General features: G+C 34.9%; 99 protein-coding genes and 5 pseudogenes (1 of these 104 only partly in view). 55 read left to right on the top strand and 49 right to left on the bottom strand.

The features are described from left to right. From IPK14_11175 to IPK14_11110, 14 genes and pseudogenes are all read left to right on the top strand, one after another. Positions 1 to 82, top strand: the final stretch of a protein-coding gene (locus tag IPK14_11175; GenBank protein MBK7993950.1) for an HlyD family efflux transporter periplasmic adaptor subunit. 1,217 nt of this gene lie to the left of the window's left edge; only the last 82 of its 1,299 coding nucleotides appear in the window; the start codon falls outside the window, past its left edge; its stop codon occupies positions 80 to 82. Between the two features lie 45 nt (positions 83 to 127). Further along, positions 128 to 1,366 carry an efflux RND transporter periplasmic adaptor subunit gene (locus IPK14_11170; GenBank protein ID MBK7993949.1) on the top strand — a complete coding sequence of 413 codons (1,239 nt, stop codon included), beginning with the start codon at positions 128 to 130 and terminating at the stop codon, positions 1,364 to 1,366. A 3-nt stretch (positions 1,367 to 1,369) separates the two neighbouring features. Beyond that, entirely contained in the window at positions 1,370 to 2,800 is a 1,431-nt protein-coding gene (locus IPK14_11165) for an HlyD family efflux transporter periplasmic adaptor subunit (GenBank protein ID MBK7993948.1), read from the top strand. Then, positions 2,748 to 3,985 (top strand): annotated as a pseudogene (locus tag IPK14_11160) (ABC transporter permease). Before IPK14_11165 ends, IPK14_11160 begins: the two are co-directional and overlap by 53 nt. 248 nt (positions 3,986 to 4,233) lie before the next feature. Next, entirely contained in the window at positions 4,234 to 6,546 is a 2,313-nt protein-coding gene (locus IPK14_11155; GenBank protein ID MBK7993947.1) for a PAS domain S-box protein, read from the top strand. Next, on the top strand, positions 6,533 to 6,985 hold the full coding sequence (locus IPK14_11150) for a response regulator (protein MBK7993946.1): 453 nt from the start codon (positions 6,533 to 6,535) through the stop codon (positions 6,983 to 6,985). The genes IPK14_11155 and IPK14_11150 overlap by 14 nt, the downstream gene beginning before the upstream one ends. Positions 6,986 to 6,988: 3 nt before the next feature. Continuing rightward, positions 6,989 to 8,584, top strand: a complete 1,596-nt coding sequence (locus IPK14_11145; protein ID MBK7993945.1) for a PAS domain S-box protein — start codon at positions 6,989 to 6,991, stop codon at positions 8,582 to 8,584. Then, a complete protein-coding gene (locus IPK14_11140) occupies positions 8,554 to 8,934 on the top strand; it encodes a response regulator (protein ID MBK7993944.1) in 381 nt (126 codons plus the stop codon). The genes IPK14_11145 and IPK14_11140 overlap by 31 nt, the downstream gene beginning before the upstream one ends. A 330-nt stretch (positions 8,935 to 9,264) precedes the next feature. Continuing rightward, complete coding sequence (locus IPK14_11135; GenBank protein ID MBK7993943.1) at positions 9,265 to 10,059, top strand: polysaccharide deacetylase family protein; 795 nt, start codon at positions 9,265 to 9,267, stop codon at positions 10,057 to 10,059. Further along, on the top strand, positions 10,056 to 11,288 hold the full coding sequence (locus IPK14_11130; GenBank protein ID MBK7993942.1) for a glycosyltransferase family 4 protein: 1,233 nt from the start codon (positions 10,056 to 10,058) through the stop codon (positions 11,286 to 11,288). Before IPK14_11135 ends, IPK14_11130 begins: the two co-directional genes overlap by 4 nt. Before the next feature lie 3 nt (positions 11,289 to 11,291). After that, positions 11,292 to 12,593, top strand: coding sequence for an ATP-grasp domain-containing protein (locus tag IPK14_11125; protein ID MBK7993941.1), 1,302 nt, complete (start codon positions 11,292 to 11,294; stop codon positions 12,591 to 12,593). Continuing rightward, positions 12,583 to 13,698: a hypothetical protein gene (locus IPK14_11120; GenBank protein MBK7993940.1), complete on the top strand. Its 1,116-nt coding sequence runs from the start codon at positions 12,583 to 12,585 to the stop codon at positions 13,696 to 13,698. Before IPK14_11125 ends, IPK14_11120 begins: the two co-directional genes overlap by 11 nt. Next, positions 13,699 to 15,294 carry a tripartite tricarboxylate transporter permease gene (locus IPK14_11115; protein MBK7993939.1) on the top strand — a complete coding sequence of 532 codons (1,596 nt, stop codon included), beginning with the start codon at positions 13,699 to 13,701 and terminating at the stop codon, positions 15,292 to 15,294. Next, positions 15,287 to 15,781: a hypothetical protein gene (locus IPK14_11110; GenBank protein ID MBK7993938.1), complete on the top strand. Its 495-nt coding sequence runs from the start codon at positions 15,287 to 15,289 to the stop codon at positions 15,779 to 15,781. Before IPK14_11115 ends, IPK14_11110 begins: the two co-directional genes overlap by 8 nt. Before the next feature lie 15 nt (positions 15,782 to 15,796). On the opposite strand, the gene IPK14_11105 is transcribed toward IPK14_11110, so the two are convergent. Then, positions 15,797 to 16,819, bottom strand: coding sequence for an alcohol dehydrogenase catalytic domain-containing protein (locus IPK14_11105; protein ID MBK7993937.1), 1,023 nt, complete (start codon positions 16,817 to 16,819; stop codon positions 15,797 to 15,799). A 12-nt stretch (positions 16,820 to 16,831) separates the two neighbouring features. After that, positions 16,832 to 17,863: an alcohol dehydrogenase catalytic domain-containing protein gene (locus IPK14_11100; protein ID MBK7993936.1), complete on the bottom strand. Its 1,032-nt coding sequence runs from the start codon at positions 17,861 to 17,863 to the stop codon at positions 16,832 to 16,834. 511 nt (positions 17,864 to 18,374) lie between these two features. On the opposite strand from IPK14_11100, the gene IPK14_11095 reads away from it, so the two are divergent. Next, positions 18,375 to 18,593 (top strand): hypothetical protein, encoded by a 219-nt coding sequence (locus IPK14_11095; GenBank protein ID MBK7993935.1) that lies wholly within the window; start codon positions 18,375 to 18,377, stop codon positions 18,591 to 18,593. Positions 18,594 to 18,657: 64 nt separating this feature from the next. Here IPK14_11095 and IPK14_11090 read toward each other — a convergent pair whose 3' ends face one another. Continuing rightward, positions 18,658 to 20,067: a DUF805 domain-containing protein gene (locus IPK14_11090; protein ID MBK7993934.1), complete on the bottom strand. Its 1,410-nt coding sequence runs from the start codon at positions 20,065 to 20,067 to the stop codon at positions 18,658 to 18,660. A gap of 180 nt (positions 20,068 to 20,247) precedes the next feature. After that, entirely contained in the window at positions 20,248 to 21,894 is a 1,647-nt protein-coding gene (locus IPK14_11085; protein ID MBK7993933.1) for a M28 family peptidase, read from the bottom strand. Between the two features lie 276 nt (positions 21,895 to 22,170). On the opposite strand from IPK14_11085, the gene IPK14_11080 reads away from it, so the two are divergent. Together IPK14_11080 and IPK14_11075 are read left to right on the top strand one after the other, a co-directional pair. Next, positions 22,171 to 22,701 (top strand): hypothetical protein, encoded by a 531-nt coding sequence (locus IPK14_11080; protein MBK7993932.1) that lies wholly within the window; start codon positions 22,171 to 22,173, stop codon positions 22,699 to 22,701. Between the two features lie 32 nt (positions 22,702 to 22,733). Beyond that, entirely contained in the window at positions 22,734 to 23,642 is a 909-nt protein-coding gene (locus tag IPK14_11075) for a hypothetical protein (protein MBK7993931.1), read from the top strand. Between the two features lie 4 nt (positions 23,643 to 23,646). On the opposite strand, the gene IPK14_11070 is transcribed toward IPK14_11075, so the two are convergent. The 4 genes from IPK14_11070 to IPK14_11055 are packed head-to-tail and all read right to left on the bottom strand — an operon-like array spanning position 23,647 to position 26,108. Continuing rightward, positions 23,647 to 24,108 (bottom strand): NYN domain-containing protein, encoded by a 462-nt coding sequence (locus IPK14_11070; protein ID MBK7993930.1) that lies wholly within the window; start codon positions 24,106 to 24,108, stop codon positions 23,647 to 23,649. Further along, positions 24,108 to 24,323: a hypothetical protein gene (locus IPK14_11065; GenBank protein ID MBK7993929.1), complete on the bottom strand. Its 216-nt coding sequence runs from the start codon at positions 24,321 to 24,323 to the stop codon at positions 24,108 to 24,110. Before IPK14_11065 ends, IPK14_11070 begins: the two co-directional genes overlap by 1 nt. A 44-nt stretch (positions 24,324 to 24,367) precedes the next feature. Beyond that, on the bottom strand, positions 24,368 to 24,868 hold the full coding sequence (locus IPK14_11060; GenBank protein ID MBK7993928.1) for a DUF374 domain-containing protein: 501 nt from the start codon (positions 24,866 to 24,868) through the stop codon (positions 24,368 to 24,370). Further along, positions 24,852 to 26,108: a serine/threonine protein kinase gene (locus IPK14_11055; protein ID MBK7993927.1), complete on the bottom strand. Its 1,257-nt coding sequence runs from the start codon at positions 26,106 to 26,108 to the stop codon at positions 24,852 to 24,854. Before IPK14_11055 ends, IPK14_11060 begins: the two co-directional genes overlap by 17 nt. A 172-nt stretch (positions 26,109 to 26,280) precedes the next feature. Here IPK14_11055 and IPK14_11050 point away from each other — a divergent pair, with 172 nt between their 5' ends. Then, entirely contained in the window at positions 26,281 to 26,694 is a 414-nt protein-coding gene (locus IPK14_11050) for a rhodanese-like domain-containing protein (GenBank protein MBK7993926.1), read from the top strand. 69 nt (positions 26,695 to 26,763) lie between these two features. Here IPK14_11050 and IPK14_11045 read toward each other — a convergent pair whose 3' ends face one another. From IPK14_11045 to IPK14_11025, 5 genes are all read right to left on the bottom strand, one after another. Further along, positions 26,764 to 28,929, bottom strand: a complete 2,166-nt coding sequence (locus IPK14_11045) for an SUMF1/EgtB/PvdO family nonheme iron enzyme (GenBank protein ID MBK7993925.1) — start codon at positions 28,927 to 28,929, stop codon at positions 26,764 to 26,766. Positions 28,930 to 29,148: 219 nt separating this feature from the next. Further along, on the bottom strand, positions 29,149 to 30,966 hold the full coding sequence (locus IPK14_11040; GenBank protein MBK7993924.1) for a TIGR04442 family protein: 1,818 nt from the start codon (positions 30,964 to 30,966) through the stop codon (positions 29,149 to 29,151). A 6-nt stretch (positions 30,967 to 30,972) separates the two neighbouring features. Next, entirely contained in the window at positions 30,973 to 31,263 is a 291-nt protein-coding gene (locus IPK14_11035) for a helix-turn-helix domain-containing protein (GenBank protein ID MBK7993923.1), read from the bottom strand. Positions 31,264 to 31,332: 69 nt separating this feature from the next. After that, entirely contained in the window at positions 31,333 to 33,102 is a 1,770-nt protein-coding gene (gene ggt / locus IPK14_11030) for a gamma-glutamyltransferase (GenBank protein ID MBK7993922.1), read from the bottom strand. 94 nt (positions 33,103 to 33,196) lie between these two features. Beyond that, the gene (locus tag IPK14_11025) at positions 33,197 to 34,144 is read right to left on the bottom strand and encodes a hypothetical protein (GenBank protein MBK7993921.1); all 948 of its coding nucleotides are present in this window, start codon (positions 34,142 to 34,144) and stop codon (positions 33,197 to 33,199) included. Between the two features lie 347 nt (positions 34,145 to 34,491). On the opposite strand from IPK14_11025, the gene IPK14_11020 reads away from it, so the two are divergent. From IPK14_11020 to IPK14_10990, 7 genes are all read left to right on the top strand, one after another. Beyond that, entirely contained in the window at positions 34,492 to 35,490 is a 999-nt protein-coding gene (locus tag IPK14_11020) for an isocitrate dehydrogenase (NAD(+)) (protein MBK7993920.1), read from the top strand. A gap of 54 nt (positions 35,491 to 35,544) precedes the next feature. After that, complete coding sequence (locus tag IPK14_11015; GenBank protein ID MBK7993919.1) at positions 35,545 to 37,047, top strand: leucyl aminopeptidase; 1,503 nt, start codon at positions 35,545 to 35,547, stop codon at positions 37,045 to 37,047. A gap of 18 nt (positions 37,048 to 37,065) precedes the next feature. Further along, positions 37,066 to 37,305, top strand: a complete 240-nt coding sequence (locus IPK14_11010; GenBank protein MBK7993918.1) for a TlpA family protein disulfide reductase — start codon at positions 37,066 to 37,068, stop codon at positions 37,303 to 37,305. Then, a complete protein-coding gene (locus IPK14_11005) occupies positions 37,226 to 37,567 on the top strand; it encodes a hypothetical protein (protein MBK7993917.1) in 342 nt (113 codons plus the stop codon). Before IPK14_11010 ends, IPK14_11005 begins: the two co-directional genes overlap by 80 nt. Before the next feature lie 102 nt (positions 37,568 to 37,669). Beyond that, on the top strand, positions 37,670 to 39,274 hold the full coding sequence (locus IPK14_11000) for a PAS domain S-box protein (protein MBK7993916.1): 1,605 nt from the start codon (positions 37,670 to 37,672) through the stop codon (positions 39,272 to 39,274). A gap of 16 nt (positions 39,275 to 39,290) precedes the next feature. After that, the gene (locus IPK14_10995; GenBank protein ID MBK7993915.1) at positions 39,291 to 39,929 is read left to right on the top strand and encodes a response regulator transcription factor; all 639 of its coding nucleotides are present in this window, start codon (positions 39,291 to 39,293) and stop codon (positions 39,927 to 39,929) included. A 308-nt stretch (positions 39,930 to 40,237) separates the two neighbouring features. Next, positions 40,238 to 41,494, top strand: a complete 1,257-nt coding sequence (locus tag IPK14_10990; GenBank protein ID MBK7993914.1) for a serine/threonine protein kinase — start codon at positions 40,238 to 40,240, stop codon at positions 41,492 to 41,494. Positions 41,495 to 41,519: 25 nt separating this feature from the next. Here IPK14_10990 and IPK14_10985 read toward each other — a convergent pair whose 3' ends face one another. After that, positions 41,520 to 43,970, bottom strand: coding sequence for a UvrD-helicase domain-containing protein (locus IPK14_10985; protein ID MBK7993913.1), 2,451 nt, complete (start codon positions 43,968 to 43,970; stop codon positions 41,520 to 41,522). 88 nt (positions 43,971 to 44,058) lie between these two features. Between IPK14_10985 and IPK14_10980 the strand changes: the two are divergent. Further along, positions 44,059 to 45,220, top strand: a pseudogene (locus IPK14_10980) (class I SAM-dependent rRNA methyltransferase). Positions 45,221 to 45,286: 66 nt separating this feature from the next. On the opposite strand, the gene frr reads toward IPK14_10980, so the two are convergent. The 6 genes from frr to rplM form a co-directional block, all read right to left on the bottom strand. Further along, positions 45,287 to 45,844, bottom strand: coding sequence for a ribosome recycling factor (gene frr, locus IPK14_10975; protein ID MBK7993912.1), 558 nt, complete (start codon positions 45,842 to 45,844; stop codon positions 45,287 to 45,289). A 90-nt stretch (positions 45,845 to 45,934) separates the two neighbouring features. After that, positions 45,935 to 46,684: a UMP kinase gene (locus tag IPK14_10970; GenBank protein ID MBK7993911.1), complete on the bottom strand. Its 750-nt coding sequence runs from the start codon at positions 46,682 to 46,684 to the stop codon at positions 45,935 to 45,937. A 71-nt stretch (positions 46,685 to 46,755) separates the two neighbouring features. Beyond that, complete coding sequence (gene tsf, locus IPK14_10965; GenBank protein MBK7993910.1) at positions 46,756 to 47,418, bottom strand: translation elongation factor Ts; 663 nt, start codon at positions 47,416 to 47,418, stop codon at positions 46,756 to 46,758. Positions 47,419 to 47,508: 90 nt separating this feature from the next. Continuing rightward, positions 47,509 to 48,315 carry a 30S ribosomal protein S2 gene (gene rpsB / locus IPK14_10960; GenBank protein MBK7993909.1) on the bottom strand — a complete coding sequence of 269 codons (807 nt, stop codon included), beginning with the start codon at positions 48,313 to 48,315 and terminating at the stop codon, positions 47,509 to 47,511. Between the two features lie 125 nt (positions 48,316 to 48,440). Then, the gene (rpsI, locus tag IPK14_10955; GenBank protein ID MBK7993908.1) at positions 48,441 to 48,836 is read right to left on the bottom strand and encodes a 30S ribosomal protein S9; all 396 of its coding nucleotides are present in this window, start codon (positions 48,834 to 48,836) and stop codon (positions 48,441 to 48,443) included. 50 nt (positions 48,837 to 48,886) lie between these two features. Then, the gene (rplM, locus tag IPK14_10950; protein MBK7993907.1) at positions 48,887 to 49,348 is read right to left on the bottom strand and encodes a 50S ribosomal protein L13; all 462 of its coding nucleotides are present in this window, start codon (positions 49,346 to 49,348) and stop codon (positions 48,887 to 48,889) included. Positions 49,349 to 49,515: 167 nt separating this feature from the next. Between rplM and IPK14_10945 the strand changes: the two genes are divergently transcribed. From IPK14_10945 to IPK14_10930, 4 genes are all read left to right on the top strand, one after another. Next, positions 49,516 to 49,959 carry a hypothetical protein gene (locus tag IPK14_10945; protein MBK7993906.1) on the top strand — a complete coding sequence of 148 codons (444 nt, stop codon included), beginning with the start codon at positions 49,516 to 49,518 and terminating at the stop codon, positions 49,957 to 49,959. Positions 49,960 to 49,985: 26 nt separating this feature from the next. Beyond that, the gene (gene atpB, locus IPK14_10940) at positions 49,986 to 50,858 is read left to right on the top strand and encodes a F0F1 ATP synthase subunit A (GenBank protein MBK7993905.1); all 873 of its coding nucleotides are present in this window, start codon (positions 49,986 to 49,988) and stop codon (positions 50,856 to 50,858) included. A gap of 222 nt (positions 50,859 to 51,080) precedes the next feature. Next, a complete protein-coding gene (locus IPK14_10935) occupies positions 51,081 to 51,386 on the top strand; it encodes an ATP synthase F0 subunit C (protein ID MBK7993904.1) in 306 nt (101 codons plus the stop codon). Between the two features lie 149 nt (positions 51,387 to 51,535). Then, positions 51,536 to 52,615 carry a PilT/PilU family type 4a pilus ATPase gene (locus IPK14_10930; protein MBK7993903.1) on the top strand — a complete coding sequence of 360 codons (1,080 nt, stop codon included), beginning with the start codon at positions 51,536 to 51,538 and terminating at the stop codon, positions 52,613 to 52,615. Between the two features lie 86 nt (positions 52,616 to 52,701). Here IPK14_10930 and IPK14_10925 read toward each other — a convergent pair whose 3' ends face one another. After that, positions 52,702 to 53,046 carry a DUF3703 domain-containing protein gene (locus IPK14_10925; GenBank protein ID MBK7993902.1) on the bottom strand — a complete coding sequence of 115 codons (345 nt, stop codon included), beginning with the start codon at positions 53,044 to 53,046 and terminating at the stop codon, positions 52,702 to 52,704. A 9-nt stretch (positions 53,047 to 53,055) separates the two neighbouring features. Beyond that, positions 53,056 to 54,684 carry a S41 family peptidase gene (locus IPK14_10920; protein ID MBK7993901.1) on the bottom strand — a complete coding sequence of 543 codons (1,629 nt, stop codon included), beginning with the start codon at positions 54,682 to 54,684 and terminating at the stop codon, positions 53,056 to 53,058. 253 nt (positions 54,685 to 54,937) lie between these two features. On the opposite strand from IPK14_10920, the gene IPK14_10915 reads away from it, so the two are divergent. Further along, entirely contained in the window at positions 54,938 to 55,528 is a 591-nt protein-coding gene (locus IPK14_10915) for a dCTP deaminase (GenBank protein ID MBK7993900.1), read from the top strand. Between the two features lie 131 nt (positions 55,529 to 55,659). Here the strand turns inward: IPK14_10915 and IPK14_10910 are convergent, their stop codons facing one another. Together IPK14_10910 and IPK14_10905 are read right to left on the bottom strand one after the other, a co-directional pair. After that, complete coding sequence (locus tag IPK14_10910) at positions 55,660 to 57,003, bottom strand: sigma-54-dependent Fis family transcriptional regulator (protein ID MBK7993899.1); 1,344 nt, start codon at positions 57,001 to 57,003, stop codon at positions 55,660 to 55,662. Between the two features lie 31 nt (positions 57,004 to 57,034). Then, complete coding sequence (locus IPK14_10905) at positions 57,035 to 57,892, bottom strand: M50 family metallopeptidase (protein ID MBK7993898.1); 858 nt, start codon at positions 57,890 to 57,892, stop codon at positions 57,035 to 57,037. 65 nt (positions 57,893 to 57,957) lie between these two features. Between IPK14_10905 and IPK14_10900 the strand changes: the two genes are divergently transcribed. After that, positions 57,958 to 60,108, top strand: a complete 2,151-nt coding sequence (locus tag IPK14_10900; GenBank protein ID MBK7993897.1) for a DUF2723 domain-containing protein — start codon at positions 57,958 to 57,960, stop codon at positions 60,106 to 60,108. Between the two features lie 8 nt (positions 60,109 to 60,116). Here IPK14_10900 and IPK14_10895 read toward each other — a convergent pair whose 3' ends face one another. Both IPK14_10895 and IPK14_10890 read right to left on the bottom strand, forming a co-directional pair. Continuing rightward, the gene (locus IPK14_10895; protein MBK7993896.1) at positions 60,117 to 60,254 is read right to left on the bottom strand and encodes a hypothetical protein; all 138 of its coding nucleotides are present in this window, start codon (positions 60,252 to 60,254) and stop codon (positions 60,117 to 60,119) included. Further along, positions 60,227 to 61,273: an aromatic ring-hydroxylating dioxygenase subunit alpha gene (locus tag IPK14_10890; GenBank protein ID MBK7993895.1), complete on the bottom strand. Its 1,047-nt coding sequence runs from the start codon at positions 61,271 to 61,273 to the stop codon at positions 60,227 to 60,229. Before IPK14_10890 ends, IPK14_10895 begins: the two co-directional genes overlap by 28 nt. Positions 61,274 to 61,530: 257 nt before the next feature. Here IPK14_10890 and kdpF point away from each other — a divergent pair, with 257 nt between their 5' ends. From kdpF to IPK14_10860, 6 genes are read left to right on the top strand one after another with little or no spacing between them, the layout of a single operon-like run. Next, entirely contained in the window at positions 61,531 to 61,620 is a 90-nt protein-coding gene (kdpF, locus tag IPK14_10885) for a K(+)-transporting ATPase subunit F (protein MBK7993894.1), read from the top strand. Between the two features lie 12 nt (positions 61,621 to 61,632). Next, positions 61,633 to 63,420, top strand: coding sequence for a potassium-transporting ATPase subunit KdpA (kdpA, locus tag IPK14_10880; GenBank protein ID MBK7993893.1), 1,788 nt, complete (start codon positions 61,633 to 61,635; stop codon positions 63,418 to 63,420). A 24-nt stretch (positions 63,421 to 63,444) separates the two neighbouring features. Continuing rightward, positions 63,445 to 65,577 carry a potassium-transporting ATPase subunit KdpB gene (kdpB, locus tag IPK14_10875; protein MBK7993892.1) on the top strand — a complete coding sequence of 711 codons (2,133 nt, stop codon included), beginning with the start codon at positions 63,445 to 63,447 and terminating at the stop codon, positions 65,575 to 65,577. A 25-nt stretch (positions 65,578 to 65,602) separates the two neighbouring features. Continuing rightward, positions 65,603 to 66,187, top strand: coding sequence for a potassium-transporting ATPase subunit KdpC (kdpC, locus tag IPK14_10870; protein MBK7993891.1), 585 nt, complete (start codon positions 65,603 to 65,605; stop codon positions 66,185 to 66,187). A gap of 3 nt (positions 66,188 to 66,190) precedes the next feature. Beyond that, on the top strand, positions 66,191 to 68,890 hold the full coding sequence (locus tag IPK14_10865; protein ID MBK7993890.1) for a sensor histidine kinase KdpD: 2,700 nt from the start codon (positions 66,191 to 66,193) through the stop codon (positions 68,888 to 68,890). Next, positions 68,891 to 69,595, top strand: a complete 705-nt coding sequence (locus IPK14_10860; protein MBK7993889.1) for a response regulator transcription factor — start codon at positions 68,891 to 68,893, stop codon at positions 69,593 to 69,595. It begins immediately after the preceding gene. Here IPK14_10860 and IPK14_10855 read toward each other — a convergent pair. Both IPK14_10855 and IPK14_10850 read right to left on the bottom strand, forming a co-directional pair. After that, positions 69,590 to 70,000 (bottom strand): hypothetical protein, encoded by a 411-nt coding sequence (locus tag IPK14_10855; protein ID MBK7993888.1) that lies wholly within the window; start codon positions 69,998 to 70,000, stop codon positions 69,590 to 69,592. The genes IPK14_10860 and IPK14_10855 overlap by 6 nt on opposite strands. Before the next feature lie 19 nt (positions 70,001 to 70,019). After that, positions 70,020 to 71,207: a Fic family protein gene (locus tag IPK14_10850; protein MBK7993887.1), complete on the bottom strand. Its 1,188-nt coding sequence runs from the start codon at positions 71,205 to 71,207 to the stop codon at positions 70,020 to 70,022. 193 nt (positions 71,208 to 71,400) lie between these two features. Here IPK14_10850 and IPK14_10845 point away from each other — a divergent pair, with 193 nt between their 5' ends. From IPK14_10845 to IPK14_10820, 6 genes are all read left to right on the top strand, one after another. Further along, a complete protein-coding gene (locus IPK14_10845; GenBank protein ID MBK7993886.1) occupies positions 71,401 to 71,931 on the top strand; it encodes an RNA polymerase sigma factor in 531 nt (176 codons plus the stop codon). A gap of 2 nt (positions 71,932 to 71,933) precedes the next feature. Beyond that, positions 71,934 to 72,404, top strand: a complete 471-nt coding sequence (locus tag IPK14_10840; GenBank protein ID MBK7993885.1) for a zf-HC2 domain-containing protein — start codon at positions 71,934 to 71,936, stop codon at positions 72,402 to 72,404. Next, entirely contained in the window at positions 72,401 to 73,354 is a 954-nt protein-coding gene (locus IPK14_10835; GenBank protein MBK7993884.1) for a hypothetical protein, read from the top strand. The genes IPK14_10840 and IPK14_10835 overlap by 4 nt, the downstream gene beginning before the upstream one ends. A 70-nt stretch (positions 73,355 to 73,424) precedes the next feature. Further along, complete coding sequence (locus tag IPK14_10830; GenBank protein ID MBK7993883.1) at positions 73,425 to 74,744, top strand: hypothetical protein; 1,320 nt, start codon at positions 73,425 to 73,427, stop codon at positions 74,742 to 74,744. An 87-nt stretch (positions 74,745 to 74,831) separates the two neighbouring features. Then, positions 74,832 to 75,884 (top strand): NAD(P)-dependent alcohol dehydrogenase, encoded by a 1,053-nt coding sequence (locus IPK14_10825; protein ID MBK7993882.1) that lies wholly within the window; start codon positions 74,832 to 74,834, stop codon positions 75,882 to 75,884. Between the two features lie 78 nt (positions 75,885 to 75,962). Next, complete coding sequence (locus IPK14_10820) at positions 75,963 to 76,691, top strand: DUF3047 domain-containing protein (GenBank protein MBK7993881.1); 729 nt, start codon at positions 75,963 to 75,965, stop codon at positions 76,689 to 76,691. Positions 76,692 to 76,740: 49 nt separating this feature from the next. On the opposite strand, the pseudogene IPK14_10815 reads toward IPK14_10820, so the two are convergent. The 8 genes and pseudogenes from IPK14_10815 to IPK14_10780 form a co-directional block, all read right to left on the bottom strand. Then, positions 76,741 to 78,170 (bottom strand): annotated as a pseudogene (locus tag IPK14_10815) (SpoVR family protein). A 35-nt stretch (positions 78,171 to 78,205) separates the two neighbouring features. Then, positions 78,206 to 80,650 carry a DUF444 family protein gene (locus IPK14_10810; GenBank protein MBK7993880.1) on the bottom strand — a complete coding sequence of 815 codons (2,445 nt, stop codon included), beginning with the start codon at positions 80,648 to 80,650 and terminating at the stop codon, positions 78,206 to 78,208. A gap of 25 nt (positions 80,651 to 80,675) precedes the next feature. Next, entirely contained in the window at positions 80,676 to 81,701 is a 1,026-nt protein-coding gene (locus IPK14_10805) for an alpha/beta hydrolase (GenBank protein ID MBK7993879.1), read from the bottom strand. 154 nt (positions 81,702 to 81,855) lie between these two features. Then, a pseudogene (locus IPK14_10800) lies at positions 81,856 to 83,791 on the bottom strand (protein prkA). A gap of 221 nt (positions 83,792 to 84,012) precedes the next feature. Beyond that, positions 84,013 to 84,960 (bottom strand): tRNA pseudouridine(55) synthase TruB, encoded by a 948-nt coding sequence (truB, locus tag IPK14_10795; GenBank protein ID MBK7993878.1) that lies wholly within the window; start codon positions 84,958 to 84,960, stop codon positions 84,013 to 84,015. Between the two features lie 12 nt (positions 84,961 to 84,972). After that, positions 84,973 to 86,499: a hypothetical protein gene (locus tag IPK14_10790; protein MBK7993877.1), complete on the bottom strand. Its 1,527-nt coding sequence runs from the start codon at positions 86,497 to 86,499 to the stop codon at positions 84,973 to 84,975. A gap of 168 nt (positions 86,500 to 86,667) precedes the next feature. Then, on the bottom strand, positions 86,668 to 87,051 hold the full coding sequence (locus tag IPK14_10785; protein ID MBK7993876.1) for a LysM peptidoglycan-binding domain-containing protein: 384 nt from the start codon (positions 87,049 to 87,051) through the stop codon (positions 86,668 to 86,670). Positions 87,052 to 87,083: 32 nt separating this feature from the next. Further along, on the bottom strand, positions 87,084 to 87,998 hold the full coding sequence (locus IPK14_10780) for a hypothetical protein (GenBank protein MBK7993875.1): 915 nt from the start codon (positions 87,996 to 87,998) through the stop codon (positions 87,084 to 87,086). A gap of 294 nt (positions 87,999 to 88,292) precedes the next feature. Between IPK14_10780 and IPK14_10775 the strand changes: the two genes are divergently transcribed. The 8 genes from IPK14_10775 (at position 88,293) to IPK14_10740 (ending at position 97,517) form a co-directional block, all read left to right on the top strand. Then, the gene (locus tag IPK14_10775; protein MBK7993874.1) at positions 88,293 to 89,453 is read left to right on the top strand and encodes an acyl-CoA dehydrogenase family protein; all 1,161 of its coding nucleotides are present in this window, start codon (positions 88,293 to 88,295) and stop codon (positions 89,451 to 89,453) included. A gap of 25 nt (positions 89,454 to 89,478) precedes the next feature. After that, complete coding sequence (locus IPK14_10770; GenBank protein ID MBK7993873.1) at positions 89,479 to 90,684, top strand: iron-containing alcohol dehydrogenase; 1,206 nt, start codon at positions 89,479 to 89,481, stop codon at positions 90,682 to 90,684. Positions 90,685 to 90,709: 25 nt separating this feature from the next. Then, positions 90,710 to 91,276: a hypothetical protein gene (locus tag IPK14_10765; protein MBK7993872.1), complete on the top strand. Its 567-nt coding sequence runs from the start codon at positions 90,710 to 90,712 to the stop codon at positions 91,274 to 91,276. Between the two features lie 59 nt (positions 91,277 to 91,335). Further along, positions 91,336 to 92,475 carry an acyl-CoA dehydrogenase family protein gene (locus tag IPK14_10760; GenBank protein ID MBK7993871.1) on the top strand — a complete coding sequence of 380 codons (1,140 nt, stop codon included), beginning with the start codon at positions 91,336 to 91,338 and terminating at the stop codon, positions 92,473 to 92,475. A 343-nt stretch (positions 92,476 to 92,818) separates the two neighbouring features. Beyond that, a complete protein-coding gene (locus tag IPK14_10755; GenBank protein MBK7993870.1) occupies positions 92,819 to 94,150 on the top strand; it encodes an HNH endonuclease in 1,332 nt (443 codons plus the stop codon). Further along, the gene (locus tag IPK14_10750; GenBank protein ID MBK7993869.1) at positions 94,147 to 96,471 is read left to right on the top strand and encodes an ATP-dependent Clp protease ATP-binding subunit; all 2,325 of its coding nucleotides are present in this window, start codon (positions 94,147 to 94,149) and stop codon (positions 96,469 to 96,471) included. The genes IPK14_10755 and IPK14_10750 overlap by 4 nt, the downstream gene beginning before the upstream one ends. Before the next feature lie 213 nt (positions 96,472 to 96,684). After that, positions 96,685 to 97,092: a zinc ribbon domain-containing protein gene (locus IPK14_10745; protein ID MBK7993868.1), complete on the top strand. Its 408-nt coding sequence runs from the start codon at positions 96,685 to 96,687 to the stop codon at positions 97,090 to 97,092. Then, a complete protein-coding gene (locus IPK14_10740; GenBank protein ID MBK7993867.1) occupies positions 97,062 to 97,517 on the top strand; it encodes a hypothetical protein in 456 nt (151 codons plus the stop codon). Before IPK14_10745 ends, IPK14_10740 begins: the two co-directional genes overlap by 31 nt. Positions 97,518 to 97,544: 27 nt before the next feature. Here IPK14_10740 and IPK14_10735 read toward each other — a convergent pair whose 3' ends face one another. Then, entirely contained in the window at positions 97,545 to 97,763 is a 219-nt protein-coding gene (locus IPK14_10735; GenBank protein ID MBK7993866.1) for a hypothetical protein, read from the bottom strand. A gap of 28 nt (positions 97,764 to 97,791) precedes the next feature. On the opposite strand from IPK14_10735, the gene IPK14_10730 reads away from it, so the two are divergent. Continuing rightward, positions 97,792 to 98,394, top strand: coding sequence for a DNA-3-methyladenine glycosylase 2 family protein (locus tag IPK14_10730; protein MBK7993865.1), 603 nt, complete (start codon positions 97,792 to 97,794; stop codon positions 98,392 to 98,394). Here the strand turns inward: IPK14_10730 and IPK14_10725 are convergent, their stop codons facing one another. Further along, entirely contained in the window at positions 98,395 to 99,063 is a 669-nt protein-coding gene (locus IPK14_10725) for a hypothetical protein (GenBank protein MBK7993864.1), read from the bottom strand. A gap of 412 nt (positions 99,064 to 99,475) precedes the next feature. Here IPK14_10725 and IPK14_10720 point away from each other — a divergent pair, with 412 nt between their 5' ends. Together IPK14_10720 and trmL are read left to right on the top strand one after the other, a co-directional pair. Next, complete coding sequence (locus IPK14_10720; protein MBK7993863.1) at positions 99,476 to 101,110, top strand: S41 family peptidase; 1,635 nt, start codon at positions 99,476 to 99,478, stop codon at positions 101,108 to 101,110. Between the two features lie 88 nt (positions 101,111 to 101,198). Next, a complete protein-coding gene (trmL, locus tag IPK14_10715; GenBank protein MBK7993862.1) occupies positions 101,199 to 101,669 on the top strand; it encodes a tRNA (uridine(34)/cytosine(34)/5-carboxymethylaminomethyluridine(34)-2'-O)-methyltransferase TrmL in 471 nt (156 codons plus the stop codon). Here trmL and IPK14_10710 read toward each other — a convergent pair. From IPK14_10710 to pilO, 11 genes and pseudogenes are all read right to left on the bottom strand, one after another. Next, positions 101,664 to 103,031 carry a GAF domain-containing protein gene (locus tag IPK14_10710; protein MBK7993861.1) on the bottom strand — a complete coding sequence of 456 codons (1,368 nt, stop codon included), beginning with the start codon at positions 103,029 to 103,031 and terminating at the stop codon, positions 101,664 to 101,666. The genes trmL and IPK14_10710 overlap by 6 nt on opposite strands. Further along, complete coding sequence (locus tag IPK14_10705; protein MBK7993860.1) at positions 102,988 to 103,206, bottom strand: hypothetical protein; 219 nt, start codon at positions 103,204 to 103,206, stop codon at positions 102,988 to 102,990. Before IPK14_10705 ends, IPK14_10710 begins: the two co-directional genes overlap by 44 nt. A 178-nt stretch (positions 103,207 to 103,384) precedes the next feature. Then, positions 103,385 to 103,960, bottom strand: a complete 576-nt coding sequence (locus tag IPK14_10700) for a periplasmic heavy metal sensor (protein MBK7993859.1) — start codon at positions 103,958 to 103,960, stop codon at positions 103,385 to 103,387. A gap of 123 nt (positions 103,961 to 104,083) precedes the next feature. Next, a complete protein-coding gene (locus IPK14_10695) occupies positions 104,084 to 104,614 on the bottom strand; it encodes an MFS transporter (protein MBK7993858.1) in 531 nt (176 codons plus the stop codon). Continuing rightward, positions 104,611 to 105,504 carry a hypothetical protein gene (locus tag IPK14_10690; GenBank protein MBK7993857.1) on the bottom strand — a complete coding sequence of 298 codons (894 nt, stop codon included), beginning with the start codon at positions 105,502 to 105,504 and terminating at the stop codon, positions 104,611 to 104,613. Before IPK14_10690 ends, IPK14_10695 begins: the two co-directional genes overlap by 4 nt. Positions 105,505 to 105,625: 121 nt before the next feature. Next, positions 105,626 to 106,729 carry a beta-N-acetylhexosaminidase gene (nagZ, locus tag IPK14_10685; GenBank protein MBK7993856.1) on the bottom strand — a complete coding sequence of 368 codons (1,104 nt, stop codon included), beginning with the start codon at positions 106,727 to 106,729 and terminating at the stop codon, positions 105,626 to 105,628. A 114-nt stretch (positions 106,730 to 106,843) separates the two neighbouring features. Continuing rightward, positions 106,844 to 107,880, bottom strand: a pseudogene (mtnA, locus tag IPK14_10680) (S-methyl-5-thioribose-1-phosphate isomerase). A gap of 30 nt (positions 107,881 to 107,910) precedes the next feature. Then, a complete protein-coding gene (carB, locus tag IPK14_10675; GenBank protein ID MBK7993855.1) occupies positions 107,911 to 111,141 on the bottom strand; it encodes a carbamoyl-phosphate synthase large subunit in 3,231 nt (1,076 codons plus the stop codon). Between the two features lie 399 nt (positions 111,142 to 111,540). Continuing rightward, positions 111,541 to 112,692 carry a type II secretion system F family protein gene (locus IPK14_10670; protein MBK7993854.1) on the bottom strand — a complete coding sequence of 384 codons (1,152 nt, stop codon included), beginning with the start codon at positions 112,690 to 112,692 and terminating at the stop codon, positions 111,541 to 111,543. Positions 112,693 to 112,738: 46 nt separating this feature from the next. Continuing rightward, the gene (tadA, locus tag IPK14_10665) at positions 112,739 to 114,703 is read right to left on the bottom strand and encodes a Flp pilus assembly complex ATPase component TadA (protein ID MBK7993853.1); all 1,965 of its coding nucleotides are present in this window, start codon (positions 114,701 to 114,703) and stop codon (positions 112,739 to 112,741) included. Positions 114,704 to 114,732: 29 nt separating this feature from the next. Next, positions 114,733 to 115,329 carry a type 4a pilus biogenesis protein PilO gene (gene pilO / locus IPK14_10660; GenBank protein MBK7993852.1) on the bottom strand — a complete coding sequence of 199 codons (597 nt, stop codon included), beginning with the start codon at positions 115,327 to 115,329 and terminating at the stop codon, positions 114,733 to 114,735. Positions 115,330 to 115,343 lie beyond the last annotated feature (14 nt).

The raw sequence follows: 115,343 nt of genomic DNA, 5'->3' as shown, positions 1-115,343 counted from the left end.
CTTTCGTTTTTATGCCATTGCTGACGATGGTAAATTAAAACAGGGTGATAAATTAGTTATCAATAAAACAACTCAAAAATAAATTCTTGAGTTATCAACCAACTATTTATTTTACAACAGGTTAGCTATGTTAAAAAAAATCGCTAAGTTTTTCTTTATTTTAGTAATTTTAGGTGTAATTACTAGTGGAACTTTCTTTTTATTTAATAAAATTTCCCCACCTTCACAAGCAGGAAGCAAGGTAGAAGAAATTTTAATTATTCCTAAAAATATTAAATTTTCAATTGATACAAATGGAGTGTTAAAAGCTGAATCAGTGCAAAATTTTGGCGGCCCTCCAGCATTTGAAAATCAATGGCAATTTAAGATTAGCAATATGACGGCTGAAGGAAAAATTGTTAAAAAAGGTGATGTATTAATTAATTTTGATGCCCAAGGAATCTTTGAACAAATGCAACAAGCACAAAATGAGCTTGATCAGTCTAAAAAACAAGAAGAAAAAATGAAAGTTCAAATCTCACTTCAAGAACAAGAAATTAGTAGCAAACTAGCCGAATTACAGCACAAATACGAAACCTTAAAACTTAAGCAACAAACTAATACACAAATAGCTAATTCAATCACTGTTGAAAAAGATCGTCTAGCCATACAACAAGCAGAACAAGAAGTTACAGCCATTACAGAAAAATTAAATTGGTATAAAAAATCTAGTGAAGCAAGCTATAACGTAGTTCTAAGTCAAAAAGCACGTGCCGAAAATAAAGTTAATAAAATCCAATCAGGCATTGCCAAATTACAAACACAAGCCGACCGTGAAGGTGTAGTAGTTTATAAAACTCGTTGGAATGGAGAAAAATTTCAAATTGGGGAAACGGTCTGGCCCGGTCAACCAATTATGGAAATTCCTGACCTAAAAACTATTATTGCTCAAGCCTATGTTCCAGAAGTTGACTTAGGCAAAGTTAAACTTGACCAACCTGTTAGTGTAACAATTGACGCTTTACCAGGACAAACTTACTTAGGGAAAGTTAAATCTATTGGTAGACTTGTACATTCTAAAGCTTGGGATGTACCTAACAAGGTTATAGATGTAGAAATTGCGCTAGAAAACATTGACGTTAACACCATGCGTCCAGCAATGAGCTTAAAAGCAAAATTAGAGACTGCTTCTATTGATAGTGCTATTGCAGTTCCTCTTAGTTCAGTTTATGTAAGTGCTACAGGAAGTTTAGTAAAAGTAAAAACTCCTCAAGGTTGGCAGCCACGCGAAGTAAAACTTGGAGATTCTAACTTGGCAGAAGTGGTTATTTTAGAAGGTCTTAAGTCAGGTGAAAGGATTGCGGCTGATTTTTCTAAAGCCAAATAGTTTATGAAAAAATTAAAAAAATTTGTTTCCTTAAGTTTTCTATTTTTATTATTAGTTGCTGTTGGCGTAGTAGCATTTCAACCAGTTAAACAATTTTTAGTCCCTGTCCAATCAGAATTTACACCTATTACTTTATCCATTAAGCCACAAGATTTTCTAGTTAAAATCCAAGCTGATGGAGAATTACAATCAGCAGAAACAACCAAAATTCTTGTTCCAAATGTTCCAGCACAAAACCTAAGAATTGCTTCGTTAGTAGCAGATGGTCGAACAGTAAAAAAAGGTGATTTACTAATAGAATTTGACCCTACGGAACTAAACTTACAGTTTTTAGAACAAAAATCAAATTTAGAAATTGCTAACTATAAAATCAATAAAAGTGAGCTTGCTGCTGAAGTTGATAAATCTGACCTAGTTAAAGATAAAAAAGTTAGCGAATTAGAATTAGAAAATATTGCTCAATTTCAGCCCCGTGATGAAATGATCTACACTCGGCGACAAATTTTAGAAGGTGAATTAAATAAAGATTATACTCAGAAAAAAATTGTATTTGCTGATGCTCGATTAGATCTAAAAGGAAAAGTCTATTCCCTTGATGAAGCAATTTTACTTTTAGAAAGACAAAATGCTACATCAAAAATCAATCAAGCAGAAAAAGCCCTTTCATCTCTTAAATTAACCTCTCCAAGCGATGGAGTTATTGATCAAAATAGCCAATCTGGTGGTTATTGGCGTATGTCGATAATGCCCGGAAGTAATGTTTATGTAGGAATGCCGCTTTTTGACTTAATTAATCCTAATAAAATGGAAGCTAAATGCTATGTGCTAGAAAAAGATGCTGGGTCATTAAAAGTAGATCAAAAAGTTAGCGTTATTCTTGATCCTTTTCCAGATAAAGAATTTAGCGGCAAAGTAAAAAATATTGATAAGCTTGCTCGTCCAATTGATAGAAATTCCCCTGTAAAATATTTTCAAACTACAATTTCACTAGATAATGTTGAGCCTGAAGTTATGAAATCAGGAATTAAGCTAAAAGCTCAAGTTTTAGCTCAAGAATTAAAGAATGTTTTGGTTGTTCCTAGAAGTGCTTTAGTGGAAAAAGATGGTAAATTCTTTGCCTATGTTCAAAAACCAAAAGTTGCTGAAAATACAGAAGATAACTTTGCAAGTCAGTTTGAAGCTAAAGCAGTAACTCTTGGTCAAGGCGATTTAATCCAAGTTGTAGTAACTGAAGGCTTAACTTCTGGTCAAGTAATAGCTCTTAATCCACCAGATGCAAAACAAAGTTTTTCATCAGATAAAAAGTCAAAAAAGAAGAAAAGAAAAACTAACTTAACTAATTACTTTGTTTACAGAGTACTAATCAGTTTATCAATAAGTTATGAAATATCTATCAGAAATAAAATTAGCTATAGACAACCTACAAACTCATAAATTACGCACTTTTCTAACAATGTTGGGGATGATTTTTGGCGTTGGTGCTGTAATTGCAATGTTATCTATTGGAGCAGGAGCCGAACAGGAAAGCTTAAAAATTATTGATACAATGGGAGTGCGTAATATTATTGTCAAGGATAGAGAATTTAAGGATGAAGACTTAAAGAAAATTCGAGAAACTTCTTTAGGTTTATCACTTCGAGACGTTCAAGCAATTGAAACTGTTGTACCTGATTTAGAAACCTATTCAGCTAAGAAAAAAGTCAAAACATTTCAAATATTTTCATTTACTGGCAAAGCTGACGAAGCAAATGTTCTAGGAGTTACATCTAGTTATTTTCGTTTAGCTAAGTATTCTTTACTGGAAGGAAGTTTTTTCTCTGAAATAGATGAAAAAAATTATGAGCAGTTTTGTGTTATTGGCTCTCGCAGTCGTCAAAAGCTATTTAACAAACTTTCTCCTATTGGTAAGCAAATTAAAATCAATAAGTTATGGTTTACTGTTATTGGAGTTTTGGCCGATAATAATTTAGGAAAAGATGAATTTGAAGGCGTTAAACTCCAAGATTTTAGTAATGATATTTATATCCCTCTAACTACAGGGCTTTAAAAATTCGACCTTAAACGTCTGGAATCAGAAGTAGATGAAATTATCTTAAGTATTAAATCTACTGATACCTTAAAACCTAGTGCTGTTTTAATCAACCAAGTATTGGTTAGCACACACAACAAAGCCGAAGATTTTTCTATTGTCCTGCCACGAGAGCTTTTAGAGCAGAATCAAAAAACCCAAAATATTTTTAATATTGTAATGAGTTGTATTGCTGGCATAGCCTTACTTGTTGGTGGAATTGGAATTATGAACATAATGTTAGCCAATATTTTAGAGCGAACACGCGAAATAGGCATTCGTCGGGCAATTGGCGCACGTCGTCAAGATATTCTTCTACAATTTTGATGGAAGCTTTAACAATTAGTCTTGTAGGCGGTATTTTAGGAATATTATTTGGGTTTGGTGCTTCTCGTCTAGTTGCTTTATATGCTGATTGGACAACACTTGTTACATCAACTTCAATTGCAATGTCTTTTGGAGTGTCTGCAAGTGTGGGACTAGTTTTTGGCATTTACCCTGCCATTACAGCTTCTAAGCTAAACCCTATAGAAGCATTAAGATATGAATAAATACTCTGTAAACTAAGAAATATTATTCATAAAATAAGTTAAAATATTATTTTCGTTTGACAATCTAGCTTTAGAATCTTTGATTATCAGGATTTTTTATTAAAAACTTGGTTATAAAAATCTTTTGCTCTTAGAAACTGTGCAAGAAAGCTAATTAAGGTAAATACCTGATAATTTATCTAGTTTATTCTGCTTATCACAAATTATAATAGCTAAAAATAAAAACTATACAATATAAAGAGCTATTAGTGAAAATTACGGGGCAAGAGGCTGATCCTAAAATAACTAGTTATTCTTCATCAAAAGAATTACTTTCTTTGGGAGTAATTGCTTTAGTATATTTTATAGTTAATAAATTATCTTATCTTTTTGCTGGCTCATCAAACATACTTATTTGGCCTGCTAGCAGTATTGCTGTAGCCGCATTCTTACTTAATCCTAAAAATTTCTGGCCTAAAATTCTTACTATAATTTTTATCATAAATTTAATAGTCAAACTTTCATTAAGAAACTCTTTTATTAGTATGTTTGGGTTAGTTATTGTAGATACAGTTGGGCCGCTTTTATTGAGTTGGTTACTAATAAAATGGTCTAAAAAAAATAAACAAAAAGCTTCAGAAGAAGCAATGAAAAAAAATGAAGAGTTCTTACGTACAGTTATTGAGTATCAGCCAGAAATGCTTGTTAGGTGGCAACCTGATGGAACACGTACTTTTGTAAATAATGCTTATTGCCAGACTTTTAATCAAAAACGAGAAGATTTAATTGGTACTAGTTTTATACCTTTAGTAGCTGAAGAGTATCATGAAGCCATAAGGCAAAAGATTAAGTCTATAACTTTTACTAATCCTGTTTCTATAGATATTCATGAAAGTGTTTCGATCACAGGGGAAAGATTTTGGCAAGAATGGATAGATCGAGGTATTTTTGACAAAAATGGAAATTTATTAGAAATACAATCTACAGGCCGCGATATTACAAAACATAAACAAACCGAACAAGCCTTACAAGAAAGCGAAGCTAGACTACTTGTAATAACTCGTGAATTAACAGAAAGAGTCAAAGAATTAACAGCACTACATCAAGCTTTTCGTCTATTTCAATCAGAACTTCCTCCAAATAAAGAATTTTTCACACGCTTAGTAACATTGCTTCCTCCTGCTTGGCAATATCCTGAAATTTGTCAAGCACGTATTTGCTATGGCGAAATTGAAGTACAAACAAGTGATTGGCGTGAAAGTCCATGGAAACAAATATCTCAATTTGTTACTAAAGATGGTCAAAAAGGTAGTATTGAAGTTGTTTATCTTGAAGAAAGAGAAATAAAAGCAGAAGGCCCATTCCTTGCAGAAGAGCGGGATCTTATTCAATCTATTGCAGATATGCTTAACACTCATTTAAACCGCAGGCGTGCAGAAGAATTACTCTATTTTAGTGAAGAACGCTTTCGCGCAGCTATGCAGCATTCGCCTATAGGTCTTGCCCTAGTTGCTACAAATGGTAAATGGTTAAATGTAAATTCTGCAATTTGTAATATTCTTGGTTATACAAAAGAAGAGTTACTTAACATAGATTTTCAAACTGTTACATATTTAGATGATCTTGAAACTGATCTTAAATATGTCCAACAAGTGCTTAATCGTGAGATTGAGACTTATCAAATGGAAAAGCGATATATACATAAAAATGGTCATACAATTTGGGCCCAATTAAACGTTTCCTTAGTTTGGGATTCCAAAGGCCAACCCTTATACTTTGTTTCACAAATTCAAGATATAACTCAGCGCAAAGAAGCAGAAGAAGAAATCCGTAAGCTTAATTTAGATTTAGAACAACGTGTCAAACAGCGAACACTTGAACTAGAAGCCGCTAATAAAGAACTAGAAGCTTTTAGTTATTCTGTTTCTCATGACCTGCGTTCTCCCTTACGTACTGTTGATGGTTTTTCTCAAGCAGTTTTAGAAGATTATGCACAGATGTTGCCTAAAGATGGGCAACGTTACCTGCATATGATTCGAGAAGGTGCGCAACGTATGGGAGCCTTAATTGATGATCTGCTTAGCTTTTCTCGTCTAAGTAGACAACCTATCAGTAAACGTTTATTTGATCCTACTAAATTAGTAAGTGATTTATATAAAGAATTAAAAGAAGAGCATAAAGGAAGAAATATTGAGTTTGAGCTAGCAGAATTACCATATTGTCAAGGAGATCCATCACTTCTAAAACAGGTGTGGAGTAATCTTTTATCTAATGCTCTAAAATATACTAGAGTGCAAGAACATGCTGTTATTAAAGTTGGATATAAAGAAATTGAAGAGGAAAAAATATATTTTATAGAAGATAATGGAGCAGGTTTTGATATGAAATATGCTCATAAACTTTTTGGAGTTTTTCAAAGACTACACCGAGCAGAAGATTTTGAAGGTACTGGTGTTGGTTTAGCTATTGTACAAAGAATTATTACCCGTCATGGTGGTCGCATTTGGACTGAAGCGACCAAAGGCAAAGGTGCTACCTTTTATTTTACTCTTGAAGGGATAAAGAAAAATGACAGGAATTAATGATGTAGAAATATTATTAGTCGAAGATAACCCACAAGATCTTGAATTAACAATTCGCGCACTGCGGAAAGCTAACCTTGCTAACCATATTCAGGTTGCTAGAGATGGAGAAGAAGCCATAGAATTTATCTTTTGTGAAGGCCCTTATTCTAACAGTAAAATTGAAGATAAACCCAAAGTAATATTACTTGACTTAAAGTTACCTAAAATAGATGGTTTAGAAGTCTTGGAACGTATCAAAAATGATGAAAGAACTAAAGATATTCCTGTAGTAGTTTTAACATCTTCTAGAGAACAGAAAGACGTTATAGAAAGTTATCAATTAGGTGTTAATAGCTACATAGTAAAACCAGTAAGTTTTGATCAATTTATAGAATCTGTAAGAAATTTGGGAATGTATTGGCTGCTTCTCAATCAAGCACCAAGGTTAGAGGGATAAAACATGCCACAACCAATACGGATTTTAGTTGTTGAAGATGATCATCTTGACGCTGAATTTTTGATAAGAGCGTTAAAAAATGCTGGTTTTATACCTACTTGGGAAAGAGTTGATGCTGAAGAAGATTTTCTTGAGCATTTACGAGATGATTTAGACATTATTTTATCTGATTATCAATTGCCTCAATTTAGCGGGATTCGTGCATTAGAATTGCTAAAAGCAAGCAACTTAGAAATACCTTTTATTATTGTTTCTGGTGCAATTGGTGATGATACTGCAATTTTAGCTATGAAACTTGGAGCAACAGATTATCTCTTAAAAGATCGTTTGGCTCGCTTAGGTCAAGCTGTTTCACAAGCTTTAGAACAAGGCCAGCTTCGCAAAGAACGACAGCTTATAGCTAATGAGCTAAAAAAAGCTGAAGCACGTTACCGAAGCATTTTTGAGAATGCTACAGAAGGAATTTTTCAAACTACCAATCAAGGACAAATATTAATAGCCAACCCAGCACTTGCACGTATTTTTGGTTTTAGCTCTCCTCAAGAAATGATAAGCACTATAAAGGATCTTCGCTCACAGCTTTATGTTGATCCCAAAAAATATATCGAGTTTGAAGAACTAATGGAAAGCCAAGGTTTTGTTTCTAGGTTTGAAGCTCAATTTTATAGTAAAGATAAGCAGTTGTTGTGGGCTTCTATAAATGCTAAAACTGTACAAGATCAAAATGGTGAAATACTATGTGAAGGTACAGTAGAAGACATTACAGAACTTAAGCAGGCAGAAGAAGCTTTACGCCAAAGCCAAGAACAATTTCTACAAGCACAAAAAATGGAAGCAATAGGGCGGCTTGCTGGTGGAATTGCTCATGATTTTAATAATCTTCTTACAGTAATCAATGTAAATGCTGAATTTGTTAGCCTGCATATTTCAGAAAAAGACACTTTATCAACAAATCTACAAGAAATCCTTAAATCTGTAGAACGAGCAACTATGCTTACTCGTCAATTGCTAGCTTTTAGCCGCAAAGAAGTTATTCAACCAAAAATTATTAACTTAAATAATCTTGTTAATGATATGGGAAAAATGTTGCAAAGAGTAATCGGTGAAAATATAGAATTAAAGATAAACCTTGCCCAAAACCTATGGAATGTTAAAGTTGGCCCAAGTCATATGGATCAAGTAATAATGAATCTAGCAGTAAATTCTAAAGACGCTATGCCAATGGGAGGAAATATCTTAATTGAAACAGCTAATGTCATACTAGAAAAATCAATGGAGGAGTATAATTTAAGTATTAAACCAGGAGAATATGTTCTGCTCTCTGTTAGCGATACCGGTTCTGGTATGGATGAAACTACAAAAACACGTATTTTTGACCCATTTTTTACTACCAAAGAAATTGGTAAAGGTACTGGTTTAGGTTTATCTACTGTTTATGGTATTGTTAAACAAAGCAATGGTTGTATAAAAGTAGCTAGTGAACTTAACAAAGGCACTAAATTTTTAATATTTATTCCTAGGGAACTTAGAGAAAGTGAAGTTACTGAGCAAATTCAAAAGAAGATTTTATTATTAGTGGTGAAAAGACTATTTTACTAATTGAAGATGATGAAGCTGTTCGTACACTTGTTAATTTGATCCTTACCGAAGTTGGTTATAAAGTTATAGTTTCTACTAATGCTAATGAAGCCTTACATATTTGTGAAAAACACCCTCCTATAGACTTATTGATAACAGATATAGCAATGTCTTATATGAATGCAGATAATTTTGTTGATTGGCTAAATGCTTTATATCCTAAACTAAAAGTTCTTTATTCATCTAATTACACAGATAGAGTAATTGCAGATCGAGGAATATTTAACCCTGGAACTTATTTTATTTCCAAACCATTTAATCTAACTTTACTTACTAAAAAAGTAGAAGAAATTTTATCTTCACCTGCTTAATACTCTGTAAATTGAATGTTCTGATATTTTAATCTTAAGCCCCAACGGGGCGGCATATTTGTAGCGTAGGGTTTCAACCTTACGTATGATAATATAGTACCCCTAAAAGCCCCAACGGGGCGTAGAGTTTTTTAATAGCAAGAAAAGACTATGCACGCCCTTTCAGGGCTTAAAGATATTTAATTATTATTGTCTAGGGTTTATGCCTTAGACTATAGTTATTTCGTCCTGTTAAGGCTTTAAGAGATAAAACATCAAAAAACTTAGTTTACAGTGTACTTAAAATTTAGCTAACTTAAATACAATAAAGCCTGATAAACTAGCCTTAAAATGTTATCTATAAATCCTGCAAATCTTGTCTTAAATAATTCTCTACCAATACTACTTTTTCATGCTTTGGATAATTCATCTTTTAATATAGCTTTTTCACCTAAAAGTTTTGAAAAAGCTATTTCTAAATTATATTTATCTGGTTATCAGACGTTGAATTTATCTACTATTCCCAACTATTTACAAGAAAACAAAACTTTTCCTAAAAATAGTTTTGTTATTACATTTGACGATGGTTACAGAAGCGTTTATGAGCAAGCTTTTCCTGTACTGCAAAAATATAATTTTACAGCCACGATTTTTATCACCACAGGAAAAACCAAGCCATTAACAACCCTTGAGCGTTTACCATCAATACAAGGACGCACAATGTTAAGTTGGCATGAAATTAAACTGATGCAAGCAGCAAACATTAGTATTGGGTCACATACACTTACACACCCAAATTTAACTAAATTGCCAAAAAAAGAATTAGTAGCTGAAATTTATGAGTCAAAAGCAATGATTGAAGATATTCTAGGAACAGAAATTAATAGTTTTGCTTATCCTTATGGTTATTATGATAAAACTAGCTTAGAACTTGTCCAAAAATATTATAGTTGTGCTTGTAGCACAAATCTTGGACTAGTACAGTCTACTAGTAACCTTTATTTATTAGAGCGTGTAGAAACTTATTATTTACGACAAGAAAAATTATTTAATTTAATGATGACAAATGAATTATTGTCTATTTATTTGCAACTAAGAAACATTCCCCGTAAAATACGCCAAACATTTCTTCCTCATTTTTTATGAAACCTTTACGTTTTTGTATGGTGACAACTTTTTATCCACCTTATCATTTTGGTGGAGATGGTGCGTTTATTTATTCATTAGCAAACGAGTTAGCAAAACGCGATCACAAAATAGAAATTATTCATTGTCTAGATTCCTATCAACTTCTCTCTAAAAAAATAACTACAGGTAATTATATAGAGCATCCTAATGTAAAAATTCATCGTCTAGAAAGTGCGGTTGGGATGCTCTCGCCGCTTGCCACACAGCAAACAGGTTGGCCGCTTTTTAAGACAAAAAAGCTTCAAGATATTCTTAATCAACAATTTGATGTAATTCATTATCATAATATTTCTTTAGTAGGTGGGCCTAAACTACTAGCTTATGGACAAGCTATTAAGCTTTATACAATGCATGAATATTGGCTAGTGTGTCAAACTCATACATTATTTAAGTTTAATAAAGAGCTTTGTACTGAGCCTAGTTGCTTTGCTTGTTCATTAGTATATTTACGTCCTCCTCAATGGTGGCGTTACTTTGGTTTGTTAGAAGAAATGCTAAAAAATGTAGACCGTTTTATTAGACCTAGTCAATTTACAGCAGATATTCATTATAAAATGGGCTTGAAAATTCCTATTGTGCATTTACCTAATTTTGTTTCTCCTTCAATAAGTTTAGCTAATGAGTTCCAAGAAACAAATGAGCTACCATATTTTCTTTATGTCGGTAGATTAGAGAAAATAAAAGGTTTACAAACCATTATCCCCATTTTTCATAAGTATAAAAAGGCTAGATTATTAATTGTTGGTAAAGGTAGCTTTGAGAATGAGTTAAAAACTTTAGCATCAAGTAGCCCTAATATAGAATTTTTAGGGTTTAAGTCTAGCGATGAATTACAAAAACTTTTCCAACAAGCAATTGCATTGATTGTTCCGTCAATTTGCTATGAAATTTTCGCTCTAGTCATCATAGAAGCTTTTCGGGAAAAAACTCCTGTAATTGCTCACAATCTAGGAGGAATGCCAGAACTAATTGAAAAAAGCGGTGGAGGATTTACCTATAATAATGAAACAGAACTACTAACAGCAATGGAGCAATTATTGACAGACACTGACGAGCGAAATAAACTTGGGATGCTTGGCTATCAAGCTTATCAAGAAAACTGGACACCTCAAGCCCATATAAACCAGTATTTAACCTTAATTCAAGAAATTGCCAATAGTAAAAATCTAATACTTGGACAAAGCTAAAACATGAATTTACTTGTCACCAACACTCACGCACCACAATCTTATGATATTATCCGCGCCTTAAGACCTTTTGCTAATAAAATTGTAGTAACGATGGAAGGTGAAAGCCACTTTAAGGCTAGACTTTCACATGGAGCAAATTCTTTACTAGTTGATAAAAGATATTATGCTCCTGCACCTGTAGAAGATTGGGCAGCAGGCAAAATTAGTCAAGAAAATACCCCATTGGAAGAATCCTTTGTTCAAACCTTGCTACAAATCTGCGAAAAAGAACAGATAACAGTAATTTATCCTACTTGGGATCCCTATGTTTATGTACTTTCTAAAAATCTAGCTCGTTTTCAAAAACTAGGTGTTACTATCCCAGTTCCAGAGTTTGACACAGCCATAAACGCGCTAGATAAATATCGCACTGTCCAAGCCGCGCAAGCCGTAGGATTTCCTTGTCCGCGAACTTATCTTTATGACGAAACGCTAGACTTAAAAGCTGTAGTAGAAAAAGAAGGTTTTCCCCTAGTTGTTAAACCTCGTTTTACTTCTGGCAGTCGTGGAACAGTAATAGTAAAAACTTATGAGGAACTACTAGAAAAATTACCAAAAGTAGTTAAAGATCATAGCAATCCGCTAATTCAAGAATATATCCCAGGTGGCATAGTAACTTCTGTTCAATTTGTGGTAGACCGTCAAGGAGAAATTAAATTTTCTTTTCATAAGAAAAAAGTGCGTAAACTTCGCTTAACTTCTCGTTATTGCACAGTGTCGGAAACCTTTCCCTTAGAACAATATGCAATAGATATGAGAAAAATAGTTAAACAAGTAGGTTGGTATGGGGCAATGGGAATTGAAACCATGATTGACCCTCGTGATGGCGTGCAAAAATTAATGGAAATGAATGCCCGCTATCCTCGTCAGCTTTGGAACCGTCTGGAACTAGGCATAAATGAGCCTTTGATGTGTCTAAAAATTGCTCAAGGTCAAGAAGTTGAAGCAATTAAAGATTATCCATTAGGAGTATTATTTGTTTGTCCTGTTGATGATATACAACTTCTTGGTCTAGAAGTTTTAGACCGGCTGTTTTATAAATTTAGAACTAGTATTCAAGGAAAAGAACCTTTAGATAACCTAAGCGCACCAAATCCTATTATTAAACAAGTCCAATTTTTTCTAGAAACCTATAAAAGCAATAAACAAAAGCTACTTGACCCTTACACAAAATATTTTTTTCGTGACCCATTAGTCTCAATACTTTGGTGGTTACAATTTGCTACTTGGATGGTTGGAGGACTAAAGAAAATTGGTAAATAACAAATTAAATCCAATTTTTTCCCGTAGAGAACTCCTTCAAATAGCTTTAACAACACTAGGTTTTAGCTTGATAACTGGGTGTCAAAATAAAGAAGCTATAAAAGAAGAAGGTTGTAATAATTTAGCTGGAAAACAAATTCGTTGGATTATCCCTCATGCCGTTGGTGGAGGCTATGACACAGAATCTAGGGTACTTAAGCCTTTTTATGAAAAACATTTAGGTGCAGAAATTTTTCTTGATAATGTGGCTGGAGCCGCTGGAGTAATTGGAGCTAAAACAATTGCTACAGCTAAAGCTGATGGGCTAACTCTTGGCATACTTGGCGCAGCAGGATTGATGCTCTCAGCTTTAACCGGACAAATAAATATACCTAATCCAATAACTGATTTTAGCATTTTAGGTCGAGTGTCTCGAAGTTGGCAAGTTTGGGTAGTAAGCAAAGATTCCCCACTAAAAACATTTGCAGACCTGTTGGCTGAAGCAAAAAAACGTCCAATTATTTTTGGTGCTAATGAAGTTGGAAATACATCTTTTACAACTATTACTATTGGATGTGAATTATTAAGTATAAATTTTGATATAGTAGCTGGTTTTGCTGGAACTCGTAATGCGTCACTTGCTGCAATGCGTGGTGAAGTTGATTGTGTATCATTTAACTTTGACTCTATTTTTGAGTTAATTAATTCTGGGGAATTAAGGCCCATTTTACAATTTAGTAACAAAAGAATTAGCGAACATCCATCACTTGAAGGTGTTCGCCTTCTAGGTGGTAGCGAAGGAGTCGCACTAGAACAAGCTAAAAATTTAGGAAAAGATTTAGACGAAACAAACAAACTTACTCAAATTCTTATAGATTTAATTAGCGTTGGCCGCATTGTAGTTGCTCCATTAGGCTTAAACCAAAGTCTTTTTGATTGTTTATCTAAAAATCTTTATAAAACACTTTCTAGTGCAGATTATCAAGCTCTAGCTAAAAAAGATTCTAAAACTTCTATTGATATTGCTAATTCAGCAGAAGCTAAAGCTAATTTAGAAAAAGTCGCAAAAGAAATTCTTGTATTTGTTCCTACTATTAAAAAAGCGTTAGAGAAAGTCCGAGAATAATTGTTAAAGTTTTACCAGAAAAATTTACTAAATTTTTCTTTGCTGGTGATTATTGGTTTAGTAATTATCCTAATTAAGCAAAAAACTTTTCAACCTGTTTTTCTTGCTAGTTGGGAAGGTCTAAAACTAGTATTTTGCTGGCCTAATATTCTTTATCCAATTGTAGCAACGCTTTTAACCATGATATTTGCTTTATTACCAGGTTTAAGCGGTGCAACTTTAATGGCTCTAGCTGTGTCATTAACTCTAAGTTGGGAACCACTTTATGTGCTGCTTATTTTTGGTGCATTTGTTGGCGGATCAACTTTTATGGGGTCGGTTACAGCTATTCTTTTTAATATTCCTGGCTCTGGCCCAAGTGCAGCAACCTTGCTAGATGGCTACCCACTAGCCCAAAAAGGCGAAGCTAAAACCGCTATAGGCTGTTCCGCCGCTGCATCTGCAATGGGTTCAAGTTTTGGCGTTTTTGTCCTAATTTTATTAATCCCTTTTATGAGCCAAGCTATTTTGATTTTTAGCTCACCAGAATTTTTAATGCTAACCCTTTGGGGATTAACAACTATTGCTGCAATTTCTACAGGCTCCATTCTTAAAGGGCTAATTATGGGCGGATTAGGCTTTTTAATTTCTTTTATCGGTCAAGATCCCCGCACAGCCGAGGCTCGCTACTCTTTTGGTATCACTTATTTAGCTGATGGTTTAAGTATGATTCCTATTCTACTAGGTCTTTTTTCTATTAGCGAAATAATAGCTTTAAGCGTTTCTGGTCAAGAAACTATTTCTGGTAAAACCCGTGTAGAAGAATTAACTGGAAGCGTCTGGAAAGGTGTTCGAGCCGTTTTTGAAAACTTTAATCTTTTTATTCGTAGTTCAATTATTGGAACAATCATCGGTATAATTCCTGGCGTTGGAGGAACTGTTGCAAGCTTTGTTGCTTATGCTCAAGCAGCACAAACAGCTAAAGAACCCAAACATTTTGGTCAAGGAGATATCCGAGGAGTTTTAGCTCCAGAAGCAGCACACGACGCTAAAGACGGCGGTTCGCTAGTCCCTACATTAGCTTTTGGTATCCCAGGCAATGAAGGAACAGCTATTTTATTAGCAGCCCTTCTTTTACACGGCCTAGCACCAGGAAAAGAGCTTTTAACTAATAATTTAACTTTAGTATTTGTATTAGTTTGGTCGCTATTTTTCTCTAATTGGATAACTTCTATTTTAGGTGTGTTAGTTGTTAGTCCTCTTGCCCGCTTGACCCTAGTTCGTACACAAATAATTAGTCCAATAATTTTAGTTTTAACTATTATTGGTGCATTTACTTATAAACAGAGAATTGAAGATGTTTTGCTAGTCTTTATTTGTGGAATTGTGGGTTATTACTTAAAAAAACACGCTTGGCCCCGTATCCCATTTATTATTGCTCTAGTGCTAGGAAATCTTTTTGAAACCAATTTCCATATCTCCCTTAAACTGAATGAATTAGGGAGGATTAATTTCTGGACGCGTCCAATAGTAATAGTATTACTAATATTAATTATTATTAATTTAGCTCTACCTATTTTACAATCTAGGCAAAAAGCAAGAACAGCAAATGATTAAATTAAGGGAAAAAGCTATTCTTACTTTTATTATTACAGTTTTTGTCTTGCTATTTTTATTTTCTACTATAACGCTTAGTCCTACTGCTCGTTTAGTTCCTCTAGCAATTTTAATTCCTACTTTATTAATACTAATCTTTCAATTAATTTTAGATTTTTCTCCAAAATTATCAGAATATTATAAAAAATATGATAGAGTAGATTTATTTAATGTAAAACGAAGGAAATATACAGATAAAGAAATACTAAATCATCTATATAAAGAAGAAATAAAGATTTTTAGCTATCTTTTATTATTAATTATTTCTATTTATTTACTTGGCGTTTTAATTACTTTACCTAGTTATATATTTTTATATTTACGCTTTGGTGTGCAAGAAAAAACAAAAATAGCTACCATTATTTCTGTAGCTATTTTTTCTTTACTATATTTTGTATTTATTTGGTTATTAAAAATAAACTTTTACTCAGGGTTGTTTTGGCAATAAGTTATTAGACTGAAATTAAAACACAACTACTGATTTTAAGGTATCTCCAACCTGTGCCATTAGGTTACAAGCTTTTTGTGTTTCTTCTATTGGAAAACGATCTGTAATAACTTGATCTGCTGTAATAACACGTCGGGAAATAAGCTCTAAAGCTTCCCTAGTATCATATGGGCCACAGGAATAACTAGAAACTAGCGTAATTTCATTAAAATAAAGGTGATATGGTTCAATTTCCATTTTTTCACCTGGAGCAGATCCCATAAAAAATACTACTGTACTACCTTTTCCAGCGCATTCAATCCCAAGCTTCATTACGCTAGGTGTTGGAGGCCCAACAATAACAAGGTCTGCCATTTCTCCGTTTGTAATACGGCTTACAGCTTCTCGTAAATCTTCTTTACTAGCGTTAATTACTGTGTCAGCACCTAATTGCAAAGCACGTTGACAACGTGATTCTACCAAATCAGCCCCAATAATTTCTTTTGCTCCATAATGACGGGCTAGCAAAACATTTAGCTGTCCCATTATCCCAAGACCAATTTGTAAAACTCGCTCACCGCCCTTCATTTGCGCCCGCTTAAAAGCACGTACTGAACAGGCTGTAGGCTCAATTAATGCTCCTTCTTCATAAGAAACACTATCTGGAAGTTTTAATGTATCTACACGTAAGTTAATTTCTGGAACTAAAAAATATTCAGCAATACCACCTGGTTTTAATGAAGTAGCTTTCCAGGTGCTACACATTGAAAAATAGCCGCGACGACAATGGCGACAAGTAAAACAAGGTGCATGATGATGGACAAAAACACGATCCCCTACTTGAAAATCTTTTACCTCTGAACCAACCGCCGCAATACGTCCAGCAGGTTCATGACCAAGCACTATTGGGGCTTTTTTACGAATATACCAAGGCGTAACATCACCTGAACAAATACCACAAGCTTTTACTTGTACTAAAGCTTCTCTAGGGCCAACTTCTGGCACTGGCATTTCTTCAATTCTGATGTCATTAAAATCATAAAGACGGGCAACTTTCATTAACATAATCGCTTAGGGAATGACTGCATATTTAATGCAATCACCTTTCTGTAATAAAGAAAAAACTTGATCTAATTGATCTAAAGGATAAGTATCTGTAATTAAGCTAGTAGCTAGAAGTCTACTACCTGCCAGCAATTCATAAGCTTGTCTAACAGAATTGCGGGTTAAATGAAAAGGGCTACGTAAAGTAATTTGGTCATAATGCAAGCGTTGTGTGTCAAAAGTTACAGTAGTTCCAGGCTTACAACCTCCAAATAAAACCACTTCGCCACCACGACGAGCAATATTTATTGCAGATTCCCAAACAGCCGGAGTTCCAGTACATTCAATTACTACATCTGCTCCACGACCATTTGTAGCAGCTAAAATCATTTCTCTAGCGTGTGGTTGACCTTCATTAAAATCAACAACTCGATAAGCATTTAATTTTCTAGCAATTTCTAAACGATAAGGACGACGACCTAAAACAATTATTTTTTCAAGTCCAAGAGCTTGTAAAGCTAATAAATGAAGTAGGCCAATAGCACCAGATCCTATTATAACTACTGTGTCATCTTCACGTAGCTTTAACATACTTAAACCGTGCATAACACAAGCTAAAGGTTCTAGTACAGCGGCTTCCTTAAAGGAGAGTTCAGCAGGTTTTTCAAACATATTTTGTGCTACAACATGAGCAGGAACTTTAATATATTCTGCATAAGCTCCTAGAGTATAATTATCCATAACAGCAGGACAAATATTTTCTTGATCACGTCGGCAAAAGTAACAATTTCCACAAGGCCCGGAAGGTGCTGACATAACAGAATCACCTTCTTTAAATTGCTTAACATTACGTCCAACTTTAGCAATTTCTCCTGAAAATTCATGCCCAAAAAGTGCTGGTAGAGGGAATTTTGGATGTCCACGTAAAAAAGTTTTTAGGTCTGTTCCACAAGTTAAGGCTGCTCGTACTTTTACTAAAACTTCACCTTCCTCTGGTGAGGGAGTTTCTATTTCCCTTAACTCAATTTGCCCTGGTTTAATTAATAGGTTAGCCCGCATATAAATACAGTAGTAAAAAAGTTATATAAAGTTAGCCTACTTTATTACTTTATTAATTACCGTTAATCTCCTTAAGTCGCTATTACTGAATTTGTTTTAGATATTGGTTAACTCAAATAACGTAAGAAAAGCTAAAAAGTGTTTTTTATAAAACATGCTATTATGCTCAATCAAAAAATTTTTCACAATCCATCTATGCCTAAGCTGTAAATTAGCTAATTATTTAGTTTTTACTTTATAGATAAGTTCTAAAAACATAGATCTAAGCTTACCCATTTAAACCCATTTAATAGCAAATAATAACCATTAATCCCTTCTTTAACTTCACTTGTTAAAAAGATAAAGACCATATTTTTTATTTAGCTAATATTTCCACTAGGATGACAAGCCTGTCTCATTTGTCATTTAGATAATCTGTGATTACTGGCACTTCCTAGTAGTTACTTTATTAAGTAAATTATTGTAATACTAGGAAGTATTTTAACTAATATTTATTGTAGTAGGAGGTCGAATGTCTCGAATTAGTAGAGATACCTTAGAGCATATAGCTAACTTACCAAATTTAACTACCATATCTTTACCTAAATGGTTAGATTTACTAGTAGATATTAACAATCTTGAAGAAGAAAGTTTATTAGAAAATAAGGTAGTAATTAGTAAAGAGAATTTATACTTAAGCAATTTTAATTTAGAAGCAGAAAATTACTTTATTAGAAATAACTCAAGATAAAAAATTTGCCCAGCACAAAATATGCTGGGCTGGTAAAATTTAATTATACCCTAATGTATTAAGCTTAACTCTTTACATTATTAGTAGTATTTGTTTCAGACAAGTTTTTAATGTGTTTTAGCACTCGTAAATGAATGCGATGAATAATAGCGTCTGACCAAATTTGCCAGTAGCTATAAGGCCAAATCTTATGACGATACCAGGTTGTGCCTTCTATTCTAGTTCGTCCGTTTGGCAATTCTGTTAGCAAAAATTGCCCACCTTCAGAAACCAAATAATTAGTTAAATGTGGTGGATGAATATCTGAGTAAGGTGTAAGTTCTTTCATTGCAGGAGGTTGAGAAGTGACCGAGAATTTTAACAATCTTGGTTCGTCCCAAATTTCAATTGGTTCAACAAATGGCCCGGTGGAAAAATTACAATAGCGAACTGCTCCAACTCCATGACCTTTAATTTCTGCTTTAATTGGATAAGCAACACCTAACTTAAAGAGCCAAGTGTCCGGTGCTGGTAGTTCAGAAAAGGTTACAACATTATTCCAAACTACTGAGGCAGGTGCATTTACTTCTATAGAAGTAGTTACAGGAATTAACGGAGCCTCAGCAGGACTTTTTGACTCTGCTCCAATTAACACAGGCATAACTAACAGCAAAATCATTGCTACTTTGTGTGACTCGCTTTGTAGCCAAGGCCGAGTTTGAATTAAATAGCCAACTATTCCACCTATTGCCCCAAGAACTATCCCTATAGGAGCAGCCATTAATAAACATATTGCTCCTTCAACAGCAAAAGCAATTAAGCCTAACCCTAGAAAAACTATTGAAAGACAAGAAACAAGTATACAACTAATAAATCCTTTTGGTCGGTGATATCCATGTACTAATACAGAAACTAAACCTAATGTAAATGGTAAACCTACAAATAAACTCCAGCCATAATTACCTAGTAACGAGACAGCAAAAACTGTTGAGCCAAGGAATAAAGGAATAGTAATTAAAAATCCCATAGCAGCACTGCCCATAGGATGCTCTGGAATTACTCGGTCAAGCGCACGTTTTATTGAGCTATTAGTATATCTTTCCTTTTGACCTTCTTTATAAGAAGGTAGTGTAGCTAAAATAATGAAATACAAGAGGTTAATAAAAGGTAAGAAGAAAAAGACTACTAACCAATTAGGCAATTGTATATCTCTTAATCTTCGTAAAGTTAGCAAAACTCCTACAGCAATAAAAGGTATTGCCATTGCTAGCAAAGTACCATAAAAAGGCCGATCATCTACATTTAAGTTATTTATCCTAGCCTCAGAAGGTAGTACTAAGTAGCTAAACAGCGACCAGGAACGGTTAAAAAAGTAGCTAGCAACTAAACGGTCAAGATTATACTTAATAGCAAAAAGAAGCACTCCCCAAAATAAATAGCCGCCTCGATCAATAGTGCCATCTATTTGCCAAAGATCTGAGATTTTTATCTTCATGCACATCTCCTTAGAATCAGTTTAGGCAATAAATAGTTGAATATTTTTATTTTTCTTATTTGACAATATTATTTGGATATTTGCACTAGATTTTTTGTTTTAAAACAAAAAAATTAGGGTTAGCCTCTTAGACAAGAGTTAATCCTAATTTTTTACTAAATAAATTTTAATAACTTAAAGTTATTCCGTTTTTAAGTCTGTGCCACGAGGATGATTAAATTCTGTGTTAGGCTTCCATTCAGCCATTTTATCGCTATTTGCTAGCCTTAGTCCCATTAAAAAGCCAACTGCACCTAATTGGCGTGGGCCTTCCCAATTCCAATCAGCTTTTATTGTATCAGTAGGTTTATGATAATCGGTTGAAAGAAATTTTCTTGCTCGTGCAATAGTTTCTTTTTCGTCCCCATCTGGCGCACCTAAAAGCATAATTGCTGGAACGCCTTTTCTAACAAAAGAAAAATGGTCTGAACGATAAAAAACTTTTTCTTCAGGAAAAGGATCTGCAAAAACCGTCCCACCTGTAGCTAAAGTTACTTCTTGCATTAAATCACCTAAATTAGAATATTCCATGCCAAAACCAGTAATTTTTTTAACCGGGCCATAGGTTTCTACACCAATTCCATCATAATTAATATTTGCAGAAATTTTTTCTAGCGGCCAAGTAGGATGATTAACCCAATATTCTGAACCAATTAAACCCATTTCTTCAGCAGTAACAGCTAAAAAGATAACAGAACGTTTTGGACGAGATTTAGTAAAAGCCTCAGCAATTGAAATTACAGTTGCAACACCTAGGGCGTTATCTGCTGCACCAGGGTAAATTGTTCCATCAGCTTTTTTTCCATAAGCGTCATAATGTGCACTATAAACAATAGCTTCTTCTTTTAACTTAGAATCAGAACCTTCTAATAAGCCTACAACATTGCTAGCTAGGGCTTCAGATGTTTTAACTTTAATTTTAATAGTTAAGTTATTTTTTGTGCTAAAGCTAATGTATTCATTATTTTGAGCTTTCTCTTTTAGTTGGGCTAAAGTAAGTTCGCCTCCAGCAATTAACTTTTCTATTGTTAAATCATCAGCCAAAATTAAAGGGATTTGAAAAGAGAAATTGGTTTTTGCATCTGCTGCAACTAATTTAGGTCTGGCTAAAAATTCAGCAATACTGCTTATTGAAGAGCCTCCAAAGCTAGTAATAATAGCTCCTGCCGCACCACGGCTAATTAAATTATTAAAAAAAGCTCTTTGCGAGTTGTATTTTTCTGGGATAGTTAAATTTTTGGGGCGACCCGAAAGAATTACAACTATTTTTCCTTTTACATCTATATTAGCAAAATCATCATGGTTTACTTCTGGTGCGCTAATTCCATGACCAACAAAAACTATTTCACCTGTAACGTTTACATCTTTATCTGGTTGTGGAAAAAGCACGCCAAAATTTTCAACATGTTTTAATTGTGTTTGGCCTAGCTCTAAAACACTTTCACTGGTAATTTCTCGTGAATTAAATTTTATAGATTGTAAATAGCTATCTTTATCTCCTAAAGGCTTAAGTCCAAGTTTTTGAAACTGCTCAGCAATATATTTAGCTGCTCGTTCGCCGCCCGGAGTTGCTGTTCCTCGACCTTCCATTTCTGGATCGGTAAGCTTAGTAGTAATTTCTTTAATTAATTCTGTTTTAACCTGTTTAGAGCTTTCTTGCTCTGTTGTGCTTAATGTGGGAGCAAGTTTTTCACTTGTTGCAGCAGTTTGAGCTAAAACATTTGTAGTAGAAAATACTAGTAAAAGAATAAGAAAAAGGCTTGAAAGTAGATTTTGAAATTTTCTCATTAAGAATATTTTCTCCAAACTTTATTAGAAAGTAAAAATGCGTATCTGAAAAATCACCAAAATTTAAGTTTTGGCTTAGTTGAGATGCAAATTTTTGCGGATTAACAGCACTTAACGCTAACAACAAATTGACGGTTGCAAAACTTTGCTTTTAACATTTTTATCCTGTTATTAACTGTTGTTATTTTAGCAGCACTTGGTTAAATTAATAGCCCTAGCAATAAATCATTAAGCAGCAATAAAATAATCCTACAAAAAGGCATCATCAATAAACTTATGTGGTATCCTCCAAATGGTATTCGCTATAAATTAAATGAAACTCATTGGCCTACAGTAGAAGAAGCCAAAACTGCGCTACTTTTTCAACCAATAAAAATAGGAAATCTTACTTTAACTAGTCGAACTTGGGTGCCGGCTATGGTGCCTTGGCGAGCAACCGAAGATGGTTTTGTAACAGAAGATAATTTAGATTGGTACGGTCGTTTTGCAGCAGGACGACCTGGAGCAATTGTAGTTGAAGCAACTGGAGTTCGTGACGTTCCTAGCGGGCCACTTCTTAGAATTGGTCATGACCGCTTTATTGAAGGTCTTAGCAAATTAGTCCAAAGAGTAAAAGATGAAAGCCAGGGCGAAACTAAATTTTTTATTCAAATTATAGATTTTCTCTCTGTAAAACGCCGACCCGAAGCAGAAAAATATTTTTCTCGTTTTCTAAAAATCACTAACCAGCACCGAGAAAAGCTAGCCCAAGTTCTAAACTCAGAGCATTGGCTAAATCTAGCTGAAACAGAAATCCGTAATTTTTAGCTCAAGCCTCAGATGAGTTACAAGATCAAGTAATGAATGAGCGCGAACTAGAATCTTTGCGTTATGGCTATCGAGAACGTGTTACTGATGAACATTTGCCACATATTAAAAATTTACCTGAAGTTTTGCCAGATATTTTTGCTAGTGCTGCTCTAAGAGCGCGTCAGGCAGGCTTTGATGGTGTAGAACTCCACTATGCACACGCTTATACAATGGCATCTTTTTTAAGTGCGCGTAACAAGAGAACAGATGGTTATGGAGGAGCGCGAGAAAACCGCGTCAAACTCCCACTTGAAGTTTATAGGGCTGTTCGTAAAGCTGTAGGCGATGATTACGTTGTAGGAGTTAGGTTTTTAGGTGATGAAGTAATTTCAGACGGAAATAGAATTGATGATGCAATTTATTTTGGTTTAGAATTTGCCCGCGCTGGCTTTGATTTTCTTTCCATTTCCAAAGGCGGCAAGTTTGAAGATGCAAAACCGCCTAAAGTAGGTGCTGCCGTTTACCCTTACACCGGCCCAAGTGGTTATGAATGTATGCCAACAATGAATTCTGATGAGCTAGGCCCATTTGGTCGGAATATAACGCTTGCTCAGCAAATTAAACAAACCATTAATAACGAAGGGTTTAATACACCTGTAATTACTGCGGGCGGAATTTCTACTTTTGAATTAGCAGAACAAACTTTGCAAGAACAAAAAGCTGACATTATTGCTTCTGCTCGTCAATCTTTAGCTGATCCTGATTGGTTTTTGAAGATGAAACTTGGTCAAGGTCAAGAAATCCGCCGATGTAATTACACTAACTATTGTGAAGCACTAGACCAACTACATAAAGAAGTAACTTGTAAGCTTTGGGATCAAAAGAAAGAACCTGGCGCAAAATTAACTAGCGATGGCCGACGGCGAATGCTGCCCCCAAGTTGGAATAGAGAAAATTAATTTTTTAGTCTTGATCTGCTTCGTGGGGTTCAAAGCCAAAATAACGTAGCCATTCTTTTAATTCACCTTTAACTTGTGGCTTGTTATCTTGTTTTTGAAGTGTTTCTTTTTGCTTTATTTCTCCAATTAAAGCTAGAAATTCTGCTGTTTCTAAATGTTTTACGCTATGAATTTTGCTGTAACTAGCTAGTGAACGATCAGAAGTAACAACAGTTAATTGGCGTGGATTAGAAGCTCTTTCAACAAAGTTTCTGATTTTACTATCTGCGTCTTTACCTCGTTGGCTATAGGAAATTTTTACTCCATGATAGGCAGACCCTTCTGGATGATGTGGATCAGGCGCACCATCAAAAATAACATGAACTTTAGCTTTTTTATGATAGACAAAACTAGCTAGTAAGCTTAAAAGCTCTTGCCTAGTTCGTTTACGCCCCATTACATTATTCCCATCTATTAAATAAAGCATTAGCTTCTAGTTATTTTTCCTTTATTTTTAATCCAATTTTCGCTTTCTATATGTAATTTATCTAAAGCATTTTGTAACTCAGTTTGTTTAGTTTCAACTTCTTGTTCATCGCTATCACGAGAAACATAAATTGCTGGAGCATAAGCAATTAAGCCGCGAGAAAAAAATTTAGGTATACGAAACCGATCCCAACTTTTTAGCTCCCAATAATTCATTGGTGTTTGACAAACGGGTAAAATTGGACAACCTGTTAGTTTTGCTAGCTGTATTGCACCTGGTTTAGCCTGATAAATCGGGCCTTTGGCCCATCAATTGTAAAAGCAACGTCAAAACCTGCTTGTAAACAACTAGCCATTTCTCTTAATGATTTGCTTCCGCCTCGTGTTGTAGAGCCACGCGAGGCACCATAGCCAAAAAGCTGTATCATCCGGGCAATAATTTCACCATCATAACTTTGACTAGTCATTACTACAATGCCCATTTTACGAAAATACCAAGTCGCAGGCAAAATTCGGTTATGCCAAAAAACATAAATTATAGGTTGTGTTAGTGGAATATCGCCATGTCGGTCACTTCCGCCTAGCATTTGCCAACGCATTGTTAAACCAATTAAAGAAACTAACAAGTAAGCTAAAAAGGCAGCAAAACGAATAATAAAGCGCTTTTTCCTAGGATAACCATCTAGCAAAGTAGCTTGGTAGACTTGTTGCTTTATTTTGGTTATTCGTTCTGGTGCAAGTTCTTTAGTTTGTCGACTCATTTACAACAACTTCTTTTTTAGGTTCTAGCCTTGCTTCTACAGTAGAAGCACCTTGACCAATTTCTACATCTTGTTCCCAATCTTGATAACCAATTCTTACTATTGTTGCTTTGTACTGTCCTAGAGGAATTTTTTGTAGCAGCAATGACCCTCGATCATCTGAAGTACCTACGTAATGATTATTTAAGTAAACATTGCTATTAGGTGGTCTTGTATAAATAATTAAAGCTCCATTTAGAGAAGATGTAGTTGGGTTAAGACGTTTTAATTGATAGGGTAAAGCATCTTCATCACTTTCTAAACCTGCTGCGGCACGAAGTTCTTGACCTAAAGAAAGGGCAGACTGTTGACGATCTTCGGCCTTTTTAGACATAGATTTTAATATTACTTCAGAAACTTTTTGTGGTATTTCTGCCCGCCAAACATTTAGTGGAGTAGGAGAGGCTTGGACGTGTTTTTTTGCTAGTTCCATAATAGTATCAGCCTCAAAAGGCATTCTCTTAGTCAAAGCTTCATAAAGCATTACTCCTAAAGAATAAACATCTGTACGAGGATCAAGTTCTTTATCTAACCATTGTTCAGGCGACATATAATAAGGCGTACCTGCTACACGCCCTTTTTCCGTTAAGCTTTGCATTGAAGCACCAGCAATTTTCAATTTAGCTAAACTAAAATCTATTACCTTAACGGTTTCTCCTAGACCTTCAAATTCTTCTAAAATAATATTTTCTGGTTTTAAGTCGCGATGTATCACGCCTTTACGATGCGCTCTTTGTACTGCTCCGCAAATTTGTAAAAATATTTTTACCGTTCGTTTTATTGGTAGTGGACTATCATTATTAAGTATTTGTCTTAGTGTTAAGCCTTCTAAAAATTCCATCACAAGAAAAGCTATTCCATCGGCAACACCAAAGTCAAAAATTGAAATAGCATTAGGGTGGCGGATACGACCAGAAGCTTGAGCTTCACGGCGAAAACGTTCAATTGCAACAGGGCTAGAAATTAGTTCAGGTCTTAAAGTTTTTACAGCTACAAAGTCTTCAATAATGGAACGTTTTGCTTTATAAACAGTTCCCATAGCTCCTTCGCCAATTGTTTCAATAATATGATACTTGTCGGCTAAGATGTCACCTGATTCCAGTCTTTGTATTAATGTAGTTAACCTAGCACCATCTTTAGGGCAATGTTTCATGCCTTCGGGCCATTCTTGGTTACATACAGCGCAAATCTTTTTTTTCATAAGTAGGATCTGTCCATCTGTTTAGATAAGATTCCCATAATATATCAACTTACTAAGCATGCAAAATAGAAATCATTAAATCAATAAGTTTGCTTTGCCAGCAACCGAAAAGAGTTCTATTATAATCTTATCAATCACAAAATTATTAATACTTAAGGAGACTAATAAGTTAATGTTAAAAATACTTAATTTATTGCTTTTAATTTTAGTTAGTGTAGCAACTGTTTGGGCAATAGCACCCATACAGCAAAGCTTACCTAATGGAGTTCAACTTATTACAATAGAAGAGTTAAAAACCAAAATGGACAAAAAAGAAAACCTACTAGTACTAGATGTACGTGGGCATGCAGGTTCACTAATTAAAGGTGCAGTTCGTATTCCTTTAGCTGAAATAGAGAAAAATCTAGATAAATTACCTAAAGATAAACTTATAGTTACAGTGTGTTCTTGTTCAAATGAAGGTTCAAGCGGACGTGCTGCAAGAATTTTGATGGACAAAGGTTACACTAAAGTAGCAGCATTAAAAGGCGGTCAACTAGCTTGGGAAGCAGCTAAATATCCTATAGACATTGTTGCTGTTGAGTAGGTTTCCAAAATTTTTCAGAAAAGCAAAAGGGGCATTAAAGCCCCTTTTTTATTTTTTAAAAGTTTTTGTTTAAGGTAAATCTGCACCTAAACGAAAGCCTACCCTATTATCTCTAAAGTCATTTGGCTGCCAAAACCGGTTAGTATTTTGAAGTACTTCTTTTTTAGATTTATAACTACCCCCACGAATTATCCTACATTCATTGCAAGGCTCTATTTTAGCTGCGGAGTTAGGATAAAGCGTTACTGGGCTAGCTGTCCATTCAAAAACGTTCCCACACATTCCAATAATACCGTAAGGACTACGATCATTAGTAAGTAAAGCAGATGTAACAGCCACTATGCTAGCGTTATTGCTTTCACCTGAAACGGTTTTTGTTGAATCCCAATCTGTTCCCCAAGGATAAAGTCGGTTATCTGTACCACGAGCCGCATATTCCCATTCAGCTTCTGTTAACAAACGAAACTTAAGACCCGATTGAGTAGAAAGCCATTGACAATAAGCATTTGCTTCATCCCAAGAAATACCACTTACAGCAAACTCTTCTTGTCCTGCTACAAACTCTGAACCTGTCCAACCTTCTGGCCCGGAGCGATTAGTAGCTTTAAGATATTCTTGATATTGTTTATTGGTTACTTCATATCTACCGATTAAAAATGCTGGTACTTTTACTAGATGTGCTGGTGTAGAATCTATAGGAACACCTTTTTCTACTTCACGTCCCATCATATATGTACCTGTTGGAACAGAAACCATTTGCATTTTATCCAACCAAGGTTTGAAATCTTTATTGTCATTTCCTGTAGTATTACCAACTTTAGCTGGTTCATTAAAGAAAAAGAAATAAATTATTAACCCAAGTATAATGGCAAAAAAAGCTCCAGCCATTATTACCAATAGTCGGCTAGTGTTGTTAGGTTTAGAAGTAGTATTTTCTTCTGAACCAGCAATAGGAGTAGAAATAACTTGGGGAGGAATGCTTTTTACTGCATTTGGACGAGAACCATTTATAGGATTTGTTTGTGGTCGTCCTGCTAAACCACCAGAACTAACTTTATTGGCTGCACGACTAGCATCTCTAGGATCTAAGGATAAATCCCCGCTATAGTCCATTGAGCTAGAAGACTGCATTTTTACTTCGTTTGGTAAGCTTAAAGGAGCAGTAGCACCTGCTGGATAAGCACCAATTGGTTGAGCAGGCTTTATTCCTTTAGCTCCTCCCATCATAGCTTCACCTGTTGGACGTACAATTACAGGAGATGTCTCTGGTCTAATAGACACATTTTCTTGAGACATAGCTTCTTCTAATTGTTCAGCTAATATGGTTGCTGATTGTGGCCGATCTTCTCGTTTTTTAGCTAATGTTCTTAAAACAACTGCCTCTAAAGCAGGAGAAATATTTTCTTTTAACTCTCTTAGTGGCCTAGGTAAAGCATGAATATGTTTAAGAATTAAAGCCATTGGTGTTGTAGCTTTGAAAGGAAGATCTCCTGTCAACATTTCATACATAATTACACCTAAGCTATATAAATCTGAACGAGTGTCTAGTTCCTGGCCTTCGGCTTGTTCTGGAGACATATATTGAGGAGTACCTACTACCATGCCTTGTTGGGTAAGATTTACTGGCCCTTCGCTAGCTGCTTTAAGTTTAGCAATAGAAAAATCTAGCACTTTTACTAGCTCGCTAGGTGTACCATGAGCAACTATTACAATATTATCCGGTTTTAAGTCTCTATGAATAATGCCTTTGCTATGTGCTGTATCTACAGCAGCACATACTTGTTTCATAATATTTAAGGCTTTTTCTGGCGTTAAACACCTTTCTATTTCTAGTAATTTACGTAAGCTAATCCCTTCCAAAAACTCCATTACTAAGTAAACAGTTTTATCTCCAGTAACTCCAAAGTCCATCACATGTATAGCATTAGGGTGATTTACAGTAATTGCTGCTCTTGCTTCACGTCGAAATCTTTCTACTGTAGTTTGGTCAGAGACTAGATGTGGATGTAAGATTTTTACAGCCACCATAGTATCCATATGGACGTGTTTAGCTTTATAAACATTGCCCATACCACCTTGACCAATTTTAGATTCAACACAGTATTTTCCGTCTAAGACTGTGCCTAAAAATTTATCTACATCCGCAGGTTCTGGAGCGTCTAACTTTTTTCCATCAAAAGGACAAAAAGTTGTTTGCTCCTGAAACTCTCGACCACATGAAGAACACTTTTTCATGATCAAATCCCAATTGTGGATTAATATTAATTATCTCAACTACCATTAAAGATAAAACAGATTTTGGAGATAAACTTAACTTTATAGATTCTATGTAAAGTTATTAAGTAGAACAGCTAACTGCTAGGAAATTTGACAAATCAGAGCAATTATAACCCAAGCCCTAAACTACAACAAGGCATTAATCAAAATACATCCCTCTTTACCAAGTGGTAAAAGCTAGTTTCTTACTTCATTAGCAAACCACTCTAATGTATCATTACTTACTTTAAAATTGCGAAAATATTGCTGTTCTAATTCTTCGGTGCGAAATCGATCTAGATCACTATTTTCTAAAAAGTCATCTCTAAGCTGTCTATCTCGGTTTGCGACAATTTGCGGCAGTAATTCATCAATATATAAGTATTCTTCTCTTAAAGCAAATAATGAACTAGCAAAAAGATCTTCTGGAATTAAACCTGATATTAAGCCTTGTTGGTTAAGTTTAGTGCTTAGCTGATTTCTTAAGCTTTCTTGCTCTATTTTAGAAAGAGGTTCTTTATAAATATCTCGGACACATTCGTGTAGCTGAGCGTCTAAAATACGTCTTAATCTTGCTTGAGAGTTAATTGTTTGAATAATAATTATTACTTCATCAGCTAATAGCTCACCTAAAATGATTGCTTTAGTACATTCTTTTAGCTTACGTAGTCTTTCTCGACCATACCGGTTAAGATATTGTTGACGCTCAAGGTTACAAAAGACTAATTGTTCAAAAAACCCTTCTTTTATATTGTCAATAACATCTTGGCTACGAGCTAGCAAGTAAAGTTCTTCTTCTGTAAGTTCATAATCATCAATAAAAGCAACACTATTAACAATTTCATAAGCTAATTGAAAGCGTTCTAAATGTGCAACAATAATGCTAAATAGTTCTGCTTTTCTACCACTTTGCCCTGAGCCTAATTCCATTAAAATATCATCAAATTTCCCATAATGATGAAGAAGTGCTTTGGTTCTAGCTTCTAACAAAATAGCTAGATCTGATTCTGTCAATTGATAGTCTGATTCTTGGGAAAATATTTTACTAGTACAATCTTGTAGGCTAAGAATAAAATCTGGTAAAGAATTTTCTTCAACAGGTTGTTTTATAATTTGATCTAGTTGGTCAAAAATTTCTAATGGAATTTGTCGTCGTGATGCCAGGGTTCGTAAACGACTACACTTAAAGAGCAATGTTTGTTCCTGTGAGCTATTATGGTGCATTGCAAGTGTTTCTTTGTACTCATCAATTAAGCTACGGTTTTCTACTTGTTTCTGAATTATATCTAACTCTAATCTATCTCTTTTTCCCCGACTAAGTTGATAACGATTAGCTAAAGCTTCAAATTGCTGTTTTACTTGTGGCAAATTAGATTGTCCACTTTTATAACTTTCTGCAAACTTTTTATAATAATCCTGAGCAAAACAATCTACTAATTTAACAATAACAACTGTCCAGCGAGGAATATTTATTTCTTGGTAAAGCTTTTGTGCTAAAAAGCCTCCATCTTTATCTAAACTTAAGTCAAACCGCTTAAGCGTTTTACCAGTAAACCTTAATAAAGTTTCCTGAATTGTTTTTAGATCGCCTTGAATGTCACCAGCAATAAAAAAGTAATAATTAGCAAAAGCATGGCCTTCTTCAAAAGTTTTATTAATGCTTTCTTGTCCTGTAGTGTTATTAGTAAAAACTATACGTTCTCCTGCTTCATCATAACGTGCGCCATACATTACAAGACGGTTATTAACTTCTGGTTTTAATAAGTCCTTAATTGGCAGTTCCATACCAAACATATATTCGCAAAATGTTCCACCATTACCACGATGGTAAATTCTATCTGGATAAATAACTATTTCGTTTCCACTTAAGAAAAATCTATCATGTGGGCCAGTTTCATTTTGATTTTGTTCATTAAAAAAGTGTGTATGAAGTCCCTGGCCAATTACGGTTGTAAAATATTCATACCGTTCATTAGTTCCTGAAACAAAGCCAAGTAATCTAATATCTTTTATCATAAAGAGTTAATCAAATGTTTCCGTAAAAAGATCTTCAAAAGCTAATTGTTTTGCTGAAGTTTTATTATTGGTTGGAACCGTTTCTATTATTGGTTCTATTGCTTGTGTTGCTAGGGCAGCGCGAACATCACGAAGATTAAAACGAATTAAACGAGCAGTCACCATAACAGCAGGAATTCGGCCCTTTCGTCTTAATTTATGTATAGTTGATTCACTAATTTGTAGAACTTCTGCTAGTTGCCTAGCAGTTAAAAAATCGCCTCGTTTTTCTTTATTTTCTCGATTTTGTTCACTCATAAGCCAACCTAAATTTTTAAGTTAAACAAAGCATAACATGGCTGGAAAAAATCTTTAAAAATTTATTTATTAGTGTCCTATTGCAGCAGTGTCAGCCCCACGAGAATCACTTCCGCCTAGGCGTATTCCTGTTTTATCAATCATTACACCTTGAGCATTTCCAATATAACCAGATTTTTCAGAAAAATTATGTCCTTTAGCTTTTAATAAGTTTACTAAATCTGAAGAAAAACCATAAGGTTCTACTACAACAGCATCTGGTAGCCATTGATGATGAAAACGAGGTGCATCAATAGCTTGTTGAATATTCATATTGTGATCAATCACATTTATTATTACCTGTAATACTGTATTAATAATTGTCGGGCCACCTGGACTACCAATAACTAAAAATAGTTTTCCATCTTTTACTAAAATAGTTGGTGTCATAGAAGAAAGCGGACGTTTACTTGCAGCAATAGAATTTGCATTCCCTTGAATTAAACCATAATCATTTGGTACACCTATTTTAGAAGCAAAATCATCCATTTCATTATTTAATAAAAAACCTGCACCTCTCACCGTTGCACCACTACCATAACCACCATTTAATGTATAAGTGTTTGAAACAGCATTACCCATTTTATCAACAACAGAAAAATGTGTGGTTGAGTCTGATTCATATCTAAGAGCTTGGCCCGCTTTTATTTCTTTACTTGTATTAGCTTTACTAGATTTAATAAATTTTCTTAGTTCTTCAGCATATTTTTTTGAAGTTAGCTCACGACTAGGAACTTTTACAAAATCAGGATCGCCTAAAAACTCGGCTCTATCAGCAAAAGCTAGTCGCATACTTTCTATAATTAAATGGTTTCTCTCCAAAGAGTTAAATCCTAAAGCAGATAAATCAAAAGTTTCTAAAATATTTAACATTTCTATTAGTGCTATTCCGCCTGAACTAGGAGGAGGCATTGTTATTATTTCATAGCCTCGATAACTGCCTTTTAATGGTTCACGAATAACAGGACGATAATTTTTTAAGTCTTCTTTAGTAATAATCCCGCCATGCTTTTTCATATCTTCAACAATTAAATCTGCTGTATGGCCTTGATAAAATTCTGTTGGGCCTTCGGCTTGTAAGCGAGCTAAGGTTGCGGCTAACTCAGGTTGTTTTAAGATCTCACCTGGTTGGTAATATTCTCCGTTTTTTAAAAATATTTTTTTACTTTCTGGAAATTGACTAAGCAAATCTCTAGGGCCGGTGCTACCACTAGGAAAACGTGTTACTAAATCTTGATTAGTGCTTAAAAGGTTTGCTAGCTCATAGCTAACAGCAAACCCGTCTTTAGCTAATTTATGAGCAGGTGCAACTAAATCCGCCCATTTCATACTTCCATATTTTTCTAGTGCTAAAGCCAGTCCTGCAACTGTTCCAGGAACGCCTACAGCTAAATAACCTACAGTAGAAGACTTAGGAATAACTTTTCCGTCTTTATCTAAGTACATATCCCGACTAGCTAAGCTTGGAGCAGTTTCCCGATAATCTATAGCTGAAGTCTTTCCATCAGCCATACGAATTACCATAAAACCTCCTCCTCCAAGATTTCCTGCCGCAGGATAGGTGACAGCTAAGGCCAAAGCTACTGCAACAGCAGCATCAACAGCATTGCCACCTTGTTTTAAGATCTCAACTCCAACCATTGAAGCAAGTCGATCTGCACTAGCTACGCAACCTTCTTTGGCAAAAGTTGGAAGTATTTTAGCTGCTTTTGGCGAAGTAAATTTTAAAAAACTTATTGAATAAAAAGTTAAGCTAAATGAAAGTAAAAAAACTAATGGTCGGATGTACTTAAATAACATATTAATCTCAAAAGCTGATTTTTCAGGCTGTTAAAAGAAAAAGACAAAGGAAAAACCTTTGTCTTTTAACTTAAAATCTCTTATGGGGGCTAAATTACTGAAGTTCGACATTATCACCAACAAAAACTTCTCCACCTTGAGTGCGAACAATAATAGCTACTGCCGTATTTCCTTCTACACGAGTAACTACCAACTCTCCTACAACAGTACGTGGTAAAGTGCTATTAGGATATTCAGCACGTATTTTCTCTTTTTGAACACTAGGATGGGTTATTGAATAATTATTTCCTCGATAACGTTCACTACCACCTTCACCATTCTTAAAAGCAATCTCATCATCTCGAAATCTCTTTATTGACTCACTACTATTTTCACGAAAGATAGTAAGGTAATCACCAACATTTATGCCTGCTTTTTGGCCTAAATCTATTATGACTACATCAGAGGCACTCAAAATTTCCCTTGCATTTCTAGCAGTAACAATTTGGCCTGTAGATTTTCCACTTGATGGTGCTAATGGATCTAATGGAGCAAACGCGCGTTGTTCAGGCAATTGTGGTTTTTCATACTTAACTAGTGCATCCCCTAAGCGTATTTCCCCACAAGATTCTGTTACTTGTATTGAAGAGGTTTTTTCATGAACTCCTATAACTTTAACAAATCCAACTTCTTCAGAGAAATAGCCAAGTAGTTGGCCTCTTTTAGAAAAACTATTGACATTCTTAAATGGATGATAAAAAGGGCCTCTAGGCCTAATAACTTGATAAGTATCCCCTAGTTGAATACCATCACCTTGACCTTTATTCATAAAGGCACGTGAACCTCTGTACATAAAGGATGCCTCATCTTCTTTTGGGCTGCCAATAATCCTTGTATCATAGGAAATTTTTGTATCGCTAATAAACCCTGCACAATAAACTTTGTCTCCTGTAGCAATAGGAGTTGGCTTAGAACCCTCTTGAGCAGAAACTAAATTTGTTGTTATAGAAGTAAAACTAATGGCTAATGCTAAAACAAGCGTTGCGTTTTTAAGTTTACGCATTAAAGTAGCCTCCATTTAGATATCTTATTTTTTAATTAAATGAAATGGTAGTATTGTTTATGATAACTTATCATTAAAAGGAAAATTTTTGAAACCTGTAACGGCAAAGCTAACAAACTTAAAGCTTTGAGTCAATAAAAAACTTCCTCTTTGCTGCAAGTAGCTAAATCCTTGGCTTAAAGAAAAAACTTATCTTCCTTAATCAAACTAATCAAAACACTTATAAATTAAGCTGAAAAGAATTGTTTTCCGTTAGTAATTAAAATAACATTGCTTTTTTATAGCTTTAAGTCATTTATCATTAAAATTAAAGATCTTTTTTTGAGAAAACAATAGGAAGACAAATTATGCACAAAATTACTTTAATTCCTGGTGATGGTATTGGCCCAGAAGTTACTAGTGCCACTTTAAGAGTAATTGAAGCAGCAGGTATAAAAGTTGAGTGGGAAAGCTTTATTATTGGTGCTGCTGCAATTGCAGAATATGGTGATCCTTTGCCAGAAGCTTTACTTGAATCAATTAAACGTAATCGTATTGCCTTAAAAGGCCCTGTTGGAACACCTATTGCTAGTGGGTTTGCTAGCGTAAATGTTGGCCTACGTAAAAAATTAGACCTTTATGCTAACCTGCGTCCTGTCAAAAATTTACCTAGTATAAAAACTCGTTTTGATAATGTAGATTTAGTTATTGTTCGAGAAAATACAGAAGATTTATACTCTGGCCTAGAACATGAAGTTGTGCCAGGTGTGGTGGAAAGCTTAAAAATTATTACAGAAAAAGCTAGCCGACGTATTGCACGTTTTGCTTATGAATATGCTCGTAAATATAACCGCCGCCGAGTAACTGCTATACATAAAGCCAATATTATGAAACTATCAGACGGTTTGTTCTTAAAATGCGTTCGTGATATTGCTAAAGAATATCCTGAAATTCAAAGCGATGACAAAATTGTTGATAATGCTTGTATGCAGTTAGTGACACACCCAGAAAACTACGATGTTTTACTATTAGAAAACCTTTATGGGGATATTGTTTCTGATTTAGCAGCAGGTTTAGTTGGGGGATTAGGAGTAGTTCCAGGTGCCAATATTGGCGAACAAGTAGCAATATTTGAAGCTGTACATGGTTCAGCACCTGACATAGCAGGTAAAAATATTGCTAACCCTACTGCACTGCTACAATCAGCTATCTTGATGTTAAAGTATATAGATGAAATGGATGCGGCTGAGCGAATTGAGAAAGCAATTAATCAGGTTTTAACAGAAGGAAATGTACGGACTCCTGATTTAGGCGGCACCGCTAACACAACAGAATTTACTTATGCAATTATTAATAAATTAGATTAATTAGCTTAATTAGCTTAGCTTAAAAGATAACTAAGAAAGGATCCAAATTAAAAAATGAAAATAGAGTTAGAAATTAATTCTCTAGCAGAAATTAAATCAGAGGTTTTAATAGTACCCATTTTCCAAGAAGACAATCTATCACACCCATTGTTAGCTGAATTAAACCAACTTAGTAATGGAGTTTTAGCCTTACTGCTAGAATCAGGTGAGTTAAAAACTAAAAAAACAGAGATCAGTTATCTTTACATTGGTAAACAAGCTAATATTTCTCGCTTAATATTAGTTGGGGCAGGAGAAAGCACAAAAGTAACTTCTCAACTTCTAGGTCAATTAGCAGCAACTGTTATACGTTTTATGGTAAGCAAAAAACTTGCGTCTGCCGTTATGCTAGTAAGAAACCCTAGTAATTTAGCTAGTAACCTGCTAGCTCGTCATATTACAGAAGCCGTTTTACTTGCTCCTTATGAGCAGAATAAATATCAGAAAAAAGAGGAAGAAGATTTTCAAATTAGTAGTCTAGCTTTAGCATTTGAGCACACAATAGACAAACCTTTATTTGATGAAGCAGTTTTACGAGGAACAATTGTTGCAGAAGCAGCTAATTTTGCTAGAGATCTAATTTTAGAGCCAGCTAATAAGCTTACACCAAAAGAGTTTGCTCGTCGTGCTGGTGAAATGGCAAATAGTCTAGGGCTTGAATTTAATGCAATTGATGAAGAAGAATTAAAAAAACTAGGTATGGGGGCTTTACTAGCTGTTTCTCAAGGTTCAGACGAACCTGCCCAACTAATTGTCTTACGCTACCGAGCAAGTAAATCAACTGACAATAGCCCAATTGCTTTAGTAGGAAAAGGTATTACATTTGATTCCGGTGGCATATGTATTAAGCCTAGGGAAGGCATGTGGGAGATGAAAACCGATATGTCTGGTGGTGCTGCTGTTGTTGGGACTATGGCCGCTATTGCCAAATTAAAACCAAATGTTGATGTACTGGGAGTAGTAGCAGCATCAGAAAATTTACCATCAGGTAAAGCCTATAAGCCAGGAGATGTAATAACAGCTTATTCAGGAAAAACCATAGAAGTTATAGATACAGATGCAGAAGGAAGAATAGTTTTAGCAGACGCATTACACTACGCAAATCAACAAAAGCCAAGTTGTATAATTGATTTGGCAACCCTAACTGGGGCATGTATCATCGCTTTAGGTAACTGTCGTGCTGGAATGATGGGATCAGATGACAAACTAATGAATGAGTTACGCCAAGCAAGTGAACAGGCAGGAGAAAAACTTTGGCAATTGCCTCTTACCAAAGAATACCAAGATATGATTAAAAGTGATATTGCTGATATTAAAAACTTGGGTGGGCGTTATGCTGGTGCAATTACGGCAGCAGCCTTTTTACGTGCATTTGTGGGTGACACACCTTGGGCCCATCTTGATATTGCAGGTACAGCCTGGCAGGAAGAAGACCAACCTGAAATGGCTAAAGGGCCTACAGGTTATGGGGTACGTACTTTAGTAGAATTTATTTTATCACGCTCACAAAAAAATTAGATTAGAAGGTAATAACCTATGAAAAGACGCATTTTTTTAACATCTTTAGTTATTGGTTTAATAGGTATGTTTAGCATGCCAGCTTATTTGCAATCTCGTAAAGCTCCAAATTTCAGTTTTTCTGATCTAGGAGGTAAAACACAAAGTCTAGCGGCTAATCGTGGCAAAGTAATATTAGTTGATCAATGGGCGACTTGGTGCGGCCCTTGTAAAAAAGAAATTCCTGCCTTTAGCGAACTACAAAAAAAAATACCCTGACAAACTAGTAATCATTGGTATTTCTTATGACGATGACCAAAGCACTTTAAGCGAATTTTTAAGAAAAGACTCCCTTGGTCAAAAAATAAATTATCCTATTGTTTTTGGCTCAGATCTAAAACAACAACCTTTTGGTTATCCTGAAGCTCTGCCTACTCTCTATGTTATTGATAAAAAAGGCGCAATTCGTAAAGAGCATGTAGGTTTTATGCCAGCAACAGAATTAAATGCTCTAGTTGATAAACTAGTAGCAGAAAATTAGTTAATTTTAATTATCTATTTATAATGTTAAAAATAAAACCCTCAGAATAGAGGGTTTTGTTTTTTAAGCAAATTTAATTATCTTCTCTAATTACAGATCAAAATGTTAAAAGATAAAGTTTTTAATTTTTTGTTCTCTGCTGAACAACAACAAAACGCTTTACTAGCAAAAGCGTTAGAAAATATTTCTCTAGGTATAACTATTACAAATGTAGGAGGAAAAATTATTTACACTAATTCAGCAGATGCTCTAATGCATGGTTATACAGTAGAAGAATTAGTTGGACAGGAAATTAAGTGTTTTTCCCCTAAAGAGCTATGGAAACCTATTACGGTTGATGAGCTTAGAAAATTAACTAGCTGGCAAAGAGAAACCGTTAATATAAAAAAAGATGGTAGTGTTTTTCCTGTTCAACTTAATTCTACTGTACTCTTAGATGATCATAATCAACCTGTTGCTATTGTTACTACTTGTGAAAATATAAGCAATCGTAAGTCTGTTGAAGAAATGGAATTTTTATTCCAGATCTCTCAAGCTAGAACTCAAGCTGAAGAAATAATTAGTCAAGAATTACAACAAGAATCTGCTGGAAGAAAAAAGGCTGAAGCAGAACTAAAAGAAACTTATCAAACCTTACAAGCTTTAATTTTAGCCTCACCATTAGCAATTATTATGCTTAATCCAGATGATACAGTAAAAATCTGGAATCCTGCGGCACAGCGTGTTTTTGGTTGGAAAGAACATGAAGTTATTGGTAAACCCTTGCCTTTTTCCTCAGTTGATGAAGAAGAGTTAATTTTAGCTGAAGAGCTTTCTGATAGAGACAAAGAGCTTTTACTTTGGGATAAAGCTTTTGCTAGTGCCAGAACTAAACAACTACGGTTAGATAATTCTATGGAAACACGCCGTCAAAAACGAGATGGTTCAATAATAGATGTAAGCATTTCTGTAGCACCTTTATTTGATAAAAATGGCTATTTAAGCGGCTCTATGGCTATTATTGCAGACATTAGCGAGCATAAATTAGCTGAACAAAAGTTGCGAGAATCCCAACAACAATTACGGGCATTATCCTTAAGGCTTCAATCATTACAAGAAGAAGAAAGAACTAAAATTGCTAGGGAAATTCATGATGAACTAGGCCAAGCTCTAACAGCATTAAAAATGGACTTAGCTTGGATAAATAAAAAATTAGTTATAGAACAAGAGGTTATTAAAAATAAGTTTCAAAGTATGTTTCAGTTAATTGATTCTACAATCCAAACTGTACGTAGACTTTCTACTAAGTTACGTCCAACAATCTTAGATGATCTTGGTTTAGTACCAGCAATTGAATGGGCTATAAAAGAATTTCAGTCCAGGACAGAAATGGAATGCAATCTAGTAATAGAACCGAAGGATTTTAATGTAGAAATCCATCTTGCTACAACAATTTTTCGTGTTCTTCAGGAAGCTTTAACCAATGTTGCTCGTCATGCTAATGCAACAAAACTAGATGTTATCTTAAGAAAAACTACCAATGCAATTTTTTTAGAAATCAAAGATAATGGTCAAGGCATTACAGAAACAGAAGTTTCAAATCCAAAATCACTAGGGTTAATTGGTATTAGAGAAAGGGTTTTAGCCTGGCAAGGCAAAGTTTCTATTGTTGGTAATTTTAGGCAAGGAACAACTCTTAGCGTTGAAATTCCTATTTTAACAAATTAAATAAATATATTTATGTATGAAACAGATTAAAATTTTAGTAGTTGATGATCACTCAATTGTAAGACAAGGGCTAAAGCAAATATTAGCCGATAGTCAAAGCCTTATAGTTGCAGGAGAAGCTAGCACAGGTCAGGAAGCTTTACAAAAAATCCGTAGCAGTAATTTTGATATGGTAATAATGGATATTTCCCTACCTGATCGTAGTGGGTTAGATATGCTAGAACAAATTAAAATTATTGCTCCAAAACTTCCTGTTTTAATTCTTAGCATGCATGCAGAAGAACAATATGCTACTCGCGCCTTTAAGAGTGGGGCTTCCGGCTATTTAACTAAAGAAAGTGCCTCTGAACAACTAGTTATTGCTATTAATAAAGTAGCTCAAGGGGGAAAATATATCTCTCCTAGTTTGGCAGAAAAATTAGTATTTGAGCTTGTAAAAGATTCAGAAAAAGCTCTTCATGAAAGTCTATCTGACCGAGAATTACAGGTTCTTTGTTTATTAGCTTCAGGAAAAACACTAACAGATATTTCTCAAGCTCTGCATGTAAGTGTTAAAACTGTTAGCACTTACCGAACACGTATTTTAGAAAAAATGGGAATGCACAATAATGCAGAACTTATTCGCTATGCCTTAGAGAATAAATTAGTGATTTAAGTACCTATTAATTGAGTACGCATTAAGTAATTAACAAGGTTTATTCCTACACTACTGTAAGAATTTTTCTGACAAGCTTTATATATGACTTCTTACATTAAATGTAGTTTTTCTCTGATTGTTGCATCTGCTTCATTTAGTTTAACTTATCCTTATAACATATCTCAGTAGTTAGATTATCTAAATACAAAACTAAGTCCTTCTGTTAAAACTTATTAGTATTCTGCATAGTCTATATTACTGCGGTAATGTAGACTGCTTTTACCTTCAAATATTAGGTTAAGGTTTACAAAAAAGGAAAATAAACTATGTTACAAAGTTCTTCAAAAAGCTGTTCAAAATGTGGTGAATCTTTTGTAGAAACTGCTCTTTATTGTCCTCGTGATGGTACATCTTTAATTAAAGAAGATACATTTATAGGCAAAGTTTTTGATAGTAAATATAAAATTGAAAGTTTTATAGGAGAAGGTGGAATGGGAAATGTTTACCAAGCTAAACACTTACATATAGGTTTCCCTGTTGCAATTAAAATTCTGCATAAAAAGCTTTTAACAGATCCTACGGCTGTAGAGCGTTTTCGTCGTGAAGCTCGCTCAGCTAGAGCAGTTAACCACCCAAATGCAATTCAAATAATGGATTTTGGTATTACTTCAGATAATATTCTTTATATAGTTATGGAGTTAATCATAGGAATAAGTTTACAAAAAGTATTAGAAAAAGAAACTATTCTAAATGCAGCAAGAGTAATAAAACTAATGCGTCAAATTTGTTTAGCTCTTGATGTAGCACATAGAAAGTCTATTGTTCATCGAGACTTAAAACCAGATAACATTTTAATAATAAATGCTGGAACTTTTTCAGAAACAGTAAAAGTTATAGATTTTTCTATAGCTAAAATTAAACAAACTGGAGATGATCCTAATATTACTCGTGATAACATTGCTGTAGGAACACCTCAATATCTTTCTCCAGAACAAGCCCAAGGGTTGAAAGAACTTGACCATAGAGCAGATATTTATAGCCTAGGAATAATTCTATATCAAATGCTTACAGGTACTGTCCCTTTTAATAGTAAAACCACTGCTATGACGCTACTACAGCACATTCAAGCTAAACCTAAAGCACCAAGAGAAATTAATCCAAATATCCCTATAGCTTTAGAAAAAGTAATATTAAAAGCTATAGCCAAAACTCCTAGTAGTCGTCAACAAACCGTTTTAGAACTACTTGAAGAATTAGAACTCTCAATTCCAACCCCAGAATCATTTGCTACTAAATTAGATACTCCAATAATTAAAAAGGAAGTAAAAGATTTCTCCTCTAAAGAATCTAAAGAGGCAGAAATCGCAACAGAATTAGCAATACCAGCAATTAAAATTAAAACAACTCCAAATAAAACTCCCGTTGTAAAAACTACTGATAACAAAGATCTTTTTCAAAAAAGTGGTAAGTTGTTTAATGAAAGCAAAAACAATATTTTGCCAGCACTCCAAGATAAAGCAAAACCAAAGAAAGGCTTTCTAAAACGGGTTTTTAGCTGGTTTAGGATAATTTTAAGTAATTAAAAATTACTAAGTTTTAGCCCAGAACTTAGGCTTTTACTAGATTAGCAAACTTTTCTTGTATTTTCTTTTGCCCAAAGCCAGGAAAACTAATTAATAGTTTTGCATGTTCTCCTTCACCCTCACGGCGCAGAACTAAACCTTCTCCATATTTAGGATGCTTAACTCTCATGCCTGGCTTAAATGTTGTTACACCTGTAATAGGTTTACTCATAGAAACAGGAGCTAGCTTTTGTGTTGCATAAACGTCAATTCCTGTCATCATAGACGGTTCGGTTTTGGTAGTTTTTTCAGGTATAGTTATACGACTAGTATTTTTATTTGGAGTAGATCCAGTATCTTTTTCCTGTTTATTAAAAAACTCTTTTACACTATCTACACTATTATAAGTTCTACCAGTGTAAGTGTTTTGTTTTTTAGTAGCAAAATTAGTATTTCCAAATCGTTTGGTAGCAAAACTAGCTGTAGAACTACGCTTAGGAATTAAGCCGGCTCTAACGCTTTTTAACCAGCTATTTGCACGTGAAAGATCTTCTAATGATTCTAGTGGGAGTTCTGATAAAAATTGTGATGGTTCGCAGGAAGATTCTTCACCATAAACCCGCCTAGTTAAAGAATGTGTAATATAAAGCTGTTTTTCTGCCCTAGTAATACCAACATAGCAAAGCCTTCGTTCTTCTTCTAGCTCGGCAGAATCGCTAAAAGAACGTGAATGAGGAAATAAACCTTGTTCTAACCCAACTAAAAACACTACCGGAAATTCTAGCCCTTTAGCACTATGAATTGTCATTAAAGTAACAGGTATTTCTCCATCATAACTATCTGAATCTGAAACTAATGTAGCACTATCAATAAAATTTCTTAAAGTCTCGTCTCGATTTTCTGATTCTACCGCAGCATTAACTAATTCATCTAAGTTAAGCAATCTCCCTTCTGCTTCAGGAGTATTTTCTGCTTTTAACATCTGTGCATAACCTGTTTTATCTATCACTAGCTTAACTATGGAAGAAAGCGAACAATTATCTGTTAATGCTTGTAGTTTTTCTACCAAATCACGAAAAGTTAAAAGTACTGCTAAACTACGCCCAGCCGCTTTGTTAGTTGTTGTCAACATTGAAATTGCATCCCAATAAGAAATTCTTTCCTGGGCAGCAGTTGTTTCTATTAAATCCCAAGTTGTTTTTCCTATACCTCGTGCTGGCACATTAATAATACGACTTAATGCAACATTATCACTAGGATTAAGTAATAATTTTAGGTAGGCTACTATATCCTTTATTTCGGCTCTTTCATAAAAGGAAAATCCACCTACAATGTTATAGCGTACTCCAACTCGTCGGCAAGCTTCTTCAAACAACCGCGATTGAGCATTAGTCCGGTATAAAACAACACAGCGAATATTTGGTTCTTCTCGTAAATGCCTTTGAATACGGTTAATAACAAACTCTGCTTCGTTTTCTCCATCATAAGCTTGATAATATCGGATATTTGTTCCTACTTCATTACTAGTACGTAGGTCTTTTTCTCGCCTTTGCTCATTATTACGAATCAAATTATTTGCAGCATCAAGAATTAATTTTGTTGAGCGGTAATTTTCTGTTAGCTTAATTACTTCAGCTTTAGGAAAGTGTTTTTCAAAGTCTAAAATATTTTGAATATCTGCTGCACGAAACCGATAAATTGATTGATCTGGATCACCTACAACACAAAGGTTCTGAGTTTTTTCTGTAAGCAATTTAATTAGTGCAAATTGTGGTGGGTTAGTATCTTGGTATTCATCTATTAAAATATAGCTAAATCTATGATTATAATGGTCTCTAATCTCAGTTGAATGTTGTAAAAGCTGTACAGTTTTTAAGAGTAAATCATCAAAATCTAAAGCATTACTACTAATTAGTTTTTGCTCATATAATTTATAAATTCTACCAATAGTTTCCTTTTTTAAGTCTTCACCATATTGACGCTGTGCATTAGAAGCAAAACTTTCCCAACCAAGTCCACGATTTTTTGAGCTACTAATACTAGCTTGAACCATTCTAACAGGGGTCATTTTTTCATCTATTTCTAAATCTTTAATACAACTTTTAACCATTCTAGCCTGATCGTCGCTATCATAAATAGTAAAATTACGATCATAAGCTGTACCATATTTACTAATAGGAAGTTTATCAATATGTTGCCTTAAGACTCTTACACAAAATGAATGAAAAGTAGCAATTAAAGGTGAGCTTAGTGCTTTACTACCTGAATTTAATAATAAATTTTCTACTCTGCTACCCATTTCTTGAGAAGCTTTGTTAGTAAAAGTAACAGCTAAAATTTTCTCTGGCCGAATTTGTTTTTCTTGAATTAAATATGCAATACGATGAGCAATTACCCGTGTTTTTCCAGAGCCTGCTCCAGCTAAAACTAAAAGCGGGCCTTCGGTAGTAGTAACAGCTTTGTGCTGCTCGGCATTTAATATATCCAGTAAACTCATAACTTTTTATAATCTCTGATTTGTGGGTTAAATTGTAGTAAAAATCTAGCTAAAAATAACTTTCAGGCGAAATTTAGGAGATAGAAGTATGGCAGAAGTAGCAGTGACGCGCAAGGGGCAACAGCGAATAGAACAAGGCCACCTTTGGATCTATCGTAGTGACATCACATTACAAGGGAAAGACCCTTCACCCGGTTCAATAGTAAAAGTCTTATCTGCAAAAAAAGAGTTTTTAGGCCAAGCTTTTTATAGCTCTCTTTCTCAAATAGCCTTAAGAATGCTAACTAGCAGTAAAGAAAATATTGATGATAATTTTTGGAAAAAACGTTTGCAAACAGCTTTTAATTTACGAAATAAAGTAGTAAATAATGCTGAAGCCTATCGCTTATTACATGGAGAAGCAGACCTAATTCCTTCACTTGTAATTGATCGCTATCAAAATCATTTTGTAATACAAACTTTAAGTCAAGGTACAGATTTACTAAAAAATACATGGGTAAAATTATTAGTAGAGCTTTTTCAACCAGAAGCAATAGTTGAGCGAAATGATGTTAAAGTACGCAAGTTAGAAGGATTAAGTGAACAAATAGGTCTTCTAATGGGTTCATTGCCTAAAGAGTTAACAGTTAAACAAAATTCTTTAGCCTTTTATGCTGATCTATTAGAAGGTCAAAAAACAGGTCTTTTTCTTGATCAAAGAGAGAATCATCTAACAGCACAAAAATATGCACAAGGAAAAGCACTAGATTGTTTTACTTTTAATGGAGGTTTTGCCTTAAATATGGCTCAAACAGCTAATACAGTTCTAGCTGTAGACGTTTCAGAAAATGCAATTACTCAAGCAAAAAGAATGCTGCCTTAAATAATGTTACTAATATTTCTTTTGAACTAGCAAATGTCTTTGATCTACTTAAAAGTTTAGATGAGCAAAAGAGTTATTTGATATTATTGTCCTAGATCCTCCAGCTTTTGCTAAAAACCGTGGGGCTGTTACGGCTGCAATAAGAGGTTATAAAGAAATAAACTTGCGAGCAATAAAACTCTTAAAACCTGGTGGAATCTTAATTAGCTGTACTTGTTCTTATAATGTTAGTGAAGAAGTTTTTCTAGGAATAATTCAATCTGCTGCTATTGATGCAGGCCGACAACTACAGTTACTAGAAAAACGTGTCCAATCTCGCGATCACCCTATTTTACTATCTGTTTCGGAAACATATTACTTAAAATGTATGATCTTGAGAGTACTTTAGATTATTTTACCAAAAATAAAAGCTAGGAAAGTGTCCTAGCTTTTATCTTTAGTAATTAAATTTTTCTTATACTGTCATTATTTCATTTTCTTTATTTTTTGCTACTTCATTAATTTTTTCTATATTAGAATCTGTTAGCTTTTGAATTTCTTCTAGCCCATTCTTTTCATCATCTTCAGTAATTTTCTTATCTTTTTGCAATTTCTTTAGTTGCTCATTAGAATCTCGTCGAACATTACGAATGGCTGTGCGATGTTCTTCAGCAATATCACGTACCACTTTAGCTAACTGTTTACGACGTTCTTGAGTAAGAGGTGGGATTGGAATTCTTATCACTCTACCATCATTACCAGGATTAATTCCCAAATCAGAAGACCTAAGAGTTTTTTCTATTAGGTTTAATATTGAGGGATCCCAAGGTTGAACAGTTAGTAGTTGTGGTTCTGGCGCGCTAATATTTGCTACTTGTGTTAAAGGTGTTGGAGTACCATAATATTCCACAGAAATATTATCTAATAAATTTACAGAAGCGCGACCTGTTCTTACACTTGCTAACCTGCGACGCACATCATCAATAACCGTATTCATACGAGTTTTAGCATCTTTAATAACATCTTTGAGCATAGGATATTCCTTTCGTTGAAAAAAATTTTCTGCTCATTAAAAAATTTTAAGAGAGTAAAATATTAAGTTTTTACTAGGTTTTATTCAAGATTAACTATCGGAAAACTGTTCTGTTAAGTTAGCGGCTATTAAAGTGCCAACTTTTTCACCATGTACAACTTTTAGTATATTTCCTTGAACAAGCAAATTAAAAACAATTATAGGCAAATTATTATCTTTGCAAAGTGCAATAGCGGACGTGTCCATAACTTGCAGGTTTTGTTCTAAAACTTGTTGAAAAGAAACTTGTCTAAGAAGTCTAGCATCTGGATTTTTTACAGGATCCCCTGTATAAACACCATTTACTTTAGTTGCTTTTAGTATAACATCAGCTTTAATTTCCAAAGCACGTAAAGAAGCAGCACTATCAGTAGTAAAATATGGATTACCTGTGCCACCAGCAAAAATAACAATGCGTCCCTTTTCTAAATGCCTTATAGCTCTACGACGAATAAAAGGTTCTGCCACCTCTCTCATTTCCATTGCTGATAAAACTCGAGTAGGAACACCCATTTTTTCAAAAGCATCTTGAAGAGCTAAAGCATTTATTACAGTTGCTAACATGCCCATATAGTCAGCTGAAGAACGATCCATTCCTGCTACAGAAGCAGCTACACCACGAAAAATATTTCCCCCACCCACTACTAAGGCAGTTTCTACACCTAAAGCATGAATTTCTCTAACTTCTTCTGCAATACTAAAAACTACCTGTGGATCAATACCATATCCACGCTCGCCCATTAGGGCCTCACCACTAAGTTTTAATAAAATACATTTATAAGCGGCTTTTGTTGCCGACATAATTTTAACCTTAAGAAAATAAAATAATTGATGGAAATAAAAAAGCCCCTCAAAAAGGGGCATTTTATAAACTATTGTAGTGCGGCTGCAACCTCACTAGCAAAATCATCTTTCTTCTTTTCAAGCCCTTCGCCCATCTTAAAACGAACAAAGCGGCGAATACGAATGTTTTCACCAATTTTAGAAACCATTTGTTGAAGTAAACCACTAACAGTTACTTCATTATCTTTAATAAATTGTTGTTCTAGCAAACAAACCTCAGCATAGAATTTTGACATACGACCTTCAACAATTTTTTCAATAACGGCTTCAGGTTTATTTTTATTTTTTTCATCTGTAAGAGCTTGTTCACGAACAAAAACACGTTCTTTTTCTAAAACTTCTGCTGGAACATCTTCTTTGCTAACATAACGAGGTTCAGCAGCACAAATGTGCATAGCAACATCTTTAACAAATTGTTGGAAAACCTCACCACGAGCAACAAAGTCTGTTTCACAGTTTACTTCTACCAATACCCCTACTTTACCACCCATATGAATGTAAGAACCAACAACACCTTCAGCAGCAACACGGCCTTCTTTTTTCTTAGCAGAAGCAAGACCACGTTTACGCAAAATTTCCATTGCTTTTTCTTCATCACCCTGGGCTTCATTTAGTGCTGCTTTACATTCCATCATACCAGCACCAGTCTTTTCACGCAGTGACTTTACTGCTGAAGCAGTAATCTCAGCCATTTGATTCCTCCAAAATTTTACTTTATCTATTTAATTATTTACTTACCTTATATATAAGATTAAGTATAAATATATAAGCCTAGCAAAATGCTATTCTTCACTTTCAAGTGCTTCTGATTCTTCTACTTCAGCATAACCAGCAGGTTTTAAGTCTGCTACCGAAACAGCTTGCCCATCATTAACAACTGTTGTTGCAACTATTAAAGCTTCTGGTTCTTCCTTGCCTGCTCCCATTTGATTGCCTTCTATGACAGCATCTGCAATCTTTGAGGTAAATAAACGAACTGCTCTTAAAGCATCATCATTACCTGGAATTACATAGTCAATTCCATCAGGATCACAATTAGTATCAACAATTGCCACAATAGGAATACCTAATCTATTTGCTTCATGAACAGCAATTTCTTCTTTTTTAGAGTCAATAATAAATATAACCTCTGGCAATTTAGGCATTTCTTTAATGCCAGAAAGGTTTTTCTCTAAAGCTGTACGTTCACGTTTTAATTGAATAACTTCTTTTTTGGGTAAAGCATCAAAACGACCATCGGTTTCCATTGCTTCAAGGTCTTTTAAGCGTCGAATTGATCTTTGAATGGTTTGAAAATTGGTAAGCAACCCCCCTAACCAACGTTGGTTAACATAATATTGCCCACAACGAACAGCTTCTTCAGCAATTGCATCTTGTGCTTGGCGTTTTGTACCAACAAAGAGAAAGGTTTTTCCTTCTGTGGCGGCCTGGGTGACAAATTTAACGGCTTCTTTAAATAATCTTTGGGTTTTTTGTAAATCTATAATGTAAATACCATTGCGTTCGCCAAAGATATAATCTTTCATCTTTGGATTCCATCGCCTGACCTGATGTCCAAAATGTACACCAGCTTCAAGCAACTCTTTCATAGTTACTCCAACTGACAAGCTGACCTCCTAAATTTAATGGTGCGAGTTTAAGCCTAAGGCCACAAATCCAACAATACCACCTTTTGGTAGCAACTCGCATTTGCGGCCTGAGAAATAGAAAATTTTTAACGTTTTGAGAATTGGAAGCGTTTACGTGCGCCTTTTTGCCCGTATTTTTTACGCTCTTTAACACGTGGATCACGGGTAACAAAACCCGCCTTTTTAAGTTTACGGCGTAATTCAGAATTAAAATCCATCAAAGCACGGGTAATACCATGACGCACGGCCCCGGCTTGTCCAGATGTTCCTCCACCCTGTACATTGACTAAAACATCAAATTTTCCATTGGTATCAGTAAGAACCAATGGTTGACGAATAATCATTCGATGGGTTTCATTAGGAAAGTAAGTTTCTAAAGCTCTTTTATTAACAGTAATATTACCTTCGCCAGGACGAATAAAAACCCGCGCAACGGCGGTTTTACGACGGCCTGTACCATAATTTTGTACAGTTTCTGCCACTTGCTTTCTCCTCAGACTTTTTGAAAAGATAAAAATTTTATTTTAAGAGTTTATATACGGCGGCTAGGTGCTTGTATATTAACAACTAATTTTTCAGGTTTTTGCGCCTGATGAGGGTGATCTGGGCCAACATAAACACAAAGTTTTTTAGCCATAGCACGCCCAAGTTTAGTTTTTGGTAACATACCACTAACTGCATATTCAATAATTCGTTCTGGATGACGTGCAAACATATCTCTAGCCATAGTTTGCTTTATGCCACCGGGCCAAAGTGTATGATGACGATACATTTTGTCTTCCCATTTGTTACCAGAAAAAATCACTTTTTCTGAGTTAACAATGATGACATGATCACCCATATCAAGAAATGGGGTATAACTAGGTTTGTTTTTCCCCATTAAAATTGTAGCAATGTTTGATGCTAAACGACCAACTGTTAGTCCTGTAGCATCAATAATATACCACTTACGCGAAGCTTCTAAATTTTTTCCACTTGGAAAATAGGTTGACATAATTAAAGATTCTCCAATAGGGTCGTAAAAGGGACGAACGGGAAGAATAAAAAAATTAATCTCTCTTGTCAAGCAATATATCGGATGTTTTTGCAAGTTCGCCAAAGACAACTAGACATTAAAAATAATTCTAGCTATTATGGTCAGCTTGTGTAATGGTGGATAAAGTGTCTAAAGAAAATTTAATTGACCATCAATTAGAATCACCAGCAACTAATCCTTTAGCGATTAAACATCGCTTGAAAAAAAATATCATTATTTCAATCTTGCTCTTTATATTTTTAGCCTTTCTATTTGGTACTAAGCTTTTTGCTATTGGTGTTACTTTAGGTGCAATACTATCCTACTTTAATTACTATTGGTTAGATAAAAGCTTAAAAAATATATTATTAGATGTAACTCAAGGCCAAATGCCAAAAGGCGGATTAGCTGGTGTTAGTAGGTTTATTTTTCGCTGGATATTTATTTTGGGCATTTTAGCTTTATCATTTAGTTTTAGTGGTAAAACATTAACTTTAGGCATTACCGTAGGATTATTAACCTTTGTTAGTGCCGCAATGTTAGAAGTATTAGTTCAAATTCGCTTTTTATTATTTGAAAACAAATCTTAAGATCAACAAAAAGAAAGGGATAGTAAATGCTAGCAACGTTTTTTTGGGCAGAACAAGCAACAAATGCTAAAGAAGGCGGCGGCCATCATGTAGTCTGGATTGCTGAACAAGTAAATCATATCCTCGGCCCAGTTGTCTTTCCTATTCAAAAAGCCATAATGCAAAGTATTAATCCTAATTGGCAAGGTGATCCTCATAATGCTATTCCTGAACATATAACTTTAGTAATTATTTCTGTACTTATTTGTACTCTAGGTCTTTACTTATTTCGTGGTAAACTTTCCGTAGATAACCCTTCTAACCGTCAACAAATCCTAGAAGGAGCTATTTTACAAATTAGAGATTTATTAGACCAAATTGTTGGTGCATATGGCCGACGGTATTTAGCTGTTATTGCATCATTTTCAATATTTATTTTAGTTTCTAATTTGATGGGTGTTATTCCTGGTCTAAAAGCAGCAACAGTTAATCCAAATGTTACTTGGGCATTGGGGTTGTTTTCTTTTGTCTACTATATTTCCAGGGGCTTTAAGCAACAAGGTTTTGGCTACTTAAAACACTTTATGGGTGGCCCAGAACTTATGAAGGGTTTCCTTATCCTTTTTGGTGTAATTATTTTTGTAGTAGAAATAATTAGTAATTTATTTAGACCTTTTACTTTAGGATTACGACTCTTTGTTAATATTTATGCTGATGAGCAGATAGCTGAAATAGTTGGCGGATTAGTACCTGTACTAGTTCCAGCATTTTTACTGGTTTTAGCTGTGTTTGTATCCTTTGTACAAACCTTTATATTTGTGGTTCTTTCTTGTGTTTACTTAAGTGAAACAGTTCCACATGATGATCACCATGACGATCATCACGATGAGCATGAAGGAGCGCATGCTTCGGCTCACTAAAAGTTTTTTATAACTTGGCTTTATCTTTAATTGTTCTTTGAGGTTAAAAGTTTTCTTTATCTGCACCATTATATATATATCTTTTTTTCCAACTGTCTGGAGCCTTGCTGTACGGTGTCAAGTGTTTACCGGGTGGGAAATGTTATCATACCTTGCAGATAAGCAAAAAATTACCTCTGTTTGTCAATTATTAAAATTTAACTTAAATTCAGGGGAAAATTTATGAAATTCAACTTAGTTAGATTACTTTCTATCGCTTCAATGATGTTTTTATTTGCTACCACAGCTTTAGCTCAAGATGCGGCTGGGGCTGATCGTCCATTAATTAAAATTACTGGTGCATTTGCTGTTGCTGTTGCTGCTTTAGGTGGTGCTTTGGGCGACGGAAAAGCTATTGCTGCTGCTTGTGAAGGAACAGCAAGAAATCCTGGTGCTGGCCCACGTATTTTCACTATGATGATTTTAGGTTTAGCACTTATTGAAACATTAGTATTATTAACCTTTGTAACTGTACTCTTAGGTCAATAATTATTAATAACTTGCTTGGTTTTTAAAGCCAGCACTACTTTATTAGTAGATTGCTGGCTTTTCTCTTGATTGCAATACTAGTTTGTGAGAAAGTAAGGTTTTCATAAACCTAGCAATCGTCATAACTAATAAGGAAAGGCTTAAGCGGCATGGAAAAAAAAGTTCTGGATAGAATTCTGACCATGGCGGTCAAAAGTGGTGTTTCTGATATTCACTTCCAATCAGGAAGTGTGCCTCTATTTCGTTATAATGGCGCATTAATGGATGTTAAGTATGAAGTGCTTACTTCTGCTGATACAGAATCAATAGCTCGTATTTTACTAAAAAACGAACGCTTACATGATTATGATGAGTTTGTAGAACGAGATATTTCTTACGGAATTGAAGGGGCTGGTCGTTTTCGTGCTAATGTTTTTAAGCAGCGTGGTACTTTTGCAGTTGTACTTAGAGCTATTCCAATTGAAGCCCGAACTTTTCAAAATTTAAGCCTTCCTCCAACACTTGCTGATATTGCCGATCTAACTCGTGGGTTAGTTCTAATTACTGGGGCAACTGGGAATGGTAAATCTACTAGCATGTCAGCAATGATTGAACATATTAACCGTAACCGTAAAGTACATGTTATTACTATTGAAGACCCTATAGAATTTCTTTATAAAAACCAAAAAGCCGTTATTACACAACGCGAAATAGGCGAAGATACCCGCACTTTCCGTGATGCGCTACGAACAGCATTACGACAAGATCCTGACGTAATTATGGTTGGTGAAATTAGAGATGGTGAAACCTTTGATACAGCCTTACGTGCAGCAGAAACAGGACATTTAGTTATGAGTGCAATTCATACTACAGATGTGCAAAAAACTATAGGTCGTTTATTAAGTTTTTATCCTGCTGAAGAACATACTTCTATTCGTTATAGAATTGCTGAAAACTTAGGGGCTATTATGTCACTACGTCTACTGCCTCATAAAAGCGGAAATGGTCGAGTCCCGGCTGTAGAAATAATGCGCACAACTCATGCTATACAAGATTGTATTAAAAATGCTGAAAAAACTAATGAAATTGCAGCACATATGGAACGCGGACGTGATCATTATGGAATGCAAACTTTTGATCAACATTTGTTACAACTCTATCATGAAGGCAAGTTAAGCTTACAAGTAGCTAAGGCTGCTGCTTCAAGTGTTGGCGACTTTGAACGTTCTCTGACCTTAGAAGGTGTATAAACTTAAACACTTTAGCAAAAAATAAAAAAATAAATCGCACTAACTTTTCTATTTATAAAAGTTAGTGCGATTTATAATTTGGAAACTTAAATTTTATTAAGAATTTTTGCTATATCTGGTTGAATAGGTAATCTAGCAAACATACTAATATTTGTTCCTCCAGTATTACCAACAGGAACAATTCCAACAGCAGAACCTAAAGCCCCAAAAATAATTCGTACAGTTTGACCTAAAATCTCTTGCACTGAAGCCCTGCAAAACCCAACTTTTAACATCCACCAGTGAGATTTAACATGAGCTACAACATAAAGTTGTCCAAGAACATGGGCGCGTTCTAAATGCTTAAAACTTTTTTCTAAATCTCCTTTAGCAAAAAATTCTTTTGCTACTTTCATTTCCGTATCAAAAGCTTGTCTTACTTGAGTATTCATACAAAGTCTTTATTGCTTTTTGCTATAAGCATTTTCTGCTAATTGTCTTGCATTTGGCAATTCATCGACTGCTCTTAAAACTTGCTCATCACCTTCTAATAAAACTTGATTTCCTACTTCTGTACCATAAGCAGCAGTAACAGCTTCTTCACGGATTCTGCGTTTTATATAGTCTAAATTTTCGTTAAACTGTGCTTCTGTAACCTTTAAATTTTCTCTTTCTTTACTAGAAATAAAAGTTTGAAAAGCAGCAACTACCTTATCTGTCACCACAAATTCATCAGCACTTAATTTATGGTTAAAGCTTGTTCGAGTTACTTTAAATTGGGCTTGTCCAGGTATAAGGCCAGCCGTAAGTTCCCTAGCAAAAGCAAATGTAGCATTAAATAGTTTTGCTCTTACAGGAGTAAACTCTGATAATTTTACCTCTACATCTGGCTTAATTCCCCCACCACTATAAACATCCCTTCCTGAATCTGTGCGATGTTTCTCACCTACAGGTTGTTTAGCATCTTGCTTAAAGTGGTTGGAATAATATTCATAAAATGATAGCCCTGAATAATCGCGTTGTATAAGTCTTCCGCTAGGTGTGTAGTATTTTGCAGTCGTTAGAGTAAGGCCAGAGCCATAAGGAAGCCTAAAAACGGTTTGTACTAAACCTTTACCAAAACTGCTTTCACCAACAATTATTCCTCGATCATGATCTTGAATTGCTCCAGCAACAATTTCTGAGGCTGATGCTGTACTACGATTAATTAAAATAACTAGTGGTATATCTTCTGGAGCAGAATTATTAGCGTCATGTGACCGGGATTCTGTGCGATTGTCTCGTCCTCTGATGGAAACAATACTTTGACCTTTTTGCAAAAATATATTGGAAACTTTGATAGCTTGAGTTAATAATCCACCAGGATTATTACGTACATCTAAGATTAAGGATTTCATTCCTTCAGACTTAAGACCTTCCATTGCTTGTAGTAATTCATCCTCTGTAGTGTGATTAAAGCCTCCTACTAAAGCAATATACCCAACACCTGGCTTAACCATAAAAGCATTACGTATGGAGGGTAGGGGAACAGCATCCCGAACAATCTTAAAAGTGAGTGGTTTAGGAACTCCTGCACGTTCTACTTCAATTTCTACAGGTTCTCCTTTTGGCCCACGTACATTTTCTAGTACTTCTTGAGTTGACCATTCTGTTGCTAATTTATCATTAACTTTTAGGATAGCATCTCCATAGCGTAGGCCGGCTTGTTCTGCTGGTGTGCCTTTGATGGCAGAAAGGATAAAAACTCGGTTATTACGCCGATTTATTGTGACACCAATGCCAAAAAATTGGCTATGTTGTTCTCTTTGTAGTTCTTGAAACTCTTTGCTATCAAAATAATTTGAGTGTGGATCTAATGTGCGTAACATGTTTTGGATAGCAACTTTAGTAAGATTATCATGTTTAATTTCATCAACATAATTTGTCTCTACTACATTAAGTGCTTCAGTGAAAATACTCTCTATATCTGTTGTACGCACTTGACTGCCAGGATTTGTAGCTTGGACTTTATGACTATAAAATCCACCAGCTAACGTTCCCATTAACATTATTGCAAAAATTAATACAGTAAAAGTTCTTTTTGTTCGCATCAAAACCTCACCAGCAAGGTAAAAATCTTAGTTTGACGAAGTGATTAGCTTTATATTAGCCACTATTTTAATGTATAGGAAATATAGCATATCCAGCTTTTTGAAGATAAGCCTAATTTTCTTTTAATAAATTTTTTGCCTGATAAATAGCTAACATAGAAATTTACCAAACTGCTAATTTTACTGGAAAAGACTCTAAGCTACTGCTATAAATGCCTGCTAATTTTAGGAAAAATTAATTTTAGGAAAAAACATGGCGATTAAATCAGATAAATGGATTAAACATATGTGTGAAACTGCCGAGTTAATCACACCTTTTGAAACTAGCTTGTTAAGACAGGTAGATAATCGTAGGATTATTAGTTGTGGCTTGTCTAGTTATGGCTATGATTGTAGACTAGCACGAGATGAATTTAAGGTTTTTTCCCCTATTCAAGGTACAGAAATTAACCCAAAACAATTTGACTCTAAAAGCTTACTGGATATCCCTTTAAGAACTGATGCAGATGGCTCAACTTATTGGCTACTCCCTCCACATTCTTATGCCTTAGGTATTACCATTGAACGTTTTAATATTCCTCGTAATGTAACAGCCATTGCATTAGGTAAATCAACTTATGCAAGATGTGGAATAGTTGTTAACACAACCCCGCTAGAAGCTAATTGGCGAGGACGGCTAGTTATAGAGCTTTATAATGCAGCAAATCTGCCTGTTAGGTTATTTGCTGAAGAAGGTTTTGTACAAATCTTGTTTTTTCAGTCAGATGAAGAATGTGAGACATCTTATAGTGATCGTCAAGGAAAGTATCAAGATCAATCTGGGCTAACTTTGGCTAAGGTGTAATAGTTTTAGCCGGAAACTGCTAACAAATCTGGCTATTTTGCGATCTTGGGTCTTGGTATCAGCATTTTTTCCGGCTAACTTACTTTTATTGATTTCTCTAAAAGCATTTAAGTTGCTTAAAGCTATAATTTCTAATCCATATCTTTATATTTGCTAGGGCGTTGAATATCAAATTTCTCTAATCGATATTGTAAGGTTCTAAAGGTTAGTCCTAATAACTTAGCAGCACGGGTTATATTCCAGTCTGATTGTTCCATTGCTTGAATAATTACGGACTTTTCCAGGTCTTCAAAGGAAATGCCTTCTGGAGGTAGCTTAAAGCTAAAAGAAGAAGCCTGCTCGCCTTCCTGACGTATTTCTATTGGCAAATCCTCAACATCTATATAATCACCTTCACAAAGTAAAATTGCTCGTTTCATTGCTGATTCTAATTGTCGGACGTTACCGGGCCAGGAATATTCATTAACAAGTTTTTTGACTGCTGGACTAAGCCCTTTAATTGGGCGAGCAGCAGAACGACCATGTTTGGCTAGAAAATAATCTACCAACAATGCTATATCACTTCGCCTTTGTCTTAAGGAAGGAATATTAATAGGAATAACATTTAATCTATAGTAAAGATCTGAGCGAAAAGTATTTTCCTTTACCATAGTTTCAAGGTCACGGTTAGTTGCTGCTAGCACTCTAACATCAACTTTTATTGGCCTAGTGCCACCTACACGCATAATTTCACGCTCTTGTAATGCACGTAGTATTTTAGCCTGCATACTAATATTTAAGTCACCTATTTCATCTAAAAATAGAGTTCCCCGATCAGCAACTTCAAAAAGCCCTTTTTTCTCAGCATGTGCGCCAGTAAAAGAGCCTTTTTCATGTCCAAAGAGTTCTGATTCTAATAAATTTTCATTAATTGCAGCACAATTAACAGCAGAAAACAGTTGGTTAACACGTGGGCTGTTATTATGAATTGCGCGGGCTATTAGTTCTTTTCCTGCTCCTGATTCACCACGAATTAAAACGGTTTCACTAGAGCGAGCAACTTTTATAATCATTTTCTTAACTTTGCTCATCTCTTCAGATTCGCCAATAATCTCTGTATCTAAGACATTTAGCTTTTCTAATGCTCGTGCAACTATTTCAAGCAATTTATCTTTGTCTAAGGGTTTTTCTAAATAATCATAAGCACCTAATTTAATGGCTTCTTTTGCTGAATCAATTGAGCCATGAGCCGTCATTAAAATTACAATAATTGAAGAATCATATTGAACTAGTTGATTAAGTAATTCTATTCCATCCATTCCACTCATTTTTAAGTCTGTTAAAACTAGGTCAAAACGCCCCTGTTTTACTAGTCTTAAAGCCTGCTCACCACTAGATGCAGTGCTAACAGTATAGTCTTCTTCACTTAAAATTAACTCTAAAATTTCTCTTTGGCGTTTTTCATCATCAACAACTAAAATTTTTTTGCGTGCCATTTATTAAGCTCCAGATAACTTGTTTTATCAATTACTTAGTAGGTAAGATTTTCCCAGTTTTTATTGCCCGATGGTAAATAAATAAAGCTACTCCTAAAATAGCTAATGAAACAACACCCCATAAAGTTGCCCAGAAAATAGCTGGAATACCTGTAATAGAAGCCATTCCTTGAGCGTCTGAATGTGTTGCAGAGGAAGCAGCTAAAAACCATAAAGTTTTTATATCAGATAAAGCATTTAAGCAACTTTGTATTGCTAAAAAGCTTAAAGCAAATTGTGCGCCTGTGGTTGGTAAAAACTTAGCAGCTAAAAATAATACTGTGGCTAAAGTAAGTCCTGCAATCCAACCAAACAAATTATTTGTAATAGCCAAAAATGCAATTAAAGTAAAAAATGTGCCTATACCAGCAGCACTTAAACCGACTTTTAAGCTATTAGGTAAGTTTGGCTTAGCAAAAAGTGTTACTCCTATTGCAGAAAGCAAAATAGTTAATAAAAATGAGGTATAGCCAACACCAATAAAAAATACGGTTACAGCTAAAACACCAACGGCTAGTGCAGCAAGGATTTTTCTAGACATCTCCCCTTTATAAGAAAGGATTAAAAGTAAAGCCCCAAATAACGCACTACCTAAATAACCAGCACTAAAAGTTACTACAGCAATTCCACCTGCAACAAGCGTCACACCGCTAGTGTCAGGGTTAATTGTCATTCCTTGAACACTTCCTAAAGTTAAAAGCCCTGCTAAAGCATGACAAGTTTCATGTACATAAGTAACAAATAAGTTGAATGGATAGAGTATTAATCTGCTTTGTGGAATAAGGCCGATTAAAAGAGTAACTAATGAGGCTAGCATTAAAAGCTTGAAGCTATTTTTTGATTCTTTCATAATGAAAATCCTTTCACTTTATTATTTTTATGTTAGCTAAATACTAAACTTTTTAATAGCAAAAGATGAGTCAATCTAAAAAAAAAGCCGGTAAAGAAAAACCTAGTATCCAACAGATAAAACAACTAGATAACTCTACTAAATCAGTAAGTTTATCTGATAACGATAATTTACTTATAAACAAACAACAGAAAGTAGTTTTACCACTAATCACTTTTCTTATTGCCATATTAGCCTATTTACTAACATTTGCCCGTACAGTTACTTTAGTAGATAGCGGAGAGTTAATACTCACTAGTGCTAAATTAGGTGTTGCTCACCCACCAGGATTTCCACTCTATACCATACTAGGCTATTTATTTACCAAACTACCACTTGGCAGCATTGCAGCAAGAATGAGTTTTATGTCTGCTTTTTTTGCTGCGTTAACTTCTGCTGTTTTAACCCTAATTGCAATAAACATCTATGACGTTTTTGCTCAAAATAGTCCAAATAAGCAAGGTAAAAACCCTAACGTACAAAAACAATTTTTAACAGATAGTATTTTTCTTCAACCCATCTTTAAGTTCTTGATGCCTCCAATAGTTGCACTAAGCTTTTCTTTCTCTACTACGCTTTGGTTTTATGCTTCTGTTGCAGAAGTTTACACACTAAATATTTTTATGCTTAGTGGAATTATTTATTTGATGCTTGAGTGGCACTTAAAAAAGCAAGCCAATGACAAGAAGGCAGATAACATAATCCCAGTAGCAGCTTTAATTTATGGTCTAGCATTAGGTGTTCACCATGTCACAATTTTACTTACTTTGCCTGCTATAGCTTTTTTTGTTATTTATAATGAAGGCTTTAAGTATTTACTTTCTAAACAAGTCAAAATAGCTTTTGTTACAGTGCTAATAGGCTTTGCTATCTACTTATATTTACCAATATCAGCTAACCAACAACCTATTTTTAATTGGGGGAATCCTTCTTCACTTGAAAAATTTTATTGGCACATTTCCGCTAAACAATACCAAGTTAACCTTTCACCTAGCCTTGAGATAGTTAAAGAGCAATTTAAGTATTTTGCTAATTTGACTTTTTGGCAATTTACTCCTTTAGGTTTAGTGTTTATTTTTGTTGGGCTTGCAGCACTTTGGAAAAATAAACGCAATATATTTTACTTAACTGTTTTAATTATTGTTTTTGACTTAGCTTATTCTGTAAGTTATGAAATTGCTGAAGATAAGGACGCTTATTATTTAACTACTAATTTTGCATTAACCATTATAATTGCTGCTGGCTTAATAGATTTATTTACCAAATTAGCTACAAAAAGTAAGCCTTTTGCTACTCTAACTCTAATATTTTTCAGTATCTTACCAATCTTAAATTTTGTTACTCACTATCAGGAAAATAACAAAAGAAATTATTTAATAGCTCGTGACTACGTAGAAAATGTAATGCGTAGTGTAGAACCTAGCAGTCTTTTACTTACTTTAGAATGGCAATTCTACTCACCATATCTTTATATGCGTCATTTAGAAAATTTTCGTTCTGATGTGGTTGTAATTGATGTAAATCTGCTTAGGCGTTCTTGGTATATTGAAAGTTATCTGACGCAGCAACACCCAGAAATGATGAAAGCTTGCGAAAAGGAAACTAAAGAATTTTTAGAAGATTTAAGGCTTTTTGAAGCAGATAAGCCATATGATAATGTAAGTATTAGCAAAAAGTTTTTTGCTCTTATAAATTCTTTTATTAACTACAACTTATCTAAAAATCAAGCAGCTTATACAATGTTACCTATTGACCCACCAACAGTTGTAGCTGATTACAATTTAGTTCCTCAAGGGTTAACTATGCGTATTTATGCTGATAAAACTTTTCATCTTGACCCAGCACCTTCTCTTGAGTTACGAGGATTATTAGATGGTTCTATTCATTTAGATGAAGTAGCTACAAAAAAATTACTACCTAATTATGCTACAATGATTGCTAATCGTGGTAAATACTTAAGCGTTGCGCAAAGGCATGATGAAGCAATAGAATTTCTACAATTATCATTAAAATTACTACCAAATTTTGACAGAACCTATCAGTTTTTAGGTGATGCTTATGCTGGTAAAGGTGAAAAGGTAGCAGCCGAGCAGAACTATAAAAAAGCATTAGAGTTAAACCCTACTAATAAATTAGCTCAGCAAGGCTTACAACAATTAAACCAATTGCCTAATTAAAATAAAATTTATGGTTGTTTTGTAGTTGCTTTGGCTAATTCTTGATTTAACGAATTATGAAAATACATTAAACTTTGTTCATAACGACCATAGGTAAAATGCTTATTAGCCTTTGATTCTAAGCCTTTTTGGATAGCTTCGCCCATCCAAAAATCTTCCTCTGTTGCGTTGGTAAGAATATCAATATTTTTTGCCAGTAATTTACAGCCTTTTCTGTCTCTGGTTTAGCTGAAATTAAACTATTAACTAACATTATGGAGTTGTTAATATCTACGGGAAAAATATTAAATAATGTAGCGTGACCAGGTTCTACTAAAATTAAACTATTAGGAAATAGATAATATAAAATATTAGCAACAGGTCTAATATTCCATTTTTCCTTATCAATTGGCTTAAGTTCCACTATCCGACGCTTAGGAAAAATATTTCTCATATGCAAACCAAATTGATCATAAATACCAACATTATCAATAAACATTGGATAAATTGTACTTCTATGAGCATGTTTAACATGGTAGCCTTCTAAAAAAATCTCTATACCTAACTTCCAATTTAATGCTTTTTTCTTGCTATGTGGTTGGTAAGAAATATGTGTATCAAAACCATAGGAAGTAAAATCTTCTACTAAATCGCCTAAGTAACTATCTATATCTAACTTTACATCAGGTGAAGGACTAACCCAAATAAAGCCATATTTTTCAACAACAGGTAATTTTATAAGTTGCGTTTCTTCAAGCTTGGTACAAGGAAAGCCTTCCTGATGTGGTAGGTGAATTAGTTTCCCTTCTTGGTTATAAGTCCAAGCATGATAAGGACATACAAAAGATTTTTTCTTTATTCCACACGGCTCATTAACTAGGCGCATTCCACGATGACGACAAACATTGATAAAAGCATTTAACGTTCCTTCATCAGTTCGCAAAACAACTATTGGAACACCTGTTTCATTATGAGAAAGATAATCACCTGAATTAGCAACTTGACTAGAATGTCCAATAATCATTGGATATTTTCTAAAGAAAAGATTTTTCTCTTTTTCCAAAAGCTCTGTTGATAAATAACCCTCAACAGTTTGTTGATAGCTATTTTCCACCATATCTGTAGAACGATTGTCTACATAGCCTAAAATTCTATCAATCAATGATATTTGGGTAGCTAATTTCATAGTATTTTACCTTACAAAACTTGAAATCCTCTCTGTAAAATTATGCAAATATGCTAAATATGTTGTTCTTTATAAATCCCTTATAAATTCTATAGTCCTTCTTTATCTACAAACAACTATTATTTTTCCAACAAGAGAATAAATAGAGGTTGGAATGTTAGATATTATTTTTTTATGCTAATAATTATATTGTTTATGATTTTATGTCTTTATTATACAAAAGCTTGCAACAAACTCTAAAAACTTAAGGCTAGAAAATGAATTTAGATTATTTACTTAGTAGCATTCTGGTCTTGGCATTATTTATTTATTTAATATATGCCCTACTTCGTCCAGAAAAATTTTAGTTAGGAAAATTTATGACCGCTAACGGATTTCTACAACTAGCAATCTTTCTTTTAGTTCTACTTCTTTTAACTAAACCACTTGGCAGCTATATGACAAAAATTTTTACTGGAGAAAAAACTTTATTGAGTAAAGTGCTATCTCCTTTAGAAAATTTAGTTTATAGAATTTGCCAAATAGACCAAACTCCTCAGCATTGGACAAATTATGCAATTTCACTGATTTTATTTAATTTTGTAGGGGTAATAGTGCTTTATCTGCTCCAAAGATTACAATCTTTTTTACCTCTTAACCCACAAAATTTTACTTCTATAGCTTCAGACCTAGCTTTTAATACTGCCGTTAGTTTTGTTAGCAATACTAACTGGCAAGCTTATAGCGGTGAATCAACTATGAGCTATTTAACTCAAATGTCTGGGCTGGCGGTACAAAACTTTGTTTCTGCTGCTACAGGTCTTGCAGTTGCAATAGCCTTTATTCGTGGCATTGCTGAACGAGAAGCAAAAACTATTGGTAATTTTTGGGTAGATTTAACCCGGTCAGTAGTTTACATCCTTTTGCCATTTTCGCTAGTTGGAGCATTAGTTTTAGTTTCTCAAGGAGTAGTTCAAAACTTTAATCCCTATGTTACAGCTAAAAGAGTTGAAACGGTGATAGTAGAAAAAATTGATGTTAATGGGACTAAAACCATAGAAACTATTACTGATCAAGTTATTGCCCAAGGCCCGGTTGCTTCACAGGAAATTATTAAACAGCTTGGTACAAATGGAGGTGGTTTTTTTAATGCTAACTCTGCTCATCCATATGAAAACCCAACTCCATTAACTAACTTTATTTCAATGTTGGCTATTTTCCTGATTCCATCAGCACTAACTTACACATTAGGCAAAATGACAGGTAATCAAAAACATGGCTGGGCAGTTTTTACGGCTATGTCAATTTTGTTTCTAGCAGGATTTTTGGTTGTCTATCACTTTGAAGCTAAGGGAAACCCTCAGTTTACCCAATACAATGTTGACCAAGTAGCCATTGAAAACACGGGACAAGAGCAAGCAGGCGGCAATATGGAAGGCAAAGAAGTCCGTTTTGGAATTGCAAATTCCGCGCTTTTTGCTACTGCAACCACAGATGCTTCTTGTGGGGCTGTTAATTCAATGCATGACTCCTACACTCCGCTTGGTGGAATGATTTTATTGCTCAACATTATGTTAGGCGAAGTAATTTTTGGCGGTGTAGGTGCTGGACTTTATGGAATGTTGGTTATGGTAATACTAACCGTTTTTATTGCTGGCCTTATGGTTGGACGAACACCAGAATATTTAGGAAAGAAAATAGAAGCTAAAGAAATAAAAATGGCTATGCTTTACGCGCTAGTTTTTGCTGTAACTATTTTGATTTTTTCCTCTTGGTCAAGTGTTGCTAGTTATGGAGTCTCTAAAATAAATAACTCTGGGCCTCATGGGTTGTCAGAAATTGTTTATGCTTTTTCATCGGCTACAGGCAATAATGGATCGGCCTTTGCTGGCATTACAGTCAATACATTTTGGTATAACATTACGTTAGGTTTATCAATGTTAATTGGTAGATTTTTAATGATTATTCCTGTATTAGCAATTGCAGGAAATTTAGCAGCTAAAAAGTCTGTACCTGTTTCTGCTGGTACATTTCCAGTCCATACACCTTTATTTGTCCTACTACTAATTAGTGTAATTTTAATTGTTGGAGCATTGACATTCTTTCCTATGCTCTCACTAGGCCCTATTGTTGAACATTTCCTAATGAATTCAAACATTAGTTTTTAAGGAAAGAAAGCTGAGATAAACAAAATGCCACAAAATACTAAAGCATTATTTGAAAGTTCAATTGTAAAAACTGCTATTAAAGACTCTTTGCGAAAATTAGATCCTCGGATAATGGCTAAAAATCCAGTAATGTTTGTTGTAGAAATCGGTAGCTTACTGACTACGCTACTCTTAATACGTGATATTGCTCAAGGACAAACTGCAAACCTACTTTTTACTGTACAAATAACTATTTGGCTTTGGTTTACTGTTCTGTTTGCTAATTTTGCTGAAGCTATGGCTGAGGGACGAGGCAAAGCACAAGCCGACACTTTAAGAAAAGCTAAAAGTGAAACTGTTGCTTATCGGATCTTAAGCAATAATGCCAATACTGCTAACAAGTTTGACATTGACAAAATTGCAACAGAAGAGATTTCCGCCTTAAAATTACGTAAGGGTGATGTTGTTTTAGTCAAAGCAGGTCAATTTATTCCTGGGGATGGTGAAGTAATTGCTGGTGTTGCTTCGGTTGATGAGTCGGCAATCACTGGAGAAAGTGCGCCTGTGATTCGTGAGTCTGGCGGGGATCGTTCGGCTGTGACTGGTGGAACTAAAGTTTTATCAGACTGGATCAAGATTCGTATAACTTCAAATCCTGGCGAGACATTTTTAGATCGAATGATTGCACTTGTTGAAGGCGCAGAGCGTCAAAAGACACCTAATGAAATAGCCTTAAATATTTTATTAGCAGGATTAACAATTATTTTTCTCTTAGCTGTTGCAACGCTTTTACCTTATGCAATTTATAGTGTAGAGGCTTCTAACGGTGCAGGAATTTTTAAGTCGGCTCAAGTTCCATCAATTACAGTGCTTATAGCATTACTTGTTTGTTTAATTCCAACTACAATTGGCGGATTGCTTTCAGCCATTGGGATTGCTGGAATGGATCGACTAATTCAGCATAATGTTTTGGCTATGAGTGGTCGAGCAGTAGAGGCAGCAGGCGATGTTAATGTTTTGCTGTTAGATAAAACTGGCACAATTACTTTAGGCAATCGTCAAGCAACAGAATTTATTCCAATGCCAGAAATTAACGAAACAGAATTAGCCGACATAGCACAACTAGCAAGTCTTTCTGATGAAACTCCTGAAGGTCGCTCTATTGTCGTGCTAGCTAAAACAAAATATAAACTTCGTGGACGAGATTTAGCCCAAAAAGATATGCTGTTTGTTCCTTTTACGGCTCAAACTAGGATGTCTGGAGTAGATTTTGCAGGTCGCGTAATTCGTAAAGGTTCTTATGATGCTGTACTAAATTTTGTTAAAGAACAAAATGGAACTATCCCAACAGAGCTAAAAGCGGCTGTAGAACGGGTTTCCGGTGCTGGTGGTACTCCATTAGTTGTAGCAGATGGCAACCGCATTTTAGGAGTTATTTACCTAAAAGATATTGTCAAAGGTGGAATTAGAGAGCGTTTTACACAGTTAAGAAATATGGGAATTAAAACCATTATGATTACTGGTGATAACTCGCTAACGGCAGCGGCAATTGCTCAAGAAGCTGGTGTAGATGATTTTTTAGCAGAAGCTAAACCTAAAGATAAATTAGATTTAATTAAAAAAGAGCAAGCTGAAGGTAAACTTGTAGCAATGACTGGAGATGGAACTAATGATGCTCCTGCCCTAGCTCAATCTGATGTTGGCGTAGCAATGAACACCGGCACAATGGCAGCTAAAGAAGCTGGAAATATGGTAGACCTTGACTCAAACCCTACTAAATTGATTGAAATTGTTGAAATCGGCAAACAACTTTTAATGACCCGCGGGGCTTTGACTACGTTTTCTATTTCAAATGATGTTGCTAAGTATTTTGCTATTATTCCTGCTATTTTTTCTGGTCTTTATGTGATATCAGGAAGTTCTAATAGTCCGCTATCAACATTAAATATTATGGGTCTTTCAAGTCCTGAATCAGCGATATTATCAGCCGTAATTTTTAACGCTTTAATAATCGTTTTTTTAATTCCTTTAGCATTAAGAGGAATTAAATATAAACCAATGAGTGCAGCACAACTTCTTAGGCGTAATCTAGTAATTTATGGCTTAGGTGGTGTGATAATTCCTTTTATTGGAATTAAGTTTATTGATTTGATAATTAGAGCTTTAGGTTTAGCCTAAAAATTGGAAATTGAAGGAAAAGAAAATGAGTTGGCTAAAACAAATATATACCGCAGTAATGGCAATCGTAGTGTTTACAATAATTACAGGTTTAATTTACCCATTAGTTGTTACTTTGCTAGCTCAAGCTTTATTTAATGATCAAGCTAATGGAAGTTTAATTAAAAAAGATGGTCAAATAGTTGGCTCTCGTCTTATTGGTCAATCTTTTAGTAGCAATGAGTATTTTTACTCTCGACCATCTGCGGCAGGTGTTGGTTATGATGCAACCTCATCAGGTGGTACTAATTGGGGGCCAACAAATCACTTACTTATTGATAGGGTTAAAGTTAACGCTACAAGCTTAAAAAAAGAAAATCCTAATTCTTTGATTCCTGTAGATTTAGTTACAGCTTCGGCTTCAGGTCTTGACCCTGATATTAGTCCAGCCTCAGCACATTTTCAAATTAGCCGTGTTGCCAGGGCTAGAAATGTTTCTGAGCAACAAATCAAAGATTTAGTTACAAAACACACTAAAGCACGACAATTTAATATACTTGGAGAAAATCGAGTTAATGTATTAGAGTTAAACTTAGACCTAGACGCAACTTATCCAGTTAAAAAACAATAGTTTATGAGCGAGTACCAAGATAAAAGACCTGATCCAGACAATTTACTAGCCAAACTAGCAGAGGCAGATCGGCCTAGACTACGTATTTATATTGGTGCTGCACCTGGTGTAGGTAAAACTTATCAAATGTTAGAGGACGCTCATTCACTTCGTAAACAAGGCCAAGATGTAGTAATTGGACTAGTTGAAACCTTTGGACGTGAAGAAACAGAAAAACAAATTGGTGACTTAGAAGTAATTCCACGTAAACAAATCTCTTACCGTGAAGTCACCTTGTCGGAAATGGATGTAGACGCAATTCTAGCTCGTAAACCTCAGATTTGTTTGGTTGATGAGCTAGCTCATACAAATGTTCCTGGTTCAAAAAATAAAAAACGCTATGAAGATGTTTTAGATTTACTTGATGCTGGAATTAATGTAATGACGGCTGTAAATATCCAACATGTTGAAACGCTTAATGATACGGTGATGAAATCCTCTGGTGTTAAGGTACGCGAAACCGTCCCAGATGCTTTTTTTGAACGTGCAGACGAGATTATTAATGTTGATATTAGCGTTGATGAACTACAAAACCGGCTAAAACAAGGCAAAGTTTATCGTCCAGAAAAAGTTGAACAAGCACTAAATAATTTTTTTAAGATAAGCAATCTTTCAACTTTACGTGAACTAGCACTGCGAACTGTTGCAGAACAAGTTAGCGTCAAAGCGGCTCAATATCGTGAAAGAGAAGGCTTAGAGCCAGCATCTATTCCAGAAACCGTTATGGTTTGTATGTCTTCTAGCACCACGGCACCAAAAATGATCCGTACCGGAGCTAGAATTGCTGGCCGACTGGCTGCGCGTTGGTATGCTGTTTATATAGAAACACCTAGAGAGGATGCAAAGCATATTCGCTCAGAAGATGCCCGCCAACTTTCTAGCAATATTGCTCTAGCTGAAGAATTAGGAGCAACAATTGTTAAATTAAAAGCTGAACGTCCCGCAGATGGCCTAATTAATTTTGCTAAACGTGAAGGAATCACCCATGTAATTTTTGGTCAATCTGCCCGTTCTCGCTGGGAACTGTTGGTTAAAGGTTCTGTTATTGACCGTTTTCTTGACGAAGTTAAAGAAGCGGCTGTCCAAGTTATTCCCACTGCCGAACAAAGACCAAATAAGCCTTCCCGTTGGAAATTGCCAGCAGATTGGCTAAGTTATCTAGTCGCTATCGTTGGACAAGTAGTTGTAGTTATTATATTTAAGCTATTTACAGTTAATAGCACAACTGTAGCTTTAACTTTACTGCTTATTGTACAAGTCGCGGCTTCACTTCGTGGTTTAGGCCCAAGTTTTGTTGCTGCACTAATTGGAATGCTTTGTTTTAACTACTTTTTTCTTCCACCTGTTAAAACTTTTACCATTCAAGACCCACAAAACTGGGTTGCTCTAACAGCATTTACCATAACGGCAATTATTACCAGCCATTTTTCTGCTTCTGCAAAAGCCCGTGCTGAAGACGCAGAAAAACGACGTGAAGACGTTTGGCGACTCTATGAACTTGGCAGAACAATTATTGCAACCCCTGATTCAGAAACAGCAACCACTATGATTGCTCGCCAAGTTGTTGATGTCTTTAAGCTAGATTATTGCTGTATTTTTGCCCCTGATAGCGAAGGAAAATTAAAAAAACTAACCCTTGCAACTGAACTAAATAATATTCACTCTTTAGTTAAAGAAGAGCTTGTAAATGAAGTTTTTCAGCTAGGCGAATTAAAAATACTTAATAAATATAGTGAATATTACCCAACTAATATTAATAGTCCTATTAATCAACTAGCTTATGTTCCTTTAAGAGTTGGTCTTAAGTGTATTGGAGTAATGATAGTCAGGGCTGACACTTTAGAGCGTACAACTTTAGAAGCGACCGCCGGACTAGTAGCATTAGCACTTGAAAGAATCCGGTTCTTGCAAGAAGTTAGCCATACAGAAACCTTACGCCAAAGCGATAAATTAAAGTCGGCTTTGCTTGCGTCCGTTTCTCATAACCTGCGGACTCCGTTAACAGCAATTCGCACTTGTGTAGACAGTTTGCTACAAAAAAATATTTCAATGGATCAAGAAAAGTCTACCGAATTTCTTTCTATAATTGATGAGCAATCTCACCGGCTAAGTCAGGTAGTCAATAATCTTTTAGAAATGGCACGTATCGAAGCAGGAGAATTAAAATTAAAGAAAACATGGACAGATGTTTCAGAGCTTTTTACTAATTCATTACAACGTTGTGCAATTGCGTTACGTGACCATAAAATTGAAGTTAATCTGTCTGAAGATATGCCACTTGTTAAAATAGATTCGGCTTTACTTGAAGAAGTATTACTTAATCTATTAGAAAATGCTGCTAAATATTCACCAAAACAAACTAAAATTATTTTAGCTGGAAAACTTCAAGCAGAAGAATTACTTATAAGTGTCAAAGATCACGGTCAAGGAATTGATTTAGCAGAACAAAAAAAGGTTTTTGATAAGTTTTACCGCACAAATCGAGATGATAAAAACCGTCCTGCGGGCTTAGGCATGGGGTTAGCTATTGCTCGTGGTATTGTAGAACTTCATGACGGTAAAATATGGGTAGAAAGTCAATTAGGCAAAGGATCCACCTTTTATTTTTCTCTACCTGTGGAATATAAAGATTTATCGTCCTTAATGCCTAGCGAGGAAATTTAAGTGAAAAGTATTTTGTTAGTAGATGATGAATTAGCAATTTTAAGGGCTATACGTGCTAGCCTTTCAGCCAATGGCTATGAGGTCAGAACAGCTAAAAACGGTCAAGATGCACTAGATGAAATACGTAAAGAACAACCTGATCTAGTAATTTTAGATTTGGTAATGCCCGATATTACAGGTTTAGAAGTATGCCGCCGAGTTAGAGAATTTTCTAAAGTCCCTATCATCATACTTTCGGCCAAAGGCGAAGACCAAGACAAAGTAATAGCCTTAGACCTTGGAGCAGATGATTATGTTACTAAACCTTTTAATTTAGATGTTTTACTAGCTCGTATTCGTGCTGTTTTAAGACGTACAAATACTAATGAAATAGAAGAAAATATCTTAAAAATTAATGATGTAATTGTTGATGTAGAAAGCCGTCGAGTCACAGTAGCAGGTAAAGAAATCAAGCTTACACCTAAAGAATTTGAGGTATTACGTTATTTAATTTTACGTGCTGGAAAAATCGTCACTCATCGAGCATTATTGCAATCAATTTGGGGTTGGGAGTTTGTTGATCAAATAGAATACCTAAGAGTTTTTGTTAATCAGCTTAGAAAAAAACTAGAACCTGATCCACACCATCCACGCTATATTTTGACTGAACCTTGGGTTGGCTATCGTTTTGCCTTAGAAAGTAGCGACCACAAAGAAGGACTATAAAACGCTATCTGTTGATTTTTCAGCAGTTACAGGAGCAGGAGGAATTTCTTTCCCTTGGGCTTCAAGTTCTTGAAGTAAAACTTCCTGGTATTCTTTACGCCAATCAACTTCAAATTCTGCCTTTTCAACAATGTTTTGTAGTAAGTAGTTTTGATAGATTAAGTATAAAAGTACAAGTAAAACCGGCCAGATAACCAACATTGTTTTAAGCGCAGCTAAAACTTCCTGCCAACTCCAAAGCCCTAGCCACTGTAAAAGCAGGAGCAAAAGAGAAACTATTGTTATTTGTGCAAAGCGTTGTCGAAGATTGATATCTGGAGCATAGACTAAAAATCTTTTTAGAAGCCATGCGACCAAGAAAATATCTATCCAACCGCGCATTGCTATTATTTCTATTTCACTCACAAACTTTGCTCCTATTAAGTTAAGCTACAGGAAATAAAGTTGGAAACAATATTTCTGCTGTATTAATTGGAAAACGTAGTGATACAGCACCTTTAGGGGTGTCTGAAGCTAAAATGCCAGCTTCAACTAATTTAGATAACAAAGCTCTAGCAGTGCGCTCTTTAAGACCTGTTATTCTGGTTACTTCACCTCTAGCTAGTTCACCACGCATCAAAACTGCTTCTAGGATATAAAAGGCTTCTACTTTAAGCGAGTGTAAATCAACATAAGTTTTAAGCCTAGCAGCAAGTGTATCTAGTTCAAAGAGTTTTTCCATAAAGGTTACTTGGTCAAGACAAACTTTTAGAAACCAGACTATAAAAGCTTTAAGAGCTTTGAGGGATAAATTACCTCTACCATCTAAATCTCCTTGGCGTGGAGTGTCAGCATAATCCATCATTTGTTTATAGTCGCTACGACTTGATAAGCCTCGTGCTAACCCTCTTGATACTGACCAAAGAGCATGCGCTCCTATACCTGCTTCAAGTGCCATAGCATGACTCATTAGCCTGCTTACACGCCCATTTCCGTCAAGAAATGGATGAATATAATTAAATCTATGGTGTGCTGCTGCCATTGCTATAATTTTGCTACCTTTGCCTAGGTACTCAAACTTATATCGTTTTTGAAAATATTCCATAAAATTTTGCACATAAATACTTGATGGTGGTAAATGTTGGCCTACAGATACTTCATGCTCTGGTTTAGAGCGAAATTGCCCTGGCTCAATCCTAATAATTTGAGTGATATTTTTTATGTACAACATCCTATCAGGAGCATCTTCATAAAAAGCTTTGTGTATCCAGCAAATAAAAGCAATAGAGGCTGGTTCTGGCAAAAGACCTTCAACATATTGACGGTCTATTTCACGTTGGACGCGAATATGAGCAAGTGCTTCTAATTGCAGATCTCGCCGTTCATCAGAACTAGCTAATTTATTGGCTAGAGCTTGTTCAATTTCGCGGGGTTTGGTATTGTGGCCTTCTATTAAGTTAGAATAATAGCAATTCATTATCCTAACCAAATCAGCTAGACTAGCGGCAGTAGCAGGTTTAAGACGATTGCCTAGCCTTTCCGTTACTGTAGATAAAGAAGCTATAAGGTCTATAATTTCTGCACCTGCTTCTTCTAAAAAGCAAGGTTCTATTCTGGAAGGTGTCTCTATTATTGCCATATTGCCGATCTTTAATAACTGTATTTTATTGATATTATAGTAGATACATAAAATTATACAAATATATTGCCGATTCTGTTGCCGATCTTAAAAACCGTTTCTTAAATCTAGCTTTTGCTCAATAAAACTAACTGGAAAATTTTGTAACTTTTTTCTTTCTCATCTGTTTTTTGTATAGATAAAAATTATGGATAAAGAAAAATTTACAATAACTTTTAATGAAAATTACCCTAGGTTATGCCGTGTCCTAAAATATATGTTAGGAGATTTAAGCCTAGCTCAAGATATTGCTCAAGAAACTTTACTCCGTTTTTATCAGCAAAATAACCAAGATTTATCAACAATGGAAATTCGAGCTTGGTTATTTAGAGTTGCACATAACTTAGCATTAAATGAAATAGCTAAAAGGCAAACTAAAATAAAATTTTTTGATCGTGTTGCAAATTTTTTTAAGCCTAAGCCGCTGGATCCTCAAAAAACCTTAGAAGATATAGAAGAAGCTAAAGAGTTAGCAGATTTATTAAAACTGTTGCCAGAGGATCAACGCCTAGCACTTTTGCTACGAGAACAAGAAGAAATGAGCTATCAAGAAATTGCAAAAGTGCTAAACATTTCAGAGAGTAAAGTTAAGGTAGATATTTTTCGTGCTAGAAATACATTACGTTCTAAATGGCAAATTTCACAAAAAAGTAAACAAAAAAGTAAACAGGTAAAATAATTATGCAGTGTCAATGGACAATAAAAATATCTCAAATGATAGATGGTGAACTTTCTCCAGAAGAAGTCATCAAAGTTCGCGCTCACTTAGCAAGCTGTATAATTTGCCATAGTGCGCATAAAGATTTCCTGGATCTAGGAGAAAATCTTAAGACTTATCAACAGGATATTAATCCTGTTTTACAACAACAGGCACTTAATAAAATTTTAGCTACTCATGCTTATCTATGGCAAAAAAATATATTGCTACCAGCACCAACACTAGCAGTTATTTTATGTGTTGTTTTCCTGTTAGGTGTTTTTATTAGTATGTTAAACGGTTCTTTTGCAGATCCTACAAAACAAAATAATCAAGTCTCAAATAACAATAAGCCTTTTATAGAAAAAGATTTATCCTTTTATGATCGTGGAGGACGAACAACTATTTTAGTAGTTAAAAAGTCATCCCTTAAGTTAGGAGAAAAAGCAAAATGAGATTAAAAAGCAAATACAAATTATTTCTTTGCACTTTTCTTTTTCTCTTAATAAATAGTAATAAACATAGTTTTAGCTTTTCTCAAAACAACTTGCCAACAACCGTAAAAAGAATCCAATTTAAGGTTTCCACCATAGAAGAAACATCCCAAAATCGTCATCTTTTGGCAGAATCTATCATTGAAGGCCCAGTAGGAACAGATTTTGAGATTAACTTAAAAGACAAAAAATTTAATATGGATGCTTATTTTTTGACAGACTTAGAGTCTGATGAGCAATTGACTATACAAGCAAAACTTAACACCAAACGTTATTATGGGCAGTCAGAAAAAAATCTCCCTCTTTATGAACAAGATGAGCAAAAACATAACCTAACAGTTAATTTAGATGAAGCTATTTTACTATTGCCATTTGGCAATAGTACCAACGATGAAAAACTTAAAATTGAAATTATTCCATCTTTTATAACTAGAAATATTGTAGATGGGAAAGAATTACCCTTAACCATTGATATTGTTAAACCTGACTTAAATGGGAAAATCAATGTCAGGGCTTATAAAATCCCTCATAGATTTAACTTAGTAGCTAAATTGCTAGCAGATGGTAAGGAAATAGCTAAAGGCGTGACAGAGTGCTTTTTTAAGCAACCAAAAGAAATACAGTTAGATTTTTATTCTACAGTTAGCCAAGAATCTAGCATTTATCCACTTGTATTATCTCTAGATGTTAGTAAGTTTGAGCGTTCTTGTCCTACAAATAGTTTTGAGTTAGGTTTTGACATTTTTCGACTTAATCAAACTAAAAACCAAAAAGAGCCAATTATTGAAAATGGTGCGGGTGCAGGCAATTTTGGAGAAGAACTTAACTACGATTTAACTAATCTCTATTTACCAACTTCAAATAAAAAATATGAATTGAAAATTTCTCTCACTGTAGCCAACAACGAATAACAACATTAACTAGTCAGTAAATTTATTAGTTTTTGCCTAAGTTAAAACATAGGCAAGATAAGGAGTTTTTATGCTTAAAAATATTTGTATCTTGTTGATATTATTCTTTTTTACTGGTCAATTAGTCCTAGCAGAAAGCCCATCTATAGATCTCAAAATAGCTAGCCGTTACTTTCAGGAAACAGAAGAACTTTGTAAAAAAAATAAAACTTTATGGAATGTGCCACTTTATGGGCCGATACTTTTTGTTGATCCAGAAAGCCGTATGATAGTTGCTAACCAAGCTGATAAAAAAGGCTTACTTAAGGCTAAAGATGGTGTTTTTCTTGGAGTTTTACCTAAAGAAGTAACCATTGCTAACACTGCTGTTGATTGGGCTGGAAATAAATGGTCAATGGTAAAATGGCCGCTTCCAGAAGAAAGACAGCCTAGAGAGCAATTAATTACGCACGAACTTTTCCACCGAATTCAATCGGAACTAGGTTTAATCACTAAAGAAGCTCAAAATAAACATTTAGAAAGCAAAATTGGTAGAATATGGTTACGTTTAGAATGGCAAGCCTTGGAAAAAGCATTATACCAAGAAGGTATAGAACAACAAAAAGCTATTAAAGATGTAATATATTTTAGAGAATATCGACGAAGTTTATTTAATAATAGCTGGATAGAAGAAAATTATTTAGAAATAAATGAAGGATTAGCTGAGTATACAGGAATTAAATTAAGCTCTAAATCTCCTAAAGAATTTGCTTTTATTGCTGGTTATAATTTAAAGCAAGCCCATAGAAAACCCTCTTATACTCGTTCTTTTGCTTATGCTAGTGGCCCTGCTTATGGTTGTCTACTTGATCGAATTATTCCTAGCTGGAAAAAATCCATTAATAAAGATAGTGATCTAGCAAAATTGCTTCAAACAACTCTTAAGATAAACTTTGCTTCTCTTTCAGAAAAAGAAGCTATTTTAAGAGCTACAAACTATGACGGAGAAGAACTTATTGCTTTAGAAACAAAACGGGATTTGCTTTATCAAGAACGAGCAACAAAATATCTTTCTCAGCTTGTAGAAAAAGAAATATTTATAATACCTCTTGGCGATAAGGTCAGTTACTCATTTAATCCCAACAATTTATTTGTATTAGAAAATATTGGAACGGTTTACCCAACTATGGAAGTAATTGACGAATGGGGAATTTTAGAAGTTTTTGATGGTGCTTTGGTTTTTCAAGAAAATGGGAAGCTAACCAAACTTCATATAACAAAACCTGTTGATCCAGTTAGTAAAACTTTACAAGGAAATGGCTGGAAGTTGGACTTAAAAGCTGGTTGGAAAATAGTTCCGGCTGAACGCAATGGAGATTTTAAGCTAGAAAAAGAAGAACCTAAAATCTAAAACCTGCTAATAATTCTTCTCTAAAGCTTGACAGATACTCTAAAAATCCCAAGATTAACTAAAACAAATATATGAGGGATTATTTTTATGATTAAAACTGTTGGATATGCTGCTCATAATGAGACTAGTCAACTTGTACCTTTTACTTTTGAACGTCGGGATCTTGGTTCACAAGATATACTTATAGAAATTCTTTATTGTGGAATTTGTCATTCAGATATTCATCAAGCGCGTAATGAGTGGAAAAACTCTACTTACCCTATGGTGCCTGGGCATGAAATTGTTGGACGAGTTACCAAAATTGGTAACGAAGTTACTAAATTTAAGGAAGGCGATATAGCCGGAGTAGGCTGTATGGTTGACTCTTGCCGAAGTTGTGAAAATTGCAAAGAAGGCTTTGAACAATTTTGTCAAAAACATGTGGCCTATACTTATAACTCTACAGAAATGGACGAAAAAACCCCTACTTATGGAGGCTATTCATCACACATAGTTGTTGATCAAGCATTTGCTCTAAAAATTTCTCCTGAGCAACCGCTTACAGGAGTTGCGCCTTTACTGTGTGCTGGAATTACGACTTATTCACCCCTAAAACGCTATGTCAAAGCAGGTGACAAAGTAGGAAAAGTTGGTTTAGGAGGTTTAGGACATATGGGCGTTAAAATTGCAGTTGCTATGGGTGCTGATGTAACTGTTTTTAGCACATCTCTTTCAAAAAAAGACGACGCTCATAAATTAGGCGCACATAATTTTGTTCCTACTAAACCAGCTGAAAACCTCGCGCCTTTAGCTAATAAGTTTGACTTTATACTTGATACAGTCTCAGCCGATCATGATCTTAAAATGTACCTACAATTACTTAAACTAAATGGAACTATGGTTTTAGTAGGCGCACCAGAAGAGCCAGCAAAAGTTGAAGCATTTGCACTATTAAGAAATAATCGTAGCCTAGCAGGTTCAAGTATTGGTGGAATCCCTGAAACACAGGAAATGTTAGATTTTTGTGCAGAAAAAAATATTCTTTCTGATGTAGAGGTAATTTCTGTAAATCAGCTTGAAGAAGCCTATACAAGAACAATTAAAAGCGATGTACGGTATCGCTTTGTTATAGACTTAAAAACTTTACCTGAAGTTAGCTAAAAGTCTTTCTAGCTTTTATAGATACTTAATTATAATGGTGTAGGTCATAAGCTCTACACCATTATTAGGAAAAATAAAATGCTTCGTATTTTAATTAGTTTAATCGCAATAATTTTTATCCTTCAATTAGATAATCTTTTTGCTCAAACCAAAGAAAATAAAGTGGTTGCATCTTTTGCTAATGTGCAACAAAATGGCTTGCCGACTGGATGGGATCACAAAGAATTAAAAGGTAAAAATAATTATAGTGTTGTAGAAGACGATGGAATGAAAGTCTTAAAAGCAGATAGCAAATCTGCTGCATCAGGACTATTTAAGCAGCTAGATATTGACCCTAAGCAATATCAACTAGTTAGTTGGCAATGGAAAATAACAAACTTGGCAGCTAAAGCAGATGAAAGCAAAAAAGATGGTGACGATTGCGTAGCAAGAACTTTTGTTATTTTTCAAGATCCGCTACCTCGTGCTAGTGCTTATTCAAAGCTTAAACACAAGCTAGCAACAAGTTTTTCTAGCTTTGTTCCAACAGGTGTAGCAATTTGTTATGTTTGGGGCAATAAGCTAGCTAAAAATCAAGATGTTAATAGCCCTTACACTGATTGGGTGCGAGTAGTTGCTGTAGAAAGCGGCAAAGAAAAATTGGGGCAATGGGTAAATGTTGAAAGAAATGTTTTTGAGGATTTTAAGAGAATTTACGGCGTTGAACCAAAGAAAATTGTTGCTGTTGCAGTAATGACTGATACAGATCAAACCAAAGAACCTGTTATAACTTATTATAAAGACATAGTTTTTAAGTCTGTTCCTTAAAATTAGACAAAGAAAATCTATGAAATATTTATAATAATTTTTCTAGTTTTTAATCTTCTTTATGTTCCTCACCATCATAATGTAATACTGTGCTTTCATTATCAGTCACAGTTTCTAAATGTACAGTACGCCCCCAAAGTTGTTGAACATATTCCAGGACTTTACGAGCATATTTAAGTTCTAGCTCTACACCTTCGTAGCGGTGTTTAAGGAAAAGTTCACGATTTCCATTATAATCATCATCTGTGACTTCAATATAGGGACAGCCAAAATTAGTCATACTAGCAACTAAGTTGTCTCGTACTTTTTCCCATTTTTTTCTGTAATAGTCCATTCATCATCTTGAAGTTCATAGACAAAAAGGTCTAATTCTTCGCAAAGATCTCTAGTTAAATAATTGCGTAAAAATGAGATATCGTTATCTAGTTCTCTAACTTCAAAGATTTTTGCTCGACCTTCCCCACCTTTGCGACCAAAATTTTTTCGCTCTTCTTCCGTTGGATTATCCCAACGTTTTTCAATATCTTCAAAAATCTTATAGCCTAAATAATAAGGGTTTAATTGATTTTTATGTGGTGAAACTACTGAAGAATGCAAATTAGCAAATTCAATATGTTCATCATCATTTAGGTCTAACTCTCGCATAATTCGTGCATGCCAAAATGATGCCCAGCCTTCATTCATTATTTTGGTTTGCATTTGAGGAACAAAGTATTCCATTTCTTGGTGAATCATTGCCATAATATCGCGCTGCCAGGGTTCAAGAACAGGCGAATTTTGCATAATAAAATAAACTAAATCTTTTTCTGGTAATGATGGATTTTTTTCTTTACGTTTTTCTTTTTTACCTTTATTTTTTTCTCTTTCTTTATTCTTTTCTGCCTCTATTTTTTGCTTATTTTCTAAACTAAATAGATCATCATAACGTCCTACAGGCTTTGAATTTTTGTCAGACATTTGGCCGCTACGATCTTTTTTAATAAAGAAATTTGGGTCAACGTGTTCTTCAATAGAAAGCACAGCATCTAGAAATTGCTCTACGGTTTTGCGTCCATATTCAAATTCATAATTAGCAATTCTTTGAGCGTGTGCAGAAACCTCATCAACCATTCTACGGTTAGTTTTTGAAAAATAAACATTGTTCTTAAAAAAGTCCACATGTCCTAAAACGTGAGCAATGACCAGTTTATTTTGTAGCAAAGAGTTTGTTTCTAGCAAAAAAGCATAGGAAGGATTTGTATTAATGACAACTTCATAGATTTTAGAAAAGCCAAAATCATACATTGTTTTCATTCGATGGTAGGCTTTGCCAAAAGTCCAATGTGAATAGCGACCTGGCAAAGCATATGACCCAACTTCATACATCACTGTAGCAGGAACAATTTCAAAGCGAACAGGAAAAGGATCTAGCCCATTACTTAAAGCGATATCCCAAATTTGTTTTAGAGCATCATCTAAAGCCTTAACTTCTTTATCCATCGTGTGTTGTCCTCTTCCTACAAAATTTTATGTGATTAAACTTTTTCGCCCCGTTTGCCAAAAAACTCTTTTAATGCTGGGTAAACATCCTCTTTATCATCTATACGAACTCCAATAAAGCGATCTTTGTTTTTTAGATGATCTTTATATAAAGAAAGTAATGCTCCGCTAGAACGACGATAGCTTGACGCGCCCTCTTCGCCTATTTCACCATAACCAAAGAGGTTACAGGTTTTAATAAGCTCATCTGCCAGTTTAACGGCTTCATCATTATCTGAATAGTAGTTATCACCATCAGAAAAGTGGAAAGGGTAAATATTCCAATCCGTTGCTGGAAACCGTTCTTTAATAATTGATAAAGCTAGTTTATAAGCAGAACTTACAACCGTTCCACCAGATTCACCTTGTGTAAAAAATTGCTCCTCTGTAACTTCTTTTGCTTCTGTATGATGGCTAATAAAAATAATTTTTACATTATCATACTTTGTCTTAAGAAATCGTACCATCCAGAAGTAAAAACTACGTGCGATATATTTCTTAAACTCTCCCATACTATTATGGCTTAAAATCCCATCCATAATGTAGTTATGATGATTAGCTACTTCAAAATCATAAACAGAAATTATTTCATCACAAGGTGTAATAGTTTTGATTTTGGAAACAATAAATTGATTTTTCAAAACATTATCAATAGCTAAAATGTCCTCTAAGCTAGCTTTAGGGTCACTAGCTATGCTTTGCAATTGGCTATATGAAAGAGCTTCTAAATTTGATTTATAGTAGCCATAAACCCGTTTTGTTTTTGCTAAATGACCAAACTTTTCCCTCCACATAAAAGGCATTATATATTTGCTTCTCATAGCATTAATAGCTTGTTCTTGTTTTGCTACTAAATTAGAAAGTTTTTCTGCCTTTTCTTTACATCTAAAACCAATATTTTCTTGAAAAGTAATAGCATCTTTTGAATTTATTGATAGTGAATAATAAATACCTTCCTTAACAAATTCTTCTTTTATCCGGTCGCTAGATTGCCAAAAACCATTAATTCTTGCACGAATACCCCAGTAAGAAAGTAGTTGCTTAACTTGTTTTACTAACGTATAACTAGAGGAGTATAGCATCACACTATGATGGCTAAGTGTGCCTTCTGCATCAAATAAGCCTTGTAAAAATGCGGCTCTTATTTCTGGACTTTCCAAATAAATAGATTTTTCAATATATCTTTGCGGAGAACGCTTTTTTAACATAGGGTAAATTTGCTCTAGTTCTCTAACTAAACTACTGCTGCTTACTTGCAAATGTTGTCGGGTATTTTCATTTCTTTTTAAGTTAATTTTTGAAGCTTTATTAAAAGCTATTTGAAAGAGTTCTTGATAAACTTTCAATCTATCAATATTTTGATCTGTAATTGTTAAATATGTTCCATAACTACCTTGTTTAGTAGGTATTTTCAAATATCCATCTCCAAGCAACACGCCTATTAAATAAGCTTGTTCTTTGCTAAGTGTTGAGTTATTTAGAGATGTTGTTCCCCAAGAATTTACTAAGATTAATTTATCTTCTACTTTAATTTCAGAAGCTTGTTTTTCTAGAATTTGGTTGTTTGCTTCATCATAAACAAAAAATTTATGTTCAGCAGTTGTTCTTAATTTGGCATCTTGTGTTTCAATAAGATAAGTTCGATCTGTAGTTTTTTTGTAAGTCATTGTTACAGAAGAAGTGGTTTTTTTATGGTTTTTCAAATCAATACACGCTACTTGATCACCAATTTCCATTTTAGAAATATCTTTATAAGAACCATCTGCCATTTCTATTAAGTGACCTTCTGTAGCACAACCCGAAACATCCATCATTGCTATTACTACAGCATTTGACTCGTGGCGAATATCCTCTTCCCAAGTCTTAAATCTTAGGTCTTCTTTTTTGAAATTACCAATTTTGGCTGCTCCAGCTTCTTTAGCATTTCTACGTATATTTTCTAATATAGATCTACGTTTATCTAAATTAGACATTACACCTGAACGGCGAATTTCTGTAAATTTAGTAGTTTTTGAAGGCATTTCCTTTTTTGCTTTTTCCTGCATATAAGGAAGTTGTAGGTCTTCAAAAATCAGTGCTGCAAGTTCATCAATATTTACTTCAGCCTCATAATAATCTTGTCCGCCACCACTTCCGGCTTGGCCTTTGCCTTGACCTTGGCCTTGTTGATTACCTTCACGTGCAATAACATCACCTACTTTGCTATTGCCATCACCTTGACCAACTTGTTTTTTCTTTCTTGGGTCAAAGCGAAATTTATATTCATCAAGTGAACGCATTGGGACTTTAACAGTTTTTTTTCCATCAGAAAGAATAATAGATTCATTAGAAACAATTGAGCCTAAATTTTTCTTGATTGCATCTCGCACACGTTCTTTATGACGTTCTTGGTCAATAATACCTTTTCTTTGTAAACTCCAATCATTACGTTGTACAGTCATAATTTACCTCTAATCCCTAGGTTTTTTATTTAGCTTGACGACAAAAATCAAGAATTAATTTAGATGTTTCTATAGGTAATTCTTCTTGTGGTAAATGTCCGCATTCAGGAATAACCACAAATTGAGAATGTTTTATTGATAAATGAATTTCTGCTCCCCATTCAACTGGAACGGCCCAATCTTGCTCACCCCAAATTAATAGTGTAGGTGCTTTAATACTGCTCATTTCATTTCCAAGCCAGCTTAAATCCCATTGTTTTATTGTTGTAATTGCAGCCATTTGACAATTAGCTGTTCTTAGTGGCCTTAGATAAGCATTATAACGCTCTTCTGTTAAAACGGATTTATCATAAAACATTTTATTCATATAGTAACGCAATACGTTTGGAGAGCCTAAAATAAATGGGGCAACAACATCTATACCATTATTATTTACTAACCATTGACCCCCTCTAAATAACCTATGTGTAATTACTTCATTATTATGGGCAGCAGCAATTAATATTAATTGTTTAACTCTCTCAGGTTGTGCTAAAGCACAAGCCATAGAAATTGCACCACCATAAGAGTTTCCCACTAAAGTAGCCTGCTTAATACCTAAGCTATCCATAAGGCGCATAATTATATTAACTTGATCTTTGATATTATATTTTTTATCTAAAGGTTTTTCACTAAAGCCAAAGCCTTTTAAGTCTGGTGCAATTACTCTATATCCAGCTTCAGAAAAATACTCAAAACAATCTTTCCATGTATAGTTAGAAGAGCAAAAACCATGAAGCATAATTACTACTTCGCTATCACGATCAGCAGTATGTTCTTGATAATGGATTCTAATACCATCAATAACACGAAAATTACTAGTAGTAGGATGGGGTAAGACATGCACATGGTCTAACCAGCGTAAATCTCTAGGCCGTCGAACATGTTGAGCAGTAACACCTACAGCAGCCATTCCCAAAGCAGCAGCAGCTACACCTGAATAAACTCGCCAATCCAGTAGTCTCCAATCTGCTAGACGTTGTGGAAAAATTTTTCTTTTTGCTGTTTCCATAATTTTTTCCTTTTTGTAAAACTTTATTTACTTATCTGCCTTAAGTAAATATTTTAACCAAGCAAAAAGCAAAAAAGTTTTAGACAAAAATTTAGGCCCGCCATTGCTTTAGCAAATACGGACCTAAATTCTTAGTTGCTTAGATCAAACCTATTTAGCGGGATAAAAGAGTACCAACATAATTAAGTAACTCATTAGCACAAAGCGAACAATAACCATGCTCTCTTTCTAATCGCCCTATCACTTCATTAATGCGTCGGAGTTGATCGGCATCTGGTGTTTTAACAGATGTAGTAATCTTTACTACATCTTTTAAGTCCGCAAAAATTTTCTTTTCTATTGCTTCCTTCAATCGCTCGTGGGAATTATATTCAAAGGCTTTTCCTTTACGTGCATAAGAAGAAATACGAATTAAGATTTCTTGTCTAAAAGTATTCTTTGCATTTTCTGAAATACCAATTTGTTCTTCTATTGAACGCATTAGCTTTTCGTCTGGATCAAGTTCTTCTTCAGTTATTGGATCTTTAATTTTTTCTTTGTTACAGTAAGCTTCTACATTATCTAAATAATTGTTACATAATGATTTAGCCATTTCTTCAAAAGAGTAAACAAATGCTCTTTGTACTTCAACTTTAGCAAGTTCATCATATTCCTTTACGTGCAGCAGAAATTAAATTAAGGTAGCGTTCTCTTTCTTCCGCATTAATGCCTGTATGTTGCTCAAAACCATCTTTAATTGCACGTAGCGCGTCGATTGGATTAATACAAGTAATTCCATCTCTTACTAACGCACCTGATAGACGATTAATGATATAACGTGGACTAATTCCATTCATTCCTTCGTGTTGGGCTTCTTCTTTTAATTCCCGTACATCTTTAGTCTTAAAGCCGTCTATATCTTCACCATCATAAAGCTTCATTTTCTTAACAATATCTACATTTGCACGCTTAGGAGGCTCTAATCTGGTCATAACAGCAAAAACAGCCGCTATTTTTAGTGTGTTTGGTGCGATATGTATATTGTTTAGCACACTAGATTGCTCTAGTAATTTCTTGTAAATCCGTTCTTCTTCAGAGATTTTTAGGTTATAAGGCACTTTAATCATAATGATTCGGTCTTGTAGTGCCTCGCTTTTTTTATTGCCAACAAAGCTTTTATACTCATTTTCATTTGTATGAGAAACAATTACTTCATCAGCATAAATCATTGCAAAACGTCCGGTTTTAATTGATTGCTCTTGAGATAAAGTTAGCAATGAATAGAGGAATTTTTCATCTACCTTGAGCATTTCTACAAATTCCATCAAACCACGATTAGCAATATTTAATTCCCCATCAAAACGATAAGCTCTTGGGTCAGATTCAACGCCTATTTCGCCAATAGTAGAAAGGTCAATAGAGCCTGTTAACTCAGTAATATCTTGGGATTTAGGGTCTGATGGTGCAAATGTGCCAATGCCAATACGGTCTTTTTCTGAAAAAAGTATTCTTTTTATTAAAACATCTTCATGACGACCTTGATAAACATGCTCTAAGTTATAGCGACATTGCGGACAAAGATCTCCTTCAATATAAATACCATAGCGTTTTTCTATTTCAGGTCGTAAAATTTCTGGAATTAGATGCAAGGGTTCTTCGTGCATTGGACAATCTTTAATGGCATAAACGGCACCTTTGTCTGTTGCTGTCCAGGCTTCTAGTCCACGTTTTAATAATGAAACTACTGTACTTTTACCACCACCTACCGGGCCCATTAACAATAAAATACGTTTTCTTACTTCCAACCTCTGAGCAGCAGACTTAAAATATTCCACCAACTTTGCGATTGGTTCTTCAATCCCATATAGCTCTTTACTAAAGAAATTATAACGAGCCGTTTCATCACGTGCGCCTTCATTAAAGCGTTCTACACCGTGACTAAGAATCATTTCACAAACTCTAGCATGTGAAAGTTGGGCTATTGCAGGTTTAGTTGATACTAATTCAAAATAATCTCGAAAAGTGCCTTCCCAATGCAAAAATTCGCGTTCCCGTCGATGTGATTGTAGAAGTTTGGCAATATCGAACTTGTCCTCATCCCTTTGCGTCATATTCACCACCCTATAAAGATTAGTCGTTTAGTCAGTGGGTGACTGACTATTGACAACGAAAACGTTAAAAACTCTTGAAAGCTTTATTAAATAAGCCTATAAAACGATTTTACGGACAAATTTAGTATAGCATACACAAGTCACCATTGACAGCAGGGAAATTAAAATTTCCTTAACTTAATAAATAATACAAACTCTTTTAGAAACAAGAAGTTAGCTAATTAGTCCATAAATAAAATTCTTGGCTGTAACTTCCTTAAACCATCTTCTTCTATTAGCTGTGCCATTGCTACTAACTCATTTTTACTATTTAACAACCTAAACCAACTATTAAGACTAGGTTCTTTTGCTAGTTCTACCATTTGCGCATGTCCGTTGCGAACCTTTTCAACTTGCTTTTCTGCTAAGTTAACTGCTGGTAAATGAACCATTAAATCATTAGCTGTAATTACTGGTAAGTTAGCTTTATCTTCTTTATATATTTCACTTACTTGTTCTAAAGTAAGTGCGTTTAATATATTAAAATTTCCTATAGCTATTCTACGTAGTTCAACAAGATGCGCACCAAAACCTAACTTAGCACCTAGGTCATGTGCTAAGGTACGAATATAAGTGCCAGCAGAACATTTAACTTTAATTGCTACATCACAAGTACCATCTGCATTAAAAGCTAGTTCATTTCCTGTTACTATTTTTTCTAATTTGTAAACAACAATTTTGACTGGTTCTCTAGCAATTTCTTGGCCTTGGCGGGCAAGTTTATAAAGGGTTTCACCTGCAATTTTTTTTGCAGAAAACATTGGCGGTGTTTGCCATTGCTCCCCAATAAATTCAGCTAGCACGCTTTCCCAATCAACTGATTTCAAACCATATGATGTAACAATAGGGCTATTTGGTTTTCCAGTATAATCTTGAGTATCTGTAGAAAATCCAAATCTTACAACAGCCTCATATTCTTTCACTTCTGTAGCTAGAAATTGTACTAATCTAGTGGCCTTGCCTAAACAAGCAATCAAAAGCCCTGTAGCAAACGGGTCTAGCGTTCCTGTATGGCCTATTCGCTTTTGTTTTAAGATTGACCTTAGCTTTGCTACAACATCATGCGATGTAAAGCCTGCGGGTTTATCTATTAGTATTGCTCCAGTAAATTCTGATACTTTTTCTGTCATAAAGTAATATTCTTAAGTTAATTTTATATGACTCTCTACTTTTAATTCTTGTCGCCAATTATCATTGATTTCGATACGATAAAAGAGGGACTTTTTATCAATAAAATTTCCTAGAAGGCTTAAATCTGGATGAGAGCGTAGTTTAGGTGTTACAAGATAAATTAAAGCTGCTCTATCCTTAAGCTTTATCGTTGGAAAATAATTATTTAAGTCCTTTCTTAGTCTATACCATTCAATTCTTAACCAATAATCTAGGCATTGAAAAAGAGATTCTTTGTCTTCACTAGCTTTTAATTCAATGATAACTAATTGTCCATATTTAGTAACAGCTAATATGTCTATAAACCTGCTACTATCTTTAATTACAGGAACTTGACGATAAAAACAATTAATATCTAAGTTAACATCTAAATAGTTAAGATTACGACAAATTATGGACTCTAGCCAAGCTTCTGATCTAGTTTGGTAATATTTATGCTGTTGATTTGGGCTAGCAGCCTGACGATAATAAGTAATTTCTTTTACTAAAGTTATTAACTCTTCTTGATTTGCAGAATTAAGAATTTTCTTTTCTGTTGATACTCCAAATTTTATATTAGCATTTTTTCGTAATCTAATAGTTGCAAAATCTAGTCCATTAATTGAAAAGTTTATTTTTGTATTTTGCAAATTTGGTTTTAGCTCAATCAAGCTTGGAGCTAAAGATTTAATCCACTGTATTTGTTGACTAGTATTTTTATCATTAATAATTTTACAATAATTTAATTTTAGTTTATTAACTAAAAGTCCTAAATCACCTTGGTCAAAAGGTTGAACAGAGCTAATTTTAAGTTCATCTACTTCAAAAAGTTCTATTTCTGTTTCTAGTAATTTTATTAAAGTAAGTCGTTCTGCTAGTAGTTTTGTAGCTTTAGGAGGAGCAAAAAACATTAATTTTTTAATTGGTAAAGGTGTAAACCTAGTTTCTAGTGTATTTAGCCATTTTAACCCTTGACCAAGTAAACTAGCTAAAAATTGAGGATCTTCATTTTGGCTTATACCAACAGCAGCAATTATTGAGTTTTCATACTTTATTAATAGCCTGGCTATAGCGATTTTGTAACCATATTCAATACTTTGGCTAAGACTACTTTTTTCAATTATATAGCCGTAAAAATGTTGTTTAATTAATTTCTCTAGTAGCATTAGATAATTAGCTCTAATAGCTTTTTTATCCAGGTTTGTAATTTGGGTTTTTGGCACTTTTTTTTCTAATAAATAAGTTATAGTTTTTTTCTGAAAAGGAACTAAAATCTCCACAAATAATTGATTTTGTTTGGTTTGATAGCTTATCACTTTCCAACTTTCTGAAGTTTCTAAAGTCCAATAAGCAAAAATTAATTTGTTAAATTCAACTGTAAAACTTAGGTGGTTTCTACTTAAAACAAAAAATTTTTTCTCTTTATAAAAATTAAATTCTCTATCCTCTAATAACCATAACTCTATATCATATTTTGCTTTAGCAATTTGCTCTACAGTAGTTAAAAGTATCTTTTTCATAAAAGTAATAGAAAAGTAATAAACTAAAATAATTAGATCTTTTAATTCTACATAGACGGATTTTTTCTTAAAAATAGCCTTTTGTTTAATAATCGTTTTCCTAAAACAATTAAGGCAGATACAAACTAATATATCTGCCTTAAATACTATTACTAAATAAATTAAAAACTAAAACTTAGGTATTTTTAGTTTTTGGCCTGGTTTAATTTTATCTGGATCGCTTAAAATATCTTGATTTGCTTGGAAGATTTTTTGATAATTAAGCTTACCGTGAGTTACATTTTTGGCAATAGCTGAAAGAGTATCTCCTTTTTTTACTTCATAAACTCCATAAATATCATCTTGTTCAAAATCAAAGTTTAACGCTACTTCATCTCTACCATTTAAAGAATCAACTTCTTTGATTTTTTCCCAAATTTGAGCCTCAATATAGCGGTTTGGGCAAGTTCCTCTAATTACAAATTTGCCATTAGACTCGCCTCCTTCCAGGTTGCTACATCCTAATACTGCCGAAAAAGCATAAACTGGGCCATATTTACTTGCTAAAGACATGTTTTCTTCTCCTTTAACTAATTTACTTATAATTATTTAGCAGATAATGTAAAAGGTACTGCTGGCGGATTAGCTGCTCGTGAACCTATATAGACTACGTTAGGTCTTAGCTTACCGTCAATATTAAGATTAAATCTTAAATTGTTGGCGTTAGTACGAAAATCAAAACCATCTATTGCCCCATCTGTATTAAGATTAAATACTACTCGCCGAGGATCTTTTAATATTACCCAATCCTTTTTTTCTGTACTAATAGCAAATACTTCGGAAATAAAACCACTATCAGCAGTAATTTCACCGCTAAAAGTATGTTTATTTCTTCCTGTAGTAGTTCGTAGGTGCCAACCATTGTTATCACGCCAAATTAAAAAGCGTTGGCTTGAACCTGCACCCATTCCAGCAGGCTGACCAAAAGGAATTATTAGTTCTGCTACACCACCGCTACCCGTTGGAGCAGAAGCTCTATTGCTTAATTCAAAAGGAATATTTCGCGGACTCTCTGCATTTGTACCAACATAAATTACATCTACATTTCGTTTTCCATCCATTCTTAAATCAAACTTTACACTTTGAGCATCTGTCTGAAAATCAAATCCATCAATTTGAGTGTCTGTAGCAAAATCAAAAGCTAATTGGGTACGAGTAGAATTAACTTTTAGGGTATCCTTTTTTTCAAACTGAAAAGTGCTAAAATTACCTATTTTTCCACCAACAACGCTAACCACGCCTGCAAAAAAATGTTTTTCTTTACCTGTAGTAGTTCTTAAGTGCCAACCCTTATCATCTCGCCAAACATAAAAACGGTGTGATTGACCTGCTTTTAAGTCTTTTGGTTGACCTGTTGGATCAAGACTTGGTGTAGTTGTTGGACGATTTTGGGCTTCAACTAAAACCAAATTTGCTGTAAGCAAAATTAAAACTAAAATCCCTAACAATAAACGTCGCATAATTTTCCCTCCTTAACTATCATTTATCACTTTAGAATCAATATGTTACAAATTTATCTATCTATCTTACTTATTTTATTTGTTTAGTTGTAAAAGTTATTTTGATGTTGTCAGCTTAGACTAATTAAAATTGACAGTTCAATCAAAGTTGGCTATGCTGTGCTTCTCTTTTTCTGACCCGCTGGACAAGTTATTAGTAGACGCTTAAAATTAACTAGCAATTAAGACTAATAGTTTATTTAGTCTATTGTTTTAACTCTCATCTTTTTCTGCTTGTTCTTTATTATTAAAGTTATGAACCTTAACATACCTGAAGAATACATAGATTTTGGTAACTCTGTTTACAAATTTGCTAAAGAAAAAATGGCACCTCGTGCAGAAGAAAATGATGCTAAAGCAGAATTTTCTTGGGAAAATTGGCGCGATTTAGCTAGTATGGGACTCTTAGGACTTCCGTTTCCAGAACAATATGGAGGTAGTAATGCTTCTCCACTAGCCACTTCAATAGCTATGGAAAAGGTTGCAGAAGCTGGGGTAGATGGCGGCACAACTCTTGGTTGGGGGGCGCATTTGATTTTAGCAGGTGTTCCTATTTGGTTAATTGGTACAGAGGCACAAAAAGAAAAATACTTACCTAAACTTGCATCTGGTGAATGGATTGGTGGATTTGGCCTAACAGAACCTGGTTCAGGCTCTGATGCTGCGTCAATGCGTACTACTGCGGAAAAAAAAGGCGACCACTATATATTAAATGGCTCAAAAATGTTTATCACCAATGGCCCGATAGGTGATTTATTTGTTGTTTTTGCTGTCACAGACAAAAAAAAAGGTAATCGTGGCATTTCTTTATTTATTGTAGAAAAAGGATTTCCAGGTTTTTCAGTAGGTAATAACTTAAAGAAAATGGGAAATCGTACCTCTACAACTAGCGAGCTTTATTTTGATAATTGCGAAGTGCCAGCAGAAAACCTATTAGGAGAAGAAAACGCTGGATTTGTCCAAATTGGTAAAGAAACAATGGAATGGGAACGTTCCTGTATGCTCTCACCCTTAATTGGTGGGATGCAGTTTGCGTTAGATCAATGTATTAAATACGCAAAAGAGCGTAAGCAATTTGGACAGCCTATTGCTAATTTTCAAGCCATTCAACATAAACTTGCCGACATGAAAACCATGGTTGATGCTTCTCGTTTGCTAATTTATCGTGTCGCTTGTATGAAGGAAAAATCTAAAAGAGCAATGCTTGAGGCTTCTGTCTCCAAATTATTTGTTAGTGAATCAGCCATTAAAGTGGCTTATGAGGCAGTACAAATTTTTGGCGGTTATGGTTATATCCACGAATACCCAGTAGAAAGATTTTATCGAGATACTAGATTATCAACCATTGGTGCAGGGTCTTCAGAAGTACAAAAAATGATTATTGCATCAGAATTGCTAAAAAGTATGAAACTTTAACTAATTAAATCATTTAGAGGATTTTATGGGATTTATTAATAGAAATGAAGTTTTTGACCGTGGGGAATTTACTTTTTTTGTTCCTACCCAAATAAAATATGGGATGGGTAAAGTATCAGCATTGGCTTTAGAAGTACAGGTAGAAGATGACTTATCTACTTGTACTAATGTAATGATTATGACAGATAAAGGTGTTTTAGGAGCAGGATTAATTGAAAAAGTAAAAAATGGATTAAATGATTCTGCTTATGAGATTAAATCTATATTTGATGAAATCCCTGCTGACTCTGACTTAAAAATAGTAGAAAAATGCGCTCAAGAAATTAAAAATTTAGAAATAAACTTAATCATTGCCGTAGGTGGCGGTAGTGTTATGGATACAGCCAAACTTGCTTCTTTACTAGGAACATATGGCGGAGAGGTAAGAGATTATGAAGGCGGCTTTATGGTGCCTGGCAAATGTATCCCAATTATTGCTATTCCTACTACAGTTGGAACAGGAAGCGAAGTTTCTGTAGGAGCAGTAGTTAAAGATCATGAGAATAAAACTAAATTAACTATTGCTAGTCCTCATCTTTATCCTCGTATGGCAATGCTTGATCCAGAAATGGTAGCAACTCTACCAGCTAAATTAGTTGCTTATACTGGAATGGATGCACTAACTCATGCAATAGAAGCATATGTCTCAACAGAAAATCAGCCTATTTCTGAAGCATTGGCATTAAAAGCAGCAGAAATGATTTATGATAATTTAGAAACAGCCGTAAAAGATCCAAGTAATGTTGATGCACGCGCTAAAATGCAAATTGCGGCAATGATAGCAGGTATGGCTTTTTCTAATGCACCTGTAGGAGCAACACACGCTATTTCCCATACCATTGGCGGTCTCTATGGACTCCATCATGGATTATCCAATGCTATAGCACTTCCATATGTTATGGAATTTAACCTAGAGCATAGTCCTTCACGCTATGCAGCATTAGCACGTGCATTTGATGTTTCTGAGACAGGACTCTCTGATATAGAGCTAGGAAAACGTGCAATTGAACAAATTCGTAAACTAAAAGCTTCTTTAGATATTCCAGAAAAATACCGAGATTTAGCCGTTCCAGCCGATGAAGAAACTGTAGCTAAAGTGACAGAAATAGCTCTAATGGATATTTGTATGGCTTTTAATCCACGTAAAGCTGAATTTGACGAGTTTCAACCACTAATTCAACAAGTAATCTAAGTAATTTATAATTGGGGAATTTTCTATGATTAAATACTACACAAAAGCTTGGCAAGATGAATGTATTAAGCGGATAAATGAGGATCCTGTTTTTGAGCAGGAAGCAAAAAAATTAAATGGCACTTTTATTTTCCGTGTTTATGATGGGCCGGATGGAAAAGACCGTGTGATGACATGGACTTTTAAGCAAGGAAAAATTACCGCAAGTGATTATAAGTCACAAGCAGCACCTTGGGATGAACTGCGAAACACAGCATTTAACACATCTTGGGCAATGCGTGGGTCTTGTCCTTTTACAATGATGGCAGCATTAAATAAAGGTGAAATGACCCCAATGCGTGCGCTTTCTTCTCCACATTACAAACTAGAAGGCAACAAAATGACGCTTATGCAACTTATGCGTCCAATGAGTATGTGGAATGAAATTTGTGCTAAAGTCGCTGTAACTTATGAATTTACTTCTGAGGATGAAGGCGAACTTAGCAGTGAAGCTAGCGCAGAAAGCACTCAAACTATAGCAAATGTTACAGAAACTCCTTCAGAAACTCCTAGTGCAGAAGCAACCGAAGGAACTGAAGCAGCACAAGCATAAAATATTACTTTGTCAAGATTATAGCTAGTAACTATTCTTAATTAAAGCTGGTTAAAATTATGGATTTTGAATTGACAGATGTTCAGCAGCAATACTTAAAATCTTTGCGGGAGCTTTGCCGAGCAGAAATCTTGCCTTATACCCGTGCTATTGAAACTGATGTAGAGGTACTAAAAAGAAATCTAATTAAATTAGGTGATTTTGGTCTAACATCATTAGTTTACCCAGAAGAATATGGTGGCAGCAATGCAGACACAATTACTAACACTTTAGCATGGTTAGAGTTAGCGCAAACCTGTCCATCAACATTTCTTTCTATGGGTGCAAGCACTGGGCTATGTGGTTATACAATCTTTAAGTTAGGAAACCAGGAACAAAAGGAAAAATACTTAAAGCCTGTAGCAAGTGGAAAATGGATTGGTGCTTTGGCATTAACTGAACCTAGTGTTGGCTCAGATCTAGCAGCAGCAAAAACCAAAGCTATAAAAGATGGTGATTACTATATTCTTAATGGCTCAAAGATGTTTATCACTAATGGCCCGGTGGCTGATTGTGTTTTAGTGCTAGCGGTCAATGGTGAAAAAGGCGGCGCACATCGTATGAGCTTATTTATTGTAGATAAAGATTGTCCGGGTTGGAGTTCTGGCCCTCCACTAGAAAAAATGGGGGTTCGTGGTTCTCCAACTAGCGTACTTTATTTTGATGATTGCCGTGTACCTGCTAAAAATTTGCTAGGTAAAGAAAACGAAGGCTTTTATAAAGTAATGGAATGTTTAACATTCTTTCGTATTGGTATGGCGTGTTTTTGCTTAGGCATTGCTAAAGCTAGTTTAGAAGAAGCCATAAAATACGCTACCCAACGAGAAGCTTTTGGAACTGCTATTTATAATTTTCAGGACGTAAGTTTTCGCATAGCTGAAGTAAAGGCCGAAATTGACGCAGCAGAAATGTTAATTTTACAAGCTGCCTGGCAATTTGAAAAAGGTGAAGATGCCACTCAAGCAGCATCAATGGCAAAACTACTTGCTTCAGAAGTAGGAAAACGAGCAGCCGATGTTGCAGTACAAATTCATGGCGGTTATGGCTATATTGCTGATTACCGCGTAGAACAACTTTATCGAGATGCTAGACTTGGTGAAATAGGAGAGGGTGTTTCCGAAGTTCAACGTATGTTAATTGCCCGCAGTTTGTTGATGTAAGTAATAGTAGCTTAGTAAGTACCACGCTACTTTCAAATACTTTTTTAGGGTTAAGACATTAATAAATATCAGAATTTCTTGAATTTACCATGTCACTTACCAAAGGCTAAAGCCGTTGGCTTGTTTGTGTGAAGCAAACGAGTCCGAGTGACCAGACCAAGTTCTTAGAGAACTACGTTAGCAAAAGAGTAAAAGAACACACCTTGGAATGCGTGCCAGTTCCAAGCTCTGTAACTGCTAAGTTAAACAACTGCAAGGGTATAGTGGTAGTGCTTAGTAGATATGCTGATTGCTAACATTGTCGAGGCAAAAATAACCCTAGAAATAGGAGGTAAGCTTTACTATTCAAAAAGTATTTGTATTAGACACAACAGGAAAACAGCTAGATATGTGTCATCCCGGACAAGCTCGTAGGTTGTTGAAAGCAGGGTTAGCGGCTGTATACAAGCGTTTTCCTTTCACCATCATACTTAAAAAAGAAGTTGTAGACCCCCAACTACAAACTTATCAGCTAAAGCTAGACCCAGGTAGCAAAACAACGGGACTAGCTTTAGTTAATCAAGAAACAGGAGAAGTAGTATTTGCTGCTGAGATTGAGCATAGAGGAGAAACTATTAAGTCTAGTTTAGATAGTCGTCGTGGAGTTCGTAGTAATAGACGAAATAGAAAAACACGTTATCGCAAGCCTAGGTTTAATAATAGAACAAGGGCTAAAGGTTGGCTTGCACCTTCTGTGCTAAGTAGAGTAGCTAATGTAGAAACTTGGGTAAGAAGACTTATCAAGCTATGTCCAATTAAGGGAATAAGTTTAGAGCTAGTAAAATTTGATACACAATTAATGCAAAGTGCTGAAATAAAAGGAGTTGAATATCAACAAGGTAGTTTAGCTGGATATGAATTGCGCGAGTATCTTTTAGAAAAATACAAACGTAAATGTGCCTATTGTGGAAAAGAGAACACAGCCTTGCAGATAGAACATATAGTGCCAAAAAGTAGAGGTGGAAGTAATAGAGTAACAAACCTAACAATAGCTTGTGAAAAGTGCAATATAAAGAAAGGCAATAAAACTGCTACAGAGTTTGGATATCCACAAGTACAGGCACAAGCCAAAGTACCATTAAAAGATGCAGCAGCAGTAAACAGCACAAGATGGGAAATACTCAATAGATTAAAAGAATTTCAATTGCCAATAGAGATAGGTAGTGGTGGTTTAACTAAGTTTAACCGTAGTAGCCAAAAGTTAGCCAAAGCACACTGGATAGATGCAGCTTGTGTTGGAATAAGCACTCCATTGCTAAAAGTAGACAAAATAACAGTATTAGAGATAAAAGCAACAGGACATGGAAGTAGGCAAATGTGCTTAATGGACAAATTTGGCTTTCCTAGAACTAAAGCTAAAGCAGGTAAGAAATTCTTTGGCTTTGCTACTGGTGATATGGTAAAGGCTGTTGTTACTAAGGGAAAAAAAGCTGGTACTTATACTGGCAAAGTCGCTGTTAGGGCTTCTGGTTCTTTCAATATCTCTACTAGCAAAACTACTATTCAAGGTATTAGCCATAAATACTGTAAACTTATCTTTTCTTGCGATGGTTATTCTTATTCTTACTTAACACAATACAAGACCGCAATTCCTCCCACGTCTAAAGCCGTAGGTTTCCTTGCGGGGGATCTATGACAACAACTTATAATTTTCCTATTTTAGTCTGGGAAGACTTTGCTGGTAGTTTTACGGCTCGTTTAGTTGAGTATGAACACAACCTACAGCTAATCTATGCTGGCAAAGTGATGTTTGATGGTGCAGAAAGCACCCCTACAGCTTTTGGTTTAACAAAAGATGAAGCTATTTATCAATTAAAAGAATATCTTAGCTGGTCATACCAGCAACATCCTTGGCAACCAACCCCAGATTTCTTAGATGCTAAATTAATATATTTTCGTGTAGAAGTTCGTCCTGAATATCGAAGACAAGAAAAAATATTTCCTTGTGATCCTGTTAATTTAGTGTTGCCTTGTGTTTATGGTCGTCAAGAAGAAGGTTTGTTAGTTTGCGCCCTACCTACAATAGGTGTACATTTTTACTATTATGAAGAAAAAACCCTAAAAGAATTAGTTAATCATTATGTTCAAGAAAGACTAAAAGGACTAACACCAAAAGAACTTTCTCGCTACTTACCACCTAAAAATGTCTACCTAGAAGAAATAACTGTTGCGGTTAACTTTAAACCTAAAAAACATAGCTCTAAACCTGATCTTTTAACCCTTTCTACTGTAGCAGAACCCATTACAGAAAAAAACTCTCGTCGTCGCTTTAATCGTGCTTGGGAGCGTGAAAAAGAAGTAACAGATTTAGTTAAAAGAGTTAATGAAGAAAAAGCTAATATAATTATTGTTGGGGATTCTGGCTCTGGCAAAACTACTGTTTTATCAGAAGTAGCCAGCCAATTAGAACGGCTTTGGCAAAAAGACGCAGATAGAGAAGATATTTATGAAAGCTATAAACATAAATTTTGGGTTACAAACGGTGCAAGAATCATTGCAGGAATGCGCTATTTAGGACAATGGGAAGAACGTTGTGAAGCAGTAATAAGCGAGTTATCAAATATTGATGGCATTTTGTGTATAGAAAATCTACTAGATATACTTAATAGTGGTGGAGAAAGCTCTGCTAATGGCATCGCAGCATTTTTACTACCATATATACAAAGAAGTGAGCTTAAAGTAATTGTTGAAGCAACTCCCGCAGAACTAGATGTTTGTCGTCGTTTGCTACCTGGGTTTGTAGATTTATTTCAAATAATAAATCTACCTCCATTTAATCGAGAGAAAGCCGTTACTGTTTTAGATAAACTAGCACAAGTATTTAAGCAAAATTTTTCTGTAGAAATAAGTAAAGGTATAACAGAATTAATTTATCATTTATTTGTTCGGTTTATGCCTTACCAATCTTTTCCAGGTAAAACAGTAGTTTTTCTAAAAGAACTTTTTGAAAAAGCTGTCCAAAACAAACAAAGTTTTATTAGTGCAGAACAAGTAGTTAGTTTATTTGTAGACCAAACCGGACTTCCAGAATTATTTTTACGTAATGAGCTTAGGCTGATACCCACAGAAGTATTAAGTACCTTAACTAAACAAGTAATAGGCCAGCAAGAAGCATGTCAGGTTGTAACAAATTTAATTACAACATTTAAGGCTGGATTAAATGATCCTACTCGACCTATTGGAGTACTGCTTTTTTGTGGGCCAACAGGAGTAGGAAAAACCGAGTTAGCCAAAGCATTAGCTAAATTCTTTTTTGGTGCTGGAGAACAAAAAGAACGACTAATTAGATTAGATATGAGTGAATATTCTGGCCCAGGTTCAGTAAATAGACTGCTAGGAGAAAGTTTTAACCAACCTAGCGAGCTAATTAAACGTGTTAGGCAACAGCCTTTTGTAGTACTACTGCTTGATGAAATAGAAAAAGCCAGTAAAGAAGTATTTGATCTATTTTTAGGTCTTTTTGATGAAGGTAGATTAACTGATGAATATGGACGTACTACTATTTTCCGTAGCACAATTATTATTATGACTTCAAATATTGGAGCAGATAAATTTACAACTCTAGGTTTTAATAAAGAAAATACAAATAGCTATACAAGTGCTGTGATGGATTTTTTTCGTCCAGAATTTTATAACCGAATAGATCTAGTAGTTAATTTTAATTCTTTAAGTCCAAATGTAATTGAAGCTATTACAGAGAAAGAACTTTCTGAACTCTCTGAGCGAGAAGGAATAGCTAAATCTTCTATAAAGTTAACTTGGACAAAAGATGTAGTTAAACTACTTGCAAAACTTGGCTTTGAGCCTCGTTATGGTGCTAGACCATTGCAAAGAATCATAGAGAAATTAATTGTAGTTCCATTAGCAAGATATTTAGTAGAAAGTCCTAGTGTAAAACAAAAAATCGTCAATATAAAGTTAAATAATGACAATGTTATAGAATTTCAAGTTGACTAACTAAGTATTTAATGGTAGAAAATTTAGTTTCTAAATCAATATTTAGTCAAAGTATTACTTTATATTATTTTTAATTGGCTAAATTAGTTAGCTTAAAGTTTTTTCAGTTAATAAAGTCAAAATTTTATTGACAAATGTGATCTTGCTAATTAATCAAACCTTGGTGTATTCTGGAATTAGAAACATACCTATAATTTAGTGGAGACAAAAAATATGTTTTGTTCAGTATGTGGCTCGCAAAATGCTCCTCAACTACGTTTCTGCCGTGCTTGTGGCAAACCATTGTCATCAGCAGAAACCCTATCTGCTGATGCAGACGATCCACTAAAAACACGTTTATCAATTCCAGCCGACCAAAGCGCGCTTAAAGCTGCCGCAGCCCAACCTCCCCCATCAGGAGGAGCCGATCCAATGGCTACTGTTGTTGGTATGCAAGCCGTTAAACCTTTACCTAATGCTAATGCTAATGCTTCATCTGCTCCTGATCCTTTTGCTACTCAAGTTGGTGGTCAAGGTCTAAACATCAACCAATTAAAAGAATTAGCGGCTAAATCTGCAACCCCTCCTCCCCCATCAGGAGGAGCGATCCAATGGCTACTGTTGTTGGTATGCCTGCCGTAAAACCTTTATCTAATGCTAATGCTAATGCTTCATCTGCTCCTGATCCTTTTGCTACTCAAGTTGGTGGTCAAGGTCTAAATATTGACCAATTAAAAGAATTAGCAGCTAAATCTGCGGTTAGTAAAAATAATCCTTCTCCAGCTAGTAATGAGGTAGACAGTTTAGCTACTGTTGTTGGTATGCCTGCGGTAAATCTTCCAATACCACCAAAACCCGCGGCCCCAGCAAAAGCTCCTTCTCCAGCACAACAGCCTCTAGCTAAAGCACCTGATTCAAAACCACCAATACCACCTCCTCAACAAAACTCCCCTTGTAGTAATGTGTTTGAGCGTGAAGCTAAAAGCGGATCTTCTACTATAGTAATAGCAGGTATTATCATAGCAGTAATTGTTATTATTGTTGCAGTATTATTGTTTCGGAGGTAATTTTTGGAAGACAAATTAGGGAAAAAGCTAATTTTCCATTTGACTACGCACTTTTTCCCACCAAGCCCAATAAACAAGTTCTGTTTCTTGTCTTTCTACTGGATTTAGTTCCATATGACAAAGCGTTTCTACCAGATAATCTATTTCTTTTATAGCTTCTGAAAGTTCTAAACGGGTTTGGTTGTCTAAAGCAGAAACAACAGGTAAAAAGACAGTATGATAATGATGTAGTACAAGTTCACACATAGATTACTTAAGCAAATTCTAGATTTTTATGTTTAATCACGCTGAAAACCACTTAAAAACAGTTGATCCAATTATTGCAAACCTTATTAATCGTTATGGTAGTTGTACATTAACTTCCCACAATGATTATTTTTGGGCTTTATGCCAAGCAATAATATCTCAACAACTCTCAACAAAAGCTGCTGAAACAATAGCTAAACGCTTTTTAGCCTTATATCCTAAAGAAGAAATAGCTTTTAATCCTAGCACTATACTTTCTACACCTTTAGAGAAAATTACTAGTGTAGGGGTATCTCGCTCTAAAGCTAGCTATATCAAAGATCTAGCAGAAAAATTTGACCAAGTTTTCCTTACTCAAGATTTTTCTTTACTTAATGATGAGGAAATTATTTCTAAAATTACAATTATTAAGGGCATTGGTCGTTGGACAGCCGAAATGTTTTTAATTTTTTCTCTTAATCGCCTAGATGTACTACCTACAGGAGATTTAGGTATAAAACGAGCTACCCAAGAACTTTATGGACTAGATGACTTACCTAATCCTAAACAATTATCAGAAATAGCAAACTGCTGGAAACCCTATCGTAGTATAGCCAGTTGGTATCTTTGGCGTAGTATTGACAATAAATAACTACTCTGGCAGCAGTCTAAGTATTTGTTGCAAATAAGCAAGTTTATTTTTTAAGATTGCCAACTCAAAATTTACTTTTTCTTTTTCTGTTTTAGCTACAGCGTTATTAATTTGATATTCTAAAACGCCAATCTCATAACCTATCCAAGCTTTTAAGCCTGATAAAGTTTGTTGCTCTAAAACTGTTTGCCAAGTAAAAACATTTTGTCCTTCAGGCGGTGTTGGGCCTTTGCTAATTTCATTTTCTAACCTACGTAGCAGACCCTCTGGGGAAATATCACCAGGGTTTTTCATAGATAAGAAATCTGCCCCTGTATTTAATAGCATAGCCTTAACTTGATTATTAGTATGTGTTGCTAGTTTTAATAAAACTAATTCAATCTTACGTTGTTGTTCATCAATATTTTTTTGTTGAACAACTTGTTGTTGCAAAGTAATAGCTGTTTGTATTGCTTCGGCTCCAACATTAGTAAAAAGCATTTCCCAATCACCTGTATAAGCTTTTGATGGAGCAACTAGCGGATCGCCAAAAACATCTTTCAGTAGTTCATACATTAGTTGCCGACCGCGATTAATATGTAATCTTTCTGAACTTGTTGGGGACAATTTTTGGTAATCGCGGATTTTTTCTGCTCTTTTAATTATTTCTGCTGCGCTTAAAGCCGGCATAAAGTTTTCCCTTGCTTGTCTATTAGAAGGACTGCTTACTATTAAACTGCAAACACTACTCAAAAGCAACTTGTATGAGAATATTAATAGATTTAATAAAAAGGCGGGCCGAAAAGGCACTCGGCCCCTTAACAATTAGCGGAGTTATTTGCAATCAAGGTAACAGATTCCTCTCACCCCTGATTGCAGGGCATATATTACCCAATCCTTTTGGAAGTTACAAGTTATTGATTTCCTTGTCTGTTTTTGACAGCTAATTGCAACTAAATTAAGGCTCTTTCACTCAAAAGATTGTAGGTAGTTGGATAGTTTAAGCAACTTTCTTTTCGCCAAAACAAATTTTTCAGATTATAATTTGTTTTGGCAGGCTCACTTATAAGAAGCAAAATTTTTTAGTCAGGAGATCTCCCAGGTGAAACAAAACAAATCCCTTTGGCAACGTGTCAGTATTTTATTAATAATACCTATTTTTTTTGCTGCTCTAAGTTTAACCCCTACATCAAATTCCGCTAATACACTTAATATTGATGGTGCTGTTGTAGCTGAAAGTGTAATAGAAGCTTATGCACTAATTGAAAGCAATTATTCTGGAGAAATAGACCATGAAAGACTAAACTACACCACAATTAGCGGTATGTTACATGTTCTAGATCCTCACTCAGCCTTTTATACCAAAGAAGATTTTCAAGAACTACGCTCACAACAACAAAGTGAATATTTTGGTATTGGTGCAACTGTTACTCAACGCCAAGGCAAAGTATTTATCTTGGCCCCGCATTTTAACACTCCTGCCGCACGTGCTGGCCTTCATTATGGAGATCATATTGTTGAGGTAAATGGACAATCTACTCAAGGTTGGAATTCAGCTAAAGTTGCTTCAGAATTAAGGGGCCCACGTGGAAGCCAAGTTTTAGTTGGTGTTTCACGCCCAGGATTAACCGAACCTATAAAAGTAACTATTTCTCGTGATGCCGTAGCACTACCTTCTATTCCAAATATATTTATGCTTAATTCCAATACTGGTTACATTGGTCTACGTCGTCAATTTGCTCGTACAACTGGCGAAGAATTAGTTGAAGCCGTCAAAGTATTAAAACAACAAGGAATGACAGAATTAATATTAGATCTAAGGGATAACCCTGGCGGGCTAGTACAAGCAGCCTTAGATGTTTGTGATATGTTTTTAAGTCGTGGACAAAAAGTTTTAAGTATCAAAGGTCGTAAAAGTGGTGCTGAACGCAACTTTGATGCTCGCGGTGGAAGTCCTGAAAACCTCCCTATAGTTGTTTTAGTTAATGGTAGCAGTGCTAGTGCTTCGGAAATAGTTTCTGGTGCATTACAAGACCACGATCGGGCGCGTATTGTTGGCGAAGTAACTTTTGGTAAAGGACTAGTGCAAACCATTTTCCCAATTGCTGAAGGCGCTGGACTAACTTTAACTACTGCAAAGTATTACACACCTAGCGGAAGACTTATACAACGTGAATATGATGGAATATCCCGCTATAACTACTACTTAAGACGTGATGAAAAACCTAATGGTGAACCAACTACAAAACCTGAGTTTCGTACTGATGGCGGACAAGTAGTTTATGGTGGTGGTGGTATTACACCTGATGTAAGTGTAAAACAACAACGCTTTACCCAAGTTCAAGCTCGTTTACAAGAACCTATATTTTTCTTTGTGAGGGAGTTAATCAATGGTCAAATAGCTGGTATAACTGACTATCAAATAAAGGAAATGAAGTTTAATTACCAATTAAAATCAAGTGATTTTGCTATTTCTGATTTAGTCGTAGAAGCACTAAAGAAATTTATTGATGAAAAACAAAAAACTTTTGAGTTATCTTCAAATAATGTCACAGAAAATTTAGACATTGTTAAGCTAACTTTACGTCGTGAGTTAGCAACTGCATTTCATGGCTTAGATGTTGGTCAAGAAGTGCTACTTTACCAAGACCCACAAGTTCTAAAAGGGTTAGAAGAAATGACAAATGCTAAAAAACTAACTCCTAAATCTGCTGATAGCTCTGTTGCTGTCAAATAAATCTTAACCAAAATAACCCCAGCAAATGCTGGGGTTATTTCACTATATAAATAAAGCTTAAAGTAATTTTTTACCTCACTAACTTCATATGTCCGAACAACTTAACATTGTACTAGTCGAACCAGAAATTCATCCTAACACTGGCAATATTTCCCGCCTTTGTGCCGCTACCAATACACGTTTACATTTAGTTGAGCCTCTAGGTTTTCGTATTGATGAAAAATCGGTTAAACGTGCTGGATTAGATTATTGGCCTTATGTTGATCTACATAGACATATTAATTATGCTAATTTTCAGCAAAGTATAGAAGGAAAGCGTTGTTGGTATTTTACAACAAAAGCTAAAAAGTCTTATACATCAGTAAATTATAAATGTGGGGACTATTTGATTTTTGGCTCAGAAACATCTGGACTTCCCAAAGAGCTTTTAGAAGCTAACTGGTCAAATTGTGTCACAATTCCAATGTTAACAAGTCATGTAAGAAGCTTAAATCTAGCCTCTTCTGCTGCAATTGCACTTTATGAAGCATTAAGACAAGTAGGAAAATTGGACTTATAAAATATCTTTATCCAAAATACCAAAAATTTTTACTTTTTCGCGTTTTCCTTTAACATTTTCAACGCCTACTTCAACACAAGTAAAATGCTCTTTTACTGTTTCATAAACAGCTTCATTAAATAAAATTTTTGCTTCAAAGTTTTTAGATAATCCTTCTAAACGAGAAGCCAAATTAACAGCATCTCCTATTACTGTATAGTCCATTCGTTGTTCTGACCCAATGTTGCCAGAAACCACCTCTCCATCACATAAACCAATCCCTGTTTCAATTGCTGGCTTACCTTGGCTAACTCGTCGCTCATTAAAAAGTTTAAGCTCCCGACGCATTTCTACAGCCGTTTGCACGGCTCTTACAGGGTCATCACTACGCGCAATAGGTGTTCCAAATACCGCCATAATTGCATCACCTATAAATTTATCTAATGTGCCTTGATACTTAAAAATTGCATTAATCATGTTAGAAAAATAATCATTAAGTAAATTAACTATTTCTTCAGCCGGATATTTTTCTGATAAAGTGGTAAAATCTCGAATATCTGAAAATAAAATAGTTACTTTCTTACGCACTCCACCTAGTCCCAAATTACCTTGGTCTTGTAAAACTTGTTCTGCAACTTCACGAGTCACATAACGACAAAGTGTACTCATAAGGCGTTGTTGTTGGGTAATATCTTGTACAACAATAACATAGCCTAAAGATAAATTTTGACGGTTTTTTAGCGGTAAGGTATTAACATTTATATTTATTGTATCTACTTTGCTAAGTTGATATTTATATTCATAAGTAGATTGTGGCTCACCTGTCTTGACAGTTAAGTCTATTATTTGCAACAAATGTTCATTACCTTCACCACCAAAAATTTCATCTGTTGTTAGTCCAATTACACTTTCTGCATTAATACGGAAAATTCTTTGGGCCGCTGGATTAACAGTAGTAATTTTTCTTTGGGCATCTGCTGTAATAACACCTGTTGCAATACTACTTAAAATACTTTCGTTATAATTTTTAATATTTACAACTTGTTCAAATAAATTAGCATTTTTTATTGCAATAGAAGCTTGTACAGCAAAAGAGCTTAATAGCTCTTCGTCTTCAGATGTAAAAACTCCATCTTTTTTATTTAGTACCTGAATAACACCTAAAATTTTCCCGTCCGTATCCTTAACAGGCATACAAAGAATAGTTTTAGTACGATAGCCAGTTTTTTTATCAATTTCTTTGTTAAATCTAGCATCTTCATAAGCTTCCACAATATTTACAGTTTGTCCCGTTGTAGCAACGTGTCCAGCAATACCCAGGTGTTTAGGAAAACGGATTTCAGCAATACCTGCACCTTGAGCAACTTTTGACCAAAAGTTCATTTGTCTTTTCATCAATTAAAAATAGAGTACTACGGTCTGCATCCATTACCTCAGTAGTTTTTTTCATAATCAGCGGTAAAAGTGTATTTATATCTAATTCTGAGGCTAAAGACTTCATAACATCTAAGAGCAAAGTTAATTTTTGTAGATTTTGGATTTTGCTAATACTAGACATAAATACCCCTCTAATTTTCGATGATAAAAAGAAACGTCCATTTTATGCTAAGAACCTAGAGAAAAACAATTTTGGCTAGCTATTTTGATAAAACTATTTTGATAAAGCATTAAGCCTGACAAATTAGTATTTTGCCAGGCTTAATAATTGCTTGCTAACTCTTTTGTTTTGCAACAGTTTAGTTATTATTTTTTTCTCTATTAGCAGGAGGTGGTTTTTCTAATTCTTCCTTATCATTATCTAAAAAGCCTCGTCCAGTACCAAAACGAAGCTCATTATAAAGTTTAAGTTGTTCTAAAGTTAAAACATTACGAATTTGGACTTGAACCCTTGTTCTTATAGATAGGGATTGACCTTCTAGTCTAGCAAGTTCTCCTACCATTTGCTTTAAGGCTTCTTCATTAAGATTTTCGCTAAAAATAGCTTGGTCTAGCTCTGCGCGTTTATCCCTCATTTGTGTTTCTAGGTTAATATAATTTTCTCCTGATACTCTCATTATTTGGCGCATACGAAAGATTTGCTCTTCATTTAGCTTTAAGGCACGCGCCCAAACTCGCATCATTGCACCACCACCAAACGCATTTTCTATACCTGAACGCTTGCCTAATTTTTGACTAAAGCGTTCTTGTTTAGCTGCAAAACGCTCTTGGCGTTGTTGTAAGCGTCGTCCTTGGGCTTGAACAAAACTAACATTAGAAGTCAAAAAGCCTATTAATAATACTAAGCTTATAATTACTGGTGTTTTTTTGCGCATCTTTTTATCCCACTATCAAGAGAATTATTACTAAGTTTTGAGGATTGGTGCTTTTAAGACCACCATTGTTTATTAAAAGTTTGGAAAATGTTAAAAAATATTATTATTTTTCCTAAGTTATAATTAGTTGGTTGGTGCTTTTACTTCATCCTTTATTGGTACAAAAAACATTACAAACATTGCTGGAATAGTGGCAAGAAAAGCAAAAATAAAGAAATTTACATACCCTAAATATTCAACTAACTGACCTCCAAAACCACCAATTAAAGCAGCAGGAATAAGCATTATTGCTGTACCAAAAGCATAATGAGCAGCCTTAAAATCAGGGTTACAAGTTCTCATAATATATATAGTTAATACGGCTGACCCTACACCAGAAGCAGCTTGCTCATAAAAATAAATAAATGCTATTAAACTAACACCTTTAATTGTTGTAGGATCTGGTTTTACATAAGCAAGCCAGGTATAAGCCCAAATATTAACATTCATTAGAAGTGTTAAAGGCCAAATAGCCTTACGTAGTCCTTGTTTTTTAATCCATTTAGCCCCAACAACTGCACCAAAAATTGCCCCTGCTGCCCCAAGTATTCCTGCAATCCAAGCCATTTGTGCATTAGAAACCTTTAATTCCCGTTTAAGAAAAGGCGTATTCATAGAAAAAAAAGTATTTCATCGCCTATTTTATAAAGAATAATAAATATCAGAACTAATAAAACTTTGTCTTGTTTTAAGTAAGTTGTAAAAGCTTCAACAAATGACTTCATTATTTCTGCTGCTTTTAAGCTTTTTTCACGCTTATTTTCAACTTGAGGAAGCTTAAAAAAATGGAAACAAGCTAATAAAAACAAAGTCAAGCCACACGCACCAAACCCATAACCCCAAGCTTGAGAAAGATTTACATTACCTTTTTGTTGTAGTAAATAAAACATATAGGCAACAAAAGCAACTATTCCACTACGGCTAAAAATCATTGCTAGTCTATAAGCAGCCACCCGATCCCCAGAATAAGAAGCTTGGTCACTTGGGTCTTTTAAGGCAGCTAAATAATAGGCATCAATAGAGATATCATTAGTTGCAGCTAAAAAAGCCATCACAACAAAAGCCAGTGAAATAAAGATTAAAAATGTTGTTAGGTGCTGAAATGCTGGAGGTAGGTTATAACCAAAAGAAATATATTCTTCAAATGTTGGCGGCAAAGTAGGAACATATGCAAAATAACATGCTGTAGCAACAGCCATCATCACTAGCGACAATAAAAACTGGATTATTATCATCCAAGTTCGCTTAGTGCTAAATAAATCAAGAAACGGGGCCCAAATAAACTTTAATGTCCAAGGAATACTTAAAAAATTTAAGTAGCCTAAGTAACGCTCCTTAAGTCCTATATCTGTAAAATAGAAAGTAGAAAGTATTCGGATGATTGCATAAGGCATACCTTCAGCAAAATAAGTTGTATAAACCCAAGACAAGGGTTTTGTGGATGCCTTTTCTACAGTAGCTTCTGAAGTGGAAGAAGTTTTTGCTGTTGCTTGATTTGTCGCCATTATTTTTTCCTATTAAAGATGACATAAAATTGGTTGGCGATTAGATGCTACTTTATTAGTTCTTGTTGGCAAAGCTACTTAACCGGCTTTAAGTTTTTTAATTATAAATTCGTTTTTTATGTTAAATACGTTTTAGTTCCGAGTCTATTCTTTCGCTTAGTTCAGAAATTTTATCGCAAATAGCCTTAAAATGATTTGTTTCAAATGTCAGAGGTGATGCAGCCATAGATTTTATTCTAGCAATTCGATTAAGCGAAGTTTCGATTCGTCGGCTGGTGATTTTTCCTTCTCGCGCTGCACGTGTTAAAGCTTCAGAGGCTTCCATTATTCGCTCAGGGCTTTGACAAATTAACATCATATCTTCACCAGCTTTAACTGCTGATAAAACTGCTTCAGAAAATCCCATTGCTTCAGAAATTGCTCCCATTTCCATATCATCAGAAATCGCTAAACCTTGAAACTCCATTTTGCTACGTAGCAAATCAGTAACTATTTTTGCTGATAGCGAAGCTGGAATAGGAGGATTGCTGTTATCTAAAGCAGGATAAACAGCATGAGCTATCATAATTACTTGTAGTTGAGAATTAAGCTTCACCATTAGATCTTGGTATATTTGCAAGTCTTGAGCCTTTAGTTTTTCTTCACTACGTTCAACTACAGGCAATTTTTTATGTGAATCAACAACAGAATCACCAAGTCCAGGAAAATGCTTTCCACACCCAATAATGCTTCCATTTTGTAAACCTTCTAAATAAGCACTAGAAAGGCGAATAATTTTTTGTGTCTTAGTTCCAAAACACCGCTCCTGCAAAGCATTGTCAGCATCTTCATGTACTGCAATATCTACAACTGGAGCAAAACTCATATTAAAACCCAGTAGTCTTAATAATTCTGCGGTAATTGACCCATGTTCATGCGCACAACGAGCATCATCTAAAGCTCTAAGTTTTTGTACTGAAGGCATAGGAGGACAGATTTTCTTTAAGCGATCAACCCGTCCGCCCTCTTGATCAATACTAATTAATGGAGCAACCTTAAGTACCCGCCGGAGTTCCATATTTAAATCTGCTACTTGTTCAGATGATTCAATGTTTCGAGCAAAAAGGATTATTCCCCCAGGTTGAACTGTTTGTAACAATTTACGTGTATCATCATCTACCGTAGTGCCAGTAATTCCAACAAAAAGCAGTTGTCCCAATCGATGCTCTAAAGATAAAGAAACCATGCTTTGCCCTCACTTAAATATTGAACCATTTGAATTTCTTAACTCTACTAACAAGAAACCTTAGAGAGATTAAAAAAACTACTACATTAAAACAAGTTTAACCAGCAGAAAAAGCTATTCAAAAAGTTTTTCTAGCGATTTATTATAAGGAGGATAAGCCACTCCTTTTTCTGTAATTATTGCTGCTACATATTGATTAGGAGTAACATCAAATGCTGGATTTGCTACTGTTACATCATCTGGAGCAACTTGTTGATCTTTTATATGGGTAACTTCTCGGCTAGTTCGGTCTTCAATAGGGATTTGCTCACCTGTTTTAATTTTTAGATCTAGCGTTGATAAAGGAGCAGCAACATAAAATGGAATTTTATTTTCTTTTGCTAGAACCGCTACCATATAAGTACCAATCTTATTAGCAACATCTCCATTAGCAGCAATTCGATCTGCACCAACAATTACAGCTTTTATATGACCTAGTTTCATAAAATGCCCAGCCATATTGTCAGTAATTAAAGTAACAGGAATATTATCTTTTGCAGTTCCCAACAAGTTAGCCTTGCACCTTGTAAAAATGGGCGTGTTTCATCTGAATAAACAGAAATGTTTTTCCCTATTTCCCGCGCAGCACGGATTACCCCAAGTGCCGTCCCATAACCAGCCGTTGCCAGCGCACCAGCATTACAATGTGTTAAAACCACACCTTCATCAGGCATTAAGCTTGCACCATTGCGCCCCATTTGCTTGTTGGCTTCAATGTCTGCTTCATAAATAGCAATTGCTCTTTTTATTAATTCTTCTTTAGTTTCTGCTAAAGAAAGCTTATTTGCCTTACAAGCAGACAAAGTAAGCTTCATTTGTTCAATACCCCAAAATAAATTTACTGCTGTTGGACGAGTAGCAGCAAAGTCTTGGCAAATTTGCTCAAATTGACTTGTAAATTCTGTCCATTCTTCAGGCAAGCTTTTTGCTCCAAGTGCAATACCCATTGCAGCAGAAACACCAATTGCTGGCGCACCACGTACAACCATATCTTTAATTGCTTCTGCTACTTCCTTATAAGTAGTATAACAGGGGTAAACTTCCTGTGTTGGTAATAAGCGTTGGTCAATCATTACCACGCCTTCATTTGTCCATTCTACGGTTTTAATCATAATTAAATTAATCTTTCTAAAATCTAAAATTTAACTTTTAGCCTGACAAGTAACAGTCAAAATCTTTTGATGATATTCCTGTAAACACCCAATAGTTAATTTTTCTTTTTGTAAAGCTTCTATAGCATTTACCACAGCTTGCGCTCCTGTAATTGTTGTAATACAAGGAATTGAATATTGAGTTGCAGCATTACGAATTGCTCTTTCATCATAAAAAGATAATTTTCCAAGCGGAGTATTAATTACTAGAGCAATTTTCTTACTTTTAATTTGGTCAACAATATTGGGCCGGCCTTCTTCTACCTTATAAACAAATTCTGTAGCAACACCAGCTTTTACTAAATAATCCCTAGTTCCACGAGTAGCAACTAAATTAAATCCAAGTTCTGCTAGCTTTCTTGCTACTGGAATAGCAACCTCTTTATCTGGGTCATTAACACTAATAAAAACCGTCCCGCTAGCAGGTAGTTTTATGTTAGCCCCTTGTTGGGCTTTTAGATAAGCACTTCCAAAAGCATCTGCTATTCCCATAACTTCACCTGTAGAGCGCATTTCCGGCCCTAGAACAGGATCTACCCCAGGAAATTTTGCAAATGGGAAAACTGGTGTTTTTACTTGATAACGGCTAATTGGAAGCTCTAAAGGTAGGTTAAAATCTTTTAATTTCTGCCCAACCATCAATAAAGCTGCTATTTTAGCTATTGGCACACCTGTAGCTTTACTTACAAAAGGAACCGTTCGAGATGCACGAGGGTTAACTTCTAAAACATAGATTTTTCCTGCTTTGATGGCAAATTGAATATTTACTAACCCTATAACATTTAAGGCTTTAGCAAGTTTTCTAGTATAATCACGTAATTTTTCTAATTGCTGATCAGTAATCATCAAAGTAGGCATAACACAAGAACTATCGCCAGAATGTATTCCTGCTTCTTCAATATGTTCTTGAATCCCAGCAATTACAGTAGTTTCCCCATCCGACAAAGCATCAATATCAACCTCTATAGCATTTTCTAAAAAGCTATCAATTAAAATTGGGCGATCCGGCGAAGCAACAACAGCTTGACTCATATAATGAGTTAAAGCTGTCTGGTCATAGACAATTACCATAGCACGTCCACCTAGTACATAACTTGGACGCACTAGCACTGGATAACCAATTGTTTCGGCAACTTGTAAAGCCTCAATGACTGATGTAGCCGTCCCGTTAGCAGGTTGGTCAATTTCAAGCTGTTTTAATAACTCTCCAAAACGTTTTCTATCCTCAGCTAAATCAATAGATTCTGGTGATGTGCCAATAATTGGAACGCCAGCTTTTAGCAAATCTAAAGCTAAATTTAATGGAGTTTGTCCACCTAATTGCACTATTACCCCTGTAGGCTTTTCTATCTCAACAATGCTTATTACATCTTCAAAAGTTACAGGCTCAAAATATAAACGATCTGAAGTGTCATAGTCAGTAGAAACCGTTTCAGGATTACAATTAACCATAATGGTTTCATAACCAGCTTGTTTTAGTGCAAAGCTAGCATGACAACAGCAATAATCAAATTCTATCCCTTGACCAATGCGATTTGGGCCGCTACCTAAAATAATAATTTTCTTTTTATCTGTTGGCTCTGCTTCGCATTCTGTTTCATAAGTTGAATAAAGATAAGGTGTAAAAGACTCAAATTCTGCTGCACAAGTATCAACCCGTTTATAAACTGGCTTGATATTTAAGTCTAAACGATAGTCTCGAAACTCTGCTTCTTCACAATCTAGCAATTTAGCCATACGACGATCAGAAAGACCCATTCGTTTAGCTTCCAAAATAGTTTGATGTGAAATTGTATCAATAGCTTCCGACTTTATCAGACGCTGCATTTCAGCAATTTCATTTAGTTGAGCTAAAAACCAAGGGTCAATTGCGGTTAATTCTTGTAGGCTTGCAGTTGACCAACCACGATCTAAAGCTTCTCTTAAGTAAGCCAGCCTATTTGCATTTGGATTAGCAATATTTCTTCTTAACTCATCTTCTGTAGTGTTTGGATTAATATCCCAGGATTTCCCTAGCTCTAGCGAGCGAATCCCCTTTAGCAAAGCTTCTTTGAAAGTACGACCTATTGCCATTACTTCGCCTACGGACTTCATTTGTGTTCCTAAAGTTGGTTTAGCAGCAGGAAATTTTTCAAATGCCCATTTAGGAATTTTTACTACAACATAATCAATGCTTGGTTCAAAACAAGCAGGTGTTTTTTTAGTAATATCATTAGGGATTTCATCTAGCGTATAGCCTAAAGCCAATTTAGCAGCAATTTTTGCAATAGGAAAGCCTGTAGCCTTTGAAGCCAGAGCAGAGGAACGAGAAACTCTTGGATTCATTTCAATAATTCTTAGTTGACCATCTTTAGGATTTACAGCAAATTGAATATTTGACCCACCCGTCTCAACTCCAACTTTGCGAATAATTTTAATTGCTGCATCCCGCATATTTTGGTATTCACGGTCGGTTAGGGTTTGAATTGGTGCAACTGTAATTGAGTCGCCTGTATGAATACCTAGGGGATCAAAATTCTCTATTGAGCAAATAATTACAACATTATCAGCAAGATCGCGCATGACTTCTAGTTCATACTCTTTCCAGCCAATAATTGATTGTTCAACTAAAATTTCATTAATTGGGCTAAGATTTAGTCCGGCTGCGGCAATTTGTACAAATTCTTCTGTGTTATAAGCAGTTCCTCCACCTGAACCACCCAGGGTAAATGACGGACGTATGATTGCTGGATATCCGACTTCTTCAACTGCTGCAAGAGCTTGGTCAAGAGTCTTAACAAAAGCCGCTTTTGGCATTACCAAACCTATTTCATCCATTGCCTGCTTAAAAAGCTTACGATCTTCTGCTACTTTGATGGCTTCAAGTTTAGCCCCTATTAGTTCAACTCCAAATTTAGCTAAAATTCCTTGTTCAGCCAGTGCAACAGCTAAATTTAGTGCTGTTTGTCCCCCAACCGTAGGAAGTAAAGCTTGAGGTTTTTCACGTTCAATTACTTTTGTTAGTGTTTCTACTGTTAAAGGCTCAATATAGGTTCGGTCAGCTAGCTCAGGGTCAGTCATAATTGTTGCAGGGTTTGAATTTACCAACACAACTTCAAAGCCTTCTTCTTTAAGAGCTTTACAAGCTTGTGTACCAGAGTAATCAAATTCGCAAGCCTGACCAATAATAATTGGCCCTGAGCCAATTATTAGTATTTTCTTTATATCCGTGCGTTTAGGCATTTACGTCTTACTATAGATTGAAATATTGCAGCAAAAGTAAACAGCTAATGTAGCATTAGCAACAATTATTGGTCAACGCGAGCGCATCTTTTCCATAAAGCATAAATAAAAATAGCCTAGTCATTTATCCCTAGGCTATTTATCAAGCAATTTGTTGTAAATATAATATTTTAGGTAGGTTTTAATTTTAGGAAACTCTAATTATTCTCTTTAGGAGTTTTACCATTTATCCACATACTCATAAATTATTCTCGGTAGTGAGTAAAATGTAAGGCTGAGTGACAATTCATTTTGGCTGAAACTCGTTTCTAAACCTGCATTCTAGGCAATAGAATTTCTATTCAGCATTACTTTTTTAGCACTACCCTATTTTTTTCCTGATTTTTGAAAAATTTTCTGTTATTGCTGAATGTTTGCTACAGCACTGCTAAAGCTACCGTAGAAGCCTACAGCAATTAACCCAACAACAACACCAGCTACACAAAGCAGAGCAGGTTCAATAAGTTTGACAAATTGTTCTACACCTTGATCGACTTTTTCAAATAGCTGTGCAGCATAGTTTTGAAGTGTTACACCTAAACGACCGCTTTTTTGCGCACTAGACAAGACCATATAGGTTTGACCATCAAAAGCCCAATGAGCTTTTTTTAGTGCGTCACAAAAAGGAATGCCTTGATATAAATATTCTTTGGCTAATTCTAAGGCTTTAGATAGCTCATAGTTACGAGCAGAACTAGCAAGAATGTCTAAGGATTCTTGGGGAGTTAGTCCAGCAGAAAACAGCGTTCCCATTAGCCACATTGTTTCCCCTACATTCATATTAATAAATAAAGGGCCAAGACCTTTTATTCTAAGTTGATAGTGCATCCAAAGTTGTTTACCGCCACCAGATTTCCAGTAAGTTGAGAGCAAAAAGCCTAGACCAATAAGAACAATAATCACTACATACCAATATTTATTAACAAATTCTCCTGCACCAAATAGCATAGTTGACATTGGGTTGTCGATCATTTTGGGGTTGATAGCAATAAATAATTCTTTAAGTGTAGGTAGGATATAAAAAGCAAATATTCCACAAGTAATTAATAAAAATGCACCAATAAATGATGGGTAAAGTAGCCCTGCTTTGACTTTATCACGCGCACCTTTACGACGTTTAAGATAGCTAATTAGCATATCTAGAATGCCTTCGCGCATTTCTCCAAATTTGTCACGTCGTTTTGTCCATTTACCAGATTGTTCAGCAGCACGAATTAAAGCTCTGTAATCATCTCCAAAAACATTAGGGAACCGCCCCATCGCTTCACTAAGTAGCTTTCCATTTTCAATATCATCAACCATTAAGCTAATAGCAAGAGAAAATTTTTTATTAGAAATAGCTTGTTGCAGTTGTCTAAGCATGTCATTAACTGGAACGCCTGCTTCATAAAGATCCCTACAGCTTTCAGTAAATGTAATTAATTCATCATCCTTAACCTTTAAGTTAACATCTATATTGACACGTTTTGCTTCGCTAACTTTCATTTTTTGAAAAGTATTAGTAACAGCCATAATACACGTCCTTTATTCTTGATATAACTAATTTATTTACAATAAGTTAAGACATCGTTTCTATTTCTTCTTCTGAAATTCCTTCTAAAACTGGGTCAGGTTTACCAATATGATAAATTATTTGATCTAAGGTAGTATCGCCTAATAAAGCTCTTTCTAAGCCTATAGACCAAAGAGAACGAAATCCTTGTTTTAAGGCTTGTTCTCGAACTTGATCAGGGGTTGCAGATTGATTGATTAAAGTGCGAATTTGACGAGTTAGCATAAGCACTTCATAAATTCCAACCCGTCCATAAAAACCAGTGCCACGACACAAGGTACATTCTTGGCCGCGAGCGTTGCGCCCACTACCTCTAGCAAATTGAATTGGATATTCCCACCCTATTTTAGAAGCATATTCAGCTAGTCGAGGAATATTTGGTATGTTTTCATCAACAACCTTGACACATTCTGAGCAAATACGTTTAACTAGGCGTTGAGCAACTACAAACTTAAGTGCGCCAGCGATTTTATAATTTTCAATCCCAAAATTTCTTAATCTGTCTATGCACTCTATAGTGTTGGATGTGTGCATAGTAGTTAGAACTAAGTGACCTATTCCAGCAGTTTCTATTGCCATTTGCGCTGGTTCTGGTTCTCGAACTTCACCAATAACAATAATATCTGGGTTATGTCTTAAAATATGTGTTAAGTAATAGTGAAATCCTCGTTTTTCATTTCCTCCACCTTCATCAACACGTTTTCGGCTAACTCCAATTTGAGTAACATAAGGTAGGTTAAATTCTGGAGGATCTTCAACAGTAACAATCTTTTTGGTAGCAAATTTTTGTTGAAACTCTTTGATTAAGCAAACCATTGTAGTATTTTTACCTTTATTGACAGGCCCAGCAAATACTATCATTCCATCGGTTAGCATCATCATTTCTTCACGAAATAAACGGTCTTGAAAGGGAAGCAAGCCTATTTTATCTAAGGTAAAAACAAAATTATCTTTTTCTTGAAGTCGAATTGACATTGATTCGCCGCGATCATCGCCAGCAGGGATAAAGTTGACACGAAATTCAACTGGAGATTCACGGGTAGCGTAGGTTAAGGTAGGTCGAATTACTCCAGATTGTCCATCCCAAGTATTGTTAGGGTCTAGTCCAGCATAGATTTTTAAGATTTGTGGGATACGTTCATATTTTTCTAGTTCCATTATTTCTTCATGAATAGTTTGATATTCACCATCAACCCGGATGCGGCAAACCATTAATTCCCGGCTTTTTTCATAACCACCTGCTTTAGGATCCATACGGAAAAGGTCAATATCAATATCAGTTGCTCTAGCCCAATGTCCATCACAAAGCAGGTTTTCTATTAATTCACGAAGTGCATTATCATTATGGCTAAATTGGCGAGAACTAGTAGAAAATACAAGATGTTTGCGTTGCCGACGTTCGGTTTCTACTTGTTTAATTTGTGAAGAAATTTGTTTATAGCGTTCTGTTCGTTGCTCCTCATTAATACGTAAGTCTCGACGTAAATAATGACATTCAATAGCAGATTGAATAACTTCTTCAGAAGAAAAAATAAACTTAAATTGTAAATGTCTATGTTGGCCGGCTAATATGTGTTCTGCAACACGTTGAGATTGTTTACTTGCACAAATTATGGTTACTAGATTGCCTTTTTTTTCTATTGGAATTAACACTTGCTCTTTGGCAAATTTAGGGTCTACTAGAGCTAAAACTTCATCTTCAATATTATAAAGTTTAGAACGATCAAAGATAACTTCTTCGCCATCAATATTTAACTGTTCTGCTTGATAAATAGAAGCTTCAGGTGAAAGGCTAGGGATAGAGAGTTCATCATCATAATCAGGATTATACTTAGGTGGTTGAGGCTTAGGTGTATCATCTACTTGTGTATCCCGTCTAAGAGCAGAAGTTAATCTATTTAAGTTTGAGCTAGATGGTTTTTCTGGCTTGGCGGGTTGGGGCAAGCGACGAAATTTGTCAAATAAAGCCATTACGATTTCTCCTATTCTACTAGAGCCATTTATTTAGTTTGATCTTTTTTATCTATTTTATCTTGAGTAAGATATGCGGAAGCATAAATTGTGGCATACATTTTTCCTGTTGGTGTGCCATTTGTTGTTTCTAGTTTCATCACTACAGAATTAACTTTTAACAGCCGTTCAAAACGTGCAAAGTCTTCAATATAGCGTCCAATACCATCATAATCACCTAAAATTTCTACTTGAAAAGGCACTTCATTTAATGAGCCAATTTTGCTAGTTTTACTGCTTTGAGAAAAAAACTTAAAGTCTAAGGCTCGGGCTTTAGCTTGTTCTGATAATTTTATTTGTATATTGGGAAGCTCTGCTTCTGAAGGAACTAGGGATTTTAGAGACTTAAATTGTTCTTCTGCTTCAGTTAAAGATTTTTCTAGTTGATCAGCGTTTGCTTTAATTTTTTCATTTTCATCATTGCTATTTTTTAGTTCATCAAGTTTTAATTGTTGTTTTACTAATTCTTCTTGTGCAGGTAAAAAGTAGTACATATTTGATATTTCATAACTACCCCAAATAATAAATAAAGCTAAAATAATACCTGCAATAACACCTGTAGATTTATTATTTTTTTCTGTAGACATAAATAAATTTCTCC

The sequence above is a fragment of the Blastocatellia bacterium genome, from assembly GCA_016713405.1.
Classification (GTDB): domain Bacteria; phylum Acidobacteriota; class Blastocatellia; order Chloracidobacteriales; family JADJPF01; genus JADJPF01.
Note: the sequence above shows the minus strand (reverse complement) of the source record. Positions and strands in the feature narration are given on the sequence as shown.

What these genes read in the sequence shown, in the direction of transcription:
- IPK14_11170 (MBK7993949.1), top strand. Translation starts at nt 128, where the DNA reads ATGTTAAAAAAAATCGCTAAGTTTTTCTTTATTTTAGTAATTTTAGGT.
- IPK14_11165 (MBK7993948.1), top strand. Translation starts at nt 1,370, where the DNA reads ATGAAAAAATTAAAAAAATTTGTTTCCTTAAGTTTTCTATTTTTATTA.
- IPK14_11150 (MBK7993946.1), top strand. Translation starts at nt 6,533, where the DNA reads ATGACAGGAATTAATGATGTAGAAATATTATTAGTCGAAGATAACCCA.
- IPK14_11145 (MBK7993945.1), top strand. Translation starts at nt 6,989, where the DNA reads ATGCCACAACCAATACGGATTTTAGTTGTTGAAGATGATCATCTTGAC.
- IPK14_11135 (MBK7993943.1), top strand. Translation starts at nt 9,265, where the DNA reads ATGTTATCTATAAATCCTGCAAATCTTGTCTTAAATAATTCTCTACCA.
- IPK14_11130 (MBK7993942.1), top strand. Translation starts at nt 10,056, where the DNA reads ATGAAACCTTTACGTTTTTGTATGGTGACAACTTTTTATCCACCTTAT.
- IPK14_11125 (MBK7993941.1), top strand. Translation starts at nt 11,292, where the DNA reads ATGAATTTACTTGTCACCAACACTCACGCACCACAATCTTATGATATT.
- IPK14_11110 (MBK7993938.1), top strand. Translation starts at nt 15,287, where the DNA reads ATGATTAAATTAAGGGAAAAAGCTATTCTTACTTTTATTATTACAGTT.
- IPK14_11105 (MBK7993937.1), bottom strand. Translation starts at nt 16,819, where the DNA reads ATGAAAGTTGCCCGTCTTTATGATTTTAATGACATCAGAATTGAAGAA.
- IPK14_11100 (MBK7993936.1), bottom strand. Translation starts at nt 17,863, where the DNA reads ATGCGGGCTAACCTATTAATTAAACCAGGGCAAATTGAGTTAAGGGAA.
- IPK14_11095 (MBK7993935.1), top strand. Translation starts at nt 18,375, where the DNA reads ATGTCTCGAATTAGTAGAGATACCTTAGAGCATATAGCTAACTTACCA.
- IPK14_11090 (MBK7993934.1), bottom strand. Translation starts at nt 20,067, where the DNA reads ATGAAGATAAAAATCTCAGATCTTTGGCAAATAGATGGCACTATTGAT.
- IPK14_11085 (MBK7993933.1), bottom strand. Translation starts at nt 21,894, where the DNA reads ATGAGAAAATTTCAAAATCTACTTTCAAGCCTTTTTCTTATTCTTTTA.
- IPK14_11080 (MBK7993932.1), top strand. Translation starts at nt 22,171, where the DNA reads ATGTGGTATCCTCCAAATGGTATTCGCTATAAATTAAATGAAACTCAT.
- IPK14_11075 (MBK7993931.1), top strand. Translation starts at nt 22,734, where the DNA reads ATGAATGAGCGCGAACTAGAATCTTTGCGTTATGGCTATCGAGAACGT.
- IPK14_11070 (MBK7993930.1), bottom strand. Translation starts at nt 24,108, where the DNA reads ATGCTTTATTTAATAGATGGGAATAATGTAATGGGGCGTAAACGAACT.
- IPK14_11065 (MBK7993929.1), bottom strand. Translation starts at nt 24,323, where the DNA reads ATGAATTATTGGGAGCTAAAAAGTTGGGATCGGTTTCGTATACCTAAA.
- IPK14_11060 (MBK7993928.1), bottom strand. Translation starts at nt 24,868, where the DNA reads ATGAGTCGACAAACTAAAGAACTTGCACCAGAACGAATAACCAAAATA.
- IPK14_11055 (MBK7993927.1), bottom strand. Translation starts at nt 26,108, where the DNA reads ATGAAAAAAAAGATTTGCGCTGTATGTAACCAAGAATGGCCCGAAGGC.
- IPK14_11050 (MBK7993926.1), top strand. Translation starts at nt 26,281, where the DNA reads ATGTTAAAAATACTTAATTTATTGCTTTTAATTTTAGTTAGTGTAGCA.
- IPK14_11045 (MBK7993925.1), bottom strand. Translation starts at nt 28,929, where the DNA reads ATGAAAAAGTGTTCTTCATGTGGTCGAGAGTTTCAGGAGCAAACAACT.
- IPK14_11040 (MBK7993924.1), bottom strand. Translation starts at nt 30,966, where the DNA reads ATGATAAAAGATATTAGATTACTTGGCTTTGTTTCAGGAACTAATGAA.
- IPK14_11035 (MBK7993923.1), bottom strand. Translation starts at nt 31,263, where the DNA reads ATGAGTGAACAAAATCGAGAAAATAAAGAAAAACGAGGCGATTTTTTA.
- ggt (MBK7993922.1), bottom strand. Translation starts at nt 33,102, where the DNA reads ATGTTATTTAAGTACATCCGACCATTAGTTTTTTTACTTTCATTTAGC.
- IPK14_11025 (MBK7993921.1), bottom strand. Translation starts at nt 34,144, where the DNA reads ATGCGTAAACTTAAAAACGCAACGCTTGTTTTAGCATTAGCCATTAGT.
- IPK14_11020 (MBK7993920.1), top strand. Translation starts at nt 34,492, where the DNA reads ATGCACAAAATTACTTTAATTCCTGGTGATGGTATTGGCCCAGAAGTT.
- IPK14_11015 (MBK7993919.1), top strand. Translation starts at nt 35,545, where the DNA reads ATGAAAATAGAGTTAGAAATTAATTCTCTAGCAGAAATTAAATCAGAG.
- IPK14_11010 (MBK7993918.1), top strand. Translation starts at nt 37,066, where the DNA reads ATGAAAAGACGCATTTTTTTAACATCTTTAGTTATTGGTTTAATAGGT.
- IPK14_11000 (MBK7993916.1), top strand. Translation starts at nt 37,670, where the DNA reads ATGTTAAAAGATAAAGTTTTTAATTTTTTGTTCTCTGCTGAACAACAA.
- IPK14_10995 (MBK7993915.1), top strand. Translation starts at nt 39,291, where the DNA reads ATGAAACAGATTAAAATTTTAGTAGTTGATGATCACTCAATTGTAAGA.
- IPK14_10990 (MBK7993914.1), top strand. Translation starts at nt 40,238, where the DNA reads ATGTTACAAAGTTCTTCAAAAAGCTGTTCAAAATGTGGTGAATCTTTT.
- IPK14_10985 (MBK7993913.1), bottom strand. Translation starts at nt 43,970, where the DNA reads ATGAGTTTACTGGATATATTAAATGCCGAGCAGCACAAAGCTGTTACT.
- frr (MBK7993912.1), bottom strand. Translation starts at nt 45,844, where the DNA reads ATGCTCAAAGATGTTATTAAAGATGCTAAAACTCGTATGAATACGGTT.
- IPK14_10970 (MBK7993911.1), bottom strand. Translation starts at nt 46,684, where the DNA reads ATGTCGGCAACAAAAGCCGCTTATAAATGTATTTTATTAAAACTTAGT.
- tsf (MBK7993910.1), bottom strand. Translation starts at nt 47,418, where the DNA reads ATGGCTGAGATTACTGCTTCAGCAGTAAAGTCACTGCGTGAAAAGACT.
- rpsB (MBK7993909.1), bottom strand. Translation starts at nt 48,315, where the DNA reads ATGAAAGAGTTGCTTGAAGCTGGTGTACATTTTGGACATCAGGTCAGG.
- rplM (MBK7993907.1), bottom strand. Translation starts at nt 49,348, where the DNA reads ATGTCAACCTATTTTCCAAGTGGAAAAAATTTAGAAGCTTCGCGTAAG.
- atpB (MBK7993905.1), top strand. Translation starts at nt 49,986, where the DNA reads ATGCTAGCAACGTTTTTTTGGGCAGAACAAGCAACAAATGCTAAAGAA.
- IPK14_10935 (MBK7993904.1), top strand. Translation starts at nt 51,081, where the DNA reads ATGAAATTCAACTTAGTTAGATTACTTTCTATCGCTTCAATGATGTTT.
- IPK14_10930 (MBK7993903.1), top strand. Translation starts at nt 51,536, where the DNA reads ATGGAAAAAAAAGTTCTGGATAGAATTCTGACCATGGCGGTCAAAAGT.
- IPK14_10925 (MBK7993902.1), bottom strand. Translation starts at nt 53,046, where the DNA reads ATGAATACTCAAGTAAGACAAGCTTTTGATACGGAAATGAAAGTAGCA.
- IPK14_10920 (MBK7993901.1), bottom strand. Translation starts at nt 54,684, where the DNA reads ATGCGAACAAAAAGAACTTTTACTGTATTAATTTTTGCAATAATGTTA.
- IPK14_10915 (MBK7993900.1), top strand. Translation starts at nt 54,938, where the DNA reads ATGGCGATTAAATCAGATAAATGGATTAAACATATGTGTGAAACTGCC.
- IPK14_10910 (MBK7993899.1), bottom strand. Translation starts at nt 57,003, where the DNA reads ATGGCACGCAAAAAAATTTTAGTTGTTGATGATGAAAAACGCCAAAGA.
- IPK14_10905 (MBK7993898.1), bottom strand. Translation starts at nt 57,892, where the DNA reads ATGAAAGAATCAAAAAATAGCTTCAAGCTTTTAATGCTAGCCTCATTA.
- IPK14_10900 (MBK7993897.1), top strand. Translation starts at nt 57,958, where the DNA reads ATGAGTCAATCTAAAAAAAAAGCCGGTAAAGAAAAACCTAGTATCCAA.
- IPK14_10895 (MBK7993896.1), bottom strand. Translation starts at nt 60,254, where the DNA reads ATGGGCGAAGCTATCCAAAAAGGCTTAGAATCAAAGGCTAATAAGCAT.
- IPK14_10890 (MBK7993895.1), bottom strand. Translation starts at nt 61,273, where the DNA reads ATGAAATTAGCTACCCAAATATCATTGATTGATAGAATTTTAGGCTAT.
- kdpF (MBK7993894.1), top strand. Translation starts at nt 61,531, where the DNA reads ATGAATTTAGATTATTTACTTAGTAGCATTCTGGTCTTGGCATTATTT.
- kdpA (MBK7993893.1), top strand. Translation starts at nt 61,633, where the DNA reads ATGACCGCTAACGGATTTCTACAACTAGCAATCTTTCTTTTAGTTCTA.
- kdpB (MBK7993892.1), top strand. Translation starts at nt 63,445, where the DNA reads ATGCCACAAAATACTAAAGCATTATTTGAAAGTTCAATTGTAAAAACT.
- kdpC (MBK7993891.1), top strand. Translation starts at nt 65,603, where the DNA reads ATGAGTTGGCTAAAACAAATATATACCGCAGTAATGGCAATCGTAGTG.
- IPK14_10865 (MBK7993890.1), top strand. Translation starts at nt 66,191, where the DNA reads ATGAGCGAGTACCAAGATAAAAGACCTGATCCAGACAATTTACTAGCC.
- IPK14_10845 (MBK7993886.1), top strand. Translation starts at nt 71,401, where the DNA reads ATGGATAAAGAAAAATTTACAATAACTTTTAATGAAAATTACCCTAGG.
- IPK14_10840 (MBK7993885.1), top strand. Translation starts at nt 71,934, where the DNA reads ATGCAGTGTCAATGGACAATAAAAATATCTCAAATGATAGATGGTGAA.
- IPK14_10835 (MBK7993884.1), top strand. Translation starts at nt 72,401, where the DNA reads ATGAGATTAAAAAGCAAATACAAATTATTTCTTTGCACTTTTCTTTTT.
- IPK14_10830 (MBK7993883.1), top strand. Translation starts at nt 73,425, where the DNA reads ATGCTTAAAAATATTTGTATCTTGTTGATATTATTCTTTTTTACTGGT.
- IPK14_10825 (MBK7993882.1), top strand. Translation starts at nt 74,832, where the DNA reads ATGATTAAAACTGTTGGATATGCTGCTCATAATGAGACTAGTCAACTT.
- IPK14_10820 (MBK7993881.1), top strand. Translation starts at nt 75,963, where the DNA reads ATGCTTCGTATTTTAATTAGTTTAATCGCAATAATTTTTATCCTTCAA.
- IPK14_10810 (MBK7993880.1), bottom strand. Translation starts at nt 80,650, where the DNA reads ATGACTGTACAACGTAATGATTGGAGTTTACAAAGAAAAGGTATTATT.
- IPK14_10805 (MBK7993879.1), bottom strand. Translation starts at nt 81,701, where the DNA reads ATGGAAACAGCAAAAAGAAAAATTTTTCCACAACGTCTAGCAGATTGG.
- truB (MBK7993878.1), bottom strand. Translation starts at nt 84,960, where the DNA reads ATGACAGAAAAAGTATCAGAATTTACTGGAGCAATACTAATAGATAAA.
- IPK14_10790 (MBK7993877.1), bottom strand. Translation starts at nt 86,499, where the DNA reads ATGAAAAAGATACTTTTAACTACTGTAGAGCAAATTGCTAAAGCAAAA.
- IPK14_10785 (MBK7993876.1), bottom strand. Translation starts at nt 87,051, where the DNA reads ATGTCTTTAGCAAGTAAATATGGCCCAGTTTATGCTTTTTCGGCAGTA.
- IPK14_10780 (MBK7993875.1), bottom strand. Translation starts at nt 87,998, where the DNA reads ATGCGACGTTTATTGTTAGGGATTTTAGTTTTAATTTTGCTTACAGCA.
- IPK14_10775 (MBK7993874.1), top strand. Translation starts at nt 88,293, where the DNA reads ATGAACCTTAACATACCTGAAGAATACATAGATTTTGGTAACTCTGTT.
- IPK14_10770 (MBK7993873.1), top strand. Translation starts at nt 89,479, where the DNA reads ATGGGATTTATTAATAGAAATGAAGTTTTTGACCGTGGGGAATTTACT.
- IPK14_10765 (MBK7993872.1), top strand. Translation starts at nt 90,710, where the DNA reads ATGATTAAATACTACACAAAAGCTTGGCAAGATGAATGTATTAAGCGG.
- IPK14_10760 (MBK7993871.1), top strand. Translation starts at nt 91,336, where the DNA reads ATGGATTTTGAATTGACAGATGTTCAGCAGCAATACTTAAAATCTTTG.
- IPK14_10750 (MBK7993869.1), top strand. Translation starts at nt 94,147, where the DNA reads ATGACAACAACTTATAATTTTCCTATTTTAGTCTGGGAAGACTTTGCT.
- IPK14_10745 (MBK7993868.1), top strand. Translation starts at nt 96,685, where the DNA reads ATGTTTTGTTCAGTATGTGGCTCGCAAAATGCTCCTCAACTACGTTTC.
- IPK14_10740 (MBK7993867.1), top strand. Translation starts at nt 97,062, where the DNA reads ATGGCTACTGTTGTTGGTATGCCTGCCGTAAAACCTTTATCTAATGCT.
- IPK14_10735 (MBK7993866.1), bottom strand. Translation starts at nt 97,763, where the DNA reads ATGTGTGAACTTGTACTACATCATTATCATACTGTCTTTTTACCTGTT.
- IPK14_10730 (MBK7993865.1), top strand. Translation starts at nt 97,792, where the DNA reads ATGTTTAATCACGCTGAAAACCACTTAAAAACAGTTGATCCAATTATT.
- IPK14_10725 (MBK7993864.1), bottom strand. Translation starts at nt 99,063, where the DNA reads ATGCCGGCTTTAAGCGCAGCAGAAATAATTAAAAGAGCAGAAAAAATC.
- trmL (MBK7993862.1), top strand. Translation starts at nt 101,199, where the DNA reads ATGTCCGAACAACTTAACATTGTACTAGTCGAACCAGAAATTCATCCT.
- IPK14_10710 (MBK7993861.1), bottom strand. Translation starts at nt 103,031, where the DNA reads ATGAACTTTTGGTCAAAAGTTGCTCAAGGTGCAGGTATTGCTGAAATC.
- IPK14_10705 (MBK7993860.1), bottom strand. Translation starts at nt 103,206, where the DNA reads ATGTCTAGTATTAGCAAAATCCAAAATCTACAAAAATTAACTTTGCTC.
- IPK14_10700 (MBK7993859.1), bottom strand. Translation starts at nt 103,960, where the DNA reads ATGCGCAAAAAAACACCAGTAATTATAAGCTTAGTATTATTAATAGGC.
- IPK14_10695 (MBK7993858.1), bottom strand. Translation starts at nt 104,614, where the DNA reads ATGAATACGCCTTTTCTTAAACGGGAATTAAAGGTTTCTAATGCACAA.
- IPK14_10690 (MBK7993857.1), bottom strand. Translation starts at nt 105,504, where the DNA reads ATGGCGACAAATCAAGCAACAGCAAAAACTTCTTCCACTTCAGAAGCT.
- nagZ (MBK7993856.1), bottom strand. Translation starts at nt 106,729, where the DNA reads ATGGTTTCTTTATCTTTAGAGCATCGATTGGGACAACTGCTTTTTGTT.
- carB (MBK7993855.1), bottom strand. Translation starts at nt 111,141, where the DNA reads ATGCCTAAACGCACGGATATAAAGAAAATACTAATAATTGGCTCAGGG.
- IPK14_10670 (MBK7993854.1), bottom strand. Translation starts at nt 112,692, where the DNA reads ATGGCTGTTACTAATACTTTTCAAAAAATGAAAGTTAGCGAAGCAAAA.
- tadA (MBK7993853.1), bottom strand. Translation starts at nt 114,703, where the DNA reads ATGGCTTTATTTGACAAATTTCGTCGCTTGCCCCAACCCGCCAAGCCA.
- pilO (MBK7993852.1), bottom strand. Translation starts at nt 115,329, where the DNA reads ATGTCTACAGAAAAAAATAATAAATCTACAGGTGTTATTGCAGGTATT.